Source organism: Caballeronia sp. LZ034LL, from assembly GCF_031451215.1.
Classification (GTDB): Bacteria; Pseudomonadota; Gammaproteobacteria; order Burkholderiales; family Burkholderiaceae; genus Caballeronia.
In genome coordinates, this window is record NZ_JARUXR010000001.1 from 1,206,371 (window position 1) to 1,320,333 (window position 113,963).

General features: G+C 64.7%; 108 protein-coding genes and 2 tRNA genes (2 of these 110 running past the window's edge). 77 read left to right on the forward strand and 33 right to left on the reverse strand.

Annotated features, from left to right (window positions below; translation table 11 throughout):
* The 5 genes from QCE83_RS05575 to def all read left to right on the forward strand — a co-directional run.
* A protein-coding gene (locus QCE83_RS05575) for a DMT family transporter (protein ID WP_309808062.1) crosses the window boundary here: on the forward strand, positions 1–434 show its 3' portion. It extends 574 nt beyond the left edge of the window; only the last 434 of its 1,008 coding nucleotides appear in the window; the start codon falls outside the window, past its left edge; its stop codon occupies positions 432–434.
* A 124-nt stretch (positions 435–558) separates the two neighbouring features.
* Positions 559–4,074: a chromosome segregation protein SMC gene (gene smc / locus QCE83_RS05580; RefSeq protein WP_309808063.1), complete on the forward strand. Its 3,516-nt coding sequence runs from the start codon at positions 559–561 to the stop codon at positions 4,072–4,074.
* A 188-nt stretch (positions 4,075–4,262) separates the two neighbouring features.
* Positions 4,263–5,525, forward strand: coding sequence for a cell division protein ZipA C-terminal FtsZ-binding domain-containing protein (locus tag QCE83_RS05585; RefSeq protein ID WP_309808064.1), 1,263 nt, complete (start codon positions 4,263–4,265; stop codon positions 5,523–5,525).
* 241 nt (positions 5,526–5,766) lie between these two features.
* Positions 5,767–7,845: an NAD-dependent DNA ligase LigA gene (gene ligA / locus QCE83_RS05590; protein ID WP_309808065.1), complete on the forward strand. Its 2,079-nt coding sequence runs from the start codon at positions 5,767–5,769 to the stop codon at positions 7,843–7,845.
* Positions 7,842–8,375 (forward strand): peptide deformylase, encoded by a 534-nt coding sequence (def, locus tag QCE83_RS05595; protein WP_309808066.1) that lies wholly within the window; start codon positions 7,842–7,844, stop codon positions 8,373–8,375. Before ligA ends, def begins: the two co-directional genes overlap by 4 nt.
* Positions 8,376–8,467: 92 nt before the next feature.
* On the opposite strand, the gene QCE83_RS05600 is transcribed toward def, so the two are convergent.
* The 4 genes from QCE83_RS05600 to map form a co-directional block, all read right to left on the reverse strand.
* A complete protein-coding gene (locus QCE83_RS05600) occupies positions 8,468–8,704 on the reverse strand; it encodes a hypothetical protein (protein WP_309808067.1) in 237 nt (78 codons plus the stop codon).
* A gap of 223 nt (positions 8,705–8,927) precedes the next feature.
* Positions 8,928–10,883, reverse strand: a complete 1,956-nt coding sequence (locus tag QCE83_RS35115) for a pseudouridine synthase (protein WP_404984170.1) — start codon at positions 10,881–10,883, stop codon at positions 8,928–8,930.
* Between the two features lie 6 nt (positions 10,884–10,889).
* The gene (locus QCE83_RS05615) at positions 10,890–13,469 is read right to left on the reverse strand and encodes a [protein-PII] uridylyltransferase (protein WP_309808070.1); all 2,580 of its coding nucleotides are present in this window, start codon (positions 13,467–13,469) and stop codon (positions 10,890–10,892) included.
* A 73-nt stretch (positions 13,470–13,542) separates the two neighbouring features.
* Complete coding sequence (gene map / locus QCE83_RS05620) at positions 13,543–14,352, reverse strand: type I methionyl aminopeptidase (RefSeq protein WP_309808071.1); 810 nt, start codon at positions 14,350–14,352, stop codon at positions 13,543–13,545.
* Between the two features lie 475 nt (positions 14,353–14,827).
* On the opposite strand from map, the gene rpsB reads away from it, so the two are divergent.
* From rpsB to QCE83_RS05700, 16 genes are all read left to right on the forward strand, one after another.
* A complete protein-coding gene (gene rpsB, locus QCE83_RS05625) occupies positions 14,828–15,580 on the forward strand; it encodes a 30S ribosomal protein S2 (protein WP_014191125.1) in 753 nt (250 codons plus the stop codon).
* A gap of 141 nt (positions 15,581–15,721) precedes the next feature.
* Positions 15,722–16,603: a translation elongation factor Ts gene (gene tsf, locus QCE83_RS05630; RefSeq protein WP_309808072.1), complete on the forward strand. Its 882-nt coding sequence runs from the start codon at positions 15,722–15,724 to the stop codon at positions 16,601–16,603.
* Between the two features lie 243 nt (positions 16,604–16,846).
* On the forward strand, positions 16,847–17,560 hold the full coding sequence (gene pyrH, locus QCE83_RS05635) for a UMP kinase (protein WP_309808074.1): 714 nt from the start codon (positions 16,847–16,849) through the stop codon (positions 17,558–17,560).
* Between the two features lie 91 nt (positions 17,561–17,651).
* On the forward strand, positions 17,652–18,212 hold the full coding sequence (gene frr, locus QCE83_RS05640) for a ribosome recycling factor (RefSeq protein WP_309808075.1): 561 nt from the start codon (positions 17,652–17,654) through the stop codon (positions 18,210–18,212).
* A gap of 82 nt (positions 18,213–18,294) precedes the next feature.
* A complete protein-coding gene (gene uppS, locus QCE83_RS05645) occupies positions 18,295–19,077 on the forward strand; it encodes a polyprenyl diphosphate synthase (protein ID WP_309808076.1) in 783 nt (260 codons plus the stop codon).
* The gene (locus QCE83_RS05650; RefSeq protein WP_309808077.1) at positions 19,071–19,883 is read left to right on the forward strand and encodes a phosphatidate cytidylyltransferase; all 813 of its coding nucleotides are present in this window, start codon (positions 19,071–19,073) and stop codon (positions 19,881–19,883) included. The genes uppS and QCE83_RS05650 overlap by 7 nt, the downstream gene beginning before the upstream one ends.
* 18 nt (positions 19,884–19,901) lie before the next feature.
* Complete coding sequence (locus QCE83_RS05655) at positions 19,902–21,119, forward strand: 1-deoxy-D-xylulose-5-phosphate reductoisomerase (protein ID WP_309808078.1); 1,218 nt, start codon at positions 19,902–19,904, stop codon at positions 21,117–21,119.
* Between the two features lie 7 nt (positions 21,120–21,126).
* Positions 21,127–22,509 (forward strand): RIP metalloprotease RseP, encoded by a 1,383-nt coding sequence (gene rseP / locus QCE83_RS05660; protein WP_309808079.1) that lies wholly within the window; start codon positions 21,127–21,129, stop codon positions 22,507–22,509.
* 77 nt (positions 22,510–22,586) lie between these two features.
* Positions 22,587–24,899, forward strand: coding sequence for an outer membrane protein assembly factor BamA (bamA, locus tag QCE83_RS05665; RefSeq protein WP_309808080.1), 2,313 nt, complete (start codon positions 22,587–22,589; stop codon positions 24,897–24,899).
* A 43-nt stretch (positions 24,900–24,942) separates the two neighbouring features.
* Positions 24,943–25,515, forward strand: a complete 573-nt coding sequence (locus QCE83_RS05670; RefSeq protein WP_404984175.1) for an OmpH family outer membrane protein — start codon at positions 24,943–24,945, stop codon at positions 25,513–25,515.
* 28 nt (positions 25,516–25,543) lie between these two features.
* Entirely contained in the window at positions 25,544–26,626 is a 1,083-nt protein-coding gene (lpxD, locus tag QCE83_RS05675) for a UDP-3-O-(3-hydroxymyristoyl)glucosamine N-acyltransferase (RefSeq protein ID WP_309811485.1), read from the forward strand.
* A 183-nt stretch (positions 26,627–26,809) separates the two neighbouring features.
* Positions 26,810–27,268 carry a 3-hydroxyacyl-ACP dehydratase FabZ gene (gene fabZ / locus QCE83_RS05680; RefSeq protein ID WP_309808082.1) on the forward strand — a complete coding sequence of 153 codons (459 nt, stop codon included), beginning with the start codon at positions 26,810–26,812 and terminating at the stop codon, positions 27,266–27,268.
* A gap of 61 nt (positions 27,269–27,329) precedes the next feature.
* Entirely contained in the window at positions 27,330–28,118 is a 789-nt protein-coding gene (gene lpxA, locus QCE83_RS05685) for an acyl-ACP--UDP-N-acetylglucosamine O-acyltransferase (protein ID WP_309808083.1), read from the forward strand.
* 11 nt (positions 28,119–28,129) lie between these two features.
* A complete protein-coding gene (gene lpxB, locus QCE83_RS05690) occupies positions 28,130–29,296 on the forward strand; it encodes a lipid-A-disaccharide synthase (RefSeq protein WP_309808084.1) in 1,167 nt (388 codons plus the stop codon).
* Complete coding sequence (gene rnhB, locus QCE83_RS05695; protein WP_309808085.1) at positions 29,296–29,994, forward strand: ribonuclease HII; 699 nt, start codon at positions 29,296–29,298, stop codon at positions 29,992–29,994. Before lpxB ends, rnhB begins: the two co-directional genes overlap by 1 nt.
* A gap of 16 nt (positions 29,995–30,010) precedes the next feature.
* Positions 30,011–30,787 (forward strand): RNA methyltransferase, encoded by a 777-nt coding sequence (locus QCE83_RS05700; RefSeq protein WP_309808086.1) that lies wholly within the window; start codon positions 30,011–30,013, stop codon positions 30,785–30,787.
* A gap of 15 nt (positions 30,788–30,802) precedes the next feature.
* Here QCE83_RS05700 and QCE83_RS05705 read toward each other — a convergent pair whose 3' ends face one another.
* Together QCE83_RS05705 and QCE83_RS05710 are read right to left on the reverse strand one after the other, a co-directional pair.
* On the reverse strand, positions 30,803–31,621 hold the full coding sequence (locus QCE83_RS05705; RefSeq protein WP_309808087.1) for a pyruvate, water dikinase regulatory protein: 819 nt from the start codon (positions 31,619–31,621) through the stop codon (positions 30,803–30,805).
* A gap of 284 nt (positions 31,622–31,905) precedes the next feature.
* Positions 31,906–32,139, reverse strand: a complete 234-nt coding sequence (locus QCE83_RS05710; protein WP_309808088.1) for a hypothetical protein — start codon at positions 32,137–32,139, stop codon at positions 31,906–31,908.
* 17 nt (positions 32,140–32,156) lie between these two features.
* On the opposite strand from QCE83_RS05710, the gene ppsA reads away from it, so the two are divergent.
* The 3 genes from ppsA (at position 32,157) to QCE83_RS05725 (ending at position 36,073) form a co-directional block, all read left to right on the forward strand.
* Complete coding sequence (ppsA, locus tag QCE83_RS05715; protein ID WP_309808089.1) at positions 32,157–34,574, forward strand: phosphoenolpyruvate synthase; 2,418 nt, start codon at positions 32,157–32,159, stop codon at positions 34,572–34,574.
* Positions 34,575–34,669: 95 nt separating this feature from the next.
* The gene (locus QCE83_RS05720; protein WP_309808090.1) at positions 34,670–35,098 is read left to right on the forward strand and encodes an NfeD family protein; all 429 of its coding nucleotides are present in this window, start codon (positions 34,670–34,672) and stop codon (positions 35,096–35,098) included.
* 36 nt (positions 35,099–35,134) lie between these two features.
* The gene (locus tag QCE83_RS05725) at positions 35,135–36,073 is read left to right on the forward strand and encodes an SPFH domain-containing protein (RefSeq protein ID WP_309808091.1); all 939 of its coding nucleotides are present in this window, start codon (positions 35,135–35,137) and stop codon (positions 36,071–36,073) included.
* Between the two features lie 58 nt (positions 36,074–36,131).
* Here QCE83_RS05725 and smpB read toward each other — a convergent pair whose 3' ends face one another.
* A complete protein-coding gene (gene smpB, locus QCE83_RS05730; RefSeq protein ID WP_309808092.1) occupies positions 36,132–36,581 on the reverse strand; it encodes an SsrA-binding protein SmpB in 450 nt (149 codons plus the stop codon).
* Positions 36,582–36,700: 119 nt separating this feature from the next.
* Between smpB and QCE83_RS05735 the strand changes: the two genes are divergently transcribed.
* Together QCE83_RS05735 and QCE83_RS05740 are read left to right on the forward strand one after the other, a co-directional pair.
* Positions 36,701–37,138, forward strand: a complete 438-nt coding sequence (locus tag QCE83_RS05735) for a type II toxin-antitoxin system RatA family toxin (RefSeq protein ID WP_309808093.1) — start codon at positions 36,701–36,703, stop codon at positions 37,136–37,138.
* Positions 37,135–37,461, forward strand: a complete 327-nt coding sequence (locus tag QCE83_RS05740) for an RnfH family protein (RefSeq protein WP_309808094.1) — start codon at positions 37,135–37,137, stop codon at positions 37,459–37,461. The genes QCE83_RS05735 and QCE83_RS05740 overlap by 4 nt, the downstream gene beginning before the upstream one ends.
* A 13-nt stretch (positions 37,462–37,474) precedes the next feature.
* Here QCE83_RS05740 and QCE83_RS05745 read toward each other — a convergent pair whose 3' ends face one another.
* Positions 37,475–38,449 carry a DMT family transporter gene (locus QCE83_RS05745; protein WP_309808095.1) on the reverse strand — a complete coding sequence of 325 codons (975 nt, stop codon included), beginning with the start codon at positions 38,447–38,449 and terminating at the stop codon, positions 37,475–37,477.
* Positions 38,450–38,647: 198 nt separating this feature from the next.
* On the opposite strand from QCE83_RS05745, the gene guaB reads away from it, so the two are divergent.
* From guaB to guaA, 3 genes are all read left to right on the forward strand, one after another.
* On the forward strand, positions 38,648–40,108 hold the full coding sequence (gene guaB, locus QCE83_RS05750) for an IMP dehydrogenase (RefSeq protein ID WP_309808096.1): 1,461 nt from the start codon (positions 38,648–38,650) through the stop codon (positions 40,106–40,108).
* Positions 40,109–40,160: 52 nt separating this feature from the next.
* Complete coding sequence (locus QCE83_RS05755) at positions 40,161–41,012, forward strand: hypothetical protein (protein ID WP_309808097.1); 852 nt, start codon at positions 40,161–40,163, stop codon at positions 41,010–41,012.
* Positions 41,013–41,199: 187 nt separating this feature from the next.
* Positions 41,200–42,783: a glutamine-hydrolyzing GMP synthase gene (guaA, locus tag QCE83_RS05760; RefSeq protein WP_309808098.1), complete on the forward strand. Its 1,584-nt coding sequence runs from the start codon at positions 41,200–41,202 to the stop codon at positions 42,781–42,783.
* Positions 42,784–43,042: 259 nt separating this feature from the next.
* Here guaA and QCE83_RS05765 read toward each other — a convergent pair whose 3' ends face one another.
* The gene (locus QCE83_RS05765) at positions 43,043–43,822 is read right to left on the reverse strand and encodes an alpha/beta hydrolase (RefSeq protein ID WP_309808099.1); all 780 of its coding nucleotides are present in this window, start codon (positions 43,820–43,822) and stop codon (positions 43,043–43,045) included.
* Between the two features lie 307 nt (positions 43,823–44,129).
* Between QCE83_RS05765 and QCE83_RS05770 the strand changes: the two genes are divergently transcribed.
* The 22 genes from QCE83_RS05770 to QCE83_RS05875 all read left to right on the forward strand — a co-directional run bounded on the left by QCE83_RS05770 (position 44,130) and on the right by QCE83_RS05875 (position 69,749).
* Entirely contained in the window at positions 44,130–47,066 is a 2,937-nt protein-coding gene (locus tag QCE83_RS05770; protein WP_309808100.1) for an AAA domain-containing protein, read from the forward strand.
* A 460-nt stretch (positions 47,067–47,526) separates the two neighbouring features.
* On the forward strand, positions 47,527–48,906 hold the full coding sequence (locus tag QCE83_RS05775; protein ID WP_309808101.1) for a hypothetical protein: 1,380 nt from the start codon (positions 47,527–47,529) through the stop codon (positions 48,904–48,906).
* A 547-nt stretch (positions 48,907–49,453) separates the two neighbouring features.
* Positions 49,454–50,860 carry a hypothetical protein gene (locus QCE83_RS05780; RefSeq protein ID WP_309808102.1) on the forward strand — a complete coding sequence of 469 codons (1,407 nt, stop codon included), beginning with the start codon at positions 49,454–49,456 and terminating at the stop codon, positions 50,858–50,860.
* Positions 50,861–50,950: 90 nt separating this feature from the next.
* Positions 50,951–51,514, forward strand: a complete 564-nt coding sequence (gene thpR, locus QCE83_RS05785; protein ID WP_309808103.1) for an RNA 2',3'-cyclic phosphodiesterase — start codon at positions 50,951–50,953, stop codon at positions 51,512–51,514.
* Between the two features lie 111 nt (positions 51,515–51,625).
* Positions 51,626–52,189, forward strand: a complete 564-nt coding sequence (ddpX, locus tag QCE83_RS05790; RefSeq protein WP_309808104.1) for a D-alanyl-D-alanine dipeptidase — start codon at positions 51,626–51,628, stop codon at positions 52,187–52,189.
* Between the two features lie 35 nt (positions 52,190–52,224).
* A complete protein-coding gene (locus QCE83_RS05795) occupies positions 52,225–53,817 on the forward strand; it encodes an ABC transporter substrate-binding protein (RefSeq protein WP_309808105.1) in 1,593 nt (530 codons plus the stop codon).
* Between the two features lie 35 nt (positions 53,818–53,852).
* Positions 53,853–54,893: an ABC transporter permease gene (locus tag QCE83_RS05800; protein ID WP_309811488.1), complete on the forward strand. Its 1,041-nt coding sequence runs from the start codon at positions 53,853–53,855 to the stop codon at positions 54,891–54,893.
* Between the two features lie 45 nt (positions 54,894–54,938).
* Complete coding sequence (nikC, locus tag QCE83_RS05805) at positions 54,939–55,850, forward strand: nickel transporter permease (RefSeq protein ID WP_309808106.1); 912 nt, start codon at positions 54,939–54,941, stop codon at positions 55,848–55,850.
* Position 55,851: 1 nt separating this feature from the next.
* Complete coding sequence (locus QCE83_RS05810) at positions 55,852–56,724, forward strand: ABC transporter ATP-binding protein (protein ID WP_309808107.1); 873 nt, start codon at positions 55,852–55,854, stop codon at positions 56,722–56,724.
* Complete coding sequence (locus QCE83_RS05815; protein ID WP_309808108.1) at positions 56,721–57,479, forward strand: ABC transporter ATP-binding protein; 759 nt, start codon at positions 56,721–56,723, stop codon at positions 57,477–57,479. The genes QCE83_RS05810 and QCE83_RS05815 overlap by 4 nt, the downstream gene beginning before the upstream one ends.
* Before the next feature lie 281 nt (positions 57,480–57,760).
* Positions 57,761–58,153 carry a DUF1992 domain-containing protein gene (locus QCE83_RS05820; protein WP_309811490.1) on the forward strand — a complete coding sequence of 131 codons (393 nt, stop codon included), beginning with the start codon at positions 57,761–57,763 and terminating at the stop codon, positions 58,151–58,153.
* Positions 58,150–58,776, forward strand: coding sequence for a tRNA adenosine(34) deaminase TadA (tadA, locus tag QCE83_RS05825; protein WP_404984187.1), 627 nt, complete (start codon positions 58,150–58,152; stop codon positions 58,774–58,776). Before QCE83_RS05820 ends, tadA begins: the two co-directional genes overlap by 4 nt.
* Entirely contained in the window at positions 58,773–59,693 is a 921-nt protein-coding gene (gene ldcA / locus QCE83_RS05830) for a muramoyltetrapeptide carboxypeptidase (protein WP_309808109.1), read from the forward strand. Before tadA ends, ldcA begins: the two co-directional genes overlap by 4 nt.
* Before the next feature lie 302 nt (positions 59,694–59,995).
* Positions 59,996–60,751: a GntR family transcriptional regulator gene (locus QCE83_RS05835; protein WP_309808110.1), complete on the forward strand. Its 756-nt coding sequence runs from the start codon at positions 59,996–59,998 to the stop codon at positions 60,749–60,751.
* A gap of 335 nt (positions 60,752–61,086) precedes the next feature.
* On the forward strand, positions 61,087–62,580 hold the full coding sequence (locus tag QCE83_RS05840) for an NCS1 family nucleobase:cation symporter-1 (protein WP_309808112.1): 1,494 nt from the start codon (positions 61,087–61,089) through the stop codon (positions 62,578–62,580).
* A gap of 57 nt (positions 62,581–62,637) precedes the next feature.
* Positions 62,638–63,372, forward strand: a complete 735-nt coding sequence (locus QCE83_RS05845; RefSeq protein ID WP_309808113.1) for an aspartate/glutamate racemase family protein — start codon at positions 62,638–62,640, stop codon at positions 63,370–63,372.
* A gap of 146 nt (positions 63,373–63,518) precedes the next feature.
* Positions 63,519–64,469, forward strand: a complete 951-nt coding sequence (gene puuE / locus QCE83_RS05850) for an allantoinase PuuE (protein ID WP_309808114.1) — start codon at positions 63,519–63,521, stop codon at positions 64,467–64,469.
* Positions 64,466–64,987, forward strand: coding sequence for a 2-oxo-4-hydroxy-4-carboxy-5-ureidoimidazoline decarboxylase (gene uraD / locus QCE83_RS05855; protein WP_309808115.1), 522 nt, complete (start codon positions 64,466–64,468; stop codon positions 64,985–64,987). Before puuE ends, uraD begins: the two co-directional genes overlap by 4 nt.
* A gap of 40 nt (positions 64,988–65,027) precedes the next feature.
* Entirely contained in the window at positions 65,028–66,041 is a 1,014-nt protein-coding gene (alc, locus tag QCE83_RS05860) for an allantoicase (RefSeq protein ID WP_309808116.1), read from the forward strand.
* Entirely contained in the window at positions 66,038–66,541 is a 504-nt protein-coding gene (locus tag QCE83_RS05865) for an ureidoglycolate lyase (protein WP_309808118.1), read from the forward strand. Before alc ends, QCE83_RS05865 begins: the two co-directional genes overlap by 4 nt.
* 105 nt (positions 66,542–66,646) lie before the next feature.
* On the forward strand, positions 66,647–67,651 hold the full coding sequence (gene ltaE, locus QCE83_RS05870) for a low-specificity L-threonine aldolase (protein WP_309808119.1): 1,005 nt from the start codon (positions 66,647–66,649) through the stop codon (positions 67,649–67,651).
* A gap of 223 nt (positions 67,652–67,874) precedes the next feature.
* Positions 67,875–69,749 carry a hypothetical protein gene (locus tag QCE83_RS05875; RefSeq protein WP_309808120.1) on the forward strand — a complete coding sequence of 625 codons (1,875 nt, stop codon included), beginning with the start codon at positions 67,875–67,877 and terminating at the stop codon, positions 69,747–69,749.
* A 99-nt stretch (positions 69,750–69,848) separates the two neighbouring features.
* Here the strand turns inward: QCE83_RS05875 and QCE83_RS05880 are convergent, their stop codons facing one another.
* A complete protein-coding gene (locus QCE83_RS05880; protein ID WP_309808121.1) occupies positions 69,849–71,042 on the reverse strand; it encodes a urate hydroxylase PuuD in 1,194 nt (397 codons plus the stop codon).
* A gap of 86 nt (positions 71,043–71,128) precedes the next feature.
* Complete coding sequence (uraH, locus tag QCE83_RS05885) at positions 71,129–71,482, reverse strand: hydroxyisourate hydrolase (protein ID WP_309808122.1); 354 nt, start codon at positions 71,480–71,482, stop codon at positions 71,129–71,131.
* Positions 71,483–71,940: 458 nt separating this feature from the next.
* Between uraH and QCE83_RS05890 the strand changes: the two genes are divergently transcribed.
* On the forward strand, positions 71,941–73,302 hold the full coding sequence (locus tag QCE83_RS05890; RefSeq protein WP_309808123.1) for an 8-oxoguanine deaminase: 1,362 nt from the start codon (positions 71,941–71,943) through the stop codon (positions 73,300–73,302).
* Positions 73,303–73,338: 36 nt separating this feature from the next.
* Here QCE83_RS05890 and QCE83_RS05895 read toward each other — a convergent pair whose 3' ends face one another.
* The gene (locus tag QCE83_RS05895; protein WP_061124662.1) at positions 73,339–74,271 is read right to left on the reverse strand and encodes a LysR substrate-binding domain-containing protein; all 933 of its coding nucleotides are present in this window, start codon (positions 74,269–74,271) and stop codon (positions 73,339–73,341) included.
* Positions 74,272–74,542: 271 nt separating this feature from the next.
* Here QCE83_RS05895 and QCE83_RS05900 point away from each other — a divergent pair, with 271 nt between their 5' ends.
* From QCE83_RS05900 to QCE83_RS05915, 4 genes are all read left to right on the forward strand, one after another.
* Entirely contained in the window at positions 74,543–76,114 is a 1,572-nt protein-coding gene (locus QCE83_RS05900) for an ABC transporter ATP-binding protein (RefSeq protein WP_309808124.1), read from the forward strand.
* A gap of 7 nt (positions 76,115–76,121) precedes the next feature.
* Entirely contained in the window at positions 76,122–77,225 is a 1,104-nt protein-coding gene (locus QCE83_RS05905; protein ID WP_309808125.1) for an ABC transporter permease, read from the forward strand.
* Between the two features lie 15 nt (positions 77,226–77,240).
* A complete protein-coding gene (locus QCE83_RS05910) occupies positions 77,241–78,170 on the forward strand; it encodes an ABC transporter permease (protein ID WP_309808126.1) in 930 nt (309 codons plus the stop codon).
* A 102-nt stretch (positions 78,171–78,272) separates the two neighbouring features.
* Entirely contained in the window at positions 78,273–79,358 is a 1,086-nt protein-coding gene (locus tag QCE83_RS05915; RefSeq protein WP_309808127.1) for a BMP family ABC transporter substrate-binding protein, read from the forward strand.
* Positions 79,359–79,456: 98 nt separating this feature from the next.
* Here QCE83_RS05915 and QCE83_RS05920 read toward each other — a convergent pair whose 3' ends face one another.
* From QCE83_RS05920 to QCE83_RS05935, 4 genes are all read right to left on the reverse strand, one after another.
* Positions 79,457–79,666 (reverse strand): dodecin, encoded by a 210-nt coding sequence (locus tag QCE83_RS05920; protein ID WP_309808128.1) that lies wholly within the window; start codon positions 79,664–79,666, stop codon positions 79,457–79,459.
* Positions 79,667–79,915: 249 nt separating this feature from the next.
* Positions 79,916–80,407, reverse strand: coding sequence for a hypothetical protein (locus tag QCE83_RS05925; protein ID WP_309808130.1), 492 nt, complete (start codon positions 80,405–80,407; stop codon positions 79,916–79,918).
* Between the two features lie 366 nt (positions 80,408–80,773).
* Positions 80,774–81,217: a large conductance mechanosensitive channel protein MscL gene (gene mscL / locus QCE83_RS05930; protein WP_309808131.1), complete on the reverse strand. Its 444-nt coding sequence runs from the start codon at positions 81,215–81,217 to the stop codon at positions 80,774–80,776.
* 183 nt (positions 81,218–81,400) lie between these two features.
* Positions 81,401–82,786, reverse strand: coding sequence for a DUF2252 domain-containing protein (locus tag QCE83_RS05935; RefSeq protein WP_309808132.1), 1,386 nt, complete (start codon positions 82,784–82,786; stop codon positions 81,401–81,403).
* Between the two features lie 290 nt (positions 82,787–83,076).
* On the opposite strand from QCE83_RS05935, the gene glgX reads away from it, so the two are divergent.
* A complete protein-coding gene (gene glgX / locus QCE83_RS05940; protein WP_309808133.1) occupies positions 83,077–85,287 on the forward strand; it encodes a glycogen debranching protein GlgX in 2,211 nt (736 codons plus the stop codon).
* 160 nt (positions 85,288–85,447) lie between these two features.
* The gene (locus tag QCE83_RS05945; RefSeq protein ID WP_309808134.1) at positions 85,448–85,570 is read left to right on the forward strand and encodes a hypothetical protein; all 123 of its coding nucleotides are present in this window, start codon (positions 85,448–85,450) and stop codon (positions 85,568–85,570) included.
* A 70-nt stretch (positions 85,571–85,640) separates the two neighbouring features.
* Here QCE83_RS05945 and QCE83_RS05950 read toward each other — a convergent pair whose 3' ends face one another.
* From QCE83_RS05950 to QCE83_RS05960, 3 genes are all read right to left on the reverse strand, one after another.
* The gene (locus QCE83_RS05950; RefSeq protein ID WP_309808136.1) at positions 85,641–86,843 is read right to left on the reverse strand and encodes a tetratricopeptide repeat protein; all 1,203 of its coding nucleotides are present in this window, start codon (positions 86,841–86,843) and stop codon (positions 85,641–85,643) included.
* Positions 86,844–87,016: 173 nt separating this feature from the next.
* Positions 87,017–87,697, reverse strand: a complete 681-nt coding sequence (locus QCE83_RS05955; protein ID WP_309808137.1) for a PspA/IM30 family protein — start codon at positions 87,695–87,697, stop codon at positions 87,017–87,019.
* A gap of 266 nt (positions 87,698–87,963) precedes the next feature.
* On the reverse strand, positions 87,964–88,524 hold the full coding sequence (locus QCE83_RS05960; RefSeq protein ID WP_309808138.1) for a plasmid mobilization protein: 561 nt from the start codon (positions 88,522–88,524) through the stop codon (positions 87,964–87,966).
* A gap of 380 nt (positions 88,525–88,904) precedes the next feature.
* On the opposite strand from QCE83_RS05960, the gene QCE83_RS05965 reads away from it, so the two are divergent.
* Positions 88,905–91,496, forward strand: coding sequence for a penicillin-binding protein 1A (locus QCE83_RS05965; RefSeq protein WP_309808139.1), 2,592 nt, complete (start codon positions 88,905–88,907; stop codon positions 91,494–91,496).
* A gap of 93 nt (positions 91,497–91,589) precedes the next feature.
* Here the strand turns inward: QCE83_RS05965 and QCE83_RS05970 are convergent, their stop codons facing one another.
* The 4 genes from QCE83_RS05970 to QCE83_RS05985 all read right to left on the reverse strand — a co-directional run bounded on the left by QCE83_RS05970 (position 91,590) and on the right by QCE83_RS05985 (position 93,175).
* Complete coding sequence (locus tag QCE83_RS05970; protein WP_309808141.1) at positions 91,590–92,021, reverse strand: copper chaperone PCu(A)C; 432 nt, start codon at positions 92,019–92,021, stop codon at positions 91,590–91,592.
* Between the two features lie 5 nt (positions 92,022–92,026).
* Positions 92,027–92,389 carry a copper resistance protein CopC gene (locus QCE83_RS05975; protein ID WP_309808142.1) on the reverse strand — a complete coding sequence of 121 codons (363 nt, stop codon included), beginning with the start codon at positions 92,387–92,389 and terminating at the stop codon, positions 92,027–92,029.
* Between the two features lie 100 nt (positions 92,390–92,489).
* Entirely contained in the window at positions 92,490–92,885 is a 396-nt protein-coding gene (locus tag QCE83_RS05980) for a DUF2946 family protein (RefSeq protein ID WP_309808144.1), read from the reverse strand.
* 213 nt (positions 92,886–93,098) lie between these two features.
* A tRNA-Met gene (locus tag QCE83_RS05985) sits at positions 93,099–93,175 on the reverse strand.
* Between the two features lie 262 nt (positions 93,176–93,437).
* On the opposite strand from QCE83_RS05985, the gene QCE83_RS05990 reads away from it, so the two are divergent.
* Both QCE83_RS05990 and QCE83_RS05995 read left to right on the forward strand, forming a co-directional pair.
* On the forward strand, positions 93,438–93,935 hold the full coding sequence (locus tag QCE83_RS05990) for a heme-degrading domain-containing protein (RefSeq protein ID WP_309808145.1): 498 nt from the start codon (positions 93,438–93,440) through the stop codon (positions 93,933–93,935).
* A gap of 43 nt (positions 93,936–93,978) precedes the next feature.
* Entirely contained in the window at positions 93,979–94,317 is a 339-nt protein-coding gene (locus QCE83_RS05995) for a multidrug efflux SMR transporter (RefSeq protein WP_309808146.1), read from the forward strand.
* Positions 94,318–94,359: 42 nt separating this feature from the next.
* On the opposite strand, the gene QCE83_RS06000 is transcribed toward QCE83_RS05995, so the two are convergent.
* Positions 94,360–94,752 carry a hypothetical protein gene (locus tag QCE83_RS06000; RefSeq protein WP_309808147.1) on the reverse strand — a complete coding sequence of 131 codons (393 nt, stop codon included), beginning with the start codon at positions 94,750–94,752 and terminating at the stop codon, positions 94,360–94,362.
* A 332-nt stretch (positions 94,753–95,084) separates the two neighbouring features.
* Between QCE83_RS06000 and QCE83_RS06005 the strand changes: the two genes are divergently transcribed.
* From QCE83_RS06005 to QCE83_RS06030, 6 genes are all read left to right on the forward strand, one after another.
* Positions 95,085–95,351: a hypothetical protein gene (locus QCE83_RS06005; protein ID WP_309808148.1), complete on the forward strand. Its 267-nt coding sequence runs from the start codon at positions 95,085–95,087 to the stop codon at positions 95,349–95,351.
* On the forward strand, positions 95,348–95,704 hold the full coding sequence (locus QCE83_RS06010; protein ID WP_309808149.1) for a hypothetical protein: 357 nt from the start codon (positions 95,348–95,350) through the stop codon (positions 95,702–95,704). Before QCE83_RS06005 ends, QCE83_RS06010 begins: the two co-directional genes overlap by 4 nt.
* Positions 95,705–95,864: 160 nt before the next feature.
* Complete coding sequence (locus QCE83_RS06015) at positions 95,865–96,158, forward strand: DUF1488 domain-containing protein (protein WP_309808150.1); 294 nt, start codon at positions 95,865–95,867, stop codon at positions 96,156–96,158.
* A 229-nt stretch (positions 96,159–96,387) separates the two neighbouring features.
* The gene (locus tag QCE83_RS06020) at positions 96,388–96,567 is read left to right on the forward strand and encodes a hypothetical protein (protein WP_309808151.1); all 180 of its coding nucleotides are present in this window, start codon (positions 96,388–96,390) and stop codon (positions 96,565–96,567) included.
* Between the two features lie 115 nt (positions 96,568–96,682).
* Positions 96,683–97,366 (forward strand): TetR/AcrR family transcriptional regulator, encoded by a 684-nt coding sequence (locus QCE83_RS06025; RefSeq protein WP_309808152.1) that lies wholly within the window; start codon positions 96,683–96,685, stop codon positions 97,364–97,366.
* Positions 97,363–98,472, forward strand: a complete 1,110-nt coding sequence (locus QCE83_RS06030) for an enoyl-CoA hydratase/isomerase family protein (RefSeq protein ID WP_309808153.1) — start codon at positions 97,363–97,365, stop codon at positions 98,470–98,472. Before QCE83_RS06025 ends, QCE83_RS06030 begins: the two co-directional genes overlap by 4 nt.
* A 78-nt stretch (positions 98,473–98,550) precedes the next feature.
* On the opposite strand, the gene QCE83_RS06035 is transcribed toward QCE83_RS06030, so the two are convergent.
* A complete protein-coding gene (locus QCE83_RS06035) occupies positions 98,551–98,976 on the reverse strand; it encodes a hypothetical protein (protein ID WP_309808154.1) in 426 nt (141 codons plus the stop codon).
* Positions 98,977–99,102: 126 nt separating this feature from the next.
* A complete protein-coding gene (locus QCE83_RS06040) occupies positions 99,103–99,303 on the reverse strand; it encodes a hypothetical protein (RefSeq protein ID WP_309808155.1) in 201 nt (66 codons plus the stop codon).
* Between the two features lie 215 nt (positions 99,304–99,518).
* Between QCE83_RS06040 and dusA the strand changes: the two genes are divergently transcribed.
* The 5 genes from dusA to QCE83_RS06065 all read left to right on the forward strand — a co-directional run bounded on the left by dusA (position 99,519) and on the right by QCE83_RS06065 (position 102,441).
* Positions 99,519–100,523: a tRNA dihydrouridine(20/20a) synthase DusA gene (dusA, locus tag QCE83_RS06045; RefSeq protein WP_309808156.1), complete on the forward strand. Its 1,005-nt coding sequence runs from the start codon at positions 99,519–99,521 to the stop codon at positions 100,521–100,523.
* A 121-nt stretch (positions 100,524–100,644) separates the two neighbouring features.
* Positions 100,645–100,720: transfer RNA gene (locus tag QCE83_RS06050), tRNA-His, on the forward strand.
* Positions 100,721–100,893: 173 nt separating this feature from the next.
* Positions 100,894–101,196 carry a hypothetical protein gene (locus QCE83_RS06055; RefSeq protein WP_309808157.1) on the forward strand — a complete coding sequence of 101 codons (303 nt, stop codon included), beginning with the start codon at positions 100,894–100,896 and terminating at the stop codon, positions 101,194–101,196.
* Positions 101,197–101,365: 169 nt separating this feature from the next.
* Positions 101,366–101,569 (forward strand): hypothetical protein, encoded by a 204-nt coding sequence (locus QCE83_RS06060; protein ID WP_309808158.1) that lies wholly within the window; start codon positions 101,366–101,368, stop codon positions 101,567–101,569.
* A 134-nt stretch (positions 101,570–101,703) separates the two neighbouring features.
* On the forward strand, positions 101,704–102,441 hold the full coding sequence (locus tag QCE83_RS06065; protein WP_309808159.1) for an SDR family oxidoreductase: 738 nt from the start codon (positions 101,704–101,706) through the stop codon (positions 102,439–102,441).
* Positions 102,442–102,487: 46 nt separating this feature from the next.
* Here the strand turns inward: QCE83_RS06065 and QCE83_RS06070 are convergent, their stop codons facing one another.
* Together QCE83_RS06070 and QCE83_RS06075 are read right to left on the reverse strand one after the other, a co-directional pair.
* Complete coding sequence (locus QCE83_RS06070; RefSeq protein WP_309808160.1) at positions 102,488–102,688, reverse strand: hypothetical protein; 201 nt, start codon at positions 102,686–102,688, stop codon at positions 102,488–102,490.
* A 67-nt stretch (positions 102,689–102,755) separates the two neighbouring features.
* A complete protein-coding gene (locus QCE83_RS06075) occupies positions 102,756–104,183 on the reverse strand; it encodes an MFS transporter (RefSeq protein ID WP_309808161.1) in 1,428 nt (475 codons plus the stop codon).
* A 187-nt stretch (positions 104,184–104,370) separates the two neighbouring features.
* Here QCE83_RS06075 and QCE83_RS06080 point away from each other — a divergent pair, with 187 nt between their 5' ends.
* The 3 genes from QCE83_RS06080 (at position 104,371) to gnd (ending at position 108,881) form a co-directional block, all read left to right on the forward strand.
* Positions 104,371–105,423 carry an NADP(H)-dependent aldo-keto reductase gene (locus tag QCE83_RS06080; RefSeq protein WP_309808162.1) on the forward strand — a complete coding sequence of 351 codons (1,053 nt, stop codon included), beginning with the start codon at positions 104,371–104,373 and terminating at the stop codon, positions 105,421–105,423.
* Positions 105,424–105,801: 378 nt separating this feature from the next.
* Positions 105,802–107,895, forward strand: coding sequence for a transketolase (tkt, locus tag QCE83_RS06085; RefSeq protein WP_309808163.1), 2,094 nt, complete (start codon positions 105,802–105,804; stop codon positions 107,893–107,895).
* A gap of 5 nt (positions 107,896–107,900) precedes the next feature.
* The gene (gnd, locus tag QCE83_RS06090; protein WP_309808164.1) at positions 107,901–108,881 is read left to right on the forward strand and encodes a phosphogluconate dehydrogenase (NAD(+)-dependent, decarboxylating); all 981 of its coding nucleotides are present in this window, start codon (positions 107,901–107,903) and stop codon (positions 108,879–108,881) included.
* A 61-nt stretch (positions 108,882–108,942) separates the two neighbouring features.
* Here gnd and QCE83_RS06095 read toward each other — a convergent pair whose 3' ends face one another.
* A complete protein-coding gene (locus QCE83_RS06095; RefSeq protein ID WP_309808165.1) occupies positions 108,943–109,803 on the reverse strand; it encodes an ABC transporter permease in 861 nt (286 codons plus the stop codon).
* A 13-nt stretch (positions 109,804–109,816) separates the two neighbouring features.
* Positions 109,817–110,788, reverse strand: a complete 972-nt coding sequence (gene nodI, locus QCE83_RS06100) for a nodulation factor ABC transporter ATP-binding protein NodI (protein WP_309808166.1) — start codon at positions 110,786–110,788, stop codon at positions 109,817–109,819.
* A 359-nt stretch (positions 110,789–111,147) separates the two neighbouring features.
* On the opposite strand from nodI, the gene QCE83_RS06105 reads away from it, so the two are divergent.
* On the forward strand, positions 111,148–111,657 hold the full coding sequence (locus QCE83_RS06105; RefSeq protein WP_309808167.1) for a universal stress protein: 510 nt from the start codon (positions 111,148–111,150) through the stop codon (positions 111,655–111,657).
* 19 nt (positions 111,658–111,676) lie between these two features.
* Here QCE83_RS06105 and QCE83_RS06110 read toward each other — a convergent pair whose 3' ends face one another.
* The 3 genes from QCE83_RS06110 to lexA form a co-directional block, all read right to left on the reverse strand.
* The gene (locus QCE83_RS06110; protein WP_309808168.1) at positions 111,677–112,279 is read right to left on the reverse strand and encodes a DUF2939 domain-containing protein; all 603 of its coding nucleotides are present in this window, start codon (positions 112,277–112,279) and stop codon (positions 111,677–111,679) included.
* 97 nt (positions 112,280–112,376) lie between these two features.
* Positions 112,377–112,706, reverse strand: a complete 330-nt coding sequence (locus tag QCE83_RS06115) for a hypothetical protein (RefSeq protein WP_309808169.1) — start codon at positions 112,704–112,706, stop codon at positions 112,377–112,379.
* A gap of 225 nt (positions 112,707–112,931) precedes the next feature.
* Positions 112,932–113,609: a transcriptional repressor LexA gene (lexA, locus tag QCE83_RS06120; RefSeq protein ID WP_309808170.1), complete on the reverse strand. Its 678-nt coding sequence runs from the start codon at positions 113,607–113,609 to the stop codon at positions 112,932–112,934.
* Between the two features lie 258 nt (positions 113,610–113,867).
* On the opposite strand from lexA, the gene QCE83_RS06125 reads away from it, so the two are divergent.
* Positions 113,868–113,963, forward strand: partial view of a sulfate ABC transporter substrate-binding protein gene (locus QCE83_RS06125; protein WP_309808171.1) — the 5' end (the start) only. The gene runs 939 nt beyond the window's last position; 96 of the gene's 1,035 nt are visible here — the first part of the coding sequence; its start codon is at positions 113,868–113,870; the stop codon falls past the right edge of the window.

Consider the following 113,963-nt stretch of genomic DNA (forward strand, 5'->3'; position numbering starts at 1 on the left):
GCGCGGCCTTGCTCGCGTCCCTCGCCACGCTGTTCGAGCCGATGCCCGCGCCGCCCGCCGCCGCGCTCTGGCCGGCGGTGGCGTGCATCGTGATCGGGCTCGGCATCGTGCTCGCGGGCAACAACATGATCGTGCAGCTCGGACTCGCGCGCGTGCCGCCGAATCGCGCGTCCATCATCATGCTGTTCGAACTCGTGGTGACGGCGCTGTCGTCCTGGCTCTTCGCGGGCGAGGTGCCCGGTCCGCGCGAATGGGCGGGCGGTGCGTGCATCGTCGCGGCGTGCGTGCTGTCGGCGTGGGTGCACCGGCGGCGCGTGCCGCCCCGCGCGCCGCGATCGTCGGATTCAGCGCGTTCGCCGCACGCGTCCGAGGCGTCCGGCGCGAGCGGACACGCGCCGGAAAGCAAAAAGAAATCGGTTCGCGCGATGGTATGATGGTGTCCGCTTCGCCGGGCCCGGGCGCAGATCCATGCAGCGCACCGGCCCATGACGATCGACGGGCCGCACTGCGGCCTGTCTGCCATTCATCCTCCGTCTCATTCAAAACAGCGATATCGCCGTGCGTCTGACCTCGATAAAACTCGCTGGCTTCAAGTCCTTCGTCGATCCCACGCATTTTCAGGTCCCCGGCCAGCTGGTCGGCGTCGTCGGGCCGAATGGCTGTGGCAAGTCCAACATCATCGATGCCGTGCGCTGGGTGCTCGGCGAATCGCGCGCCTCCGAGCTGCGCGGCGAATCGATGCAGGACGTGATCTTCAACGGCTCGACGGCGCGCAAGCCCGGCAGCCGGGCAAGCGTCGAACTCATTTTCGATAACGCCGACGGCCGCGCCGCCGGTCAATGGAGCAGCTACGGCGAGATCGCGGTCAAGCGCGTGCTCACGCGCGACGGCACCTCCAGCTACTACATCAACAATCTGCCGGCGCGCCGCCGCGACATCCAGGACATCTTCCTCGGCACGGGCCTGGGTCCGCGCGCGTACGCGATCATCGGGCAGGGCATGATCTCGCGGATCATCGAGGCCAAGCCGGAAGAGCTGCGCGTGTTCCTCGAGGAAGCCGCGGGCGTCTCGAAGTACAAGGAGCGCCGCCGCGAAACCGAGAACCGCCTGCACGACACGCGCGAGAACCTGACGCGCGTCGAGGATATCGTCCGCGAACTGAGCGCCAATCTCGAGAAGCTCGAAGCGCAGGCTGTCGTCGCGACGAAGTACAAGGCCTTGCAGGCCGAAGGCGAAGAGAAGCAGCGCCTGCTGTGGCTCTTGCGCAAGAAGGAAGCGGGCAACGAGGCCGAGCGCCAGCAGCGCGCGATCCGCGAGGCGCAAGTCGAACTCGAAGCCCAGACGGCGCGTCTGCGCGAAGTCGAGGCGCAGCTGGAAACGCTGCGCGTCGCGCACTACAGCGCCAGCGATTCGATGCAGGGCGCGCAGGGCAAGCTCTATGAGGCAAATGCCGAAGTGAGCCGGCTGGAAGCGGAGATCCGCTTCATCGTCGAGTCGCGCAACCGGGTGCAGGCGCAGATCGCCGCGCTCACCGCGCAGCGCGAACAATGGCAGGTTCAGGCGCAGAAGGCGCGTGACGAAATCGATACGGCGACCGAAGCACTGGCCGAAGGCGAGGAAAAAGCCGCCATCGCGCAGGAAAACGCCGCGACGAAACACGATGAACTGCCCGCACTCGAAGCCCGCTGGCGCGACGCGCAGACGCAGTTGAACGAGGAGCGTGCGGGCATCGCGCGGGCGGAGCAGGCGCTCAAGCTCGAAGCCGCCCATCAGCGCAACGCGGACCAGCAGCTGCAGCAGTTGCAGCAGCGCCAGGAACGCCTGAAGAACGAGGCCAGCGGCCTCGACGCACCGGACGAAGCGCAGCTCGAAGAGTTGCGCATGCAACTGGCCGAGAACGAAGAGATTCTCGCGGAAGCCCAGGCGCGTCTCACGGACGCGCAGGAAACCGTGCCGCGTCTGGACGCCGAACGCCGCGCCGCGCAGGAACTCGTGCAGAAGGAAAGCGCGCAGATTCATCAGCTCGAAGCACGTCTTGCGGCTTTGAAGCAGCTTCAGGAAAGCGTGCAGACCGAAGGAAAGGTCCAGCCGTGGCTCGACAAGCACGAGCTCGGCGCGTTGCCGCGTCTGTGGAAGAAGCTGCATGTCGAGGCGGGCTGGGAAGCCGCGCTCGAATCGGTGCTGCGCGAACGCCTGGCCGCGCTCGAAGTGTCGAACCTGGACTGGATCAAGGCCTTCGCCACCGACGCGCCGCCGGCCAAGCTCGCGTTCTATTCGCCGCCCGTCGCGGGCAAGCCGGTCGAGACGCCGCACGGCTTGCGGCCGCTGCTGTCGCTGGTGCGCATCGACGATCCGGGTCTGCGTGCCGTGCTCAACGAATGGCTAGCCGCGACCTTCGTCGCCGACGACCTCGCGCAGGCGCTGGCCCAGCGCCAGCAACTGCCCGATGGCGGCGCATTCGTCGTGAAGGCGGGGCACGTGGTGACGCGCGTGGGCGTGCAGCTCTATGCGTCGGACTCCGAGCAGTCGGGCATGCTTGCGCGGGCGCAGGAAATCGAGAATCTGACCAGGCAGTTGCGCGCGCAGGCGCTTCTGTCGGACGAAGCGAAGTCCAACGCCGTGCGTGCCGATGCCGCCCATACGCAGGCCTCGCAGACACTTGCCGAAGCCCGCGCCGCCGCCGAGCGCGCCACCCAGCGCGTCCATGCGCTGCAGCTCGACGTGCTGAAGCTCGCGCAGGCGCATGAGCGCTATACGCAGCGCAACACGCAGATCGGCGAGGAACTGGAAGAAATCGCCGCGCAGGTCGAGGAGCAGCGTGCGCTGCGTGCCGAGTCCGAAGCCGCGTTCGAGCGTCACGACGGCGAGATCGCCCAGTTGCAGGCGCGCTTCGAGGACAACCAGCTGGCTTTCGAGACCCTCGACGAACAGCTCACGGCCGCGCGCCAGGAACTGCGCGAGCTGGAACGCGCCGCGAGCGACGCCGGTTTTGCGGTGCGCGGCCTGTCCGCGAAGATCGACGAATACCGACGCAACATCGACACCGCGCACGACCAGAGCGAGCAGATCGCGGCCACGCTGGAAGACGCCCGCGCCGAGCTCGAGACCATCAACGAGCAGACCGCGCAAACCGGCCTGCACGACGCGCTCGAAGTGCGCGGCGCGCGCGAGGAAGCGCTGCATGCGGCGCGCATCGAACTGGACGACCTGACCGCGCGCCTGCGCCAGTGCGACGAACAGCGTCTGCTGGCCGAGCGCTCGCTGCAGCCGCTGCGCGACCGCATCAACGAATTGCAGTTGAAGGAACAGGCGGCGCGCATCAGCGGCGAGCAGTTTGTCGAGCAGTTGCAGGCGGCGGGCGTCGACGAAGCCGAACTCGCACAGAAGCTCGCGCCGGACATGAAGCCGTCGTATCTGCAGGGTGAGGTCACGCGCCTGAACAACGCGATCCTGGCGCTGGGACCGGTCAACATGGCCGCGCTGGAAGAACTCGCCTCGGCGACCGAGCGCAAGCACTTCCTGGACGCCCAGTCGGCCGACCTTACCGGCGCCATCAACACGCTGGAAGACGCAATCCAGAAGATCGATCAGGAAACCCGCGCGCTGCTGCAGGGCACCTTCGATGAAGTGAACCGTCACTTCGGCGAACTGTTCCCGCGGCTGTTCGGCGGCGGCCAGGCCAGGCTCATCATGACCGGCGACGAAATTCTCGACGCCGGCGTGCAGGTGATGGCGCAGCCGCCCGGCAAGAAGAATTCGACCATTCACTTGCTGTCGGGCGGCGAGAAGGCGTTGACCGCAACGGCGCTCGTGTTCGCGATGTTCCAGCTGAATCCGGCGCCGTTCTGTCTGCTCGACGAAGTGGACGCGCCGCTCGACGACGCCAACACCGAACGGTTCGCGAACCTGGTGCGCGCGATGGCGGTGAAGACGCAGTTCCTGTTCATCTCGCACAACAAGATCGCAATGGAAATGGCGCAGCAGTTGATCGGCGTGACGATGCAGGAGCAGGGCGTGTCGCGCATCGTCGCGGTGGACATGGAATCGGCAGCAGGTTTCGCGCAGAACGGCTGAAGGTCTCGCGGTTCGCGACAGTGTTTCATTGAGTCATGGGTTAATTGGGCCGGACGATGATCCGGCGGCGTGCGCAAGGGCGCGGAGTGGCGCGCATCGGCCAGGCGGCGGCGACAAGCCGGAACGCGGCGCGATGCGGGCGACAGATCGCGCGGCGCTTCGTAACGTAAAAGAATGATGGAGCCTGCATGGATGAGTTGACGCTCGGTTTGATTGGAGCCGGTGCCGTGGTGGTGGGCGGCGTGGTGGTGTACAACGCGTGGCAGAACGCCAAGGTGCGGCGCAAGATGCCGCGCCCGATGCCGGACGAAGCCGCCGACGCGCTCGCGCGCCAGGACACGGACGACGAGCAGCCGTTCATCGAACCGGTGCGCCAGCCGCGCCGGGAGCCGGCCGCCGGAGACGGCGCCGCCGAGCGTGATTCGCGGGTCGAGCCGAGCTTCGGCACGGCGCAGGCCACGCAGGCCGCGGCGACGCCGCCTGTCGTGCCGGTTCCGCCGGCTGACACGGCCGTCGATCTCCAGGCCGAAGCGACCGCGCCGAACGGCACAGCCGAAATCTCTGGCGATGACGCCGACGAAACCCGCGCCGAGCCGGTGATGCCTGCCGCGACCACGCATTCGTCGGCGCTGCCGGCGGTCGTGGATCGCCGCATCGATTGCGTCGTGCCTATCCGTCTGGCCGCGCCGGTCGCGGGCGACCGCGTGATTCCGCTGGCGCAGCGTCTGCGCCGCGCGGGCACGAAACCCGTCACGATCGAAGGCAAGCCTGAAGGCGACAGCACGTGGGAACTGCCGCGCAACGGCGGGCGCTATGAGGAACTGCGCGCGGCGGCGCAACTGGCGAATCGCAGCGGGCCGCTGAATGAACTGGAATTCTCGGAATTCGTGACCGGCGTGCAGCGTCTGGCCGACGCGCTCGACGGCGCGCCCGAGTTCCCCGACATGATGGAAACGGTCGGCATGGCGCGCGAGCTGGACGGCTTCGCCGCGCAATGCGACGCGCAACTGTCGATCAACATTCTCTCCGACGGCGCGCCGTGGTCCGCGAACTACGTGCAGGCGGTGGCGTCGCAGGACGGCCTGCTGCTGTCGCGCGACGGCACGCGCTTCGTCAAGCTCGACGCGAAGCAGAACCCGGTGTTCATGCTGCTGTTCGGCGACACCAACTTCCTGCGCGACGACCTCACCTACAAGGGCGGCCAGATGATCACGCTGGTGCTCGACGTGCCCGTCGCCGACGAAGACATCCTGCCGTTCCGCCTCATGTGCGACTACGCGAAGTCGCTGTCGGAGCGCATCGGCGCACGCGTCGTCGACGATCAGCGCCGGCCGCTGCCGGAGTCCGCGTTGCTCGCCATCGAGAAGCAGTTGATGACGCTATATGCCAAGCTGGAGCAGGCGGGCATGCCGGCCGGATCGCCCGCGACGCGGCGTTTGTTCAGCCAGTAAGCGCGAGCCTTGCACGCGCTGTTCCGGCAGTGAAGATCGCGCCCCGACCGGGGCGCTTTCTTTTGCCTGCTCATCCTCTGCAATCGCGCGTGCAGTAGCGCCCCGGCCGCATCCGCTGGCCGTTCGGCCGATGCCCCGATTGTCCGATCTTCTGCGACAATCGAACGACTGCCTGTCGAGTTGCAGGGTTGCAGGGTCGCAATCACGGACAGGCGCGATCGATCTCAATCATTCCACAAGCATGTCCGCAAAAACCAAAGCCGAGTCCGCCGCCAGCCGCAAGTCGGGCGCCGCCGTGCCCAGCGCCGATCATCCGGCCGAACGCGCCGCCTGGCTGCGCTCGGAACTGGAGCGCGCGAACTACGCCTATTACGTGCTGGATCAGCCGGACCTGCCCGACGCCGAATACGACACGCTGTTCAAGGAACTCCAGGGCATCGAGAGCGAGCATCCGGATCTGGTCACGCCGGAGTCGCCCACCCAGCGGGTCGGCGGCGAGGTGGCCGAAGGCTTTACGCCGGTCGTGCATGACGTGCCCATGCTGTCGCTCAACAACGGGTTCGCGGACGAAGACATCGCCGCCTTCGACAAGCGCGTGTCCGACGCGCTCGACCAGGCGCCCGTCGAATATGCCTGCGAACTGAAGTTCGACGGCCTCGCCATCTCGCTGCGCTACGAGGACGGCCGCTTCGTGCAGGCGGCCACGCGCGGCGACGGCGCGACCGGCGAAGACGTCACGGCCAACGTCCGCACCATCCGTTCAATCCCGCTCACGCTGAAGGGCAAGCACGTGCCCAAACGCCTGGACGTACGCGGCGAAGTGCTGATGTTCAAGCGCGACTTCGAGCGCCTGAATCAGCGGCAGCGCGATGCCGGGCAGCGTGAGTTCGCAAACCCGCGCAATGCGGCGGCGGGCGGCCTGCGTCAGCTCGACTCGAAGATGACCGCGCAGCGCTCGCTGTCGTTCTTCGCGTACGGCATCGGCGTGCTGGACGGCGCCGAGATGCCGGCCACGCATGCCGGGCTGCTCGACTGGTACAAGGACATGGGCTTGCCCGTGAATGCGGAGCGCGCGGTGGTGCAAGGCGCGGACGGCCTGCTCGGCTTCTTCCGCAAGGTAGGCGAGAAGCGCGACAAGCTGCCGTACGATATCGACGGCGTCGTCTACAAGGTCGACCGGCGGGACCAGCAGGAACAACTGGGCTTCGTGTCGCGCGCACCGCGCTTCGCGCTCGCGCACAAGTTTCCCGCACAGGAAGCGCTGACGCAGCTCGTCGGCATCGACGTGCAGGTCGGCCGCACCGGCGCCATCACGCCGGTCGCGCGGCTCGCGCCGGTGTTCGTCGGCGGCGCGACGGTCACGAATGCCACGCTGCACAACGAGGACGAAGTGCGCCGCAAGGACATCCGCATCGGCGATACCGTCACTGTGCGGCGTGCGGGCGACGTGATTCCCGAGGTCGTCGGGGCGATCCTTGAGCGCCGTCCCGCGGATGCGCGCGAGTTCGTCATGCCCACGGAATGTCCGGTGTGCGGCTCGAAGATCGAACGCCTGCCGGACGAAGCCATTGCACGCTGCACCGGCGGGCTGTTCTGCCCGGCGCAGCGCAAGCAGGCGTTGTGGCACTTCGCGCAGCGCCGGGCGCTCGACATCGACGGACTCGGGGAAAAGCTCATCGACCAGCTGGTCGAAGAAAACCTCGTGCGCACGCCCGCCGACCTCTTCAACCTCGGCTTCTCGACGCTCGCGGCGCTCGACCGTTTCGCCGACAAATCCGCGCAGAACCTGCTCGACTCGCTCGAAAAAGCGCGCAACACGACGCTCGCGCGCTTCATCTATGCGTTGGGGATCCGGCACGTCGGCGAATCCACTGCGAAGGATCTCGCGAAACACTTCGGGTCGCTGGATCCGATCATGAAGGCAACGGTCGAAGAGCTGCTCGAAGTCAACGATGTCGGCCCGATCGTGGCCGAGGCCATCCACAACTTCTTCAGCGAGGCGCACAACCAGCATGTGATCGAACAGTTGCGTCTGAAGGTGTCGTGGCCCGAAGGTCCGCCCGCGCCGAAGGCGCCGCAGGGCGTGCTGGCGGGCAAGACCGTCGTGCTGACGGGCACGCTGCCCACGCTCTCGCGTGAAGAAGCCAAGGAAATGCTGGAGAACGCCGGGGCGAAGGTCGCCGGATCGGTATCGAAGAAAACCGACTATGTCGTGGCGGGCGCGGAAGCCGGCAGCAAACTTGCGAAGGCGGAGGAGCTCGGCGTTCCGGTGCTCGACGAAGACGGTATGCGCAAGCTCTTGGAAGGAGCCATTCAATGATTCGCGAAATTCTGAAGATGGGCGATCCGCGCTTGTTGCGGATCGCGCAGCCGGTCGAGCACTTCGACACGCCGGAACTGCACGCGCTCGTGCAGGACATGTTCGACACGATGCGCGACGCCAACGGGGCAGGACTGGCCGCGCCGCAAATCGGTGTCGATCTCCAGGTGGTGATCTTCGGCTTCGGCCACAACGAGCGTTATCCCGATGCGCCTTCGGTGCCCGAGACCGTGCTGATCAATCCGATCATCTCGCCGAACGGGCATGACATGGAGGAGGGCTGGGAAGGGTGCCTGTCCCTGCCGGGGCTGCGCGGCGTGGTGCAGCGCTTCTCGATGATCCGCTATCAGGGCTTCGACCAGTATGGCAACGCCATCGAGCGGCTTGCCGAGGGGTTTCATGCGCGCGTCGTGCAGCACGAGTGCGATCACCTGATCGGCAAGCTCTATCCGATGCGCATCACCGACTTCTCGAAATTCGGCTTCACCGAAGTGCTGTTCCCCGGACTCGATCCGGCCCACGACGACTGACGCCGGGCCGGCGGCATGCACTCGCTGCATGCGCCGCCTGGGGTAGCAAGGACGCTGAACGCGAGGCCGCTTCACACAATGCGGCCTTGTGTTCAGGCGAGGGTTTTGGGACTGCCGGAGATGTCCGGCTGACGGAACAACGCGATGTGTTCGGGATTGGCGGTAGCTTGGAGGCGGCCATCGGGCAGGCGTGCGATCACTATTTCACCGACGCCCGGACTCATCACGACGACTTCGTCGCGCAGGGCGAGCAGGGCTTCGAGCCGTCGTCGGCCGCTGACGATTTCGAGGCCGGTTCCGGTTTCCCGCACGATGATTTCAACTGACATGGCCATTCTCCTTCGATGCCGTTCAATGCTGCCGCCGTTCATCCGGCCGGCGCGGCCATGCGCGTCGCGCCCTGACCTGCCAGATGTAACGGATCGATGATTCATTTTCTTTAACCAAAAAGCGGTCAAAAAAGAAAAGGCACGATCCGCGACGGATCGTGCCCTTCAGAGCGGTAAAAGTGGCGTGGACGCGACGCGCCGGGCATGTCCCGACGCGCGGCCTTCAGAAGGATTCGTTGGGTCCGAGATAGCGCCACTGTCCCGGCGGCAGGTTCCCGAGCGTGACGCCGCCCATGCGGATGCGCTTCAGCCCGACCACCTCCAGTCCCACGAGCTCGCACATCCGGCGAATCTGCCGCTTCTTGCCTTCACGCAGCACGAAGCGCAGTTGCTCGCCGTTCTGCCAGCTGACCTGGGCAGTCTTGAGCGGCACGCCGTCGAGTTCGAGGCCGTGGCGCAGCAGCGCGAGTTGTTCCGCGGGCAGATGCTTGTCGACATCGACGGTATGGTCGCCGAGGCGCACGCGCACCAGATATTCCTTGTCCACTTCCGAATGACCGCCGATCAGCTGCTTCGCGATGCGGCCGTCCTGGGTCAGCACGAGCAGGCCAGTGGAGTCGATGTCGAGTCGTCCGGCCGGCGCGAGCGTGCGCAGGTGACCGGGCGCAAAGCGGATGCCGGCGCGATCCTCTTCCCAGCGGTTGGCCGGAGTGATCAGCGTGACGGCCGGCTCGTAACCGTCTTCCGCCTGACCCGACACATAGCCGACCGGCTTGTGCAGCAGGATGGTCACCAGTTGCGACTGCGCCGAACGCGCTGCGGGCAGCACGTCGATTTCCGCCGTCGGACGGATGCGCGTGCCGAGCGTATCGATCACTTCGCCATCGACGAGCACCCAGCCTTTCTCGATCCACTCGTCGGCTTCGCGGCGCGAGCAGAGACCGAGTTCCGACATGACTTTCGAGAGACGCACGAGGCCGTCGTGGTGATCGTGATCGCGATGCTTCGGTGCGGATTCGGCGGCGGGCGGCTGGCGCGTGTCGGTGTGACTTGCACGTGCGGGGCCGCGGCTTTCCGCGTTCTTGCGCGGAGCCGGACCGGAGCGCGCATCGTCGCCGAACGACTTGCGCGGGCCGCGCTCGCGGTCGCCGAACGACGGACGCGAATCGTCGCTGCGTGGCTTGAATGTGCGACGTTCGTCGCCGCCGGAAGGACGATCGCCGCGTGCGGGCGGGCGGCCTTCGAAGGACTTGCGCGGGCCGCGGTCACGGTCGCCGAACGACGGACGCGTGTCGTCGCCACGCGGCTTGAAGGGACGACGCTCGTCGCCGCCTGCAGGACGCTCACCACGTGCAGGCGGACGGCCCTCGAACGACTTGCGCGGACCACGATCACGCTCACCGAACGGCGGACGCGAATCTTCACCACGCGGCTTGAACGGACGACGCTCGTCGCCACCGGCAGGACGCTCACCGCGCGCGGGCGGACGGCCTTCGAACGACTTGCGCGGACCACGCTCACGCTCACCGAACGGTGGACGCGAATCGTCACCACGCGGCTTAAACGGACGACGCTCGTCGCCGCCTGAAGGACGCTCACCGCGTGCAGGCGGGCGGCCTTCGAACGACTTGCGCGGGCCGCGTTCACGGTCACCAAACGCAGGACGCGAATCTTCACCACGCGGCTTGAACGGGCGACGTTCGTCACCGCCCGCAGGACGCTCACCACGTGCAAGCGGACGGCCTTCGAACGATTTACGCGGACCACGCTCACGGTCACCAAACGCAGGACGCGAATCATCACCCCGCGGCTTGAACGGACGACGCTCGTCACCACCCGCAGCCCGCTCACCACGCGCAGGCGGCCGGCCTTCGAACGACTTTCGCGGACCACGCTCACGCTCACCGAACGCAGGACGCGAATCATCGCCCCGCGGCTTGAACGAGCGACGCTCGTCACCCCCTGCAGCACGCTCGCCACGCGCCGGCGGCCGGCTTTCGAACGATTTGCGCGGCGCGTCGCCGCGATGCTCCCCGGCCGACGGCTTTGCGCGAGCAGGCCGCGCTTCATCCGGCACGGCGGGCCGCGCAGGCTTGCGCCCGGTGGAGGTGCCGGTCCGGACCGGCGAACGCGTGGCCGAGGTCGGACGCGGATGTTTGGCTGTCAGTTTGACGCGCATAAAGTCTCAGGCTGCGATCGCGCGCAGCAGTTCGGTTTCGACCTGGATCTGGGTGCGGTTGTTCGACAGGCTCTTGCCGTCGATCAGGAACACGTCCTCGACGCGTTCGCCGAGCGTATTGATCCGCGCCGCCTGCACGCCGATCCGGTGTTGCGCGAGCACCCGCGCGATCGAATAAAGAAGGCCCTGCCGGTCGTTGGCGGACACGGACAGGATGTAGTACTGGCCGCGGTCGTCGGGACGCAGGTCCACGCGCGGCGTGATCGGAAACGTCCGCACGAGCCGCGAGACGCGGCCCTTCGACGGTTCCGGAAGAATGCGCTCGTCGGTCAGCAGCGTGCTCAGTTGCTGTTCGACGAGATTCGCGATGTCGCGATAACTGCCGTCGTGCTCGGGATGCGCGACCAGGAAGTTGTCGAGCGCGTAGCCATGGCGCGTCGTCGTGATGCGGGCATCGAGCACGGACAGGCCGTTGCGGTCGAAATACCCGCAGATGCCGGCGAACAGATCCGGGCGATCCTGCACATACACGAGCACCTGCAAGGCCGCGCCGATCGGCGAGGGCCGGGCGCGCACGATCGGGCGGTCGCTTTCGACGTGGCGGTAGAGCACGCGCGTCTGCCAGGCGATATCGGCGGGATCGTGCCGCAGGAAGTAGCCGACGTCGAGCTGGTCCCACAGACGCTTCTGCGCGCCTTCGGGGACGGTTTCGAGCCGCAGCAGCGCGAGCGCCGCTTCCTGACGCGACTTCAGTTCCGAGTGCGCATCCGGCTCGGCGCCGCCGAGCACGGCTTGCGTGGCGCGGAACAGATCCTCGAGCAGCTTGCCCTTCCAGTTGTTCCAGACTTTCGGACTGGTGCCGCGGATATCGGCGACGGTCAGCAGATAGAGCGCCGTCAGGCGCCGCTCGGTGCGCACGACCGAGGCGAATTGCTTGATGACCTCGGGATCGCTCGTGTCCTGTTTCTGCGCGACCTGGCTCATGGTCAGATGCTGCTGCACGAGCCACACAACCAGGTCCGTGTCTTCCTGGCCGAGCTCGTGTTCGCGGCAGAAGCGGCGGGCGTCGGCCATGCCGAGCGTCGAGTGATCGCCGCCGCGTCCCTTGGCGATATCGTGGAACAGCGCCGCGACGTACAGCACCCACGGGCGCTCGAAATTGCCCATCAGCTGGCTGCAGAACGGGTACTCGTGCGCGTGCTCCGCAATCGCGAAGCGGCGCAGGTTCCGCAGCACCATCAGGATGTGCTGGTCGACCGTGTAGACGTGATACAGGTCGTGCTGCATCTGCCCGACGATGCGCCGGAAGTTGATCAGATAACGCCCCAGCACGCTGGTCTGGTTCATCAGGCGGAAGGCGTGCGTGATGCCTTCGGGCTGCTTCAGGATCTTCATGAACAGCCGGCGGTTGTCCGGATCGCGCCGCCATGCGCGGTCCATCAGGTCGCGCGCGTTGTAGATCGCCCGCAGCGTGCGCGCCGAAAAGCCCTTTACGCCGCGTGTCTGCTCGTACAGCAGGAAGGCTTCCAGAATGGCGTGCGGTTCGTGTTCGAAGACATTGTCGCGGGCGATTTCCAGCATGCCCTGTTTCTCGACGAAGCGGCTGTTGAGCACGCGCGTGATGCCGCTCGTCGACGGAAACAGCTGCGCCTCGACGTTCTGGATCAGGATGGTCGCCAGTTGCGTGACGGCTTTCGCGGCCCAGTAATAGCGGCGCATCAGCTGCTCGCTCGCGCGCTTGGCGGCGGTCGCCTCGAAACCGAAGCTCTCGGCCAGCGGCGTCTGCAGATCGAATACGAGGATGTCCTGGCGGCGCTTCGCGATCACGTGCAGCCGTGCGCGCAGCGCCTTCAGGAAGCCTTCGTTGCGGCGCAGTTCGCGCGCCTCGCGATCGGTGATGAGGCCGCGCGTGTCGAGTTGGCGCCAGTTGCTGCCGAAGCCCGCCGCGCGCGCGATCCACAGGATCAGTTGCAGGTCGCGCAGGCCGCCGGGACTTTCCTTGATGTTCGGTTCGAGGCTGTACGGCGTGTCCTGGAACTTTGCGTGACGCTGGCGCATTTCCAGCACCTTCGCCTGGAAGAACGCGCGCGGATCGAGCGTCTCGTGATAGCGCTCCGAAAAGCGCTGGTACAGGCGCGTGTCGCCGCAGATGCGCCGTGCCTCGAGCAGCGAGGTCTGCACGGTGATGTCGTTGGCCGCCTCCGCGATGCACTGCTCGACCGAGCGCACGCTGCTGCCGATGTCGAGCCCGAGATCCCACGCCATGCCGATAAAACGCTCGATCCGGCCGTTGAGTTCGGTGTCGGTGTCGGAGGCGCTGTCCGGCAGCAGGACCAGGATGTCGACGTCGGAAAACGGCGCGAGCTCGCCGCGGCCGTAGCCGCCCACCGCCACGAGCGCCGCGTTGTCCGGCATCGCGCAGGCGTGCCAGGCGCCCTTGAGGGCGTCGTCGGTGGCGCGCCCGAGCGCGTGCATCAGCGGCTCGACGTTCGAGGTCGTCTGGAAGCGCTCGATAAGCACGGCCTTCGCGGCCTTGTAGGCGGCGCGCAGGGTTTCACAGGGCGTGGCGACGGCGATGACGCTCATGGCTCGGATCGGCGGGCGGGAGAAGGGGCGGCGCTGCGCGGTTGCGGCGCGCGCCGGAGAGAGTGGAACGCGTTCAGGCGGTGGCCGCGATCAGCTGCGACGGCGCCTGCGTGCCGGCCGAAACCGTCAGCACGTCATAGCCGGTGGGCGTCACGAGCACGGTGTGCTCCCATTGCGCGGACAGGCTGCGGTCGCGCGTCTTGACGGTCCACTGGTCGGGCATCGTGCGGATTTCGCGGCGGCCGGCGTTGATCATCGGCTCGACGGTGAAGATCATGCCCGCCTGGAGTTCGATGCCGGTGCCCGGACGGCCGTAGTGCAGCACTTGCGGCTCTTCGTGGAAGACCTGGCCGATGCCGTGGCCGCAGTATTCGCGCACGACGCTATAGCCTTGCGATTCGGCGTGCTTCTGGATGGCCGCGCCGATATCGCCGAGGTGCGCGCCGGGGCGTACCTGGTCGATGCCGAGCCACATGCAGTCGAAGGTCGTCTGGACGAGGCGTTTCGCGAGGATCGAACCCTCGCCGACGATGAACATCCGGCTCGTGTCGCCGAAATAGCCGTTCTTGATGACCGTGATGTCGATATTGAGCGCGTCGCCGTTCTTGAGCACCTTTTCACCGGGAATGCCGTGACAGATCACGTCGTTGACGGAGATGCAGGTGGCCTTCGGGTAGGGCGGGTAGCCGGGCGGCTGATAATTGAGCGGCGCGGGAACGGTGCCTTGCTCCTTCAGCATGTACTCATGGCAAAGGCGGTCGAGTTCCTCGGTCGTCACGCCGGGCACGATGTGCGGCGTGATGAAATCGAGCACTTCGCTGGCGAGCCGGCAGGCGACGCGCATCTGCGCGATATCGTGGTCGTTTTTCAGCGTAATGGACATGACTTGGCTCGGAAGGACGCGAGTGTGCGTGTAATGACTTGCGTACGCGGATTTCGTACGTGTTCTGCAGCAATTCAGGCGGCTGTAGCGCGCCAAAGCGGCATTATCGCACTTCAGGAAATGTGCCGCACCCGGATACTTGGGGGCAGATGGCGCTGCGGCAAGGCGTCGGGGCCGGGTCGCCGTGACTTCGGCGCTTTTCAGCGCCTGACGGGCGGCTTGAGCCGATCAATCCTCACATGCTATACTCACGGGCTAAGTCTTGATCCACATCCATAGCAGTGTCACGGTTCGCCGGGACAATGTCAGCGGTGGTTCAACGATCAAGACTTGGAAATTAGTTTCACCAGTCAAGTTCATCAAGTCGAATCGCAAGCCGGCGCACCCAGGGTGTCCGGCGTCCGTCAGGCGAATTTCGCCACCCGGGCGCAGGATGCGGCAGCCGGCTTAAGACCCAACCCTCGCGGAGAATTTCATGGCAGTCACGATGCGTCAAATGCTGGAAGCCGGTGTCCACTTCGGTCACCAAACCCGCTTCTGGAACCCCAAGATGGCCCCGTACATCTTCGGTCATCGCAACAAGATTCACATCATCAACCTCGAAAAGACCCTGCCGCTCTACAACGACGCGCTGAAGTACGTGCGCCAGTTGGCAGCCAACCGCGGCACGATCCTTTTCGTCGGCACGAAGCGCCAGTCGCGCGACACCATCGCCCAGGAAGCAGCACGCGCCGGCATGCCGTTCGTCAATGCGCGCTGGCTCGGCGGCATGATGACCAACTTCAAGACCCTGAAAGTGTCGATCAAGCGCCTGAAGGACATGGAAGCGGCGCTGGAATCGGGTGAAACCGAGCGCATGAGCAAGAAGGAAGCCCTTCTGTTCGAACGCGAAATGGTCAAGCTGCAAAAGTCGATCGGCGGCGTGAAGGACATGGGCGGCATTCCTGACGCAATGTTCGTCATCGACGTCGGCTACCACAAGATTGCCGTGACCGAAGCCAAGAAGCTGGGCATTCCGGTCATCGCCGTGGTCGACACGAACCACTCGCCGGAAGGCATCGACTACGTGATCCCGGGTAACGACGACGCGTCGAAGGCCGTCGCGCTGTACGCCGAAGGCGTGGCCGACGCGATCCTCGAAGGCCGCGCGAACGCGGTGAACGACGTGGTCCAGGCTGTGCGCAACGGCGAAGGCGACGAGTTCGTCGAGGTCAACGAACAGGCGTAATCGAGCCCTGTGGCCGACAAAAAAGGGGGCTTTGCGAAAGGCCCCTTTTTTTTAGCCGGGCCGCTGGACCTGCCTATTTTTCCTGCCGTGGGCGAGCCGTAAGGCCCGCGGCACGTATCAAACAGACTCAAGGAGCGAATGATGGCGGCAATTACCGCAAGCATGGTGGCAGAACTGCGCGCGAAGACCGACGCGCCGATGATGGAATGCAAGAAGGCGCTGACGGAAGCCGACGGCGACATGGCGCGCGCTGAAGAGTTGCTGCGCGTGAAGCTCGGCAACAAGGCGAGCAAGGCGGCATCGCGCGTGACGGCGGAAGGCATCGTTTCGGCGTTCGTCGACGGCAACGTGGGCGCGCTGGTCGAACTGAACTGCGAAACCGACTTCGTTGCGAAGAACGACGACTTCCTGGCCTTCGGCAAGACCATCGCCGAACTGGTTGCCAAGCGGAACCCGGCTGACGTGGCCGCGCTGTCGGCGCTGCCGCTCGAAAGCTCGACGGTCGACGCCGTGCGTCTCGCGCTGGTCGGCAAGATTGGCGAAAACCTCTCGATCCGCCGTTTCGTGCGTTTTGAATCCGCCAACAAGATTGCTTCGTACCTGCATGGCACGCGTATCGGCGTGCTGGTCGACTTCACGGGCGCGGACGAGCAAGTGGGCAAGGACGTCGCCATGCACGTCGCCGCAATGAAGCCGGTCTCGCTGTCGTCGGACGAAGTGCCGGCTGACCTGATCGCCAAGGAACGCAGCATCGCCGAGCAGAAGGCCGCTGAGTCGGGCAAGCCGGCTGAGATCGTCGCGAAGATGGTCGACGGTTCGGTCCAGAAGTACCTGAAGGAAGTCTCGCTGCTGAACCAGCCGTTCGTGAAGAACGACAAGCAGACCATCGAGCAGATGCTGAAGGCCAGCAGCGCGTCGGTGCAGAAGTTCGCGCTGTTCGTGGTGGGCGAGGGCATCGAGAAGCGTCAGGACGACTTCGCCGCTGAAGTCGCGGCACAGGTCGCGGCAGCCAAGCAGTCTTAAGGCGTTGCTAAGGGAGCGTCTGCTGAAATAGCGCGGCCGAGTGTCGCGCTGGCTGGACCGGCGGCGGTCGCACCGCCGCCCGCTTCCAGCGTTCCGGTTCGCCTCATGCAGCGGGCGCGGCAGATCAGGGTTAACCCTCGTCTTCCGCGCCCGCCGCCCGATCCGGCCCGCTTGCAGTAAATATTGTTTCACCCCTACAGTTCTACGTTGTTGCAACCCTCCTCGGCGCGATCGGAACCTCATATGCCCACAGCCTACAAACGCGTACTCCTCAAACTCTCCGGCGAAGCCCTGATGGGCGACGATGCCTTCGGCATCAATCGGGCAACAATCGAAAGGATGGTGGCGGACATCGCGGAGGTAGTGCGGATCGGGACCCAGCTGGCGGTGGTCATCGGCGGCGGCAACATCTTCCGCGGCGTCGCGGGCGGTGCGGCCGGCATGGACCGCGCCACGGCCGACTACATGGGCATGCTCGCGACCATGATGAACGCGCTGGCGCTGCAGGACGCGATGCGCCACGCCGGCATCGAGGCGCGCGTGCAGTCGGCGCTGCGCATGGACCAGGTGGTCGAGCCGTATATCCGCCCGCGCGCCATCCGCCAGCTCGAAGAAGGCCGGGTGGTGATCTTCGCGGCCGGCACGGGCAATCCGTTCTTCACGACGGACACGGCAGCGGCGCTGCGCGGTTCGGAAGTCGGCGCCGAAGTGGTGCTGAAAGCCACCAAGGTCGATGGCGTATACTCCGCCGACCCGAAGAAGGATCCGCACGCAACGCGCTACAGCACGATCAGCTTCGACGAAGCCATCGGCAAGAATCTGCAGGTGATGGACGCAACCGCCTTCGCGCTGTGCCGCGACCAGAAGCTGCCGATCCGCGTGTTCTCGATCACGAAGCCCGGCGCCCTCAAGCGCATCGTGCAGGGCGACGACGAAGGGACGCTCGTCCACGTGTAAACTCTCGCAATATCGGGCGCGGCGCGCGGTGGCTCGGGCCCTGCGCGCCAGGCGCCGCTATTGCAGGTAAAACTCAGGTTTGGAGGTTCAAATGAGTGTGGCTGACATCAAAAAGGGCGTCGACCAGAAGATGCAACGGTCGATCGAGGCATTCAAGGCCGATCTCGCGAAGATCCGTACGGGCCGTGCCCATACTGGCCTGCTCGACCATATCCAGGTCGACTACTACGGCTCGAACGTGCCCATCTCGCAAGTCGCGAACATGACGCTCGTCGATGCCCGCACCATCGGCGTTCAGCCGTGGGAAAAGAAGATGGTTCCGGTGGTCGAGAAGGCAATCCGCGAATCGGATCTCGGTCTGAATCCGGCGACCCAGGGCGACCTGATCCGCGTGCCGATGCCCGCGCTGACTGAAGAGCGCCGCCGCGAGCTGACGAAGGTCGTCAAGAGCGAAGGCGAAACCGCCAAGGTTGCGGTGCGCAACCTGCGTCGCGACGCGAACGACCAGCTCAAGAAGCTCGTCAAGGACAAGGAAATCTCCGAAGACGACGAACGCCGCGCCAGCGACGAAGTCCAGAAGTTCACCGACAAGTTCGTCGCCGAGATCGACAAGCTCGTGCAGACCAAAGAAGCGGAAATCATGACGGTGTGAGGCCGCAGGAACGGTCCCGCCGGCCTCGGCGTCTTACATTGAGGCCGGCTCTCACTCCTTCAGATTTCAAGATTCAGCGGCCATGACCTATACCAGCTCTACCGTTACCGTGCCCGATGTCGCAGCCGTACCGCGTCACGTCGCGATCATCATGGACGGCAACGGCCGTTGGGCGACCGAGCGGCGCCTGCCGCGCGTCGCCGGTCACACGCGCGGCGTCGATGCGGTCCGGGCGACCGTCGAAAGCTGCGCGCTGCGCGGCGTCGAGTTCGTCACGCTGTTCGCGTTCAGTTCCGAGAACTGGCGCCGTCCGACCGACGAAGTCTCCTTCCTGATGCGTCTTTTCGTGACCGCGCTGGAGCGCGAGATCGGCAAGCTGCACGCGAACGGCATCCGTCTGCGCGTCGTCGGCGACACCTCGATGTTCAACGACCGTATCCGCGCGCTGATCCAGCGCGCCGAGACCAAGACGGCCCGCAACACCCGCCTCACGCTGACCATCGCTGCCAATTACGGCGGGCGCTGGGACATCATGCAGGCCACCAAGAAGCTCATTGCCGAATCGCTGGAGAGCGGCGTGCCCGCGCGCGTCGACGACGAATCGTTCGCCCAGCATCTCGCCATGGCGTACGCGCCGGAGCCGGACCTGTTCATCCGCACCGGCGGCGAGCAGCGCATCAGCAACTTCCTGTTGTGGCAGCTCGCGTACACCGAGTTTCACTTCACCGATACCTACTGGCCCGACTTCGACGCCGCCGCGCTCGACCGCGCGATCGCCTCGTATGGCGGGCGCGAGCGCCGTTTCGGCCGCACCAGCGCGCAGGTCGAATCCCAATCGCAGAAGGCCGACACCCTTTCATGCTAAAGACCCGTGTCATCACGGCAATCGTTCTGCTGGCCATTCTCGTGCCGGTCACGCTGTATGCGCCGATCGGCGGATTCGCCACCCTGATCGGGTTCGTCGTGGTGCTCGCGGCGTGGGAATGGGGGCGTCTGCTCAAGCTGAACGGCGCCGGGCCGGTCGCCTACGCGCTGGTCGCCGGTCTCGCGCTGATTTTCAGCGCCTGGCTCGGCGTGGCGGGCAAGCCGCTGTATCAGATGGCGGCCATTTTCTGGGTGCTCGCCGGGCCGTACGCGCTGATCCGCAAGCCCACGCTCGCCGCCGGCGCCTGGCGCGCGTTCCTGCTGTTTGCCGGGATCGTCGTGTTCATCGCCTGCTGGCACGCCGTCGTCGATGCCCGACTCCGCGGCGTGGCCTTTGTGCTATCGCTTCTGCTAGTAGTCTGGCTGGCTGACATAGGCGCATACTTCGCCGGCAAAGCCATCGGCCGGCACAAGCTCGCCCCGTCGATCAGCCCCGGCAAGACCTGGGAAGGCGCCATCGGCGGCTGGCTGGCCGTCATCGTGATCGGCGCGCTCGCCGCCGCCACCGGTTTTTACGCGCCCACCGTATTCACGGCCTTCGCGGAGCGTCTCGGCTGGGACCGCGCGTTCGTCGCGCTCAGCGTGCTGGTCGCGTTCAGCGTGATCGGCGACCTGTTCGAGTCGCTCCTGAAGCGCCAGGCCGGCGTCAAGGATTCGAGCGGCCTGCTGCCGGGCCACGGCGGCGTGCTCGACCGCATCGACGCATTGTTGCCTGTTCTGCCGATCGCATTGCTCATGCTCGGCTAATCGGCTAGAGAAGAATTCATGCAAAAACGTCTCACATTGCTCGGCTCCACGGGCTCGATCGGCGATAGCACGCTCGACGTCGTGGCGCGGCACCCGGACCGTTTCTCGGTCCATGCGCTCACCGCACACCGCAACGGCGACAAGCTCATCGCGCAGTGCCTCCGGTTCCAGCCCGAAGTGGCGGTCGTCGGCGACGCCGACACGGCCGCGCGCGTGGCGTCCGCCCTGCGCGCCGAGGGCTGCAGGACCGAGGTCACGCACGGCCCCGAGGCGCTCGTCGAGGTGGCCCGCGCGGCGCAGTGCGACACCGTGGTCGCGGCGATCGTTGGCGCGGCCGGCCTCGCGCCCACGCTCGCGGCGGCACGCGCCGGCAAGCGCATCCTGCTGGCCAACAAGGAAGCGCTGGTGATGTCCGGCCAGATCTTCATGGATGCCGTGCGCGACAACGGCGCCATCCTGCTGCCGGTGGACAGCGAGCACAACGCCGTGTTCCAGTGCCTGCCGCCTTGCGCGGACAAGGAAGCCAAGCTGCACGGCGGCGTCTCGAAGATCATCCTGACGGCGTCGGGCGGTCCGTTCCGCACGCGCGAACCCGCCACGCTCGTCAACGTGACGCCTGACGAGGCCGTCAAGCATCCGAACTGGGCGATGGGCCGCAAGATTTCCGTCGATTCGGCGACGATGATGAACAAGGGCCTCGAAGTGATCGAGGCGCACTGGCTGTTCGATCTTCCCGGCTCGCGCATCGAGGTGCTGATCCATCCGCAGAGCGTGATCCATTCGATGGTCTCCTACGCCGACGGCTCGGTGCTCGCGCAGCTCGGCAACCCGGACATGCGTACGCCCATCGCGCACGCGCTGGCGTATCCTGACCGGGTCGATTCGGGCGTCATGCCGCTCGATCTGGCGCAGATCGCCACGCTCACGTTCGAAAAGCCTGATTTCAAGCGCTTCCCGTGTCTCGCGCTGGCCATCGAGGCGCTGGAGGCGGGCGGCATCGCCAGCGCCGCGCTCAACGCGGCGAACGAGATCGCCGTGGAAGCGTTCCTTGAGCGCCGCATCGGCTTCATGGCGATCGGCGAGGTCGTGGAGCGCGTGCTGAATGCGCTGCCGAACACGAGCGCTGCGTCGCTGGACGACGTCCTCGCCGCCGACGCGAACGCGCGCCGGCTCGCTTCCGGTTTCGTCGCAGAGCTCACCGCGAGCGCGCCAGGCGCCGAACCCATCGCCCATTGAGGCCGTCATGAACTTTCTGACCGAAATCGTCGCCTTCGTCGTCGCGATTGGCGTGCTCGTCGTCGTCCACGAATTCGGTCACTACAGCGTCGCGCGATGGTGCGGCGTCAAGGTGCTGCGCTTTTCCGTCGGCTTCGGCAAGCCGCTCGTGCAGTGGACCAGCAAGAAGACCGGCGTTGAATGGACCATCGCCGCGCTGCCGCTGGGCGGCTATGTGAAGATGCTCGACGAGCGCGAGGTCGATCCCGACAGCGGCACGAAGATTCCCGCCGAAGACCTGCCGCGCGCGTTCAACCGCCAGAGCGTCGCCAAGCGCATCGCGATCGTCGCGGCGGGGCCGATCGCCAACTTCCTGCTGGCGATCGCGCTGTTCTCCGCGGTGTTCGCGGCCGGCGTCACCGAGCCCGCGGCGATCGTCTCGCAGCCCGCGCCGGACACCGCCGCCGCACGCGCGGGCTTCGAGGGCGGCGAAACGGTGCTCGCGATGCGCGACGCCTCGGGCGGCGAGACTCACGCCATCCGCTCCTGGTCCGACCTGCGCTGGAAGCTGCTCGACGCCGCGTTCGATCATCGCCGCGTGGTGCTGTCGGCGAAAACGAAAGACGGCACCTTCGACTTCCCGGTGAGCGTCACGGGCATCACCGACGCCGACGCCGATCAGGACTTCATGGACAAGCTCGGCTTCACGCCGGGCGGCGGCACGCTGACGGTGGCGGCCGTGGAGGCGGGCAGCGCGGCGCAGAAGAGCGGGCTCAAGCCCGGCGACACGCTGCGCACCATCGACGGCCGCACGGTCGACAACGCGACCAGCTTCATCGATTACGTGAAGGCGCACGGCGGCAAGCCGGTGACGCTCGGCATCGAACGCAACGGCAAGCTCGATGCCGTGCAGATCACGCCCGATCTCAAGCACGATGCGACGACCGGCAAGGAGATCGGCCGGATCGGCGCGGCGCTCGGCAATGTGCTGCCTTCGGTCAACGTGCGTTACGGGCCGATCGAAAGCCTGCGTCTGGGCGTGAACCGCACCTGGGACATCAGCGCTTACTCGTTGCGCATGTTCGGGCGGATGATCGTCGGCGAGGCGTCGCTCAAGAACCTGTCGGGACCGGTCACCATCGCGGACTACGCGGGCAAGAGCGCGAGGCTGGGTTTGTCGGCGTTCTTGTCGTTTCTGGCGCTGGTCAGCATCAGCCTTGGAGTGTTGAACTTGTTACCGATTCCGGTATTGGACGGTGGGCATCTGTTATATTATTTGGTTGAGGCTGTCACCGGCAAAGCCGTATCCGATCGCTGGCAGCTGGTTCTGCAAAGGGCGGGCCTGGTCTGCATCGTCGCGCTCTCGATGATTGCGCTGTTCAACGACCTCGCTCGTCTGATTCGTTTCTGATCCACTTTGACAATTTCTGGCGGCGTCGCTCGGGCGACCGCTGGAACGAATGCAGCTTTAAATACTGGGGAAGCACGTTGTTCAAACCTCATCGCTTTGTTCCTAAGACGGCTGTGGCCGCGGCGCTCGCCGCGACGGGTATGGCGGCACACGCCACCACGCCGTTCGTCGTGCAGGATATTCGGATCGACGGTCTTCAGCGCATCGAACCGGGCTCCGTGTTCGCATACCTGCCGATCAAGCAAGGCGACACCTTCACCGACGACAAAGCCTCCGAAGCGATCCGCGCGCTCTACGCAACGGGCTTCTTCAACGACGTGCAGATCGCCACGGAAGGGAACGTGGTGGTCGTGCAAGTGCAGGAACGTCCGGCCATCTCGAGCATCGACTTCGCCGGCCTGCACGAATTCGACAAGGACAACCTGACGAAGGCGCTGCGCTCGGTGGGCTTGTCGCAGGGCCGTTCCTACGACAAGGCGCTGGTCGACAAGGCCGAGCAGGAACTGAAGCGGCAATACCTGACGCGCGGCTACTACGCGGCGGAAGTGACCACCACGGTGACGCCGGTGGACCGCAATCGCGTGGCCATCCTGTTCTCGGTGGCGGAAGGTCCGAGCGCGAAGATCCGCCAGATCAACTTCGTCGGCAACAAGGCGGTCAGTTCGAGCACGCTGCTGGGCGAAATGCAGCTCTCCACGCCGAACTGGTTCTCCTGGTACACGAAGAGCGACCTCTACGCGAAGGAAAAGCTCACGGGCGACCTCGAGAACGTGCGCTCGTACTACCTGAACCGCGGCTATCTCGAGTTCAGCATCGACTCGACGCAGGTGTCCATCTCGCCCGACAAGAAGGACATGTACCTGACGATCGCCGTGCATGAAGGCGAGCCGTACAAGATCAGCAGCATCAAGCTGTCGGGCAATCTGCTCGACCGCGAAGCCGAGCTCAAGAAGCTCGTGAAGATCAAGCCGGGCGACCGCTTCTCGGCCGAGAAGCTGCAGGCCACCACGAAGTCGATCGTCGACAAGCTCGGCGAATACGGTTACGCGTTCGCGCAGGTCAACGCGCAGCCGGACATCGACCAGAAGGATCACACGGTCGCGCTGACGCTGCAGGTCGACCCAAGCCGCCGCGTGTACGTGCGGCGCGTGAACATCGTCGGCAACACCCGCACGCGCGACGAAGTGGTCCGCCGCGAAATGCGCCAGCTGGAAAGCTCGTGGTTCGATTCGAGCCGTCTCGCGCTCTCGAAAGACCGTATCAACCGTCTCGGCTACTTCACGGACGTGGACGTGGCCACGGTGCCGGTCGAAGGCACGAACGACCAGGTGGACGTGGACGTCAAGGTGGCCGAAAAGCCGACCGGCGCCATCACGCTGGGCGCGGGCTTCTCGTCGACGGACAAGGTGGTGCTGTCGGCGGGCGTCTCGCAGGACAACGTCTTCGGTTCGGGCACGAGCCTTTCGGTGAACGTGAACACCGCGAAGACCTACCGCACGCTGACGGTCACGCAGGTCGATCCGTACTTCACCATCGACGGCATCAAGCGCATTACCGACGCCTACTACCGCACTTACCAGCCGCTCTACTACTCGACCGATTCGAGTTTCCGGATCGTGACGATGGGCGCCGACACGAAGTTCGGCATTCCGTTCTCGGAGCAGGACACGGTGTTCTTCGGCGTCGGCGCCGAGCAGAACACCATGGACCTGGACGCCGCCACGCCGAAGGCCTACACGAACTACGTGAACGAGTTCGGCCGGGTGGTGAACAACTATCCGCTGACGGTGGGCTGGTCGCGCGACAATCGCGACAGCGCGCTCGTGCCGAGCCGCGGCTACTACCTGCAATCGAACGCGGAATACGGCACGCCGATCGGCAACACCACGTACGCGAAGTTCGACGCGCAGTTCCAGTATTACTACTCGTTCGCGCGCGGCTTCGTGCTCGGCTTCAACCTGCAGGGCGGCTACGGCAAGGGCCTGGACGGCCAGACGTACCCGATCTTCAAGAACTACTACGCGGGCGGTATCGGTTCGGTGCGCGGTTACTCGCCGAGCTCGCTGGGTCCGCGCGACGCCACCACGAATGACCCGATCGGCGGTTCGCGCATGGCGGTCGGCAATATCGAGCTGACGTTCCCGCTGCCGGGCACGGGCTATGACCGCACGCTGCGCGTGTTCACCTTCCTCGATGCCGGTAACGTCTGGGGCGACCCGGGCCAGGGCGGCACGACCAGCGGCGCGAACGGCCTGCGCTACGGCTACGGTGTGGGTCTGGCGTGGATTTCGCCGATCGGCCCGCTCAAGCTGAGCCTCGGTTTCCCGCTGCAGAAGCATGAAGGCGATCAGTACCAGAAGTTCCAGTTCCAGATCGGTACGGCTTTCTAAGCAGCGTGTCGATGAACCCGAACTTCACTCAATTCGACGTAACGTGAGGAACACTTTGCGAACCGGTAAGCTTGCGAAACACAGGGCACTGGCGCTTGCGTTGTCGCTGGTTCTCGGCCTGGGCGCCGCCGCCGGCGCGAGCGCGCAGGAAGCGCGCATCGCGGCGGTCAACTCAGACCGCATCCTGCGCGAATCCTCGGCGGCCAAGGCTGCCCAGTCGAAGCTGGAGCAGGAATTCTCCAAGCGCGACAAGGCGCTGCAGGACATGGCGCAGCGCCTGAAGGCGATGTCGGACAACATCGACAAGAACGGCACCTCGCTGTCGCCCACCGACCGCGCCGCGCGCCAGCGCGACCTCGCCCAGCTCGACGCGGATTTCCAGCGCAAGCAGCGCGAATTCCGCGAAGACCTGAACCAGCGCCGCAACGAAGAACTCGCGGCCGTGCTGGACCGGGCCAACAAGGTCATCAAGCAGATCGCGGAACAGCAGCACTATGACCTGATCGTGCAGGAGGCGGTGTACGTCAGCCCGCGCATCGACATCACGGATCAGGTGCTGAAGGCGCTCGCGGCGAATTCGAACGCCATGGGTGCGAGCGGCACGAGCCCGAACTGACGAGGACTGAGAGGAGATGGCATCAGGCATGGCGATCACGCTCGACGAACTGGTGAAACGCTTCGGCGGTGAAGTGGCCGGCAACGGGGCGCATCGCGTCGGGAGTCTCGCACCGCTCGACAAGGCGGATTCCACCCAGCTCGCGTTTCTCGCGAACCAGAAGTATCTGCCGCAGGTCGAGACGACCCAGGCGGGCGCGGTGCTCATTTCGCACGCCGATCTCGAGAAAGTGACGAATCGCGCGGGCAGTAATTTCATCGTCACGCCGAACCCCTACGCTTACTTCGCCCGCGTGGCACAGGCCTTCATCGACCTGGCCACGCCGAAAGCCGTGCCCGGCGTGCATCCGAGCGCGTATGTCGATCCCGCCGCGCAGGTCGCGGCCAGCGCCGTGATCGGACCGCATGTGACGGTCGAGGCGGGCGCGGTGATCGGCGAGCGCGTGAAGCTCGATGCCGGCGTGACCGTCGGCCAGCGCGTCACGCTCGGCGACGACGTGCATCTGTATCCCCACGTCACCGTCTATCACGGCTGCACGCTCGGCGCGCGCGTGATCGTGCACGCGGGCGCCGTGATCGGCGCAGACGGTTTCGGCTTCGCGCCGGACTTCACCGGCGAAGGCGAAGCCCGCACCGGCAACTGGGTGAAGATTCCGCAGGTCGGCGCGGTGAAGATCGCGGCTGACGTCGAGATCGGCGCGAATACCACGATCGATCGCGGCGCGATGGCGGATACCGTCATCGAGGAATGCGTGAAGATCGACAATCTCGTGCAGATCGGCCATAACTGCCGCATCGGCGCGTACACGGTGATTGCCGGGTGCGCGGGCATCGCGGGCAGCACCAGCATTGGCCGGCATTGCATGATCGGCGGCGCCGTGGGCATCGCGGGACATGTGACGCTCGCGGACTACGTGATCGTCACGGCGCAGTCGGGCGTCTCGAAGTCGCTGCTCAAGCCCGGCATGTACACGAGCGCCTTCCCGGCCGTGCCGCACGCGGACTGGAACAAGAGCGCCGCCATCATGCGCAATCTCGACAAGATGCGCGAACGCATCAAGGCGCTGGAGAGCGCGCTCGCCGGCGCAGGCAAGCAGGACGGCGAGCGCTGAGCGCAAGCGAAGCAGGCGGCTTCCGGCGGCGAACGTGGTATCCGCCGGCCGCGGCAGAATCGAAAAGCGGGCCGGTCCGAACCGCCGGACTGGACCCGGCAAGAGACACAGCAATCCGGGCGGGCGTCGCAGACGGCCCGCCATCCCATTTCCACGCGGGACCCGCGCGTGAGCAGAACGACCATGAGCACAGAAAAAATCAATCTCGACATCCACAAGATCCTCACGCTGCTGCCGCATCGCTATCCGATCCTGCTCGTGGACCGCGTGCTCGAACTCGAGCCGCACAAGAGCATCAAAGCGTTGAAGAACGTGACGATCAACGAGCCGTATTTCCAGGGCCACTTCCCGACGCGTCCGGTCATGCCGGGCGTGCTGATTCTCGAAGCGCTCGCGCAGACGGCGGCGCTGCTGACCTTCGCGGAAGAGCCGCACGATCCGACCAACACGCTGTACTACTTCGTCGGCATCGATGGCGCGCGTTTCAAGCGCGTGGTGGAACCGGGCGACCAGCTGATCCTCAACGTGACTTTCGAGCGCTACATGCGCGGCATCTGGAAGTTCAAGGCGCGCGCCGAAGTGGATGGCGTGACCGCCGCCGAAGCCGAACTCATGTGTACCGTGAAGACCACGGACGCCTGAGCGCACGGGCGTCATCCGCGTCAGAGAAACGAGCAGCACGAACAGCATAGGCGAACAGCGCATGAGCAAGATTCACCCCTCCGCGATCATCGAGCCGGGCGCTCAGCTCGACGAGTCCGTCGAGATCGGACCGTACGCGATCGTCGGCGCGCACGTCGTGATCGGCGCCGGCACGACGGTCGGCTCGCACAGCGTGATCGAAGGCCACACGACCATCGGCCGGGACAATCGCATCGGCCATTACGCGTCGATCGGCGGCCGTCCGCAGGACATGAAGTACAAGGGCGAGCCGACCCGTCTCGAAATCGGCGATCGCAACACCATCCGCGAATTCACCACGCTGCATACCGGCACGGTGCAGGACCAGAGCCTGACGTCCATCGGCAGCGACTGCTGGATCATGGCCTACGTGCACGTCGGCCATGACTGCCGGCTCGGCGACAACGTCATCATGTCGAGCAACGCGCAGCTGGCGGGCCACGTGATCGTCGGCGATCACGCGATCATCGGCGGCATGTCGGGCGTGCACCAGTTCGTGCGCATCGGCGCGCATTCGATGCTCGGCGGCGCGTCGGCGCTCGTGCAGGACGTGCCGCCGTTCGTGATCGCGGCGGGCAACAAGGCGGAGCCGCACGGCATCAACGTGGAAGGGCTGCGCCGCCGCGGCTTCACGCCGGACGCCATCTCGGCATTGCGCTCGGCTTATCGGATCGTCTACAAGAGCGGCCTGTCGCTCGAGGAAGCCAAGTCGCAGCTCCAGGATCTCGGCGCCGCAGGCGGCGAGGGCGACGAAGTGGTCAAGGCCTTCGCCGGCTTCATCGCGGCCTCGCAGCGCGGCATCATCCGCTAGACCGCCGCCCGATGACCCCGTTCAACCTTCCGCCGCGCGTCGCGATGGTCGCCGGCGAGCCGTCCGGCGACCTGCTGGCGGCCTCGCTGCTCAAGGGCCTGAAGGGCGCGCTGCCCGAAGGCACGCGCTATAGCGGCATCGGCGGTCCGCGCATGACGGCCGAAGGCTTCGAAGCGCACTGGCCGATGGACAAGCTGACCGTGCGCGGCTATGTCGAAGCGCTGAAGCACATTCCCGAGATTCTCGGCATCCGCAATGAGATCCGCCGGCAGTTGCTGGCGGAGCCGCCGTCGGTGTTCATCGGCGTGGATGCGCCCGATTTCAACTTCGGCCTGGAACAGCCGCTGCGCGAAGCCGGCATTCCCACTATTCACTTCGTTTGTCCGTCCATCTGGGCGTGGCGCGGCGGGCGCATCAAGAAGATCGTCAAGGCCGTCGATCACATGCTCTGCGTGTTTCCGTTCGAAACGGCGCTGATGGAGAAGGCGGGCGTGGCGGCGAGCTACGTCGGCCATCCGCTCGCCGACGAGATCCCGCTCGAACCGGATACGCAGGGTGCGCGCCGTGAACTCGGCATCGCGACGGGCGGCCCGGTGATTGCCGTGCTGCCGGGCAGCCGGCGTTCGGAAATCGCGCTGATCGGCCCGACTTTCTTCGACGCGATGGAGCTGATGCAACAGCGCGAGCCCGGCGTGCGTTTCCTGATGCCCGCCGCGAATCCGGCGTTGCGTGAATTGCTGCGGCCGCTCGTGGACGCGCATCCGAACCTTGCGCTGACGATCACCGACGGCAACGCCCAGCGCGCGATGACCGCCGCCGACGCGATCCTCGTGAAGAGCGGCACGGTCACGCTCGAAGCCGCGCTGCTGAAGAAGCCGATGGTCATCTCGTACAAGGTGCCCTGGCTCACGGGCCAGATCATGAAGCGGCAGGGCTATCTGCCGTATGTGGGCCTGCCGAACATTCTCGCCGGGCGCTTCGTCGTGCCGGAGTTGTTGCAGCATTTCGCGACGCCCGAGGCGCTCGCGGACGCGACGCTGAAACAGTTGAACGACGACGCGAACCGCCGTACGCTGACGGACATCTTCACCGAGATGCACATCGCGCTGCGCCAGGATACGTCGCAGAAGGCGGCACAGGCCGTGGCGCGGGTGCTCGACACGCGGAGACCCCGGTAATGGCGTCAAGACTGACTCAGCCCGGCCTCGATTTCAGTTCCCCGCTCGACATCATCTGCGGCGTCGATGAAGCGGGCCGCGGTCCGCTGGCCGGACCGGTGGTCGCGGCGGCGGTGATCTTCGATCCCGCGAAGCCGCGCATCAACGGACTCGACGACTCGAAGGCGCTGAGCGCGAAACGTCGCGAGGAACTGTACGAGAAGATCGTCGACCGGGCGCTGGCGTATTGCATTGCGTCGGCGAGCGTCGAGGAAATCGACACCATCAACATTCTGCATGCGTCCATGCTCGCGATGAAACGCGCGGTGGAAGGGTTGTCCATTGCGCCTACGCTCGTGAAGGTGGACGGCAACCGTTGCCCGACGCTTTCGATCCGAGCGGAAGCGGTGATCGGCGGCGATGCGCTCATCAAGCAGATTTCGGCGGCCTCCATTCTCGCGAAGGTCACGCGCGACCGCATGCTGGTCGAGCTGCACGACGTGCATCCGATGTACGGCTTCAACGTGCATTCGGGTTACGGCACGCCGCAGCACCTGAAGGCGCTGCGCGAACACGGACCCTGCGTTCATCACCGGCGTTCGTTTGCGCCGGTGCGCGAGGCGCACGCACGCTCCGGCTCGGTGCTGCCCGAAATCGCGCCGGAAGTGCTCGAAGTCACCGCAGCCGCGCAAGACGATTCGGACACGCTGGCCTTCTGAGCGGCATCGACACCACGTGAAATCCATCACCTCGCGGGACAATCCGCTCTACAAGCGCATCAAGGCGCTCGCCGGCTCGACGGCGCAGCAGCGCCGCAGCGGCCACGCGTTGCTCGAAGGCCTGCATCTCGCTTCCGCCTATCTCGATGCCGCCGGGCAGCCGGAAACCTGCATCGTGACCGAGGGCGCGCTCACGCACGAGGAAGCGCGCAGGATCGTCGCGCGCATCGAGGAAAAGCGGGTGATGGTGCTGCCGGATGCGCTCTTTGGCCAGCTGTCGAGCGTCGTGCATGGCGTGGGCATGCTGTTGCTGGTCGAGAAGCTCGAAGCCGAACTGCCCGCGCGAGTCGCCGAGACCTGCGTGATTCTCGATGGCGTGCAGGACGCCGGCAATGTCGGCTCGATCCTGCGCAGCGCGGCGGCCGCCGGCATCACGCGCGTGTTCTGCGCGCCGGGGACGGCGTATGCGTGGTCGTCGAAGGTACTGCGCTCGGGCATGGGCGCGCATTTTCTGCTGGACATCTTCGAGGACGTCGAACCGGCCGGGTTGATCGCGCGGCTCGACGCGCCCGTGACGATCACGGACTCCCACGGCGCCGTGGCGCTGTATGACTGCGACCTGTCCGGCGCGCTGGCGTGGGTGTTCGGCAACGAAGGGGCGGGCGTGTCGCAGGTCTGGCGCGATGCCGTCACGCATCGCGTGACGATCCCGCAGCCGGGCGGCATGGAGTCGTTGAACGTGGCCGCTGCGGCGGCGATCTGTCTGTTCGAGCAGTGCCGCCAGCAGCGCTGAGCCCGCCTTGGTACGTCAGTAGTAGGAAGGCCGCTCGGGCTTCACTTCCTGCAGGATCGTCGTGGCGATTTCCTCGATCGACTTGTGCGTCGACGACAGCCATTTGACGCCCTCGCGCTTCATCATCATCTCCGCTTCGTTGATCTCGTAGCGGCAGTTCTCCAGCGCCGCATACTTGCTGCCCGGACGCCGCTCGTTGCGGATTTCGGAGAGCCGTTGCGGATCGATCGACAGCCCGAACATCTTCTCGCGATGTTCCAGCAGCGGCGTCGGCAGCTTGCCGCGCTCGAAATCTTCCGGAATCAGCGGATAGTTCGCTGCCTTCACGCCGTATTGCATCGCCAGGTAGAGGCTGGTCGGCGTCTTGCCGCTGCGCGACACGCCCACCAGGATCACGTCGGCATCGGCGAGATTGCGGTTGGACTGGCCGTCGTCGTGCGCGAGCGAGAAGTTGATGGCCTCGATGCGGTTCTTGTATTCCTCGGTATCGGCGTTCTGGTGCACGCGGCCCATTGCGTGCGTCGATTTGATTTCCAGTTCCTGTTCGAGCGGCTCGATGAAGGTCTGGAACATGTCGAGCACGAGCGCGTTGCAGCCCTTGACAACTTCGTTCGACGCACTGTCCACCAGCGTGGTGAACACGATGGGTCGGCGGCCGTCCAGCGCGACGGTCTCGTTGATCTTCTCGACGGTCGCATAGGCCTTGTCGATCGAATCGACGAAGGGCACGCGCACGAGCCGGAATTTCTGGTCGAACTGGGCGAGGATCGAATGCGCGAAGGTTTCGGCAGTGATCCCGGTACCGTCGGAAACGATGAATACGGAAGGCGGCATCGGCGGAAAGAAAAAACGAAAAGGAAAAGGATGAAAGCGGGCGGCAGCGGTGGCGCGAAAGCACGGACGCCGGAAAAACCTGTGTTATGGTAACTGACCGCCGGCGAAGAGAAAAACGAGTGCAGAGTGGGCGCCTGGGTGTGGGATGCCCCACGAACAGGCCCGAAACACCTCGATTTTGCCGTTGAACCCCTGCCGGATCGAAACAATTTTGAAATGCAGCAAGGTAGAATAGCGGCAACCTGTTCGATAAGCAATTGCGGACAAACTGAAGCGGATTTTCGTCAAATCGCGGTCGTTTCGTGGCTTTTGTAGCGTATTGCAGGTAAATCCACGGTCTCGAGCAAGTTTCCGACGTTGCGCTTCTTTTTGACCACGCCCCGGTGTTCACCGGCATTCATCGGTATCAAGCGGCGTGGCTCCCCCGAAGGCTTATCAAACAGGTTGTACGAGATGCGGCCGGCGCTTCCAATGAGCGCTGCCGCATATGAGCCCACTCGTGCGATCGAGAATTCCATCCACCTTAGGGGCTTGTATGAGTAACGCAGTCAATGTCGCGAAAGATGTCGCAAAGGATCAGGCGTATGTAGTTCCCTTCGAGCAGTTGCGAATGACCGACGTGGAAATCGTCGGTGGCAAGAATGCGTCGCTCGGCGAGATGATCAGCCAGCTTTCCGAAGCCGGCGTTCGCGTGCCCACGGGCTTCGCCACCACGGCCCTCGCATTCCGCGACTTCCTCCAGCACAACGCCCTGACGGACCGCATCGCGAAGCGTCTCGAAACCTTCGACGTCGACGACGTCAAGGCGCTTGCCGAAGCCGGCAAGGAAATCCGTCAATGGATCGTCGACGCGCCGCTGCAGCCGCGTCTCGAAGAAGAAATCCGCCGTGGCTTCGAGGTCCTGCAAAACAGCTCGCCCGAAGAACTGTCGTTCGCCGTGCGTTCGTCCGCGACCGCGGAAGACTTGCCCGATGCCTCCTTCGCGGGCCAGCAGGAAAGCTATCTGAACGTGGTCGGCGTCGAGGACGTGCTCGATCGCATGAAGCACGTGTTCGCTTCGCTGTACAACGACCGCGCCATCTCGTACCGCGTCCACAAGGGCTTCACGCATGCTGAAGTCGCGTTGTCGGCGGGCGTGCAGCGCATGGTGCGCTCGGACGTCGGCGCGGCCGGCGTGATGTTCACCATCGACACCGAATCGGGCTTCAAGGAAACCGTCTTCATCACGTCGAGCTACGGCCTGGGCGAAACCGTCGTGCAGGGCGCGGTGAATCCGGACGAATTCCACGTCTTCAAGACCACGCTCGAACAGAACAAGTATCCGATCATCCGCCGTTCGATCGGCTCCAAGCTCATCAAGATGGAATTCACGAAACCGGGCGAGCCGGGCCGCGTGAAGACCGTCGACGTGCCGCACGAGCAGCGCAACCGCTTCTCGATCACCGACGAAGACGTGATCGAACTCGCGAAGTACGCGGTCATCATCGAGAAGCACTATCAGCGTCCGATGGACATCGAGTGGGGCAAGGACGGCCGCGACGGCAAGCTGTTCATCCTCCAGGCGCGTCCGGAAACCGTGAAGAGCCAGGCGTCCGGCAAGGCCGAAATGCGCTTCAAGCTGAAGGGCCAGTCGAACGTGCTGACCACCGGCCGCGCGATCGGCCAGAAGATCGGCGCGGGTCCGGTGCGCGTCATTCATGACCCGTCGGAGATGGAACGCGTGCAGCCGGGCGACGTGCTGGTCGCCGACATGACCGACCCGAACTGGGAACCGGTGATGAAGCGCGCATCGGCCATCGTGACGAATCGCGGCGGGCGTACCTGCCACGCGGCCATCATCGCGCGTGAGCTGGGCGTGCCGGCAGTGGTCGGCTGCGGCGACGCAACGGACATCCTGAAGGACGGCGCGCTCGTGACGGTGTCGTGCGCGGAAGGCGACGAAGGCAAGATCTACGACGGCCTGCTCGAAACCGAAGTGACCGAAGTCCAGCGCGGCGAACTGCCGGCGATTCCGGTCAAGATCATGATGAACGTCGGCAATCCGCAACTCGCGTTCGACTTCGCGCAACTGCCGAACGCGGGCGTGGGCCTGGCGCGCCTCGAGTTCATCATCAACAACAACATCGGCGTCCATCCGAAGGCGATCCTGGAGTATCCGAACGTCGACGCGGACCTGAAGAAGGCCGTGGAGAGCGTGGCGCGCGGTCATGCATCGCCGCGTGCGTTCTACGTCGACAAGCTGACGGAAGGCATCGCCACGATCGCGGCGGCGTTCTATCCGAAGCCCGTGATCGTGCGCCTGTCCGACTTCAAGTCGAACGAGTACAAGAAGCTGATCGGCGGTTCGCGTTATGAGCCGGACGAAGAGAACCCGATGCTCGGTTTCCGCGGCGCGTCGCGCTATATCGCGGAAGACTTCGCCGAGGCGTTCCACATGGAATGCGTCGCGCTGAAGAAGGTGCGCGAGGAGATGGGTCTCGACAACGTCCAGATCATGGTGCCGTTCGTGCGTACGCTGAAGCAGGCGGACCGCGTGATCGAGCTGCTGGCGAAGTTCGGCCTGAAGAGCGGTACGAACGGCCTCAAGCTCGTGATGATGTGCGAAGTGCCGTCCAACGCGATCCTCGCCGAGCAGTTCCTGGAGCGCTTCGACGGCTTCTCGATCGGCTCGAACGACCTGACGCAGCTGACGCTCGGCCTCGACCGCGACTCCGGCATGGAACTGCTCGCCGCGGACTTCGACGAACGCGACGAAGCCGTCCAGTTCATGCTCAAGCGCGCGATCGAAACCTGCCTGAAGCTGAACAAGTATGTCGGGATTTGCGGACAAGGCCCGTCGGATCATCCGGACCTCGCCGTGTGGCTGGCGGAACTGGGCATCGAATCGATGTCGCTGAACCCGGACACGATCATCGACACCTGGCAGCAACTGGCAAAGACCTTGTCGAAATAAGCAAAATCCGCCTTTCCCGATGCTTTCGGAAAGGCGCGAGCGTGCTATAAAAACACCCCGGACATCCTCCGGGGTGTTTGCATTTGGAGGCGGGCATGGCTGCGAGCGGACTGTTCTGGTGGGTGTCGGCGGGGGTGCTGATCGTGTTCGAGCTGTTCACCGGCACGTTCTATCTGCTGATGGTGGCGCTCGGCTTTCTCGCGGGCGGCGTGGCGCATGTGCTGGGCGCGCAGCCGCACGTGCAGTTCGTCGTGGCGGCGCTGGTCGCCCTGATCGCGGTGGTGGCGCTGCGGCGCTCGCGCTTCGGCAACTGGAAGCGGCGCGACGCGTCGCGCGATGCCGGCGTGAACCTCGATATCGGCGCCACGGTGGAAGTGGACCAATGGCGCGACGGCCGCGCGCGCACGATGTATCGCGGCGCGCAGTGGGATGTCGAACTCGCGCCGGGTGAAGCCGAAGGCGCGCGCTGGTATCGCATCACCGCGCTCGACGGCAACCGGCTCGTGGTCGTCGCGCGCCGCTGAAGACACAAGACAACATAACTGCGAGGAGTAGCAAAGATGGACGTCACCATCGTCGGGGCCATTCTGCTCGTGATCGTCATCGTGATCGCGGCGCAAACCATCAAGATCGTGCCGCAGCAGCATGCGTGGGTGCTCGAGCGGCTCGGCCGCTATCATTCGACGCTCACGCCGGGGCTCAACATCGTGCTGCCGTTCATCGACCGGGTGGCCTACAAGCACGTGCTCAAGGAAATTCCGCTGGAAGTGCCGAGCCAGGTCTGCATCACGCGCGACAACACGCAATTGCAGGTGGACGGCGTGCTGTACTTCCAGGTCACGGACGCGATGAAGGCGTCGTACGGATCGAGCAACTTCGTGTTCGCCATCACGCAGCTCTCGCAGACCACCTTGCGTTCGGTGATCGGCAAGCTGGAACTCGACAAGACCTTCGAAGAGCGCGACTTCATCAATCACAGCATCGTCAATGCGCTGGACGACGCGGCGTCGAACTGGGGCGTGAAGGTGCTGCGCTACGAGATCAAGGATCTGACGCCGCCGAAGGAAATTCTCCACGCGATGCAGGCGCAGATCACCGCCGAGCGCGAGAAGCGTGCGCTGATCGCTGCGTCCGAAGGCCGCAAGCAGGAGCAGATCAATCTGGCCGCAGGCGCGCGCGAGGCGGCGATCCAGAAGTCCGAGGGCGAACGGCAGGCCGCGATCAACCAGGCGCAGGGCGAGGCGTCGGCCATTCTCGCGGTTGCCGAGGCGAACGCGCAGGCCATCGAGAAAATCGGCACCGCCATTCAGACCGTGGGCGGCATGGAGGCGGTGAACCTCAAGATCGCCGAACAGTACGTCAGCGCGTTCGGCAATATCGCGAAGACGGGCAACACGCTGATCGTGCCGGGCAATCTCTCGGACATGAGCTCGTTGATCGCGTCGGCGTTGACGATCGTGAAGGGCGAGGGTGGCGGTAGCGTGATCCGCAAGAGTTGAAGAGAGCTGAAAAGAAACAGGGCGCTGCAAGAGCGCCCTATATGCCTTACTTCGTGCCTTATTTCGTGGCCGAACGCATCAGCCGTGCGCGCTCGCGATCCCAGTCGCGTTTCTTTTCGGTCTCGCGCTTGTCGTGCAGCTTCTTGCCCTTGGCGAGGCCAATCTCGCATTTCACGCGGCCTTCCTTGTAGTGGAAGTTGAGCGGCACGAGCGTGTGACCGCGTTGCTCGACCTTGCCGATGAGTTTGTCGATCTGGTCGCGATGCAGCAGCAGCTTGCGCGTGCGTACCGGATCGAGGTTCGCGAACTTCGAGGCCTCGGGCAGCGGACTGATATGCGTGCCGATCAGAAAGAGCTCGCCCGCCTTGATGACGACGTAGCCTTCCTTGATCTGCCCGCGGCCCGCACGCAGCGCCTTGACTTCCCAGCCTTCGAGCACGAGACCGGCCTCGTAGCGTTCCTCGATGAAGTAATCGAAGAAGGCTTTTCTGTTGTCGATGATGCTCATGAATGGAAAGTGCTCAACTCGTTTAAAATCACGATTTTAGCAGCGCGCCGGCACGCGAATGTTCTGATGCCGTGTTCTCTTGCGCGTTGCCGCCCAATTCAGCCTTCGCTGCGCCCTATATGGCAGATGTCCAGAAAACCGTGTTGATCCGCCATTCGGCGGAGGAAATGTTCGACCTCGTCACCGATGTCGCCGACTATCCCAATTTCCTGCCCTGGTGCGGCGGCGTCGAGATAGGCCGCCATGACGAGAACGGCATGGAAGCCAAGATCGACATCAGCTTCAAGGGCATCAAGCAGCATTTCGCCACGCGCAACACCCAGAGACGTCCGACCAGTATCGATATGGAGTTTCTGAGCGGCCCTTTCAAGAAGTTCACCGGCTATTGGCGCTTCACGCCGTTGCGCGCCGATGCGTGCAAGATCGAGTTCGCACTGCACTACGAGTTTTCCAATGTGATTCTGGAAAAGCTCATCGGGCCGGTGTTCAGTCATATCGCCAACACCTTCGTCGATTCCTTCGTCAAGCGCGCGGACCAGCGCTACGGCAAGCCATGATGCAGATCGACGTGTGCTACGGCCTGCCCGACGGCGCGAGCTTTCTCGCGCAGGTCACGCTGCAGGACGGCGCGAGCGTGCGCGAGGCCATCGAGGCGAGCGGCGTGCTGCGCGTGCATCAGGACATCGACCTGACGCGGCAGAAAGTCGGCGTGTTCGGCAAGCTCAGTACGCTCGATGCCGTGCTCGTCGCGTTCGACCGCGTGGAGATCTATCGGCCGCTGACGGTGGACCCGAAGACGGCCCGGCTGCGCCGCGTCGAGAAAGCGCGCCGTGCGGGATCGATCGAAGGGCGCAAGTGGCAGTCGAAGGACGTGCGCTGAGCGTCGACTCGTTTCAATGTGCCGGGGCTTCCTGCGCGGAAACCGCCGGCTGCACCGTATGCTGCCTCACTGACCAGCTGACGCCCGCGAGCAGCAGCACCACGGCGAGCACTTCGGGCGTGCGCGGCCAGCGGCCGTCGTAGATGAAGGCGTAGAGCAGCGCGAAGAGCGTCTCGAACGCGATCATCTGACCGGACAGCGTGAGCGGCAGGCGCTTGGCCGCCGCATTCCACAGCATGTTGCCGAGCCACGAACCGCCGGTCGCGAGCGCAATGCTCACGATCCAGAAGAGATGCCAGCGTTCGGGCGCGACGGCGGCCTGGACGGTGCCCGCGGGCAGCATCCAGGCAATCCCACCGAGCACCGCACCCAGCACTCCCGTCACGATGCCCCACAGCACGGACCACTCGTTGCCGTCGAAGTGGTCGTTTGCCTGCAGATAGCGGGCGTTGACGACCGCGTACCAGGTCCAGGCGGCCAGCGCGCCGACGGCGCAGGCGAGGCCCGCGAGGCGCGTGACAATGCTCGTCTGGGACACGGCCGCGGACGCGCCGAGCAGATCGCGGAACACATCGAGGTTGATGCATGCGATGCCCGCCACCACGAGCAGCAGGGGACCGGCGAGCCGCTTCAGATCGATTGCGCCGTGATCGCGCCGGCCGGCGAGCGTGACGGTGACCGGCAGGATCCCGACGATCAGCGAGGCCGGCGCCACGCCGACGAGTTGCACGGCGCTTGCCAGCAGCATGTAGTAGAGCAGGTTGCCGACCAGCGCGAGCCGGGCGAGGGCGACGAAGTCGGCGCGCGTGAGCTTTTTGAGCAAACCGCGCGCGATGGGCAGCGCCGCCGCGAGCGACACGGCGCCATACATCAGATAGCGGCCGATGCTGAGCGTGAGCGGCGAAAAGTCGGGCAGAACGCGCGGCGCCAGAAAGATGAAGCCCCAGATGGCGCCCGCCGACATTCCATACATCACACCGCGCTGCATTGCCCGACTCCCCGCCCGCACCCTTGAACAAGGCGCGAAGCGTAGCACGCGCGCCCCGGGCGCGGTGGGCGCAGGCGCTCCCGCACGCGGCGCGGCGCTGGCCCGGTTTTTGTCCGGGAGCGGCCTAACTTGCTGTTCGGACAGTGAAAACCCGGAGAACTATCGGTATAATCTGCTTTTGCGCCCATAGGATTTGCCATGCGTCTGATCCAGAAAGCACTCACGTTCGATGACGTGCTCCTCGTGCCCGCCTTCTCCAGCGTTCTCCCGCGCGATACCAGTCTGAAATCCCAGCTGACTCGCAACATCTCCCTGAACATGCCTCTCGTGTCCGCCGCCATGGACACGGTCACCGAAGGCCGGCTCGCCATCGCCATGGCGCAGCTGGGCGGCATCGGCATCGTCCACAAGAACCTCACCGCCAAGGAACAGGCGCGCGAAGTCGCCAAGGTGAAGCGTTTCGAGTCCGGCGTCGTGCGCGACCCCATCACCGTACCGCCGCAAATGCGCGTGCGCGACGTCATCGCGCTGACGCAGCAACATGGCATCTCGGGCTTTCCGGTGGTCGAGGGCGCGCAGCTGATCGGCATCGTGACGAACCGGGACTTGCGCTTCGAAGAACGCATGGACGAGCCGGTGCGCACCATCATGACGCCGCGCGAGCGGCTCGTGACGGTCAAGGAAGGCACCTCGCTCGCTGAAGCCAAGGCGCTGATGCACAGCCACCGCCTGGAGCGCGTGCTGGTCGTCAACGACGCGTTCGAACTGCGCGGCCTGATGACCGTGAAGGACATCACGAAGCAGACCGAGAATCCGGACGCGTGCAAGGACGAAGACGGCAAGCTGCGCGTGGGCGCGGCCGTGGGCGTCGGTGCGGACAATGAAGAGCGTGTCGATCTGCTGGCGCAGGCGGGCGTCGACGTGATCGTCGTCGATACCGCGCACGGCCACAGCCAGGGCGTGCTGGAGCGCGTGCGCTGGGTCAAGCAGAACTATCCGCATGTGCAGGTGATCGGCGGCAATATCGCGACGGCGGCGGCTGCCAAGGCGCTCGTCGAGTACGGCGCGGACGCGGTCAAGGTCGGCATCGGCCCGGGCTCCATTTGCACGACGCGGATCGTCGCGGGCGTCGGCGTGCCGCAGATCACGGCCATCGCCAATGTGTCGGAAGCGCTGCGCGGCAGCGGCGTGCCGGTCATCGCGGACGGCGGCGTGCGCTTCTCGGGCGACGTCTCCAAGGCGCTGGCAGCGGGCGCGAACGTCGTCATGATGGGCAGCATGCTGGCGGGCACCGAGGAATCCCCGGGCGACGTCTTCCTGTATCAGGGCCGTCAGTACAAGGCGTATCGCGGCATGGGTTCGGTCGGCGCGATGAAGGACGGCGCGGCGGACCGCTACTTCCAGGACAACTCGGCGAACATCGACAAGCTCGTGCCGGAAGGCATCGAAGGCCGCGTGGCCTACAAGGGCTCGGTCAACGCCATCCTGTTCCAGATCGTCGGCGGCGTGCGCGCGAGCATGGGCTATTGCGGTTGCAGCACCATCACGGAAATGCACGAGAAGGCGGAGTTCGTGCAGATCACCGCGGCGGGCATGCGCGAATCGCATGTGCACGACGTGCAGATCACGAAGGAAGCGCCCAACTATCACGTCGACTGAGCGTCGCCGTTCCGTGGCCTCGCGCTTGTTCGTCAACTGACCTGGACTGCCCATGAAACCGTTGCTGCGCGTCGTACTGGTCATCAATGCCCTGATCTTCCTGGCGTTCGGCCTGTTGTTCCTGCTGACGCCATGGGCGGGCCTGTACGGCGCGTTGCAGCTCGACGCCATCCGCGTGCAGCCCGCGTTCGCCGGGCAGTTGCTCGGCGTGGCGCTGATCGGCCTCGCATGGCTCGCGTTCCACGCGGCCGTCGACGGCGCGTTGACCGCGCGGGCGGCACGTGTCTCGGGTCACGTGCAGTGGCTGTCGGGCGTCGTGGTGCTGGTCTGGCTGCTCGGCTTGAAGATGCCGCAGGTCGACAGCTTCGGACAGATGAGCGCGGCGGTGGTCGGTGTCGTGCTCGTGGTGCTCGGGTTCGGCAGCGTGAGGTTGTCGTCGGCGGTGCGCCGGCGCGAGCGGGCCGCACAGGCGGGCGCCGCTTCGGCGCAACGTGCCGAGAAGCGGGCGGCGAAGACACGCGACGGCGCACGCACCGAGCCTGAGGTCGTGGCGCCGGTTCCCGTTTCAGTGCCGCCGGACACGGCGGTGCGCCCCTCGGCGCGGGCACCCGAGGCGACCGGTATCGATCCCGTCAGCGGCCGCATGGTCGAGCCTTCGGGCCGTCCGCTCGACGGCGGCGCGGTGGATCCCGCAACCGGCGCGACACTCGATCCCGTCACGGGCCGCAAGCTCGATCCCGTCAGCGGACACGAGATCGACGCCGCGACAGGGAGGCGCATCGAGCCGGAGATCAGCGGCGGGATCGATCCGGCGACTGGCCGGCGCGTCGATCCGCTTGATCCGCTCGCTCCACGTGATCCGCTCGTTCCGCGCACCGGTCCGGCAAGCGGAGCGCCGCGCTGAACGCGCGCACTTCCCGGGCCGGCGCTGCCGCGAGGCGGGCGGGGCGCGGGCGGCAACAGGACATACCAGCACGGTCGGCCAGGGCGCCGGCCGTCGATTCATTTGCGAACACTTCGCTGGCGGCTCGCGCACGAGGGCGGGCCGCCGGCACTGACAACCATCGTTCTTCTAGCCTTTGGCCGCAGCCATGCACGACAAAATCCTGATTCTCGATTTCGGCTCTCAAGTCACCCAGCTGATCGCGCGGCGTATCCGCGAATCGCACGTCTACTCGGAGATTCATCCGTACGACGTCGATGAAACCTTCATCCGCGAATTCGCACCGAAGGGCATCATTTTGTCGGGCGGCCCGAATTCCGTCACCGAGGCGAAGTCGCCGCGCGCGCCGCAGATCGTCTTTGATCTTGGCGTGCCGGTGCTCGGCATCTGCTACGGCATGCAGACCATGGCCGATCAGCTGGGCGGCAAGGTCGAGCTCGGCAATGTGCGCGAGTTCGGCTATGCGGAAGTGCAGGCGCTGAATCACACGGGCTTCCTCGAAGGCATCGAGGACTTCAAGGCCGAGAAGGGCGACTCCATGCTGAAGGTGTGGATGAGCCACGGCGACAAGGTCGTGGATCTGCCGGCGGGTTTCAAGCTGATGGCCTCGACGCCGTCATGCCCGATCGCCGCCATGGCCGACGACGACCGCCGCTTCTACGGCCTGCAATGGCATCCGGAGGTGACGCACACGGTGCAGGGCCGCGCGATGCTCGACCGCTTCGTGCTGGAACTGTGCGGCGCGAATCCGGACTGGGAGATGGGGCATTACATCGACGAGGCGGTCGAGAAGATTCGCGCGCAGGTGGGCAACGAGAAGGTGATTCTCGGGCTGTCGGGCGGCGTGGATTCGTCGGTGGCGGCGGCGCTGCTGCATCGCGCGATCGGCGACCAGCTGACCTGCGTGTTCGTGGACCATGGCCTGCTGCGCCAGAACGAGGCCGAGCAAGTGATGTCGACGTTCGCGGATCACCTCGGCGTGAAGGTGATCCACGTCGATGCCAGCGAGGTCTTCCTGCAGAAGCTCGCCGGCGTGACGGACCCCGAGGCGAAGCGCAAGATCATCGGCGCGGAATTCGTCGAGGTGTTCCACGCGGAATCCGACAAACTCACCGATGCACGCTGGCTCGCACAGGGCACGATCTATCCGGACGTGATCGAATCGGCGGGCAAGGGCAAGAAGGGCGCGCACACCATCAAGAGCCACCACAACGTCGGCGGCTTGCCGGAGACGCTAAACCTCAAGTTGCTCGAGCCGCTGCGCGAACTGTTCAAGGACGAAGTGCGCGAACTCGGCGTGAAGCTGGGCTTGCCGCCCGCGATGGTGTATCGACATCCGTTCCCGGGCCCGGGTCTGGGCGTGCGGATTCTTGGAGAAGTGAAGCGGGAGTTCGCGGATCTGCTGCGCCGCGCGGATGCGATTTTTATCGAGACGCTCCGGACGACCATCGACAAGGAAACGGGCAAGTCGTGGTACGACCTGACGAGCCAAGCGTTTGCGGTGTTCCTGCCGGTGAAGAGCGTCGGCGTGATGGGCGATGGACGCACGTATGAGTATGTGGTCGCGCTGCGTGCCGTGCAGACGCTGGATTTCATGACCGCGCACTGGGCGCATCTGCCGCATGAACTGCTCGGGCATGTGAGCAATCGCATCATCAATGAAGTGCGGGGGATCAACCGGGTGGTGTACGACATTTCGGGGAAGCCGCCGGCGACGATTGAGTGGGAGTGAGGGGCGAGCTCGGTACATGCAGTAATTTGCGCCGAGCTTGTTCGCACCTCTCGCATGATTGGAGTCGGCCTCGCGTCAAGGTTCCAGAGCCCGCCAAGTGCGGGCTTTTTTGTGTGATGGCGGATGCCGAACCCTACAAGCCTTCAAACAAACTGGTCATGGAGCGCTCAAGAAAGCTGGTTCACCTGATGCTTGTTCTTAGTCTGCTGTGCATGCTTTTGCTTGTCTGCGCAGGGTTCTGTTACTCACACGCCTGCCGTCACCCCATCCGAAGCATGTCGCTGATCGCTTCCGCCAGCCCCTCCGGATTATCGTAGGCGATCATATGCGCGGTATCCGGCACGCATTGAACGACACACCCGGCCTGTTCAAATTTCCCGATATCTTCGCTGGTCGCCGAAGCCGACAAAATGACGCCTTTCTCGCATTCCAGCCGCGCGAGATCGCCGATCCAGTCTCCCGCATTGTCATCCAGCGCCGACGTTGCCCATTGATAAATCGCATGCGGCGACGCGACTGAGAACGGCCCGAGCCACGCATCGTTCGTCCCTTGCGCTTTCAATTCCGCGAGAAACGCCGCAAAGCCTTGCTCGACGAATTCGTCTTCACTCATCGCGGTGATTTCAGACAGCATGGACACGCCATATTCGTTGAGTCCGGGCTCGCACAGAATGAGCGTGCCGCTCCGGTTCGACAACTCCCGCGCCAGTTTCAGCGCAATGAACGCACCGGCGCTATGCCCAAAAATATCAACACCTGAAAACGCCTGTGCATCGATCAAATGCGACAGCAGTGCCATTTGCGCGGCCGATGAATAAGCGCCTGACTCAGGTTTGTCGCTGAAACCCGATCCCATCAGATCGATCAGCAGCGATCGCTGCCGGGAATAGCTTTCTGACGCGATGACGGGTGGATAATCGCTGCTGGAAGCACAGCCTAGACCGTGAATGAAAAGAAGCGGGTTCGCTGCATTCGAGTCGGGATAAAGATCGAGGTAACGAAGAATATGTCCTGTTTCGTCTGCGGCGAAGGTGTTCATTGTCATCCCTGGAAACAATGCATTGGATCATTCGGCCTGACGCGTCGTGCTCGACGGCAAAAGACAGGTCCTATAATAAGCCGGCTCAATACCCACCCATAACGTGCATTCAATTGTGACGATGTGCAGCGTATCGCGGGTTCTCGACTATTGGCATAGCGTCGAATTCTTCAATCATTACAGCCTCGACGAACAACTCGAAAAAGCCCACGAGTCCAGGCGGAATACCGTTTGTCTCAGGCGAACCCTGAACGGTTCCATCGACGGATGGCAGGAGGCGTGCGGTCGTCCAGGCGATCTTTATCTCGTGCCCTTCGACGTGACGCAGGCCACCCGGATGGTCGAGCGTCGTGTCGAAGCGCGTTCGGAGGTGGAGCGCATTCGCGACGAGGAAATGGCGTCCGAAGGCCTGACGTGTTTCGCGAAGGTGAGGCTGGGGCAGGGCGGCTGCATCATCGCCGACACGCTCAGCGTATCGGCCTTGCCCTGGGCGCTCGGCCGTCTGCAAGCGAGCGCGCTTGAAGAACTTTGCGCCGATGCGTTCGATGCAAGTCTGACGTCGCTCAAGGAGGATATCGCGGCGCTCGTGGCCGGCGTCGCGCTCGATGCGGCGCAGTTGCTTGCCATCGTGGACCGGCTGCATCGATGGGCGGACTATGCGCCCGCTGGCGACGCGTTGGCATGGGCGGTCATTGCGCCATCGGCGGACCCGCAGAAAGGCGCGCCATCCGAGCCGCAGGAACCGGACGAGCAGCAGGACCTGCCGATCCTCAACAGCTTTTATGTCCGCGACCTGATTGATGCACAGCGCGAACTGCAAGGTCCGCATCCGCCACGCGCGCTGCAAGCCTATCTGTCGCCGCAGGATGCGGCAAAGCTCGATCTGGAGACGCCAACCGGCCAGCAGGCGATCCTTGACACGCTGCGGCCCGTCAACGGCATTGCGGGGCGTTGGCCATCGCCGGCGAATCATCATCAGGCGCTGATGCAGCAATTCGCGCTGAACCGCATGAAAGCGCTCGGCGACGGCGAAATACTCGCGGTGAACGGTCCGCCGGGCACCGGCAAAACGACGCTGCTGCGGGACTTGGTCGCGCATCTGGTGGTCGAGCGGGCGAAGGTGCTGGCTTCATTCGAACAGGCGAGCGACGGCTTGTCCGACACCACCGTCGAAGCAGTGTTTTCAGGCGGCAAGTCGCATCGGATTCCGGTGTTGTCGGCGGCGCTCACGGGTTCTGAGATCGTGGTCGCGTCGAGCAACAACGGCGCAGTCGAGAACCTGTCGCTCGAACTGCCTCAGGTCCGGCACCTGGATCCCGCTCAGGCCGGGACGCTGAGCTACTTCACGCCCGTGGCCACACGTTACGCCGGCAGTCATGCGAGCAAGCCGTGGAAGACGCCCGAAGCGCCCGTGTGGGGGCTCGTGTCGGCCGCGCTGGGCAAGCGCGCCAATCGCACGCGTTTCCGCGATGTCTTCAATCATCGCGCCGCGACGCCGGATGATCGTCCGGGCGACCGTTTCCTGCGCAACGACGAAGTCGATGTCGCAAGCTGGGACGCCGTGGGCGCGATGACCTTCTGGCGTTACCGGCGCACGCCAGGCGCGGCCCAGCCGGGCTTTCGGGCGGCGCGCGATCGCTTCAACGCGGCGCTTGCGGCCTGGCAGGCGGAACACGCGCGCCTCGAAGCGCTCGATGTCGCGCTCACCGAACTGCAAACCAGATGGACGGTGGTCACGCAAAAATGTCCCGACCTCGCTCATCCTGACGCAAGCGATTCGACACTCGACCGGCTGAGCGATCTCGTGCGCGAACTCGACGAAGAAGCGGGACTGGCGGAGCATCGACTGGGGCCATCGTTCATTCGCTGGCTGTCGAGATGGTTTCGTCGCGATGACTACCGGCGCTGGCGCGCAACCACGGAAACGGCGTTCTCGGTTCGTGTCGTATGCACACGGCTACGCACCATGAAGTCGCTGCTCGCGGCGACGGAGACGACCGTCTGGAACGGCGCGGGACTCGCCGAGGAAGCCTGTCAGGCGCGGGCGTTCTGGCAAGGCGAGAAGTTGAACCGTCAGCGCAACGCGTTGTTCGCGGCGCCCATGAACCTGCATGAAGCCTTCTTTCTGGAAGTCCATACGCCCGATCTGATGTTTGGCTTGTCGAACCTGCTGGCGCGTGCTCCCGTGGGCGAAGGGACTGTGCAACTGTGGCAATGGTTCTTCATGCTGGTGCCGGTGGTGTCGAGCATGTTTGCATCGATCCGTCGGCAATTCGCCGGAGTGGGGCCCGAGGCGCTCGGCTGGCTGGTCGTCGACGAAGCCGGACAGGCCGTGCCGCAGGCGGCTGTCGGCGCGATCATGCGGGCCCGGCGCGTCGTCGTGGTGGGCGACCCGCTGCAGATTGAACCGGTCGTCACGCAGTCGACGCGCCTGTTGCTGCGTCTTGGCGAACACTGGCTGGCTGATGCGCGCTCGCGCTATGCCGTCGATCTGCATTCCGTGCAGACGCTCGCTGACCGCGCCTATCCCTGCGGCGTGCGTCATCCGGTCGCAAAGGATCGGTTCATTGGCATTCCGCTGGTGATGCATCGGCGTTGCGCTTCACCGATGTTCGAGATCGCGAACGCCATTGCCTACGACGGACGGATGAAGCATGCGAAGAAGGGCGCGCCGCCCGCACACAGCGTGCTGGGTCACAGTGCGTGGTGGCAGGTCGCCGGGCCAGGCGGCGAGGGGACGAAGTACGTCGCCGCGCAGGGCAGACGGGTGTTCGACGCGTTGCTGCGCTTGTATGTCGAAACACCGGATCTGAGCGATCCGGCGCGCCCGCAATTGCCGGATGCTTTCGTCATCACGCCTTTTCGGCAGGTGAAGCAGGGGTTGAGCGCGCTGCTGGGCGACGAGCAGACCTGGCGTGATGCATTGTCCGGAACCGGCCGGCGCGTGCCGCACAAGCTGAAGGACTGGGTCAGGACGCGGATCGGCACCGTGCACACGTTTCAGGGCAAGGAGAGCGAAGTGGTTTTCGTCGTGCTGGGATGCGACGCGCAGCAGTCCGGCGCGGTCGAATGGGCCGCCTCGGCGCCGAATCTGCTCAACGTGGCGCTCACGCGGGCGAAGGGGTATGGGTACGTCGTGGGTGATCGGGGCCTGTGGGGCGCGCGGTCTTACTTCGATTCGGCGCTCGAGATGCTTGATGCTCATGCGAAGGCTCACGCGGTGGTTCCGCAGGCAGAGCGCTGACAGGCTGGCCGATCCGCGGCCTGCGTGCGGCGGCGCTCAAGACGTGCGGCTGTCGGTGACACACGCATTTCCGGCACGACACGATCGCAAATGCGGCGGAGCTGCCCATTGGCAGCCAGGTTCGAGACACAGCCCGAACCTGGATAGGCCTGTCAAGTGAGGATTGGAAGGCACGCTTGCGCTGGGCGTCGGTTGAACAGGTCTTTTGGAACCAGCACGACCGTCGGGCGCTGCGCGACATGCGGGCATTCTGGCCCGATCGGTCTCGCGCATACGCGAACTCACCATCCCGCCGGAATCAGGAGGCGAGGCTGCGCGCTTTGCTCAAGACGCCTCTGCCCGTCCAAGTTCTGAAAATTCGAACGGGACAATCGCGGCGCGCCATCTTTTTTTACAACGGTCCACGAACTAGCATTCGGCCCTGCATGCCGATTTTTTCGTGGAGAGAAACGTGTCTTTCATGCCTTACAAACTTAAGTCAACAGTAATCAGCGCCAGCGCGGCGAGTCTTGCGGCTCTTGTAATGTTCTCGGGTGCCTGCGAAGCGGCGAGTTCGGTACCCGACTTCATTCCGGAAACAGTCTTGGGGCCCGGAGCAGCTCCCAACGGCGTCGTGGCCGTCGACGAAAACGCCGTGTTCGTGGCCGCGACAGCCACGAACTCGAGCGGCGCGTCCGTCGCAGAAGTGTTGATTTTCGGGCGGGTTCACAATTCGCTCCAGCAAACCGGTACGGTCGTGTTGAAGAGCGGTGACGAAGCAGAAGGCATGAGTATCACGCCGGACAAGACCACCTTGGTCGTCGCGCTGGAGAACAGCGGCGTGGCGCTGGTGAACGTCGGCGATGCGCTCGCCGGCAAGGCCGAGCCTTCGATCGTCGATCAGAGCAATGGCGGCACGATTTCTGACCCCGGCACCTTTGGGACGGCCGTGACGCCAGACGGAAAGTATGCGTTCATCGCCAATGAATTCGGCAAGATCACACCGACGTCTCCTCCTGGAAACGTCGGACTCATCGCGCTCAGCAAGCAGCGGGACGGGCGAACCACAGGCACGGCGGTGGGCTTCATACCTGTCGTCGGCAGCACGATAGCGGATGTTTCGATTTCCGCGGACGGCCAGCGAGCCTACGCGACCACCGAAGCCGTGAACGACAAGAACACAACGCTGTCGGGTACCTCCAATGCAGCGCTGGTCAGCACGCAATGCGTTGAGGACAACCCTCAAGCTCCGACTTCGAATGGCGCACTCAATGTCATCGATGTGGCAAAGGCCATCGCAGGCGCCGCGACTCCGGGCAGTACGCCGAACGTGATCAGGAGTGCGGTCTTGACCACGATTGCCGCAGCCTGTTCGCCGGTTCGCGTCCAGGAGACCCTGGACGGGTCCTCCGTCTGGCTTACGGCGCGTGGCAGCAATGAACTGCTGCAATTCGACCGCGCCAAGCTCACCGCGGATCCCGACAATGCGTTGCTGCAGACCGTGCCAAGCAACGGCCTCGCGCCGGTCGGGCTGTATCTGGATCCGGTGCGTCCCAATCTGATGATCACGAACTCGGATCGCTGGAATGCGAGTCCGACCAGCACGACGACTCCGCCCGTCAGCCAGATGAACCTCTCGGTCTTCGATATCTCGGGACCGCGCGCAAAGCTGGTTCAGACGCTCCAGACCGGCGCGTTCCCCCGCGCCATTGCCACGACCGACCAGGAGAAAACTGTGTTCGTCACCAATTACGATGACGACACCGTGTCTGTGTTCACGCAACAGGACGAGGGGTCGGTGGCCGGCGGCGCGGGCATCAGCCCGTTTGGATTCTTCGGCGCGCAGCCGCAACGGCGTTAATTTCACGGAGGCGGTTGACCACGCAGACAGCGATTGTCCAAGCGGGACCCGCCGACATGCATCGACTCCGTCTGACGCTGTTTGTGACGGCATCGCGGGGGCGCGGCCCCGCGCTCGCCTTTGCCACGGACTCGCGCTTCCTCGCCCCTGTGCCCCGATCAGGCCGCCAGCTAAGTCCTGCTCGGGCGTACCGAACGCTTCGGAAGCCGTGATACGAAGCGTCCACGAGTGCTCGAGGGGAAGGCGAGCCTCCCGCTCGACGCTCTCGAACACATCTGCCACGCGCGCTTGCCGAAGCCGGAGCGGAGCTCGCGCGTCATCGCCGCTTCACACCGCATGTGACTGACGGTGCGCCAGGACGAACAGTGCGTGCCATTCAACCCGTTGCGCCGGTCGCCTGCAGCGCAATGAAAACCGCGGCGCTGCGACCGAAAAAATCGACGGTCTGCCATCGTTCTGGAAAACAGAACGCGACTATCGCGGCACGCTATCTTTTTTTACATCAAACCGCCATTTACCATCACGACATTGCGAGGCTGATTTTTTCGTGGAGCGAAGCATGTTGTACAGATTCAAAGCGGCGGTGAACAGTGTCTGTGTCGCAAGTCTTGCGGCTCTGGTTGTGTTCTCGATTACCAGTGAGGCAGCGTCTCGCTCGACTCCGAACTTTCTCCCGCAAACCACCCTGCCGGCCAACGGCAACCCCGTCGGCATCGTCGCGCTCGACGACCACGCCGTGTTCGTGGCCACGACAGCCACGAATCAGGGTGGCACGCCCGTCGCTGAAGTGGTGATCTTCGGGAAGGTCAACAACACGTATCAGCAAACAGGCACGGTCACGCTGAAAGCCGGCGACCATGCGGCAAGCATGAGCATCACTCCAGACAAGACCACCTTGCTCGTCGCATTGAAAAATGCCGGCGTCGCGCTGGTTGACGTCCGCGACGCGCTGGCCGGCAAGGCAACACCATCGTTTGTCGACCAGAGCAATGGCGGCACGATCGTCAACCCCGGCACCTTCGGGACAGCCGTCACGCCAGACGGCAAGTATGCGTTCATCGCCAACGAATGGGGCAAGCTGACGCCTGCTTCCGACGAAGGCAACATCGGGATCATCGCGCTCGACAAGCAGCGGGACGGGCGAACCCAGGGCACGCAGGTGGGCTTCATACCTGTCGTGGGCAGTGGGCTGGCGGGCGTGTCCTTTTCGCCGAATGGCAAGCGAGCCTTCGTGACCGCCGAATACGTGTCCACCGCTGAAGACAAGACGCTGTCGGGTGCCGACAATGCGGCGCTCATCAGCACGCAATGCTTCAAGGACAGTCCTCAAGCGACAGGTTTGAATGGCGCGCTCAATGTCATCGATGTGAAGAAGGCCATCGAAGGCGCCGCGGCGCCAGGCAGTGCGCCGAACGTCATCAGCAACGCTGTCGTGACCTCTGTCGCTGCGGCCTGTTCGCCGGTTCGGGCCGAGGCAACTCAGGACGGATCCTCCGTGTGGATCACGGCGCGAGGCAGCAATGAACTGCTGCAATTCGACCGCGCCAGGCTCGCCGTCGATCCTGATCATGCGTTGCTGCAGACGGTGGGCAGCAATGGCCTGTTGCCGGTCGGGCTGTACCTGGATCCGGTGCGTCCGTATCTGATGGTGACGAACACGAATCGCTGGGACACGGGCGCGACGAACCCGGCGAGCGCGGTGGCTCCGCCTGTCAACCAGGTCAACCTCTCGGTGTTTGATGTCTCGGGACCGCGCGCAAAACTGGTTCAGACACTCCCGACCGGGCTGTTTCCACGCGACATCGCCACGATCGACCGCGGGCGAACCGTGTTCGTCTCGGATTTCGATTCCTTCACCGTGAGCGTGTTCAGGCAAACGGACGAAGGCTCGGATTCTGGCGGCGCGGGCATCAGTCCGTTCGGATTCTTCAGCGCGCACCCGGAACGGCGTTAATCTCTTGGGGCGGACGACCGCGCGAGCCGCAACCGTCCCTGACGAAACCGCCGACATGCTTCAAATTTTCCTGTTTCCGCCCCTGATCGCATGTCACGGCCGGAAGTGAGCGCCTCTGCCGCCCACTCGCTGTTCTTCGCCGTGTTCCCGGACGAAGCCGCGGCCGCGCGTCTCGCCGGCTTGTCCACGCAACTCCGCGCGCAGTACGGCGTGAAGGCGAGGGCGATACCGCCCGAGCGGCTCCACGTCACTCTCCACTATCTCGGCGCGTTCGCGGGCCTTCCTGACGAGCTGATCGCCCGGGCGCAAGCCGCTGCTTCAAGCATCGCGCTGCCGCCCGCTGAAGTCCTGCTCGCCCGCATTGAAAGCTTTGCAAGCCGTCGCGCGAAGCGTCCGCTAGTCCTTTCAGGCGATGCAAGCCCATCGCTTCACGCTCTCGAACACACCCTCCACGCCGCGCTCGCTGACGCCGGTATCGCGGTCAAGCGTCATCCCCGATTCGTGCCGCATGTAACCCTGCTCTACGACGAACAGCGCGTGCCGCCCCATGCCATCGCGCCGGTCGCCTGGCGCGCTTGCGAATTCGCGCTGGTGCGCAGCCTGCTCGGCCAGTCGCGCCACGAAGTCCTCGCGCGCTGGCCGCTCGAAGGCTGATCCGGCAAAACCATTGGACGGAAAGGCTTTCGAAGATTTTTCTGACGGGTTAAGGTTCGGGTATCGATACCCAAGCTGCACGCAACAGCGCTCCGCCCGGATCTCGAATACATGACTCGTTACCGTCTGCTGCACGTCACGCCCGATACGCATCATGTCCAGATCGATCTGGTCTACGCGACCGATCGCAACCTCACCGGCAAGCCCATCTACAAGGCCCAGCACTGCCTGCTGCTGGAACCCGCCGAAGCCGCGTTGCGCAAGGCCGTCGGGATCGCGCGCAGCATCGGCATGACGCTCAGGATCTTCGACGCCTACCGGCCGCCGCAAGCCCAGAAGGTGCTGTGGGACTTCCTGCCTGATCCGACCTTCATCGCCGAACTCGGACGCGGCTCGAACCACAGTCGCGGCACGGCGCTGGACCTGACGCTCGTCGATCGCGACGGCCAGGAACTCGACATGGGCACCGGTTTCGACGCGATGGTGCCCGCGTCCGAACATTTCCACGCGGGCCTGCCGGAGCACGTGCAGCGCAATCGCACCTTGCTGCTGGGCGTGATGCATGGCGCGGGCTTCACGCACATCAAGAGCGAGTGGTGGCATTACGAACTGCCGGGCTCGCGCGAACTCGAGGTGATCGACAACGAAGACAGCGGCCCGCTGCGGCTCATGTGATGGCGGCATTCAAAAGATCCACAGGACGACACCCGATGAAGAAGGCATTGACGGCGCTCGCGTTCGCGGCCGCGCTGACGGCAGGTTTCGGCACGCAGCCGGCGGGCGCGGCCACGCCGAAGGACATGTTCGTCATGGCAACCTTGCTCGACGAATTCACGTCGCTCGATCCCGGTGAGATCTACGAGCTGGTGCCGGAGGAATACGTCGCGAACACGTATGACCGGCTGGTGCGCGTGGACCTGAAGGATCCGTCGAAATTCAATGGCGATGTCGCCGAATCCTGGACCGTGAGCCCCGACGGCCTGACTTTCACCTTCAAGCTGCGTCCGGGCCTCAAGTTCCACTCTGGCAATCCACTCACCGCCGACGACGTAGCCTGGTCGATCCAGCGCACCGCGCTGCTCGACAAGGGCGCGGCGGCGGTGCTCGCGGGCATCGGGCTCACGAAGGCGAACGCGCTGCAGAACGTGAAGAAGCTGGACGACACCACCGTCTCCGTGACGACCGACCGCCGCTACGCGCCGACCTTCGTGCTGAACGTGCTCGGTTCGTGGCCGACGTCGGTGGTGGATCGCAAGCTGCTCGAAACGCACGCGAAGGGCAGCGACTACGGCAATGAATGGCTCAAGACCAACGAAGCCGGCTCGGGCGCCTACAAGCTCGTCAAGTGGACGGCGAACGACAGCATCGTGTTGCAGCGTTTCGAGGGCTATCGCGTGCCGCTCGCGATGAAGCGCATCGTGCTGCGCCACGTGACCGAAGCCGCGAGCCAGCGGCTGATGATCCAGAACGCCGACATCGACGTGGCCCGCGATCTCTCGCCCGACGACCTCGACACGCTGTCGAAGTCCGGCGTCATCAAGGCGACGGCCGTGCCGCAGGCCACGCTGATGTACCTCGGCCTCAACAACAAGAACCCGAATCTCGCGAAGCCCGAAGTCTGGGAAGCCATGAAATGGCTGATCGATTATCAGGGCATCCAGAAGAACGTGATCCGCACCACTTACAAGGTGCATGAGACCTTCCTGCCCGAAGGCTTTCTCGGCGCCTTGAACGACAACCCGTATCACCAGGATGTCGCGAAGGCCAAGGCGCTGCTCGCGAAGGCCGGTCTCGCGAACGGCTTCACCGTGAAGATGGACGTGCGCAACGACTATCCGTACAGCGAGATCGCGCAGGCGGTGCAGGCCAATCTCGCGCTCGCGAACATCAAGGTGCAGCTCGTGCCGAGCGACAACAAGCAGACGCTCGGACGCTATCGCGCGCGGGCGCATGACATCTACATCGGCGAGTGGTCGGCGGACTATATCGATCCGCACAGCAACGCGCAGGGCTTCGTGTGGAACCCGGACAACTCGGATGCATCGAGCTACAAGATGCTCGCATGGCGCAACGCGTGGGACATCCCGCAGCTGACCAAGGAAACCGACGCCGCGCTCGCCGAGAGCGACACGAAGAAGCGCGCGCAGCTGTACGAGAAAATGCAGCGCGAGGTGCTGGCGAAGTCGCCGTTCGTGATCATGTTCCAGAAGGTGTCGCAGGTGGCGGCGCGTCCGGGCGTGACCGGCCTCGAAGTCGGGCCGATCAACGATCTCGTGTCCTATCGCAATCTCAGGAAGCAGTGAGCGACGCCGTGCGCACGGTGAGCTTCTTCGAGCGCATGCGCGCCGCCGGCGCGCGGCGCGGCGGCGTGCGCTTCGCGTGGGCGCTGCTGCGCTGGTTCGCGATGCTCGCCATCACCTTCGCCGGGCTGCTGGCGATCACGTTTTTCATCGGCCGCAAGATTCCGATCGACCCCGTGCTGGCCATTCTCGGCGACCGCGCGTCCGCCACCGCCTATGCGGCCGCGCGCCTGCAGCTGGGCCTCGACAAGCCGCTCGTCGAGCAATTCCTGATCTATGCGCGCGACGTGCTGCACGGCCATCTCGGCATCTCGCTGCTGACGGCGAATCCGGTCATCGACGACATCAAACGCGTGTTTCCCGCCACCCTCGAACTGGCGACGCTGTCGACCTTCATCGGCGTGGCGATCGGCGTGCCGCTCGGCGTTGTGGCGGCGGTGCGTCACAACCGCATCGTGGATCATGTCGCGCGTGTGATCGGGCTCGCGGGCAGTTCCGTGCCGGTGTTCTGGCTCGCGCTGATGGGCCTGCTGCTGTTCTACGCGCGGCTGCATTGGGTGTCGGGTCCGGGCCGCATCGATCCGCTCTACGACGGCATGGTCGATACCCGCACCGGCAGCCTGCTGATCGATTCATTGCTCGCCGGCGAATGGGATGTCTTCAAAAACGCGTTCTCGCACATCGCGCTGCCGGCGGGCGTGCTGGCGTTCTATTCCATCGCCTATCTGTCGCGCATGACGCGCTCGTTCATGCTCGAACAACTGAGCCAGGAATACGTGACGACGGCGCGCGCCAAGGGCCTGCCCGAGCGCCGCGTGATCTGGCGTCACGCCTTCGGCAATATCGCGGTGCCGCTGCTGACGGTGATCGCGCTCGCTTACAGCTATCTGCTCGAAGGGTCGGTGCTGACCGAGATCGTGTTCGCGTGGCCGGGGATCGGCTCGTATCTGACGGGCGCGCTGCTCAACGCCGACATGAACGCCGTGCTCGGCAGCACGCTCGTGATCGGCGCGACCTTCATCGCGCTCAATCTGCTGACCGATGCGCTGTATCGCGTCTTCGATCCCCGCGCGCGCTGACATGGAGCCCACACGCCGATGCAATCGCCCGCGGAACGCACGCCGATGACACGCGAACGTGGCGCCTGGCGCGCCTGGCTGCTCACCGACACGCCCGCGTCCGCGCGTCAGGCGTCGCTCGGGCGCGCGTACCGGCGCTGGCGGAGTTTCGCGTCGAATCCGCTCAGCATGCTTGGCCTCGCGATCCTGCTGGTGCTCGTGCTGATGGCCGCGTTCGGGCCGCTCGCCGTCACGCGCGATCCGTTGGCGCAAGCGCTCGCCGAACGCCTGACGCCGCCGGGCGCGGCGCACTGGTTCGGCACCGATCAGCTCGGCCGCGACATCCTCTCGCGGCTCGTGTACGGCTCGCGCCTGACGCTGGCGATCGCGCTGCTGGTGGTCGTGCTCGTCGTGCCGGTGGGCTTGCTGATCGGTACGGTGGCGGGTTATTGCGGCGGCATTGTCGATACGGTGCTGATGCGCGTCACCGACGTCGCGCTCGCGTTTCCGAAGATCGTGCTGGCGCTGGCCTTCGCCGCGGCGCTCGGGCCTGGCGTGCTGAATGCGGTCATCGCGCTCTCGATCACCGCGTGGCCGCCGTATGCGCGACTCGCGCGCGCCGAGTCGCTGCGGCTCGCGCAGTCGGACTATATCCACGCGGCGCGCCTGCAAGGGGCCTCGCATCTGCGCATCGTGCTGCGCTATATCGTGCCGATGTGTTCGTCGTCGGTGATCGTGCGCGCCACGCTCGACATGGCCGGCATCATTCTCGCCGTCGCGGGGCTCGGCTTTCTCGGGCTGGGCGCGCAGCCGCCGAGTCCGGAATGGGGTTACATGGTCGCCGCCGGCCGCAACGTGCTGCTGGACGCCTGGTGGGTCGCGACGATTCCCGGCCTCGCGATCCTCGCGGTGAGCCTCGCCTTCAACCTGCTCGGCGACGGCCTGCGCGACGTCTTCGATCCCCGTCATGGAGGCTGACATGGATGAGCCGCTGGCACGGATCGACGGCCTGAAGGTGGCCTTCACCGCCACCGACGGCACGCTCACGCCCGCCGTGCGCGGCGTATCCCTGACGGTGCAACGCGGCGAACGGCTCGGCATCGTCGGGGAATCGGGCTCGGGCAAGTCGCTGACCGGGCGCGCGCTGCTCGGCTTGCTGCCGCCCGAGGCGCACTGGTCCGCCGACGCGCTGCGCTTCGAAGGACAGGATCTGCTGGCGATGCGGCCCAAGGAACGGCGCCGGCTGTGCGGCACGCGCATGAGCATGATCCTGCAGGACCCAAAGTACTCGCTGAATCCGGTGATGACGGTCGCCCAGCAGATGCGCGAGACCTTCGTCCGGCAGACGCCCTGCGAGAGCCGGCGGCAGCTGCGCGAGCGCATCGTCGCGGCGCTGGAGGCGGTGCATATCCGCGATCCGCAGCGCGTGGCCGACGCCTATCCGCACGAGCTGTCGGGCGGCATGGGGCAGCGCGTGATGATCGCGATGATGGTGAGCGCGGGGCCGCGGCTCCTGATCGCCGACGAGCCCACGAGCGCGCTCGACGTCCTCGTGTCGATGCAGGTGCTGGCCGTGCTCGACGAAATGATCGAACGCCACGACACCGGGCTCGTGTTCATCAGTCACGATCTGCCGCTGGTGATGTCGTTCTGCGACCGCGTCGCGGTGATGTACGGCGGTCGCATCGTCGAGACCTGCGCGGCGCGCGATCTGCGCCACGCCGTGCATCCGTACACGCAAGGTCTGCTCGCTGCGCATCCGCCGCTCGATCATCCCCCCGACGAACTGCCGACCTTGCGCCGCGATCCCGCCTGGCTCGCGGAAACCTTTGACGTCGGAGCCGCGCGATGATCGGGATCGACCGCGCGCTGATCCGCTTCAGCACCCGCACCGGCCACGTCGACGCCGTGCGCGACGTGTCCTTGCAGGTGGAAGAGGGCGAGGTGTTCGGGCTCGTCGGGGAATCGGGCAGCGGCAAGTCGACGCTCCTGCGCGGCCTCGCCGGTCTCGTGCCGCTCGCGGGCGGCACGATGCGCATTGGCGGCGAGACGACGCCGCGCCGCGCGCGCCGCGACGTGCAGATGGTGTTCCAGGATCCGTACGGCGCGCTGCATCCGCGCTTCACTGTCGACAAGACCTTGCGCGAGCCGCTCGCCATTCACGGCATCGGCGACCCGGACGCGCGCATCCTCGCCGCGCTGGGCGAAGTCGGGCTCGGGCCGGCCTTCAGGTTTCGCTATCCGCATCAGTTGTCGGGCGGCCAGCGGCAGCGGGTGTCGATCGCGCGTGCGTTGATCGTCGGTCCGCGCGTGCTGCTGCTCGATGAACCCACATCCGCGCTCGACGTGTCCGTTCAGGCCGAAATCCTGAATCTGCTGCGGCGGCTGCATCGGGAACGCAAGCTCACGATGGTGCTCGTCAGCCACAACCTGTCGGTCATCGGCTTCCTGTGCAGCCGGATTGCCGTGATGCGCAATGGCGAGATCGTCGAGCAAGTGGGCGTGGACGCGGTACGTGCGCGCCGCGTCGAACATGAGTACACGCGGCGCCTGCTCGCCGCCACCGAAGGCTACACGCGCCGTCCGGAAGGGGCGCCGCGAACGTAGTCGTCGTACAAGCATATCCGGCACCAAGCGGTCAAACGCATGTTGCGCAAAGGACGCATATCGATGTCAGTAAGCCCTGTATACGGTGTTAGCCCACAAAGCGCGCATCATCAGACGAAAACCGCTCCACGCCCGCTGATAGAATAGGCACTGGATTGTCGAGACGTGCCGAACACCACATGAATCTGGTCTTCCGGCTGCCCTCCGACTTCAGGCTAACCAACGCAAATCGTGACAGACCGCGCCCGCCCCAGACGGGCGCCAGCCGGTCGAAATCCCCGATGAAATTGCTAGATGCTTTGGTCGAACAGCGGATCAATGAAGCCGCCGCACGTGGCGAGTTCAACGACTTGCCGGGCGCGGGCGCTCCGCTCCAGTTCGCAGACGACGTCCTCGTGCCCGAGGAAGTGCGCGTCGCCAATCGAATTCTCAAGAATGCGGGCTTTGTCCCGCCTGCCGTCGAGCAGCTCCGGGCCCTGCGCGGCCTCCAGGAGGAGTTCGACCGCGTGACGGATCCCGCCGCCCGCTGCCAGCTGCAAGCCAAGATGCTCGCCCTCGACATGGCCCTCGAATCGTTGCGCGGCGGCGGTTGCGTGCCGCACGAGTATCGCCGGCGTATCGCCGAACGGCTCTCGGAGCGCGCGCTGTCCCGCGCGGCGCAACCGCCGAAGTGACCGTAACTCCCGACGCACCGCCTCCCGGCGACTTGCCCGCAGCGCTTTCTGCTGCGGATTTCCCCAGCGAACGCGACCGCCGTTTCATGGCGCTCGCGCAGCATGCCGCCGACGAAGCTCGCCACGCGGGCGAGGTGCCGGTGGGCGCCGTCATCGTGCTCGGCGATGAGGTCATCGCCAGGGGCTTCAACCATCCGATCCACGCGCACGATCCGTCGGCGCACGCCGAAATGGTCGCGCTGCGCGCCGCTGCGCAGAAGCTCGAGAATTACCGGTTGCCGGGCTGCGAACTCTATGTGACGCTCGAGCCCTGTTTGATGTGCTCGGGCGCGATCATGCATGCGCGCATTGCACGCGTCGTCTACGGCGCCACTGATCCGAAAACGGGCGCGTGCGGCAGCGTGGTCGACGTGTTCGCGAACGCGCAGCTCAATCACCACACGTCGGTGACGGGCGGCGTGCTTGCCGACGAGTGCGGCCACGCGCTGAAGAATTTCTTTGCCGAACGCCGGCGTCTTGCCCGGGAAGAACGCGATGTACGTCGCGCGCGGGAAGCCGCCGCTGCGTCGGGCGCGGGCGTTCCTTCTTCCGCAACGATCAAGAATCCAACGACAACACCGTGAAAACACGCACTATCGAGCTTGTTGCGCCCTCCGGTTATCCGAGCGATCCCGCTGCGGTCGAGCGTGGTCTCACGCGTCTGCGCAGGGAAGGGCATCGGCTGGAGAACGCCGAGGCGACGCGCCGGCGCTTCCAGCGTTTCGGCGGCACGGATGCGGAACGCGCGGCGGATCTGAACCGTCTCGCCGATCCGGCGCGTCCGCTGCCCGACATCGTGCTGGCCGTGCGCGGCGGCTATGGCGCGACGCGTCTTTTGCACGGGCTCGATTATCTCGGCCTGCGGCGTCTGGCGGACCAGCCGGTGGCAATCGTCGGTCACAGCGATTTCACGGCGATCCAGTGCGCGCTCTACGCGCATGCAGGCGTGAAGAGTTTCGGCGGGCCGATGTTCGCAGGCGATTTCGGCGCCGAGAACCTGAGCGCCTTCACGATGCAGCACTTCTGGAACGCGATCTCGCACGCGGAGTTCACGGTACGGAGCAACGTGCCGCAGCGTGAGTCTGTCGATGCCACCGGCATGCTGTGGGGCGGCAATCTGGCGATCCTGGCGTCGCTGGTGGGTACGCCTTATCTGCCGCCGGTCGAAGGCGGGATTCTGTTCGTCGAAGACGTCAACGAGCATCCTTTTCGCATCGAACGGATGATCTATCAGCTGCATCAGGCGGGCGTGCTCGGGCGTCAGCAGGCGATCGTGATGGGCGAGTTCTCGGGTGGACGACTCTCCGACTACGACAACGGCTATTCCCTCGACGCCATGATCGAGCAGGTGCGCACGGTGACGGGCGTTCCAGTGATCACGGGCCTGCAGTTCGGGCACGTCGAGAATTTGCTGACGCTGCCTTTCGGTGCGACGGCGCATCTCGTCGCCGAGCCGCGCGGATTCACGCTGAAGCTGTCCGACTATCCGCACCTCAGTTGAGGCTCGATGCGAAATCGCAAAAGGCGCCGAAAGGCGCTTTTTTTTCGCCATCACGGGCAACTAACCGCCGAATTTCGCTTCGCACGCCGTTACGGGCGCCGCCGTTTCACGCGATGGATTGTCGACAAAAACGTGCGTGCAATGCTGACAAAAACTGAGGTAATTGGCCGAGAGGCCCTTAAATACGGCCTCTCGGCCTGCATGAGCCGCTGAAAACAGCCGATTCGCAGCAATCAGTCGAAATTGATTGTTGACAATCATTATGTCGCTTCTAAGATGGTCAACATGCAAGCGAGCACATCATGTCCGACGCCCAAGCCACTGCCGCACTGAATGCCTTGTCGAGCGCCCCCGGCAACCCGGGCGCGGCGAATGCCGAGTCGATCGCCGAGAACATCCGCGACGCGATCCTCGAACATCGTCTTGCGCCGGGCGCCAAGCTGACCGAGGCGCAACTATGCGAAGTCTTCGCGGTGAAGCGCGGCACGGTGCGCCAGGCGCTCGCGCAACTGGCGAACGAACGGCTCGTCGATCTGGAGCCGAACCGCGGCGCCTTCGTCGCGAGTCCGTCGCTGCAGGAAGTGCATGAAGTATTCGAGATGCGCCGCATCATCGAGCTGGCGGTCGTCGAGCGGATCGCGCAAGGGCATGGCACGCGCCGACTCAAGTCGATCAGCGCGACGATCGGACGGGAACGCCGCGCATTCGAAAGCCACGATTTTTCGTCGTGGATCCGGCTGTCCGGCGAGTTCCATACGGAGCTCGCGGCGCTCACCGGCAACACGGTGCTGTGCGACTGTCTCGCCGGTCTGGTCGCACGCTCGACGCTGATCTCGGCGCTGTATGAGTCACTCGGCAAGAGTTCGTGTTCGTTCGAGGATCACGAAGCCATCCTCGCCGCGCTCGACGCAGGTCGTGCACCCGAGGCCGCCGAATTGATGGCCCGGCATCTGCGCGATGTCGAACTGAAGATGCTGGAGCGGCCGGCGCGCGGCGCGGTCGATCTGAGAGAAGTTTTCGCAAGGCCCGCCGGACGCGACACGCCGTCCGACACGTAGGAACCACACGATCCATTCACACCGCGCCCCGTCAGACACCGGGCGCGCGGCCAGTCGCATGCGTCGAAAACGCAATGCGCGTTGCATTGAACCGCACGCTCACATGAGCAGCACTTGAGCAGCACATGAGCGGCAGATGAACAACCGCCGCCGGGCGGGCGCCGAGGCACACGCCTCGGGCGCTCTCGGCTTCACGCCCGGCGGCGCAAACGCAAATCCAAAGAGTATCGCGCTGCGCCGGACAGGAAAGGACGACAGCGAAGGTATCCGGCCCAACAGGGTCTTTCGGGAATCTGCAGTCATTCATCACGCAAGCAGCCAATGAAGGAGACGTCATGGCCCAGTTCAGTGCATCAGGCAGCTCAGCCCTGCCGCAATACGAAGAGCAGGCACCCGGACACGATCCGGACATGCCCGCCGGTTACAGCGACCGCCTCTACAACGAAGACCTCGCCCCGCTCAAGAACCAGACCTGGGGCGCCTACAACATCTTTGCTTTCTGGATGTCCGACGTGCACAGCGTCGGCGGCTACGTGTTCGCCGGCAGTCTGTTCGCGCTCGGCCTGACGAGCTGGCAGGTGCTGGTGTCGCTGTTGATCGGCATCGGCTTCGTCAATGTGCTGTGCAACCTGATCGCGAAGCCGAGCCAGGTCGCGGGCGTGCCGTATCCGGTCGCGTGCCGCGCTACCTTCGGCGTGCTCGGCGCTAACATTCCGGCCGTGATCCGCGGCCTCATTGCGGTGGCGTGGTACGGCATCCAGACCTATCTCGCCTCGAGCGCACTGGTGATCGTGGTGCTGAAGTTCGTGCCTTCGCTGATGCCTTATGCCGATGTCCACAAGTACGGCTTCGTCGGGCTCTCCGCGCTCGGCTGGGCGGGCTTCATGCTGCTGTGGGTGCTGCAGGCCGTCGTGTTCTGGCGCGGCATGGAGATGATCAAGAAGTTCATCGACTTCGCCGGTCCCGCCGTCTACGTGGTCATGTTCATGCTCGCCGGCTACATGGTGTGGCGCGCCGGCATCAGGAACATCGGCCTGAACCTCGGCGGCGTGAAGTATCACGGCATGGAAGTGATCCCGGTGATGATCACCGCGATCTCGCTGGTCGTGTCGTACTTCTCCGGCCCGATGCTCAACTTCGGCGACTTCTCGCGCTACGGCAAGAGCTTCCGCAGCGTCAAGCGCGGCAATTTCTGGGGACTGCCCGTCAACTTCCTGGCGTTCTCGCTGGTGACAGTCATCACCACCGCGGCCACCTTGCCGGTGTTCGGCCAGCTGATCACCGATCCGGTGGAAACCGTCGGCCGCATCGATCATCCGACCGCCGTGATCCTCGGCGCGCTGACCTTCACGATCGCCACCATCGGCATCAACATCGTCGCGAACTTCGTTTCGCCGGCCTTCGACTTCTCGAATGTCGCGCCGAAGCTCATCAGCTGGCGCATGGGCGGCATGCTCGCGGCGACCGCGTCGATCTTCATCACGCCGTGGAACCTGTTCAACAACCCGGCCGTGATCCATTACACGCTGGATATCCTGGGCAGCTTCATCGGACCGCTGTACGGCGTGCTGATTCTCGACTTCTACATGGTCAAGCGCGGCAAGCTCGCCGTCGACGATCTCTACACCGTTTCCGAGGAAGGCCGCTACTGGTACACAAAGGGCGTGAACCGCCGTGCGGTGATGGCGCTGCTGCCGGCCGCGGTGATCGCGATCCTGTGCGTGATGCTGCCGTCGCTCGAAGGCGCTGCGAACTTCTCGTGGTTCATCGGTGCGGGCCTGGGCGCGGTGTTCTATTACTTCCTCGCGGACCGCAAGCATCCGGTCTGATGCCGTGAACCGACAAGAACCTGAGAGCCTTTTCGAAGCAGTACGTGGAGAACCGCAATGCGCATCAAACTGATCAACCCCAACACGACGCAGCGCATGACCGACGCCATGGGCCACTGCGCCCGGCAGGTGGCCGCGCCCGGCACGGAGATCGTGGCGGTAAGCCCGACGATGGGCCCGCCGTCGATCGAAGGCTATTACGACGAAGCGGTGGCCTCGCTCGGCCTGCTGGCCGAGATCGAGGCAGGAGAGAAGCAGGGTTTCGACGGCTACGTGATCGCCTGTTTCGGCGATCCCGCCCTGTACGCAGCGCGCGAACTGGCGCGTGGACCGGTGATCGGCATCGCGGAGGCCGCGATGCACGCGGCGAGCGTGATCGCGCCGGGCTTCTCGGTGGTGACGACCTTGCAGCGCACCGTCGGCATGGCGTGGCATCTGGCGGAGCGCTACGGCATGTCGCGCTTCTGCAAGAACGTTCGCGCCACCGACGTCGCCGTGCTCGAACTGGACGAACCGGGCTCGTCGGCGCGGCAAACGATCATCGACGAATGCCGGCGTGCGCTCGACGAGGACGGCTCGGACGCCATCGTGCTCGGCTGCGCGGGCATGGCGGAGTTCTGCCGCGAAGTGGAGGACGCGGTGGGCGCGCCGGTCGTGGAGGGCGTCACGGCGGCCGTGAAATGGACCGAGGCGCTCGTCGCGCTGAAACTGCACACCGCCAAGCGCGGTGACTACGCGCGGCCGCTGGCGAAGCGCTACGACGGCGTGCTGGCCGATTTCAGTCCGCGCTGAGCCTGCACCGGCGCGCCGGCGGGTTCCACATACCGCTGGCGTGACCCGGATTATCTGCCCTGATGTATGGGCGCGTCCGGGTCTTTTGGCTACACTGAATCGTCAACAATCCCGCTTTTTCAACGCCAGACTGCGAACGCCCAGCCATGTCACACGATCCGAACTATCCACGCGACCTGATCGGCTACGGCCGCCACCCGGTCCAGGCCAACTGGCCGGGGAATGCACGCATCGCCGTGCAATTCGTGCTCAATTACGAGGAAGGCGGCGAGAACTGCGTGCTGCACGGCGATCCGGGCTCGGAGCAGTTCCTGTCGGAGATCGTCGGCGCGGCGTCGTATCCGTCGCGTCACATGAGCATGGAGTCGATCTACGAATACGGCTCGCGCGCGGGCGTGTGGCGCATCCTGCGCGAGTTCGAGAAGCGCGGTTTGCCGCTCACCATTTTTGGCGTTGGCATGGCCATCGAACGTCATCCGGAACTGGCGAAGGCGTTCGTCGAACTGGGACATGAGATTGCGTGCCATGGCTATCGCTGGATTCACTATCAGGACATGTCGGCGGAGCGCGAGGCGGAACACATGCGCCTCGGCATGGAAGCGATCGAACGCGTGACCGGCGTGCGGCCGCTCGGCTGGTACACCGGCCGCGACAGCCCCAACACGCACCGGCTGGTGGCGGAATACGGCGGCTTCCTCTATGACTCCGACAACTACGGCGACGACCTGCCGTTCTGGACCGAAGTGGAAGTGACGGGCGGCGAGAAGAAACCGCATCTGATCCTGCCGTACACGCTCGACACCAACGACATGCGCTTTGCGACGCCGCAAGGCTTCAATACCGGCGATCACTTCTTCACCTATCTGAAGGACGCGTTCGACGTGCTGTACGCCGAGGGCGACGAAGCGCCGAAGATGCTCTCGATCGGCATGCATTGCCGTCTGCTGGGGCGTCCGGGCCGCTTCCGCGGTCTGCAGAAGTTCCTCGATCACATCGAGCAGCACGACCGCGTGTGGGTCACGCGGCGCGTGGACATCGCGCGGCACTGGCGCGAGCACCATCCTTTCGATCAATCCAGCAACGGGACGGCGGCATGAAGGCGATGCACTACTCACTCGACCAACTCAATTCCATGCCCGCCGACACCTTCGTGACGGTGCTCGCCGGCATCTTCGAACATTCGCCGTGGGTGCCGGAAGCGGCGGCGCGGCAGCGTCCCTTCAAGGACATCGACACGCTGCATGCGGCGATGTCGCGCATCGTCGAGACAGCGGGCGAAGAGAAGCAACTCGCGCTGATCAACGCCCACCCGGAACTCGCAGGCAAGGCGGCGGTGCGCGGCGAACTGACCGCCGAGTCCACGCGCGAGCAAAGCGGCGCGGGCCTCGACCTGTGCACGCAGGAAGAATTCGACAGGCTGCAATCACTCAATACGCGCTATCGCGAGAAGTTCGGCTTTCCGTTCATCCTCGCGGTGCGCGGCTATGACCGGCACGGCATCATCGCAAACTTCGAGCAGCGCGTGAATCACGATCGCGCCGAAGAGCTGCGCACGAGCCTCGACCAGATCTACCGGATCGCCCGTTTCAGGCTGAACGACCTGATCCAGGCTTGATCCGCCTTCACCGCCACGCTCCACGACAAGGACTTGATAAATGGCTATTCCGACACTCGATCCCAACGCACCCGAATTCACGCGCCGCCATGTGAACCTGGCGGATCCGCGTCTGGGCGCGCAGGCACTCGAGGCGAGCGACGATTTCTTCGCGCCGAAGGAGCGCATGCTGAATCCCGAGCCGGCCGTGTTCATTCCCGGCAAGTTCGACGATCACGGCAAGTGGATGGACGGCTGGGAAACCCGCCGCAAGCGTTCGACCGGCTATGACTGGTGCATCGTCAAGCTGGCGCGGCCGGGCGTGATCAAGGGCATCGATCTCGATACGAGCCACTTCACCGGCAACTTCCCGCCGGCGGCATCGATCGAGGGCGCGCATGTGATCGAAGGCGCGCCGAACCAGTCGACGCAGTGGACCGAGATCGTGCCGTCCACGACCTTGCAGGGCAACAACCATCACTATCTGGACGTGAAGACGGAGCAGCCGTTCACGCATCTGCGCGTGAACATCTATCCGGACGGCGGCATCGCGCGGCTGCGCGTCTATGGCCAGCCGCAGCTCGACTGGAGCCGTGCGGACCGCAACACGCTGGTCGATCTCGGCGCGATGGAAAACGGCGCCTATCTGGTCGGCACCAACAACCAGCACTTTGGCTTGGCCTCGACGCTGCTGATGCCGGGCCGCGGCGTCAACATGGGCGACGGCTGGGAAACGCGCCGCCGCCGCGAACCGGGCAACGACTGGTGCATCGTCGCGCTGGCGCAACCGGGCATCATCAAGAAAGTGGAAGTGGATACCGCGCACTTCAAGGGCAACTATCCCGACCGTTGCTCGCTCCAGGCGGCGTATGTGAAGGGCGGCACGGACAGCTCGCTCGTCACGCAGGCGATGTTCTGGCCGGTCCTGCTCGGCGAACAGAAGCTGCAGATGGACAAGCAGCATTTCTTCGAATCCGAGCTCGAAGCGCTCGGTCCGGTGACGCACGTGCGCTTCAACATTTTCCCTGACGGTGGCGTGTCGCGCCTGCGTCTTTTCGGAACCCTGGCATCATGAAGAAACTCGTCATCGAACCGTTGACGCGCGCTGCATTCGAGCCGTTCGGCGATGTCATCGAGCTCGATGGCGCGAAGCAGATCCCGATCAACCTCGGCACGACGATCCGCTTCCACGATCTGTGCCGTGTCGATGTGACGGACGGCGGCGGTCACGCGATCGTCAATCTCTTTCGCGGGCAGCCGCGCGCGCTGCCGTTCGAATGCAGGATGCTGGAACGGCATCCGTTCGGCAGCCAGGCGTTCATTCCGCTGGATGACCGGCCGACTCTGGTGGTCGTCGCGCCCGCGGGCGATCTCGACGAAACGAAGATTCGCGCTTTCGTCACGCGCGGCTGGCAGGGCGTCAACTACGCGAAGGGCGTATGGCATCACCCGTTGCTTGCGCTGGACAAGGTGAGCGATTACATCGTCGTCGATCGTGGCGGCGGCGAAGGGCATAACCTCAACGAGCAGGACCTGAGAGAGTCGTTGTGGCTGACTGAAGAAGCGATGCGCTGAGACGCGTCTGCGTGTGAGCAGGGAAGGACCGGTTGCAGTCGCGCCGGTCCTTTTTGTTTTGGGGCGTTAAGATAGGCGGCTCATTTCCCCGACGACCCACACACGATGATCGATCTGCGCAGCGATACCGTTACCCGTCCCAGTCAGGCCATGCTCGCCGCGATGTCGGCGGCCGAAGTCGGCGACGACGTCTGGGGCGACGATCCTACCGTCCTCAAGCTCCAGGCGACGCTCGCCGAACGCACCGGCAAGGAAGCCGGACTGTTCTTTCCGAGCGGCACGCAAAGCAATCTCGCGGCACTGATGGCGCATTGCGCGCGCGGCGACGAGTACATCGTCGGGCAGGCGGCGCATACCTACAAGTACGAAGGCGGCGGCGCCGCGGTGCTGGGCAGCATCCAGCCGCAACCCATCGAGAACGCGGCGGACGGCTCGCTGCCGCTCGACAAGATCGCGGCGGCCATCAAGCCGATCGACAATCACTTCGCGCGCACGAAGCTGCTCGCGCTCGAGAACACCATCGGCGGGAAGGTGCTGCCGGCGTCGTATGTCGACGAGGCGACGCATCTTGCACGCGCTCGCGGTCTGTCGGCGCATCTGGACGGCGCGCGCGCATTCAATGCGGCGGTGGCGTCGGGCAAGCCGATTGCGGACATCTGCGCGCCGTTCGACAGTGTGTCGATCTGTTTTTCGAAGGGGCTCGGTGCGCCGGTCGGCTCGGTGCTGGTGGGGCCGCGTGCGTTGCTGGACGTGGCGGGCCGCTGGCGCAAGGTGCTGGGCGGCGGGATGCGGCAAGCGGGGTTGCTCGCGGCCGCTTGTCTGCATGCGCTGGACCATCATGTCGAAGGGCTCGCGCGGGATCACGAGAACGCCGAGCGCCTCGCCGCAGGGCTCGCGCAGATCGAGCCGATCAAGGTGCTGTCGCAGGCTACGAACATGGTGTTCGCGCAGATTCCTGAAGCGCATTGTGCTTCGTTGGAGGCGTATCTGAAGGAGCGGGGCATTCTGATGCAGATGCTGTATGCGTCGCGGTTTGTGACGCATCGGGATGTGTCGCGGGACGACATCGATACGGTGATTCAGGCGGTCAAGGGGTACTTTGCGCGGTGAGGTGTTTAACGGCCCCCGCCGCTTGCCGACGCGGCGGGTCATCGGCCAGTGATGGCCAGAAAAGAAACAGCCCGCGCGCGGCGGGCTGTTAAAGAGGCGGGGCGGAGAATACTGCGGAACAACGTCCAGTCCAGCACACCCAGACCCCTTTTTTGGGATGTTGGAGAAAAATCATCCAACTGCGTCGCTAGAATAGCCGTTTTCTTCTGTCATGGCAACTTCGATGCGTCTCGACTTCAGGATCGATCCCGCTCATCGGCTGACTCTTCAGCAGAATTTTTTCTGCGAGTGCTGGTTCAATCTCGTACACGAAGCGTCCCTTGACGCCTTCCGCGTGCGGGCGATGAACCCGTTGAACGTGCTTCGCGAATTGCTCAAGATGACAAGCGCCGAGCACGCCGGCGACAGCGATATCGGTCGGGTGGCGGCAGAGGCGGTTCACATTCTTTCGGAGTCGGCCGTCCTAGAGGATGACGCATTTGCGCCAAGTCACGGACATCTGCTTGCGCTTCTGAGCGGCGCGAGGCCGAAGCATTTCGAACAGATGAGTGAAAGCGAGGCGAGCAAGAGCTGGGGGCAGGCACTGGCGCGCCAGCGCTCGCTCATCGACGCCTTCGGAAGGGAGCTCGAATACGCTCTCGAACAGCACTATGTGCCGATGAGCATCGCATGGCTGCGCCGAGAACTCGCCGTGACGGATGATGAAGGTGGCCTGGACGTGATTGCCGCGAAACTCCAGAAAATCGAAAGCGTGCTCGACCTGCTGCTCAGCACCTCGATTAACCAGGGATGGAGCATCGAGTCGCTCTTCATGCTTTATCGCCTGGTGCTCGTGCCGACGCTCAAGGATCGGAACGGTACGCCCGCTTACGATTTCGACTCGGCCTTGGTCGCGGTATGCGAGCGGCTGAGCGCAGCGCCGAAGCCCTATCGCGTCACTTTTGCGATCAGCAACGTCAGCAAACCTGATCAGTTCCCGGAGCGGGTCGGCGACATCGAGTTCGGATCTTCGGCACCTGATCTCGGGGCCGATTCGAGCAGTTTCGTCAAGCGCTATGCGCAGCCTGGTGGAGGGAGACTGTTCGCGACCATGACGGTATCGGCGCAGGACGGCCGGATTGCGGGAACGATTGCCAGTGATCGGATCGGGCAGGTCCTTGATGTCGTCCGATACGACTATGAACGCAAGAACGTGCAGTTGGCAGACAGCTTTCTCGTAGAGAAGCGCGACAAGCACATGCTCCTGCAGCTGGCCGGCACGGTGCCTAATCCGGATTCGGTGCTCAGTGCAACGCAGCTGGATGATTTCATGCGCCGGCTGCAAGCGCTCGCCAGTAGCGACACGTTGTCGTCCGACGCCAAGGACCGGATTTACTCGGCTTTTCGCCTCTATCGAATCGGCGCCGACACCCCGAACTTCGAAAACAAGCTGGTCAACTGGTGGACCGCGGTCGAATTTCTTGCCAAGGGGAGCGGCTCCACTGGCAGCGGCATTGGTGCTGGCGTCGAGCATGCCCTTGCGCCGACCGTCACGCTTTCCTATTTGCCCAAACATCTGTCAGCGTTGCGAGCCATCCTTGTCGCATTGAAGATCGAGCTGCGTGACGCCGACGGGCGCCGGATCGAACTCAAACACATCGGATTGTCGGAGATCAACAGGCTTCTGAAGGACATGGGGTGCCGGAACGAGATCGAAAGAGTGTGCTCATCGCGTCCGTTCATCTGGCACCGGACGCGCCGGTTCCTAGGAATAGCGACGGATTGCGCCAGGCTCTCGGCGGCGCTGACGAGTCACGAGCGACGCGTACGCTGGCATGTGCAGCGCATCTACCGGGCGCGATGCGACATCGTTCACAGCGCGCAACGCATGGTCGACGCAACCTTGCTCTGCGCGAATCTCGAGTTCTATCTGAAGACTGTCCTGTCGACGTTCCTGGAGGCGCTGCATCGCCATCCGACGTTGCGTGGCCCAAAGGAATTTTTCGATCGTCAGGAGCACGCCTATCGCCAGATGATCGGCGAATTGGCGAACAGCGAGAGCGCGGTTCTCACGGGCATGCTGAAAAACAAGGATGCGCTTTCCGCTTCCACCGCGTGACAGGGCAGGGACGCAATGTACTGTGCGGTCTGCGCACTCAAGTAAAAACCCCACAACGCACGCGCGCTGCGGGGTTCCTGGAGGAACTCGGGCACCACCTTACTCCACCGCCCCTCCAGCAAACCAAGCCGCCACCTTCTGCCGCTCGGCATCGGTCATCTGCGTGACGTTCCCCAAAGGCATCGCCTTAAGCGTCACCGCCTGCTGATTCACACGCTGCGCGTTCTGCTTGATCTCCGCCGGCGTATCCAGCAACACACCCGCCGGAGCACTGCCCATCATCGTCGGATGCGCGGAATGACACGTCGCGCAGCGCTGCTGAATGATCGGCTGGATATCTGCGACCTTGATCGTCGGCGCACCGGCGGCCTGCGCGACGGGCATCGTCGGCGCGGGCATGGTCCACGCAAACGCGCCCAGCACCAGCACCAGTCCCGCGACCGGCATGTACCACAGCACCTGGCCGCGATGACGCATCACGAAGAACTGGCGGATCAGCGCGCCGGCCAGCATGATCAGCACCAGGATCAGCCAGTTGAACTTGTGCGTGTAGGTCATCGCATAGTGGTTCGACAGCATCGCGAACACCACCGGCAGCGTGAAATACGTGTTGTGCACCGAGCGCTGCTTGCCGCGCTTGCCGTAGATGGCATTCGGCGTTTCGCCCTTGAGCATCGCGGCGACCATCTTGCGCTGCCCCGGAATGATCACGAAGAACACGTTCGCCGACATGATGGTCGCGATCATCGCGCCGGTGATCAGGTAGGCGGCACGGCCCGCGAACACGTGGCACGCGATGAACGCCGCCACCAGCACATACACGCCCACGCAGATGCCGAGCAGCTTGTCGTTGGTGCCGAGCAGGCGGCACAGCGTGTCATACACGATCCAGCCGGCCATCAGGAAGCCCAGCGCCGCCGACACCGCAACCACCGGACCCATGTCCAGCACGCTCTTGTCGATCAGATACGTCGACGGCGACAGCAGATACAGCACGAAGAAGAGGCCGAAGCCGGACATCCACGTCGTGTACGACGGCCAGAACGACCAGTGCAGGTTCTCCGGCATGTCCTGCGGCGCGACGGAATACTTCTGCATGTGATAGAAACCGCCGCCGTGTACGTGCCAGAAGTCGCCGAACACGCCGCGACGGCGCGCGTTCGGGTCGGTCGGCGGTTTCAGGCTGTTATCCAGGGCGACGAAGTAGAACGATTCGCCGATCCAGGCGATCGCCACGATGACGTGCAGACAGCGCAATACGAGATTGAGCCAGTCGGTGACAAAGCCTTCCATGTACTCCTCCACTACCGATTTGTTTTATGCGCGCCATCTGCGAGGGGACCAGGGGCAGGGCGCGAAGTCATTGTCCTTAGGCGTGTTCAGCTGCCGCGATACGTGCTGTACGCCCACGGCGAAACCAGCAGCGGCACGTGATAGTGCGACGCCGCGTCCGCGATGCCGAAACGCAGCACCACGCGGTCGACGAAGCGCGGTTCGGGCACTTTCACCCCCAGCTTCGCGAAGTAATCGCCGGCATGAAACACGAGTTCATATTCGCCGATGCGGAATTCGGCGCCTTCGAGCAGCGGCGCATCGGCGCGGCCGTCGTCGTTGGTGTGGATGGTCTTGAGCGCGCGGCGCGTGTCGCCGTCGAGCGCGAACAGTTCGACCTGAAGATGCGCGCCCGGGCGGCCGTGCGCGGTGTCGAGGACGTGGGTAGTGAGCTTGCCCATTCGCAGTTTCCTTGAGTTATGCGAGATCTGGCGGAGCGCTGATCCGAAATTCCGCGTCCCCGGGGCGGGGTGCGTGTGCGGCGGATCGAGGCTCCACGTCAGTGGCTACATACCCGTCGGCGTTTCGGATGCGCGCCGTGTACAGCATTGTAGGAAGTCGCCGCGCGCTGTGCGCCCGCGATAGGAAAGATAATGCCCAACGCATGAGCGCGGTCCGAACAGCCCTCGCGCGCATCTGCCGGGTCTCCCGGCGATGCTAACCGCGCCAAAAATCAGGAATATATCGGCGGGCTGAGGACGACCATGACGGGCGTCTGATTGCGTCCGATTTTTTGGCTGCGGACAGTGGCAGTGCGCGCACGATATCTGGATACTGTGCCGCGTCCCGAAGACGGCGACCGACGCTGGGTAACCGGGGCTCAACCGGACCTCAACGCCGTTTTAAGGAGAAACAATCGATGCAAGCCAGAACCCTGCTGGTCAAAAACGCCCACATGCTCGTCACGATGGACGCGCAGCGCCGCGAAATCGCTGACGGCGGACTGTTCATCGAAGGCAACCGCATTGTCGCGGTTGGCCCGACGAGCGAACTGCCGTCCACTGCCGACGACATCCTCGACATGCGCGGCCAGCTCGTGATCCCGGGCCTCGTCAACACGCACCATCACATGTACCAGAGCCTGACGCGCGCCATTCCCGCCGCGCAGAACGCCGAGCTGTTCGGCTGGCTCACGAACCTCTACAAGATCTGGGCGCATCTCACGCCGGAGATGATCCACGTCTCCACCCAGACCGCGATGGCTGAGCTGCTGCTCTCCGGCTGCACGACGTCCAGCGATCATCTTTATATCTACCCGAACGGCAGCCGGCTCGACGACAGCATCGCGGCCGCGCACGAGATCGGCATGCGCTTTCATGCGGCGCGCGGCAGCATGAGCGTCGGGCAGAAGGACGGCGGTTTGCCGCCCGATTCCGTCGTCGAAAAGGAAGACGCGATCCTGAAGGACACGCAGCGCCTCATCGAGACGTATCACGACGCCGGCCGCTATGCGATGCTGCGCGTCGTCGTGGCGCCGTGCTCGCCGTTCTCCGTGAGCCGCGAATTGATGCGCGATGCCGCGCTGCTCGCGCGCGAACACGGTGTCTCGCTGCACACCCATCTGGCCGAAAACGTCAACGACGTCGCCTACAGCCGTGAGAAATTCGGCATGACGCCCGCCGAATACGCGGAGGATCTCGGGTGGGTTGGCCATGACGTATGGCACGCGCACTGCGTGCAGCTGGACCGCGCGGGCATCGAACTGTTTGCGCGCACCGGCACCGGCGTCGCGCATTGCCCGTGCTCGAACATGCGGCTGGCCTCCGGCATCGCGCCGATTCGCGCCATGCGCGATGCCGGCGTGCCGGTGGGGCTCGGCGTGGACGGCTCCGCGTCGAACGACGGCGCGCAGATGGTCGCGGAAGTGCGCCAGGCCTTGCTCTTGCAGCGCGTGGGCTTCGGCCCCGAAGCGATGACCGCGCGCGAGGCGCTCGAAATCGCGACGCTCGGCGGCGCGAAGGTGCTGAATCGCGACGACATCGGCGCACTCGCGCCCGGCATGGCGGCGGACTTCGTGTCGTTCGACCTGGCGCAGACGGCGTTCGCGGGCGCGCTGCACGATCCGGTGGCGGCGCTGGTGTTCTGCGCGCCGTCGCAGGTATCGACGAGCGTGATCGACGGCAAGGTCGTCGTGAAGGACGGCCGCCTGACGACGCTCGATCTCGGCGCGGTCGTCGAACGGCACAACCGTCTGGCGGGCGAGCTGGCGAACCACGCGTAAAAAGCAGCGGGGCGCCCGAAGGCGCCCCGTGCGGCATCACGGCTGATCGATCAGCGAGCGCGTCGCCTCCGCGACCAGCCCGCGCAGCCAGCGGACTTCATCGGAGTAATGGCAGCGCTCGTGCCACAGCTGGTAGTACTGCATCGGCGGGAAATCCAGCGGCGCGGGCACGACGGCCAGCGGCAGGAAGCGCGCGTAATGATCCGCGAAGAGTCGCGTCGTCGTGAACACGAGGTCCGACTTGATCAGCACGTAAGGCGCGAGATTGAAGTACGGCAGCGTCACGACCACATGGCGCTTGAGCCGCTCGCGCGCCAGATGCACGTCGATCGCGCCGCGCTGGCCGACGGAATAGGGCGTCGGCGCAAGATGCGGGGCGTTCAGGTACTGGTCGAGCGTCAGGCCGCCGCGCTTGGCGAAGGGATGCGTATTGCTGACGAGACAGACGATCTTGTCGACGAACAGATTGGACAGGTGCAGTTGCTCGGGCGGTTCCGGCCAGTTGCCGACGACGATGTCGAGCTTGCCGTCTTCCAATGCAAGTTCGTAGTCGAACGCCGGGCCGAGCGAATGAAATTCGAGCGTGGCGTCGGGCGCGGCCTGGCGAAAGCGTTCGACGACCGTCGGCACGAACAGCACGTTGAGATAATCGGGGCAGCCGATGCGATAACACCGGACCGACGTCGACGGGTCGAAGTTGTGCTGCTGCACCTTGATGCGCTCGATTTCGCGCAAGGCGTTCTGGGTGGGTTCGAGGAGGCGCAGGCCGTATTCGGTGGGCACCATGCCGGACTTGCCGCGTACCAGCAGCGGGTCGCCGGTGATGTCGCGCAGGCGGCGCAGCGCTGCACTGATGGCCGGTTGCGACTGGTTGAGCTTGACGGCCGCGCGGGTCACGCTGCGTTCCATCAGCAGAGTGTGCAAGACGCGCAATAAGTAAGTATCGATCGCCTCGCGTTGCTGACTCATGTTATCTCCACTATACGTTCTGCCTGATATAAGCAGGGGTTGTCCATATCATTTTTAATATGTAGCAAAAATTTCGTCAAGGTGTGGCTTACCCGCAAAACCTGACTGCGCGTGATTTGGCGCGTTATTTTGAGTGATCGACTTGGAGACCCGAATTCTGTACATTCTGCCCGCGGCCCGATTTGCGTGACGTCCATTTGTCGCGCGCCGGTTTCGCGGTAACTTTTTCCAGCCTGGCCTGCTCGGTGGCCGGGCGCATTTCTGGATCTCAATGGGCGACGCCATCCAATCGTCGACGACGCCACCGCGCCTGGCGTTGTCAGGCATCAGCAAGCAGTATCCGTCGGTCAAGGCGAACGACGGCGTGAATCTGGTCGTCATGCCGGGTGAAATTCACGCCGTGCTGGGCGAAAACGGCGCGGGCAAGTCCACGCTGATGAAGATCATCTACGGCGCCGTGCGGCCCGACGAAGGCGAGATCCGCTGGGAAGGCGAGGCCATCGAAATCGGCAGCCCGGCGGCGGCGCGCAAGCTCGGCATCGGCATGGTGTTCCAGCATTTCTCGCTGTTCGAAACACTGACGGTGGGCGAGAACATCGCGCTCGCGCTCGACGACAAGTTCGACATGAAGGCGCTCGGCAAGCGCATTCGCGAGGTGTCGAAAGACTATGGGCTCGATGTCGATCCGCAGCGCCATGTCCACAGCCTGACGGTCGGCGAACGGCAGCGCGTGGAGATCGTGCGCTGCCTGCTGCAGAATCCGCGTCTGCTCATCATGGACGAGCCCACGTCGGTGCTCACGCCGCAGGCCGTCCAGAAGCTGTTCAAGGTGCTGCGCCGGCTCGCGTCCGAGGGCTGCAGCATTCTCTACATCAGCCACAAGCTCGACGAAATCCAGTCGCTCTGCGAGAACGCCACCGTGATGCGCGGCGGCCGCGTGACCGGCAATGCCGATCCGCGCCGTGAAACGCCGGCGTCGCTCGCGCAGATGATGGTCGGCCATTCGCTGCCAGACTACACGCGGCGCGAGCACCGGCCGGGCGAGATCCGGCTCGCGGTGAAGAACCTCTCGGCGGCGAGCCCGGATCCGTTCGGCACGTCGCTCGACAACGTCTCGTTCGCCGTGCACGCGGGCGAGATCTTCGGGATCGCGGGCGTGTCGGGCAACGGCCAGGCCGAACTGCTGGCGGCGCTCTCGGGCGAGATCCGCGACAAGCACATTGCCGCCGATGCCGTGTCGATCTGCGGCAAGCCCGCTGCGCGCCTGAGCGCGGGCGGACGGCGGCGGCTGGGCTTTGCGTTCGTGCCGGAAGAGCGGCTCGGACGCGGCGCGGTCCCGGCAATGTCGCTTGCGGATAACGGCCTGCTCACGGCCCACAGGGAAAACATGGTGCGCGGCGGCTGGATTCGCTCGGGCGCCGTGCAGGCGTTCGCGGACCGCTGCATCCAGTCCTTCGACGTGCGCTGCGGCGGCAGCGGCGCGCTCGCGCAGAGCCTGTCGGGCGGCAACCTGCAGAAGTTCATCGTCGGGCGCGAGATTCTCCAGGAGCCGAAGGTACTGGTGGTCGCGCAGCCCACCTGGGGCGTCGATGTCGGCGCGGCGGGCTTCATCCGTCAGCAACTGCTCGATCTCGCGGCACGCGGCGTCGCGATTCTTGTGATCTCCGAGGAACTGGAAGAACTCTTCGACATCTGCGACCGGCTCGCGGTGATCGCGGGCGGCAAGCTCTCGCCGGTGCGCCCGACCAGCGAAACCAACGCGGAAGAGATCGGCCTGTTCATGGCCGGCCTGTTCGACGGCAAGCGCGCGCAGGCGGCCGAACTCGATTCACTCCCGAAGTAAGCGAACGATGATCTTTCCCTATCGACTCGAAGCGCGCCCGACGCCGTCGCGCGCCATGCAGCTTGCCGTGCCGGTGGTCGCCGCGGTCGCGACGCTCGTCATCGGCTTTCTGATTTTCAGCCTCGTCGGCCAGGATCCGCTGCGCGCGATGCATGCGTTCTTCATCGAACCGCTGTCGAGCGTCAACGGCTGGTCGGAACTCGTGCTGAAGGCGTCGCCGCTGTGCCTGATCGGCCTGGGGCTTGCCGTCGGCTATCGCGCGAACGTGTGGAACATTGGCGCGGAAGGGCAGATGCTGCTGGGCGGCATCGTCGCGGGCGGGATCGCGATCCATGCCGGCGATGCCTCCGGCTGGTGGACGCTGCCGCTGATGATGGTGGGCGGCGTGGTCGGCGGGATGCTGTGGGCGGCGATTCCGGCGTTGCTCAAGAGCCGTTTCAACACCAACGAAATCCTGACGAGCCTGATGCTCACCTACGTCGCGGCCCAGTTGCTGATCTATCTGGTGAGCGGCCCGTGGCGCGATCCGGACGGCATGAACTTCCCGATCTCGGCCATGTTCGGCGACGACGCGCTGTTCCCGCGCCTCTACGGCGACTGGCATTGGGCGTGGCTCAAGGGCACGCGCATCAACGCGTCGGTGTTTCTCACGGCAATCGCGATTCCCTGCGTGTGGGTCTTCATGCGCAAGAGCTTCGCGGGCTTCCGGATGAACGTCGGCGGCCTCGCGCCGCTTGCCGCGCGCTATGCCGGCTTTTCCGACAAGAAGACCATCTGGACCTCGTTGATGCTCTCGGGCGGCCTCGCGGGCCTGGCGGGCATGGGCGAGGTCGCCGGGCCGATCGGCCAGTTGCAGGCGGGCTGGTCGCCCGGCTATGGCTTCACGGCGATCATCGTCGTGTTCGTCGGGCGGCTGCATCCGGTGGGCATCGTGCTCGCGAGTCTGCTGATGGCGCTGCTCTATCTCGGCGGCGAAGCCGTGCAGACCTCGCTGCAACTGCCGCAGGCGCTCGCGGGCGTGTTCCAGGGCCTGCTGCTGTTCTGCCTGCTCGGCTGCGATCTCTTTGTGAATTACCGCATTACGCGGCGCACGGCGCATCACGCCGCTTAACGAGGGTTGAAGACCATGGATATCAATCAGGCCAGCAACCTCGCCTCGAGCGCCGTCATCGCCGCGATCCCGCTGATGTACGCCGGCGCGGGCGAACTCGTCGCCGAGAAGTCGGGCGTGCTCAACCTCGGTGTGGAAGGCATGATGCTGATGGGCGCCGTCACCGGCTACGCCGTCACCGCGCTCACCGGCAGCCCGTGGCTCGGCATCGTCGCCGCGGTGTTCGCCGGACTCGCGATGGCGCTGCTGTTCGGCTTTCTCACCATCACGATGCTCGCCAACCAGGTCGCCACGGGCCTCTCGCTGACGATCTTCGGCATCGGCTTTTCGGCCTATGTCGGCAAGCCGTACACCTCGGCCGCGGTGCGCGCGAGCATCGACGTGATGCCGATTCCCGGCCTGTCGTCCATTCCCGTGCTCGGCCCGGCGGTGTTCTCGCTCACGCCGCTCGGCTATCTCGCGTTCATCATGTTCGCGGTGATCGGCTGGTTCCTCTACAAGACGCGCGCGGGACTCGTGCTGCGCTCGGTCGGCGAGTCGCCGGCGGTCGCGCATTCGGTGGGCTTTCCGGTCGTCGGCGTGCGCTACGGCGCGACGCTGTTCGGCGGCGCGATGGCCGGCATCGCGGGCGGCTATTACTCGATCGTCTATCTGCACGTCTGGCAGGAGCAACTGACCTCGGGACGCGGCTGGATCGCACTCGCGCTCGTCGTGTTCGCGACCTGGCGGCCGGGACGCCTGCTGATCGGCGCGCTGCTGTTCGGCGCGGTAATGGCGCTGCAGTTCTACGCGCAGGCCATCGGCGTGCCGGTGCCCACGCAGTTCCTCGCGATGCTGCCGTATATCGCGACGATCGTCGTGCTGGTGCTGATCTCGCGCAACCCGAACACCATCAAGCTCAATGCGCCGGCATCGCTGGGCAAGCCGTTTTTCGCGGCGAGCTAGCGGCCCGTCACGGCACGCACGGCGGTTTCGTCCGTTTTTTTGGCCGACCACACTCTGTCACACGCACAACCGATTCACACAACATCGACCAGGAGAATCACAATGAATAAACCATGGCTCAAGGCCGTCGCCGCGACGGTCGCGCTGTCGGCCAGCGTCGCCGCGATGAGCACGCAGGCCGCCGATGCGCCGGGCGTCGCGTTCGTCTATCTCGGCAATCCGGGCGATGCCGGCTGGACCTTCGCACACGACGCGGGCAGCAAGGAAGCCGAGGCCAAGTACGGCAGCAAGATCAAGATCACGCGTGTGGAGAACGTGCCGGAATCGGCCGATTCGGAACGCGTGTTCCGCGATCTCGCCAACAAGGGCAACAAGGTGATCTTCGCGACGAGCTTCGGCTATCAGGATTTCGCGCTGAAGGTCGCGAAGGACTTTCCCGACACCACGTTCCTGACGGCCACCGGCTTCAAGAAGGCGAAGAACTTCGGCACCTATGACGTGCGCATGTATCAGGGCGCGTATCTCGCGGGCGTCGCGGCTGGGTACGTGACTAAGACCAACACGCTTGGCTTCGTCGCCTCGGTGCCGATTCCGGAAGTGGTGCGCAACATCAATGCGTACACGCTGGGCGCGCGCTCGGTGAATCCGAAGATCCACACGAAGGTCATCTGGATCAACAGCTGGTTCGATCCGGGCAAGGAAAAGCAGGCGGCTGAAACGCTGATCGGCCAGGGCGCCGACGTGCTGTTGCAGAACACGGATTCGAACGCGACGCTCAACACGGCCGCCGAGAAACACGTGTATGCCTTTGGCTGGGATTCGAACATGAAGAAGTTCGGTCCGAACGCGCATCTGGGTTCGGTGGTCGCGCACTGGGGCGTCTATTACAACGACGTGATCCAGAAGGTGATCGACGGCAAGTGGAAGAACGATCCGGTGTGGCTCGGCATCCCGCAGAAGGCCGTGGATCTCGAAGACCTGAACACGGGCGTGATTCCCGCGAAGGCGGTGCAGGCCGTCGCCGCGAAGCGTGACGAACTGCATGGCGGCAAGTGGGATGTGTTCAGCGGTCCGATCAAGGATCAGTCGGGCGCGGAGAAGGTGCCGGCCGGCAAGACGCTGACGGATCCGGAACTGCAACGCATCAACTGGTACGTCGAAGGCGTGGACGGTTCGCTGCCGAAGTAAGGATGCTGGCGAGGCGGTCTATCGGGCCGCCATCAAGACAAAAGCCGCGCTTCGTTGCGAAACGAAGCGCGGCTTTTGTCAATCGGCGTGTGAACGTGTCAATCCTCGAGACGGATGCCGACCTTGAGCGTCACCTGCCAGTGCGCGACCTTGCCGTCCTCCACGTGGCCGCGCGTTTCCGTGACTTCGAACCAGTGAATGTTGCGCAGCGTCTTCGAGGCTTTGGCCAGCGCGACGCGCACGGCGTCGTCGCTGGACTGGGGCGAGGAACCGGTGAGTTCGATCTGCTTGTAGACGTGTTCCGACATGGTGTTCTCCGTTCTTGATGATGGGCGGCGCGAATGGCCGGTGGCGTCGCGAGAAGCTTGCAATGTCGTTGCAGCAAGGCGCGCGCCATTGCCTGTGGCGGCGCGCGGCTTTCATTAGAGAGCATGCAGGCGTGCGGGAATAGTCGGGGTTTGTGCGAGGACGCGCCCGAGCCAGGGTCATGAACGCATCGGGCCTCGCAGGGAGGCCCGATCGATTCATGCGTTGCGCTACGAAAAATTCTGAGCGCTTCAGCGCAGCGGACGTGAGGCGGCGTCGCCCGCATCCTGCCGGCGCGCGCCGCGCCGCCTGCGCGCCGAGACGGTCGCGCCGAAGTCGTTCAGGATCTGGGTACGGGCGCGGCTTGCGAAAACCAGGAAGCCGAAGCCGTTGGCTTCATACCAGTAGCCGCCGTTCTCGAGTCCGTCGAGCGGCTGTTCGAGCGCATTGGTGATGGATTCGACACAGCGCCGGTGCAGTTCGTCGATGGCCGGATAAGGCGGCTGGGCGCCGCGCACGCTGCATAGAAGGACATCGAGTCCGGGCAATACATGGGCGTAGAGCACCGGTTCGTCCTGCGCACGAGCGCGCGCGATCTTGGTGTCTAGCTGACCGAAAGGCCTGAAATGCCGGAGCACGGCGAGAAATGACTCGTCGCCGTCGGCTTTCACGCGTCTACGCTTTTTCGGGAAGGACATAAAAACTCGCCTGAAAAAGAATTGCAAGAAACGCAGCGTCCTCATGCGGCCACTCCCGTCTTGCGCGCCGCACGTCGATCTTTTATAGCGCATCGATGTGAATAGGTCACGGTGATTCGGGCCAAGGATCACGACCGGCGATTTGCACGGTCTCCTGCCTGATTGCACGATCCTGGCGCACGATTCATGCCGTTGACCGATTGGCGGCCCGCTTGGCATCCATCTGGGCATCCCTCTGAGCATCTAATCCCAATAATAGTCCCGCTCCTGCCCGCAAGAACAGCTTTCGTAAAGAAAAAAGCGGCAGGGCGCACTAATGGACACCCACGGGACGCCCACGTAAGTGGGCTACTGTGGATGGAGACCCGCGCACGCCGCGCGGGTTCCTGAAAATCCCGACGGATTGGCCGACTAGACGCGCGGCGCGTTCTTCAGTTCGTCGCGAATTTCGCGCAGCAGCAGCACGTCTTCCGGCGTGGACGGCGGCGGCGCGGCTTCGGTGGGCTTGCGCAGGTTGTTGATGAACTTGACCATCAGAAAGATGATGAACGCGAGGATGATGAAGTTAATCAGCACCGTGATGAACGAGCCATAGCCGAACACGGCCACGCCCGCGGTCTGCAGGTCCTTGTACGAATCCGGGTTGCCTTTGAAGGTTGGGGGTATGGGCCCGAGTTTGATGAACAGATTGGAAAAGTCGAGGCCGCCGGTGGCGAGGCCGACCACCGGCATGATCAGGTCTTTCACGACGGAGTTGACGATCGTCGAAAATGCGCCGCCGATGATGACGCCGACCGCGAGGTCCATGACGTTGCCCTTCAGGGCGAAGTTCTTGAATTCTTCGATCATGCTCATGCGCGGCTTCCTCCAGTTGAAGTTCGAAACGATGAATCGGGGTAGGGCGGCAGCAAGGGCTATGCCATTGAAACGCCGGCGAGCCGCGCCGCGTCGGGCATTGCGGCGTGGACAGCGTCCATGATAGTCAATTCGACCGCGAGCCGCCCGCGCACCGTCATTCCATCCTGTGATGCACGGGCCTTACTTCGCCGGCACGCGTCCCTGGCTGATCGCTGCGCAGAACGTGGCGTGATCGGCGACGGTCTGCGCGCCATAGCGCTCGGCCCAGGTCGCATAGGCGGCATCGAGCCTGTCCGAACTGCCGCAATAGCCGGCGATGAGCGCAGCATCGCCGGTGCGGGCGTGGGCGCGCGCGAGCAGCATGCCGAGGCACCAGGCGTAGAAATCGAAGGTGGCGCCGTGCAGCCAGTCAACCGGAATCGAGCCGCGAATCTGCTTCATCTGGCGTACGTAGAAGTCGCGGCCGGAAATCGTGGTCCAGCCGAGCAGCGCGTCGGACGAACTCTGCATCAGCCGCTGACCGTGCACGACACGCCGTCCCTGATGCTGATACGGTTCGTCCAGCGGCGGCACGAACGGCGCGGCGGCCGGCACGATGCCTTCCTTCACCTGCACGAACAGCGGATCGCCGAGCGCGCGGCCGAGCATCAGCACAAGGTAGGCGCGCGTGCCGACGCTGCCCACGCCGACCACCCGGTGCGCGACATCCGCGACATCGTAGCGTTCGAGCATCATGCGCCACTCGCCCGCGATGGTCTGCAGATAGGCCTTCAGGCCATCGATCACATGATTTTTCTCGGCGGCGTCGAGTTGCGTGAGGATCGGCGGATCCACCTTGAAGCGATAGCCTTTGCCCACCGGCTCGGCGACCTTCGCAAGCATGGTCGCGTGCGAACGCTTCATCGCGCGCTCGACGGTCTTCTCGATGGTGGCTTTCTCCTCGGCGTCGAGCCGGGTCGGCGCATCCATGTGCAGGGCGCTCGCATAGCTGCGCATCTGCCAGAGATCGTACGGATTCACCTGCCAGAGCGTCGCCATGGTCGTGCGATAGCCCGCGCACGCGGACCGCACCGCGCGCTCGCGTCCGGCCGCGTCCACGCCGTTCTCGCGCGCCGCGACATTGATGCTCGCAGTCAGGCGCTTCAGGTCCCATTCCCACGGTCCGACGAGTGTCTCGTCGAAGTCGTTCAGATCGAACACCACGTCCTGACGCGGCGTGCGGAAAAGGCCGAAATTATTGATATGGGCGTCGCCGTCGATGATGACGTTGTGTCCGATCGAAGGCGACTTCGCCAGGTCCCAGGCCATCACGGTGGCGGAGCCGCGCAGGAATGCGAACGGTGACTCCGCCATGCGCTGCATGCGCAGCGGAATGAGCCGCTCCTGCCGGCCGGCGTTGCCCGCGAGGACGCGCTCGACGGGATCGGGCCGAGCGGAGTCGGGCTGCCATGCGGCGTGCTGCTCGAACGGCACCGCGTCGCGCAGGGCGCGCCCGGCGGCGCGACTGGCTTCGGCCGTGCCGCCGGCCTGGGGATTCGTCGGGGTGGAACCAGGGCGCGTGGACAAGGCAGATTCTCCTTGGGACTTGAATGCGATGGAGCCTCGGGCAGATGCGGCAGGCGGACAAAGGCGTCATGGACAGGCACGTTTTACACGCTGTACGCGTCGGGTGGACGGCGTCGCACACGAGCACGCAACTCATCAACGGCTTGGGAAGCGCGAGCAAGGCGCGCGCCGCGCTGTTTCATGGGCACGCAAAATGCTCTTTTCGATCCGCCTTACACGTCCGCAATGCACGCAGCACACACCGTACGATCCCGACGCCGCGCGCGTCACTACTCGAATCCGATCATCTCATGCCGAACGAATACCGCATTGCCGAAGGCTCCCCGTTTCCGCTCGGCGCCACCTGGGACGGTAACGGCGTCAACTTCGCGCTGTTTTCCGCGAACGCCACCCGGGTCGACCTGTGCCTGTTCGACGATAAGGGCGAACAGGAACTGCAGCGCATCGAACTGCCCGAATACACCGACGAAGTCTGGCACGTCTATATCCCCGACCTCAAGCCCGGCGCCGTCTATGGCTACCGCGTGCATGGTCCTTACGAGCCGGAAGCCGGCCATCGCTTCAACCCGAACAAGCTGCTGCTCGACCCGTACGCGAAGGCGCATGTCGGCGAGCTGAAATGGGACCCGGCCGTGTTCGGCTATACGCTGCTCGCCGAAGGCGACGATCTCACCTTCGACGAACGCGACAGCGCGCCCTTCATGCCGAAGTGCCAGGTCGTCGACCAGAGCTTCTCCTGGACCCACGCCACCCGCGTGCGCGTGCCCTGGGAACACACGATCTTCTACGAAACCCACGTGCGCGGCTTCACGAAGCGCCATCCGGCGGTGCCCGAGCACCTGCGCGGCACCTTCGAAGGCCTCGGCCAGAAGGAAGTGGTGGAGTACATCAAGAGCCTTGGCGTGACGTCGGTCGAACTGCTGCCGATCCACGCGTTCGTCAACGACAGCCATCTCACCGACAAGGGCCTGACGAACTACTGGGGCTACAACACGATCGGCTTCTTCGCGGCGGACCCGCGTTACTTCGCGCGCGGCGCGGGCGTCGTCGCCGAATTCAAGGAGATGGTGGACCGCCTGCACGAAGCCGGTCTCGAAGTGATTCTCGACGTGGTCTACAACCACACGGCGGAAGGCAACGAGCGCGGCCCGACGCTGTCGTTCCGCGGCATCGACAACGCGTCGTACTACCGCCTGATGCCGGAAGAGTCGCGCTATTACATCAACGATACCGGCACCGGCAACACGCTGAACCTGTCGCATCCGCGCGTGCTGCAGATGGTCACCGACAGCCTGCGCTACTGGGTCACGGAGATGAATGTCGACGGCTTCCGCTTCGACCTCGCGACGATTCTCGGCCGCGAGCCCTACGGCTTCGACGAAGGCGGCGGGTTCCTTGACAGCTGCCGTCAGGATCCGATTCTGTCCAGCGTCAAGCTGATCGCCGAGCCGTGGGATTGCGGCCCGGGCGGCTATCAGGTCGGGGGTTTTCCGCCGGGCTGGGCCGAGTGGAACGATCGCTATCGCGACACGGTGCGCGCCTTCTGGAAGGGTGACGAAGGCGAAGCGCCCGAGCTGGCGACGCGCATGACCGCGTCCGGCGACAAGTTCAACAAGCGCGGCCGGCGCCCGTGGGCGAGCGTGAACTTCATCACGGCGCACGACGGTTTCACGCTGAACGATCTCGTCTCCTACAACGACAAGCACAACGAGGCGAACGGCGAAGACAACAAGGACGGCCATTCGGATAACAAGTCGTGGAACTGCGGCGCCGAAGGCCCGACCGACGATGCCGAGATCCGCACGCTGCGCGAGCGCCAGAAGCGCAACCTGCTGGCGACGCTGCTGTTTTCCCAAGGGACGCCAATGCTGCTGGCCGGCGACGAGTTCGGCCGTACGCAGCAGGGCAACAACAATGCGTATTGCCAGGACAACGACATCAGCTGGGTGAACTGGGACATCGATGAGAACGGTCTCGCGCTCACCGAGTTCGTGCGCAAGCTGACGACCTTGCGGCATACGCTGCCGGTGCTGCGCCGGCAACGTTTCCTGACGGGCGAATATCGCGAGGATCTGCAGGTCGCGGATGTCCGGTGGCTCAGCCCTAGCAGCGACGAGCTGACGCAGGAGCAATGGGACGATCCGAACATGCGCTGCTTCGGCGTGGTGATGGACGGGCGCGCGCAGGCGACGGGCATTCGCAAGCCGGCGTCGGATGCGACCTTGCTGCTGATCGTGAATTCGTACCACGATGTCGTCGACTTCACGCTGCCGGACATTCCGGGACCGGACGAGTGGATCTGTCTGATCGACACCAATGCGCCGGTCCGCGAGGAACTGCCGGTGTTCGGTTCCGACGATGTCTACCAGGTGACGGGCCGCTCGCTTCTGCTGTTCGCGCTTCAGCCGCGCGGCGCGACGCGACGCATCTTCAAGCGCCTGGAAGAAGCGCTGACGGATGAAATCCCGCCGCAGGACGAGTCGAAGCCGACGGATCAGTAAGGCGGCAGATGAGTCGCTGATCGGCGGGGCGGTATCATGCGATCTTTGCGATGGCAATCGAAGGCGGCGCGAGCCGCCTTCTTTTTTCTCCGATTTCGCCGATGGCCGCTTCAACCTTGCCTGACCGCGCGCGCATTTTCAGCCGCGCCGCGCCCGCCGCATGATGCTGCGAACGCTGCTCTATCTCGCGAACTGGGATCAGCTCGAACGGATCTGGGCGTTCGTCGTCGGCTTCTTCAAGTTCCTGTGGGGCCTGCTGCGCTTTCTCGGCGGAGGCGGCTGAGCGTACTTGCTTATCGCGCTCAACAAAAAGGCCCCGCGTGCGGGGCCTTGGCGTGTGCAGGTAAAGCGGATCAGGTGTCGCGCCAGCCGTCGTCGTTGTTGCCGAGATCCATGCCACCGCCGCCGCCGTCGCTCCAGTCGTTGGAGCCGTTGCCGAAGTCGAGGCCGCCACCACCGCCGTTGTTGCCGAAGTCGAGACCGCCGTTGTCGTTCTGCGTCGGACGATCGACCGGCACATCGCGCTCGATCACACGATCGCGTCCGTGCGACAGCGCCTCGCCCAGCAGTACGCCGGTCAACAAGCCGCCCATGCCGCCGCCGAATCCGCCGCCGCCTTGCTGGATGATGACGGGCGGCTGCCCTTGCTGCGGCGGATAGGGTCCTTGCTGTTGCGGATAAGGCGGCTGCTGGCCGCGGCCGAAGCGCTCGGCTTCCTGTGCATACGGCGACGCGTTCGGCGCGCCGGCCTGCGCAGCGGCGGCCGGGTCCGGGCGGCCTTCGGCGCGCGCCTTGAGGCTCGCGACCTGATTCTCCAGATCCTCGATGGCATACGGCGGCACCGGATTCTTCGCGTTCGTCAGCGACTCGACGGTGTCGCGCAACTGCGCTTCCGCGCCTTCGACGTCCTTCAGCAGCGCCTCATGCCCCGGCGCGGTCGAGAGCCGCACATCGAGCTTGAGCGAGCGCACTTCGTTGAGGAGGTCGGTGGCGCGCTTCAGTTGCCCGCGGCGGTCGGTTTCGGCCTGGCCGTCGTCGCGTGCCCGCGCGCGCCGCAAGCCCCAGCGCAGCACCAGCGCGATGGCGGCAATCAGCACCGCGAAGCCGATCCACGCACCCATGCCGATACCGTGCTTCTGCGGCGCGGCCGCGCCGGCCTGGTCCTGGTTGAACGGATTGCGCACCGCCGTCGTGTTCGCGCCGTTGTCCGAGCGCGGCGAGATGTTCGCGCGTGTCGAATCGGCCTGAATGCGTGCCTGGGTGGCCGCGAAGCGCGACGGGTCGGTGAAGCTCAGCGAAGGATCGATCGCCTTGGCCTGTTGCAGATGCGACAACGCATCGCTGTAGCGTCCTTCGCGATCCAGCACCTGCGCATACAGATAATGCGCGTGGGCATTCTTCGGATGGGCGTCGAGCACTTCGCTCAACTGCGAGTCGGCTTTCTGCCAGTTGCCCTGCGTCATCGATTGCTCGACCTGCTGCACCGTCGGTACGGCGAACGCGAGCGGCGAAGCCAGCGACAGCGACAAGGCGAGGGCCGTCAAAAACTTTTTCATGAGGCGGGCCGGACGCGATAAACGTCCGTCTCCTTTCAAAGCTGCAAACATGTCCTGCTCAAAGGTCCTGCTCAGTGTCCTGCTCAAGATAGCGCATCACGCTCTGACGCGTCGCGAAGCGGTGAGTTCGCGGCGCGCCAGACGATTCAACTGCACCTGCATGCGTCTCGCAATTACTGCGCCGGCGGATTGACCTGCTTCTTCAGCGCTTCGAGGCGGTCTTCCACCGACGGGCCACGATTGAGCGCGGCGAGCTTGTCATCGAGGGCCTTGCCGGATTTCTGGTCGGCCGAATTCAGACGCGCGTCGGAGCGGGCGTTGGCCAGCTGGATCTTGTCTTCGAGTTTCTGAAAGTCTTCGGAAAGATTCTTTCCGCCGATTCCGCCCAGCGCCGTGGCCGCGGTGTCCTTCGCCTGCGCGATCTGCTGCTTCGCCTGGAGGATGTTTGAACGCGCGTTGAGATCGTTGCGACGTTGACGCATGTCGGCGATCTGCGTCTTCAGATGCTCGACTGACGGCTCCAGCGTCTGAAGTTCAGCGGCGAGTGCGTCGCGTTCGGTTTCGGCGTTGGCCTGCGCCGCGAGTGCTTCACGCGCCAGGCTTTCGTCGCCGGATTGCAGCGCGCGGCGGGCGCCGTCCTCGTACTTCTTCGCCTTGTCGGCGGCGGCGTCGCGCTTGCTTTGCTGCGTCGCGACCTGCGCCTCGATCTCGATGAGCGAGTTTTCCGCCTTCGCAATGCTGTCGTCGAGCTCGCGCACGATCTGGCGCGCATCACGCGACGGGTCCTGCATGGTGTCGGCGGCGTCGTTCAAGAGACCCTTGACCGTGCGGGTGATCGAATCGAAAAGCGACATGTATTTCTCCTGGATGAAGACTGCGGCTCGCCCGCGCCGCGTGGCCCTGTGCACGTTCAGCAGGCGTGCGCGGCGCGTAGGTGAAGGGCAAGGTGCGGGATTGCAAGCGTGGTTCGAGAAAAACTTCCGGTGATGCTTCGCGCGAGTGTGCGAGTGCGTCGGGTTGATCCGCCCATTAGAGCACGCCCGGGCTTAATCCGACCTTAACCTGACGTTAAGGAGTGTAACGACTGACGCGTCGAGGCTGGTACGGAGGCGAGACGGCCTCAATGACCGGAGCGCGAGCCATCGGTGAGCGAGGCGTCTTCGCCTGTACCGATCGAGTTGTCTTCGTTGAGGGAGTCGGCCGTGTGCGGGGTCGTGGCGCCGGCGCCAGGCGGTTCGGGCCGAACCCGGGGCGTCAGGGCAGCACGCTTGGTGGCGCTCGCCGCCGCTTCGCGCGCCTCGCGGGCGGCGGCCTTGGCGGCGACGCTCTTCAGCGCGACATCGAGCGGATCGGGCGCCTTCGGGGCGCGCAGACGGTCGACGATGCCGGCCGCCTTGATCTGCTCACTGGTGGCGTTGAAGTTCAGCACGGCGCGGCGCATGAGTTCGCTCACGCTGATGCCGAGCGTATCCGCTGTCTTGCTGATGGCCAGCTTCTGCGCGGGAGTGACAAAGACAACGATGCGTTCGCTGGGTTTGGTCGACATGAGCGGCTCGCAAACAGTAAGGCGATCGTAACCGGACAACGGGCGGGACGAATCGCAACTTCGGTTCATCAAACGGCACGACATCTTTACCGCAGGGTTCGCGCATAGCGAGCCGGGAACCTGCAATCCATGCATCCATCATATCGGTTTGCGCGCGGACGTGGGCTCGAGGGCGGTGCGCCGCCGCTCGCTGGCCACGCTTTGAGCACGTGCCGAAACTGCCGTGCGTTCAAACACTTGCCTATATTCTCATACAGTTGTCCACAATTCTGTTCGCAGGCTCTGTGGGTAACCCAACACAAGTGCGGTGACGGGCGCCGTGCGCATCCATCCGCGCACTCGCTTACAAAAAAATCCGTACGGTTTTGGGGTGACGCGCGTGAATTCTTTAAAATGCGCTGTTACCCTCGGTCGACACCGGCCCGCTCATTCGCTCGCCCGTCTTTGCAGTCGCGCCCGCACAGCAGTGCAGCGGCGCAGCGCGCGCCTCCGGCGCACGCCGAACGAACCCAGTCATGCCTATCATCAAACGACCCGACTCATCGAATTCCACGCGACACGATCGCGAACCCAGCTGGAACGAATCACGCAACCAGGCACGCAACGACTCCGACGCCGGCAGCCGCAATGGCCGCGGCGGCGGTGACGGCGGCGGCGGCGGCCGCCGTGGCGGCGGCAACGGCCGCAATGACCGCAACTGCAGGAACGGCGGAGGCGGCCGTGGCGGCCGCTCCGTGCTGGCGCGCATCGGGCTCTGGTTCGCCGGCCTCGTGGCGCTGGGCGCCGTGGTGGGCGGACTCATCGTCGGCTATGCGCTCGTCGTCATGGAGCCGAACCTGCCGTCGCTGAATGCGCTGATCGACTACCGCCCGAAAGTGCCGCTGCGCGTCTACACCGCGGACCACGTGCTGATCGGCGAATTCGGCGAGGAACGCCGCAGCCTCGTGCGCTTCCAGGATATCCCCGACCAGATGAAGAAGGCGGTGCTCGCGATCGAGGATTACCGCTTCTACGATCACGGCGGGGTCGACTTCGTCGGCATCCTGCGGGCGGGTGTCGCCGACCTGATGCACGGCGGCGCGTCGCAGGGCGCGAGCACGATCACGATGCAGGTGGCGCGCAACTTCTTCCTCTCGAGCGAAAAGACCTACACCCGCAAGGTCTACGAGATGCTGCTCGCGTACAAGATCGAGCGTGCCTTGAGCAAGGATCAGATTCTCGAGCTGTACATGAATCAGATTTATCTGGGCGAGCGCGCCTATGGCTTCTCGGCGGCGGCGCGCGTGTACTTCGGCAAGGACCTGAAGGACATCTCGCTCGCCGAAGCGGCGATGCTCGCGGGCCTGCCGAAGGCGCCTTCGGCGTACAACCCGGTGGTGAATCCGAAGCGCGCGAAGGTGCGCCAGCAGTACATCCTGAAGCGCATGCTGGACCTGAACTTCATCACGCGCGAGCAGTACGACCAGGCCGCCGCCGAAGAGATCCACACGAAGTCCGCCGGCACCGAGTACGGCGTGCATGCCGAGTACGTCGCGGAGATGGTGCGGCAGATGATGTACGCGCAGTACAAGGAAGAAACCTACACGCGCGGCCTGACGGTGGTCACGACCATCGATTCCGCCGATCAGGACGCCGCCTACAAGGCCGTGCGCAAGGGCGTGATGGACTATGAGCGCCGTCACGGCTATCGCGGTCCGGAAGGCAACATCAACCTGCCGTCGAATGCGGACGATCGCGCCGAGGCCATCGAGGACGCGCTCGTCGATCACCCGGACAACGGCGAACTCGTGTCCGCCGTGGTGACATCGGCGAGCCCGAAGCAGGTGACGGCGCAGTTCGTCGGCGGCGATACCGCGACGCTGTCCGGCGATGCCCTGCGCTTCGTCGCGGCCGCGCTGCGCAGCAATGCGTCGAAGGCGCTGGCCATCAAGCCGGGTTCGATCGTGCGCCTGACGCGCGACGACAAGGAGAAGGGCGGCTGGCAGATCACGCAGCTGCCGCAGGTCGAAGGCGCGCTGGTGTCGATGGTGCCGCAGGACGGCGCGATCCGCGCGCTGGTCGGCGGCTTCGACTTCAACAAGAACAAGTTCAACCACGTGACGCAGGCCTGGCGCCAGCCGGGTTCGAGCTTCAAGCCGTTCATCTATTCGGCGGCGCTCGACAAGGGGCTCGGGCCGGCGACCATCATCAACGACGCGCCATTGTTCTTCCCGGCGACCAATGGCGGTGATCCGTGGGAGCCGAAGGACGACGACCAGCCCGATGGCCCGATGTCGATGCGCACCGGCTTGCAGAAGTCGAAGAATCTGGTGTCGATCCGCATCCTGTCGTATATCGGCACGAACTACGCGCAGGACTTCGTCACGAAGAACTTCGGCTTCGACAAGGACAAGACGCCGCCGTACCTGCCGCTCGCGCTCGGCGCGGGTCTGGTCACGCCGCTGCAACTGTCCGGCGCGTATTCGGTGTTCGCGAACGGCGGCTATCGCATCAATCCGTATCTGATCGGCGAAGTCGACGACGCGCGCGGCGCCGTCATCTCGCGCGCCAACCCGTTGACGGCGGGCAGCAATGCGCCGCAGACGCTGGAGCCGCGCAACGCCTACATCATGAACAGCCTGCTGCACACGGTGGCGACGCAGGGCACGGGCGCGGGCACCAACGTGCTGAAGCGCAATGACCTGCAAGGCAAGACCGGCACGACCAACGATGCGAAGGATGGCTGGTTCGCGGGCTATCAGAAGCAGCTGGTCGCGGTGGCATGGATGGGCTATGACCAGCCGAAGACGCTCGGCAGCCGCGAGTTCGGCGCGCAGCTGGCGTTGCCGATCTGGGTCGAGTACATGGGGCGCGCGTTGCGCGGCATTCCGCAGCAGGAGATGACCCAGCCGGACGGCATCACCACGGTCGACGGCGAGTTGTTCTATGCCGATCGGACGCCGGGCATGGGCTTCGTCGCGAGCGTCGGTCTCGACAACACCAATCCGATGGCCGGCGATGCGACCACCATGGGCGGTGTCGGTCCGGCAGGCATGCAGGCGCCGCCGCCGCCGCAAGTCACCACCGACGAGCGCAAGCAGATCATGGACATGTTCAGCAAGCCGTAGGCATTGCTGCTATTCAAACGCTGCGTGGCAAAACAAACGCGCCGGGTTCGGAAGGAACCCGGCGCGTTTTCTTTTATTTCAGGCGGTTGATTGTCAGTGACCGGTCGCGCCTGCCGGCTTGACCGAGCAGTCCATCTTCAGCGTGGACTTGTCCGCGAACGTCAGCGTGAGCGGAATCGTGGAGCCGACCTTGAGCGGCTTCGCCGGTTCCTCGAGCATCAGGTGATAGCCCTTCGGCGCGAAGTCGAGCTTGCCGTGCGCGGGGACATCGACGGAATCGACGGGCGACATCGTTGCCGTGCCGCTCTTCATTTCGGACTTGTGCATCATCGCCATGCCGAAGGCGGGGGTTTGCGCGTCGGTGAGGGTGACGGGCGTGTCGCCGTTGTTGGCGAGGCTGAAATACCCCGACGACGGCAGCGTGGGCGGCATCGCGCGAATCCAGCAGTCGTGGGCCTCGAGCGTGGCCGCCTGGGCGAGGGACGCGCACGCGAGCGCGCCTGTGAAGAGAACGATTTTTTTCATGATGCTCACTTGACGGTGAAGTTGTAGTGGCCTTGCGTGCGATGCCCGTCCGCGGCGAGCGCGGTCCATTGCACCTTGTAGACGCCCGGTTGCAGCGCAGGAAGCGCGACGCTCATGTGCTTCTTGTCGCTGTCGGCGACCACGGATTTTTCGGTGTTGACCTGCGTGCCTTGCGCATTCGTGACGATGAGCTTGCTGAAGGTCGGTTCGAGCGCTTCGCCGAAGTCGATGGCGACTTCGTGCGGCGCGCTGACCGTCGCGCCGGGGCCGGGCTGCTGCAGTTTGGGCAAGGCGTGGGCGAGCGCGAATTGCGCGGCCAGGGCGCAGGCGAGCGCGAGCGCGCCGCGCACAAGCGATGATGGCTTCATGACGTGTCCTTGAAGGTTCCGGACGGGGTGCGTCGCGGCAGGGTGTTGATGAGGGATGGAAGCGCGGCGCCGATGTTTCAGGCGCGCGGCGCGTTATGGCTCAGAGAGCGGCGGGCGGGGCGCGGGGTTGTGCGGCGCGCAGTCGTGCGCTGAAGGGTGCGTCGGCGGGAGCTTGCGTCGTGAACGGCTCGCGCGTGGCTTGCAGGATGTCGGGACTGGATGGCGCTGCGGGCGGTGTGGGCGCGTGCGCGATGAAGTCGCAATAGGCGCAGGCTTGCAGGTGCGCGAGCCCGTCGTGTTTCGTGCGATGCGCGGGAGGCTGCTGGTCTGAGTCCGCGGCGGGCGTAACGGAAGCGCAGACGGAAGCGAGCAATGCATCGATGCGCGCATGTTCGAGCGCCTGCGACGCGACAGGCACAAGCGAGAGCAGCAGGATCGCGCAGAGTGCCGCGATTCCGCCGATCTTCCTGACGAGGGCCCGACGCAAGTGATGCATGCCGCGTTCGATGTTTGGACGATGCTGAACGGGGGATTATGCCATGGGGGGGTGGCGGGGCGGCGTCTGGAGGGGCGGCGGTTCGACGCGGAAGGAATGCAGAAGAAGGAATCGCAGACAACAAAAAACCCGCTCGATGGCGGGTTGATGTGTACGAGGTGTTGCGTGATTCATGGGCCTTGACTGAAGCCATACTGCATGGATCTTCAACTTTGGTTGCGGGGGTAGGATTTGAACCTACGACCTTCGGGTTATGAGCCCGACGAGCTGCCAGACTGCTCCACCCCGCGTCCGTCGAAGAAAAGATTATAAGCCATCGCTTACTTGAGCGCAATGGCTTGCTCGTCTTTCAATGCATATCGAACCGAAATGCCTGCTCAGGGCGACGCTGCATCGCGTCGCTTTAGCACCGATGCATGGCCGGTTCACATGTTGCTGTTGCATCCGCGCATGTCAAAATCGCAAGCCTCGGCCGTGCGTCACGCACGGAGGTGCCGCAACTCAAGCGCGCCGGACACTCATCAAGCAAGCCAGTCAAGGAGTCGCACGCTCATGGATATTCCACACGTTCTGCAAGCCATCGCGCATCAGGAACGCACGCTCGTGTTCCCGCAGTTCCATGCCGATCAGGCGTGGCAGATCGGCTCGCAGTTGCGCGAGATGGCGGTGGCGCGCGGGGCGGCCGTGGCCATCGATGTGCGCACCTTCGGCCGCAAGCTGTTCTATGTCGCGCTCGACGGCACCACGCCCGACAACGCGCGCTGGATCGAACGCAAGTCACGCACTGTCGAACACTTCCGCCGCAGTTCGTATGCGCTCGGCCTCACGCTGCAACAGGCGGGCACCACGCTCGCCGACAAGTTCAGCCTCGACCCCGCCGAATTCGCCACGCACGGCGGCGCGTTTCCGCTGCGCGTCTCGGGCGCGGGCGTGATCGGCTCAGTGGCGGTTTCGGGACTGGCGCAGCGCGACGATCACCAGATGGTCGTCGAGGCGCTCTGTGCGGTACTCGGCCACGACTTCAGCCAGCTCTCGCTCGGTCAGGACTGACCCGCGACGACCCATACGCAACCTCAAGCCATTAAAGGAATCGATGCGCTCAACCGCTTATGTGCTGCTCGCCATCGCGATCGTCGCCGAAGTCATCGCGACCTCCGCGCTGCGCGCCTCCGATGGCTTCACGCGTCCGCTCCCCGCGGCGATCGTCGTGGCCGGATACGGGGTGTCGTTCTATTTGCTGTCGCTGACGCTGCGCGCGTTGCCGGTCGGCGTCGTCTATGCCGTGTGGTCGGGCGCGGGCATCGTGCTGATCACGCTGGTCGCTGCGCTGCTCTTCAAGCAGACGCCGGATCTGCCCGCGATGCTCGGCATGGGTCTCATCGTGGCGGGCGTCGTCGTGCTCAACGCGTTCTCGAAGATGAGCGCGCACTGAGAATCATCGAATGACCGGACCGCGCGCGCAGATGCTGCGGCGTTATTTGCAGCGGACGATCATCGAACGGTTCTTCACGTTCGCCGAGATCACATTGGTGATGCCGCCGCCGGTCGGGCCGCCTTCCTCGTTGTCCTTCGACACGATGTCATAGCCGGTCGCGCCGCATTTCTCGCCGGCAAGGACGTAGCAGCTGGCCCAGCTCGATCCGGCATCGGCGCCACTGCAGTTGACCGCGTAGCCCGTCTGGCCATCGGGCAGGTTGATCAGCGAAGCATCGTTCGACGATGCACATGCGCCGAGACTCGCCACCGCGAGCGCAGCCGCGCAGGTCAGCGCGGCACGCAGCCAGGAAGCCTTCGAAGCAGCGTCCGAAGCGCCGGATTGGGTTGCGCATGCGGAGTGTCGGCGCATGCGCCGGCCGTGATCCTTCATCTTTACCTCGTGAGAACGAATGATGTTGCGCCGCTCGCAGGACCGTCACAGGACGGTTGCATGAGGGCCTTTTTCGAGAGAGGTGCATTGTCCCATACGCGCCTTACGTAACACGTAAGCGCTTGTTAGCGGAGCCATCTGCCGGGCGCGATGCTTGCGAATCAAGGCTCGAAAGAAGACGCCGCAGCCGCTTGAACGCGGCGTCGACGAAACAATGGGAACGAATGAACTAATTTCCGGATCCGACGCCTTACTGATCTGATTGCCGGTTGAAATTGCCTGATCGACGCGTCGTGAGACACGGCGCGCGGTCCGCCAAAGGAGAAAGGAACATGGCAGAACGAGTCACGGGGCCGTACCGGGGCTACTACATCAGCGCCTCGGCGCGGCTCGTGCAGACGCACGAGCCGCAGAGCGAGGCCGGGCCGATCTACGTCGGATCGGTGAGTCTTGCGCAGGGCGGTCCGGACGACGTGCATCGCTTCGAAGCGCTCGTCGATCTCGGTCCGGAGCAGCGTTTCTCGACCGAAAGCGAGGCGCTCGCCCACGTCGAGCAGGCGGCGCGAGAATATATCGACCGCTTGCTGCGTCCGGCATGATGCGCCCCATTCACCTGAGACACGCGGTGCTGTTCGACGTCGCAACCTGCCTGGCCGACTTGTTTCCCAGCGGCGCGGACATCGCGGAGATCGGGCTGGATGCGGCGCCTTCGCTGTTCGTCAGCTGGCGCACGGGCGGCGTGGCCAATCATCCTGGCAACATCGCGTGGGGCGTGCATTACCGCTTCGATGCGCAGGTGCTGCGCACCTATCCGCAGCTTGCCGACGACGCCCGCGAGCGGGTCTGCGAACGCGTGCGCGAGATGAGCCGTCTGCTCGCTTTCAATTACGCCGATCCCTTGGCAAGCTCGCTGCTGGTGGTCGATATCGACGAGCACGTGCTTGCTGCGTAACGCACTCGCTGGCGTTATCGCGAAGGCCGCGGGGTATGGACCGCACGACGGCCGCGCAGTTACCATAGTCGCCGCACCGCTTCACGCGAAGCCCGAGCCGGTCGAGCGCTCCGCATCTTTCGCGTGGAACGGGCCGTCACGGCCAAGCTACGAGACCATCATGGACATCCGATTTCTTCAGGACGCGCCCGACTATCGCGATTCCAATCTGACCGTCGAATTCGCCGCGCTCGTCGATGGCCGGCGCGTGCCCTGCGCGATTTCGGTCGAAGCGCTGGAAGATCATTTCGGCGCGCAGACCACTGACAGCGCGGGCTGGATCAATGCGTTCGACGCCGGCCGCACGCACATCGAAGCGGTGGCGCGCGAGCATCTGCGCGTGACCAACGGCATGCCGGTGCTCCTGAAGAGCGGCCACTTCCCGCCCGGTCCGGTAACGCCGACGCAGCACTGAAGCGCACGCGAATTCCACTCTTACACGGCGCGATGTAAGACCTGCATCGCAGCGCTCTTTCGGATACGCATGAAGGGCGGCGCGCTCGCGCATTTGCTTTCGCGTTATCACGCAACGGAGTACCATCTGCACACTCGCCGCACGCGACGCGATTCGCTCGGCATAGTACTTGCTCGACGCCATGCGCTCGGCTTGAGCAACCACATTATAAGAATCGCACGGGGTCGTCATGTTCCATTCCTTTCTTCACTCGCTTGTCGAGTCCAATGCGCTATGGCTCATCTGGGCAGCCGTCGGTGTGCTGATTCTTGCGGTATGCATCGTGTTCGCTTCGGTCGTCCTGCGCGACTCGGACGAGCCGCTATACGAGTCGGTCGCGCGTCCGGACAACGACCGCATGCCGGTCTGACCGAGGCATCGGCGGTGCAGGGTGGGGCCGCGCGTTGACTTCGAAGTTGACGGTGCCGACAATGCCTCGCATGGGACCGCGAGCGCACCGCACTGAGCAGAGACGCGAGCAGCGCATGGCGCTGCGCGAGCGCATACTCGAAGTCTCGCGCGAGATCGTCAGGCGGGAAGGCTTCGCTTCGCTATCGATGAGAAAGCTTGCCGGCGCCATCGATTATTCTCCCGCCGCGCTCTATCTTCACTTCAGGAGCCGCAGCGAGATTGCGCGGGCGCTGTGCATGGAAGGCCACCTGCGTTTGCGCGAGGCATTCGTTGCGCAGGCGAGCATCGTGGACCCGGCGGCGCGCCTGCACGCCATGGCGCGCGCTTATGTCGAATTCGGCCTGGCTGAGCCGCAGACGTATCGGCTGATGTTCATGGAGCCGGCGCGTTCCGACGAAACCGTAACGGATGACGTCGGCGTGGATGCTCAGGAAGCCTCCGGCGCCGTTGCGGCCATGCTGGCGCCGATCGCCGACGCGTTCGTCGAACTGCGCGCGGCTGGACGCCTGCCGCCGCACGTTGTGGCCGCGGCCTGTGCGGAAGGACTCTGGGCGAGTCTGCATGGCATCGTCGCGCTGAAGCTGAGCGGCGCGGCATGGCCCGCCACGCCGGCTGAAACGCTCGTCGAGCTGTCGCTCGAAGCGTGGTGCAAGCAGGCGGACGAGCGCGCCGGCGGCACGCGAAAAGCGGGAACCAAACCTCGGAAAGCAGAACCTCAAGGCAATTCAGCGAACCGACCCGACACCTCAACACGATGACCACCGAAGACATCCGAATCGACACCGCCAACGGCATCGGCTTCATTGCGCTCGAACGTCCGAAGGCACTCAACGCGCTGACCGCGCCGATGCTGGGCGCGATCAGCGAGGCGCTGCGCGCGTGGCGCCATGACCAGGCGATCCGCGCAGTCGTGATCTTCAGTCCGCACGTGCGCGCGTTCTGCGCGGGCGGGGACATCCGCTTCCTGTACGAATCGGCGAAGGCGGGCGAGCGCGAAGCTATCGACGCGTTCTTCACCGAGGAATACAAGCTCAATCACGCGATCTTCACGTTTCCGAAGCCGTATATCGCGGTGGTGAACGGCGTCGTGATGGGCGGCGGCATGGGTATTTCGCAAGGCGCGCATCACACGGGCGGCCTGCGTATCGTCACGCAGTCCACCAGGATGGCGATGCCCGAGACGCGCATCGGGCTGTTTCCGGATGTCGGCGTGAGCTGGTTTCTGGCGCGTGCGCCGGGCGCGATCGGCCGCTATCTCGCGGCCACCGGCGCGACCATGGCCGCCGCCGATGCGCTCTATGCCCGCATGGCCGACGCCTATCTCGACGACGGCGCGTTGCCCGGCTTGATCGAATCGCTGCGGCATCAGCGCTTTCTCGATGGCGTGGAGATCGTGCGTTTCGTGCAGGGCGAGACCACGAAGTACAAGGTGGCGCCGATTCCCGAACGCAGCGCGCTTGCCGATGCGCGCACCATGATCGACAAGCATTTTGCGGCGGGCAACGGCGCGTCGATTCTTGCGTCGCTCGAGCGCGATGCCGACGCCGGTCACGAGTGGGCGCGGCAGACGGCCATGGAATTGCGTGAGCGCTCGCCGCTGTCAGTCGATGTGGCCTTGCAGCAGGTGGACCGCGCGAAGTTCTCGACCATGGCGGAGACCCTGCGCCGCGACCTCGATTTGACGCGCTCGGTATTCGAGCGCGGCGACGTGGTGGAGGGCATCCGCGCGCGTATCGTCGACAAGGACAATCAGCCGCAATGGAAGCTGGCGCGGCTGGAGGACGTGAAGGCCGCGGACGTCGAGCGCATGTTCGAAAGCGCGTGGACGCCGGCGGCGCATCCGCTCAGGCTCCTGAAGGACTGAACGGAGCGAGCTCTGGCGTGCAAGCGGCCCGATCGACATGACCGGGCCGCTTGTGTTTTGTTCGATGGGTACCGCGGATCAGCGCGTGTCGCTGCCGGCCATGAAGGCGCGCATGAAGACGAGGGCGCCCCAGCCCCAGATGGCATTGGCGATAAGACTGGGCGCGAGGCGCGGCAGCATGTTGCCGGCAGGCCAGATGCCGCGGATGGGATCGATGATGAAGGCGCCGACCGCCGTCAGCACGATGCCGCCGAACACGAGTGCGCCGATCCACGGCGCGCTGCGATCCGGCGCGACGCGCAGCAGCCACGCCATCAGAACGCCGAAGACCGCGCTCCAGAGCGCGTTGGCGATGAATTCGGGGATGCCGAGCGGGAGAAACGGCACGGTGGAGAAGCCGGCCGGATCGATGACCCCTGCCGCGTGCAGCAGCGCCAGGGTCGATTCGCGAAAGAAGAGTGCGGCAAGGAAACCGGAAACGAACGGCAGAATGATTTTTTGCATTGGCAGGACCGCTTGGATCGCTTGAACATGTCAAGCCCGGAGCCGCGGTTCTCTCGGAGTATCGTGACGAGCGCCATTATAGGGGCGTCGCGGGCGCTTCCAGCCCGTGACCGGCGCTGCGCAGGATTATTTCGCGATTGCGTCGCTCGCGGGGCTGTGATGCAGCATGCGATCGCTGTTCTGCGGTGGAGTGGGACGCTTGACCGGCATGTTGTCGGGATTGTCCGGACGGGTTGTGTTTGCGGATGGCGCGTTGGGCGTCATCGGCGGCTTGACCATCGAGGCGCCGTTGTCCGGACGGCTGGTCTGGGCTTGTGCGGTTTGCATGGCAAGTGCGGTGCTGAGGAGGAGGGCGGCTGTCGCGAGACAATGGCGGGGCATGATGGTTCTCCGGGCTCGAGTTCACGGAGAAGTTGCAGCAAGTTTCTGCCCAGCCCGCTGGTACGAAGCAGCCGCATTAAAACTCCCGCAGTGCGGTAAAATCGCAAATTCCCTTTATTTTCAAGCGGCTCGCGTTCAGTGGGCCCGTTGCTCATTCGCTCATGGCCGCCGTACCGAAGCTCAAGTCCCGTCGCGTCTCCGTCGCTCCGATGATGGATTGGACCGACCGCCATTGCCGTTCGCTGCATCGTCTGGTGTCGCGTCACACCTGGCTCTATACGGAGATGGTGACGACCGGTGCCCTGCTGTATGGCGATGTCGCGCGTCATCTCGCCTTCACGCCGGCCGAAGCGCCCGTCGCGTTGCAACTCGGCGGCAGCGAGCCGGCCGATCTCGCCCGCAGCGCGAAGCTCGGCGAACAGTGGGGCTACGACGAAATCAACCTCAATTGCGGCTGCCCGTCGGAGCGCGTGCAGCGCGGCGCATTCGGCGCGTGCCTGATGAAGGAGCCGCAGCTCGTCGCGGACGGCGTGAAGGCGATGCGCGACGCGGTATCGATACCGGTCACGGTCAAGCATCGCATCGGCGTGGACGAGGTCGAGGATTACGCCTTCGTGCGGGATTTCGTCGGGACCGTGGCGGACGCGGGTTGCGAGGTGTTCATCGTGCACGCGCGCAACGCCATCCTGAAGGGGCTGAGTCCGAAGGAAAATCGCGAAATTCCGCCGTTGAAATATGACTATGCGTATCGGCTGAAGCGGGATTTTCCGCATCTGGAAATTTCGATCAACGGCGGCATCAAGACGCTGGACGAAGTTGAAGAGCATCTGAAGCACGTCGACGGCGTGATGCTCGGCCGCGAGGCCTATCACAATCCCTACGTGCTGGCAGAGGTAGACACGCGGTTCTATGGCGCGTCCACGCCGGTGCCTTCGCGGGAAGAGATCGAGGAAGCGCTGATTGCCTATGCCCGTGGCGAGCTCGCGCGCGGCACTTATCTCGGCGCGGTGACACGGCATGCGCTCGGACTGTATCGCGGAGTTGCAGGTGCGCGCGGTTGGCGTCGCGTCCTGTCCGACAGCCGCCGCCTCGCCACCGGCGATCTCGCGATCTTCGACGAAGCGCGCGGCCATCTGCGCGAGGCGATGGAAGCAATCGAATCGTGAACGCCGATGAGCGGAAAAAGATGCTCAAAAGGACTAGTCAAGCATAACCTTTGTTCGTATAATCTCGCTTCTTGATTGCTGCGGTAGCTGTTTCGGAGCAGTCGGGATCGCGGTAACAGTGGTGGCTGTAGCTCAGTTGGTAGAGTCCAGGATTGTGATTCCTGTCGTCGTGGGTTCGAGTCCCATCAGCCACCCCACCGAGAATTCGTAGCGCATCGCCGCTACACCAAAAAAGCACTGTGCCATCACAGTGCTTTTTTTTCGCCCGAATTAGCATCCAGCGAACGAGAGACTCTCGAACGGGCGCCCATCCCCCACCCCGCCCCATGCTACGATTTTCCCTTTCCCCGGGACGAAATTGGAGGCAGCCATGGCAACCTTGGCGATCGACGGCGTGCGCTGGGTCAACGACCGCGTGACCAGCGTCCGATGGGGCAGTTTCGATTCATCCATCAACGACTGGACCGCGCCCACCACCATCGTGGATGTGCAGCAGGTCGTGGACGCCATCCACAGCGGCAAGGAAGTGCGCACGCTGTTCACGCTCGGCGGGCGGACCTTTCTCGGACCGAAAGTAGGCGCGCTGCCTTACGCGAACGGCCACGTGGGCATCGAGGCGCGGGTTCAGGACGGACAGATCGAGAAATCGCTCGAGGATCTTCCCGCCGTCTGATCCAGGCGCGGCCCGTTTCATGCGGCATCCGATCGCGCGTGCGCAAGCGGCGCTGCCGTCATCGCACGCGTGATGCTGGCCGACGGTTGCGCCCGTCCTGCCAGTGCAACACGCAGCGGCGCTGCATCCGCGACGCCGCAGGTGCGTCACCATCAACGAGGAGGTCGGTATGGCATCGTCGAATGAAGGGAATCTGCGCGCGTTCGTACAAACCGCGGAACAGGCGGGCGGTTTCGTCTGGGTCATCGCGCTCGTCGATTTTTCCGCGAAGGAGGTCAAGCGTGCATTGGTCTCGGAGGAAAACTTCTCGACCGCCGACGCCGCGCGCGATGCCGGCAATGACCGCCTGAAGGGCATGTCGAACGACCGCTGAACCCATTCGTCGCACAAAGCCGGACAGAAACTCGTTCGATGACTTCGAACGAGTTCGCCAAGCCGCTCGTACGGCAACGCGCAAAGCCGCGCCCATAATGCCTTCACACTGATCAACGTTCAAAGGAGAACGTCATGAATCGCTTCGAAGGCAAGACAGTCCTGGTTACCGGCGGCAACAGCGGCATCGGCCTGGCCGCCGCGCAGGCGTTCGCGGCTGAAGGCGCGCGCGTCGTCATCACGGGTCGCGACGAGGCTTCACTGGCCGAGGCGCGCGCCTCGCTCGGCGAACAGGCGCTCGCCATCCGCAACGTCGCCGGCACGGTCGCCGCCGCACGCGAACTCGCGCAGCAACTGTCCGACGCCCATATCCGTCTGGATGCCGTGTTCGTCAACGCGGGCATCGGCATCTTCGCGCCGTTCACCGACATCGACGAAAAAGCCTGGGACGACACTTTCTCGATCAACGTGAAAGGCCCGTACTTCCAGATCCAGGCGCTGGTGCCGCTGTTCAACGAAGGTGCGTCGATCGTGCTGAACGGTTCGATCAACGCGCACATCGGCATGCCGACGTCATCGGTCTATGCCGCCAGCAAGGCGGCGCTCGTGTCGCTGGCGAAGACGCTCTCGGCCGAACTGCTGCCGCGCGGCGTGCGCGTGAACGTGGTGAGTCCCGGTCCGGTCTCGACGCCGTTGCACGAGAAGCTCGGCATCGTCGATGACGCGCGTGCGCAACTGCAAGCCCAGATTCCGCTCGGCCGCTTCGGCAAGTCGAGCGAAGTGGCGGCGACGGTCCTGCATCTCGCCGCGTTGGAGTCGGGCTTCATCGTCGGGACGGAGATCGTGATCGACGGCGGGATGAGCCAGCTCTGATGTCACCCGCTGCGGCGTGGACCGGCTTCCGGCCATGCCGCACGGATCACTGCATCGGCCACCAGGCGCCGATGCCCGGCTCGGCGTCGAGGGCGCGCAGGAAGTCGTCGGCGAAGGCGGCGCTGGCCAACTCATGTTCGAGCGAGCCTGCGGTGAAGTCGTGGGGATTCTTGAGGCCTTTGGCGTGGCGGATGACGGCGACCGTTTCGGTCAGGGCGGCGATGGAGTCGAGCGTGTGCGAGTTCATAGCGCACTTTTACGGCAGGGACGGATCAGCCTTTAGAGCGGACGCGTAAATTCGACGCGCTCGCGCATCATGTCCGCGATTTGCCGTGGCCTGAAACCAGCGCGCCGGCATCCGGTGCGAGCGTGAAGAGATCGGCGACGCCGATCAGCCCGATCAACCCGACGATCAGGAACGCCACGCGGAAATCCTCCGGGCCGATGCTATGGGCATCGTGCCCATGCAGCCATTCGCCGAAGCGCAGCGCGATGGCGCCGATCGCCACGCCGATGCCCATCGTCATCTGGAACAGCGTGCTCGACAGCGCGGAGGCCGCGCTCATCTGCGCCTTGGGCACGTCCGCGAAACTGAGCGTGTTGAGCGCCGTGAACTGCAACGAGCGCGACAGCCCGCTTGCAAACAGCACGGCGGCGATCACGAGCTTGGGTGTCGACGGCGCGAGCAGGCTCATCGCGGCGAGAGAGAGCGCGGCGAGCACGCCATTCACGATCAACACCTGTCGAAAGCCGAAGCGGCGCATGACGGGCGTCGTGACGAGTTTCATCGAGAGGTTGCCCGCGAACACCGCAAGCGTCAGCAGGCCCGATTCGAACGCGTTCATGCCGAAGCCGACCTGGAACATCAGCGGCAGCAGGAACGGCGCGGCGCTGATCGCGATGCGAAACAGCGAGCCGCCGCCCATCGCCACGGCGAAGGTCTTCACGCGCAATGCGGCGAGGTCCACGACCGGTTGCGCCGCGCGGCGCAGATGCAGCCACGACGCGATGCCCGCGATTCCCCCCACCAGCACGAGCACGCCGATCGAAGTCCAGTCGGCGTCACTGCGGCCGCTCAGTTCCATCGCATACAGCAGCGTGGTGCAGGCGATGCCGCACAGCGCGAAGCCGGGCAGGTCGAAGCGGCGCCGCGCGTCCTCACGCGTGTTGTCGAGATAGCGCAGCGTGAGCAGGAGGCCGATCAGCCCGAGCGGCACGTTCAGATAGAAGATCCAGCGCCACGACGAATACGTGGTGATGAAGCCGCCCAGCGGCGGTCCGATCACCGGCGCGACGAGCCCCGGCCACGTGATGATGGCGATGGCGCGCATCAAGCCTTCCTTGGGTGTTGCGCGCAGCACGGCGAGCCGTCCGACCGGCACCATCATCGCGCCGCCGATGCCCTGCAGCACGCGCGCCGCGGCGAACGCGGGCAGCGTCGAGGTGGTCGCGCACAGGACGGACGCCGCCGTGAACACGGCGATCGCGCTGCCGAACACGGTGCGCAGGCCGAAGCGGTCGGCGGCCCAGCCGGAGATCGGGATGAAGACGGCGAGCGTCAATAGATACGCCGTGATGCCGAGACTCATGTCGGCGGGATGCACGTTGAAGGAGCGCGCCATCTGCGGCAGCGCCGTGGCGATGATCGTGCCGTCGAGGTTCTCCATGAAGAAGGTCGCAGCGACCAGCATGACGATGAGCGACGCGCTGCGCTGACGGGCGCGGTCGCTTGCGGACGGCATCGGTTCGGGCATTCCTGAAGGGGCGGATAGACAGTGGGCGAGGCTGCCATTCTAGCCGCGACAGCAGAGCTTGCGCGCCTATGGTAGTTTTCGCGCTTGCCTGAATGCCAGCCACAGCCAAGGCTGGTCACGCGCTGACGAAGCGCTGACGGCATGCAGACATAACGCCAACAAGAGGGATTGGACAATGAAGTTTCGGAAACTGGGTGACTCGGGTATCGATGTGAGTCTGATCGGACTCGGCACCATGACCTGGGGCGAGCAGAACACCGAGCGCGACGCGCACGAACAGATCGACTATGCCCTGGCGCAGGGCGTCAATCTCGTCGATGCCGCCGAAATGTACCCGGTGCCGCCGCGTCCTGAAACGCAGGGCCGCACCGAGCAATACATCGGCACGTGGCTCGCGCGGAACCCGTCGAAGCGCGCGGATATCGTGCTCGCCACCAAGATCGCCGGACCCGCGCGCCAGCCGCACAATCCGCGTCACATTCGCGGCGCGGGCAACCAGTTCGACCGCAAGAACCTGAACGAAGCCATCGACAGCAGCCTGAAGCGCCTGCAGACCGACTACGTCGACCTGTACCAGTTGCACTGGCCCGACCGCAGCACGATGACCTTCGGCCGTTCGTCGTATCCGTACGTCGAGGACGAATACACGGTGCCCATCGAGGAGACGCTCACCGCGCTCGCCGAACTCGTGAAGGCAGGCAAGATCCGTCATGTCGGCGTGTCGAACGAAACGCCATGGGGCGTCGCGCAGTTCCTGCGCGCGGCCGAGAAGGCCGGCCTGCCGAAGATCGTCAGCATTCAGAATCCCTACAGCCTCGTGAATCGCACCTATGAACTGGGGCTGTCGGAGTTCACGCACCGGGATGGCGTCGGGCTGCTCGCGTATTCGCCGCTGGCGTTCGGCTGGTTATCCGGCAAGTACGAGGGCGGCGCACGTCCGGCCGGCGCGCGCATCACGCTGTACGAGCGCTTCCAGCGTTACAGCAAGCCGCAGTCGGTTGCGGCCATCACGTCCTATGTCGAACTCGCCGCCCGCCATGGCCTCACGCCCACGCAGCTCGCGCTCGCGTTCGTCAATCAGCGGCCCTTCACGACCAGCACGCTAATCGGCGCGACGACGATGGAGCAGCTGAAGGAGAACATCGGCAGCGTCGAGATTGAACTGTCGGAAGAAATTCTGGCCGAAATCGACGCGCTGCACGAGCGTCAGCCGAATCCGGCGCCCTGAAGTTTTCCTGTGCGTTCAGGGATTTGCCACGCTTTTTGCGGGCAACGCCGTGAATGTGTCAGCATGGAGGTTCTCGCGGCGGCGGCCCTCGGCGCTTCATCGCCCGGCCTCCAGGAAAACCGCTTGAAGACATTACCCGCTGGAAGCGCCGCACGTCGCAAGGTAACAAGGCAGGACAGGAAGCACTTCGCGCCCGCATCCTGCATCAACAACGCCGTCTGAACGCCCGTAGCGCCGCATCGCCGCGCGCCACGGCGCGTCCTTCGCATCACTCGCGGTGCCGTGCCGGCTCCAAGGCACTACACTTGCTCGATGGTCCTGGTTGCCCGCTGCGGCGCCTCAAGCCACAGCGCGCTCTTCGCAAAGGAGTCGTCGCTCATGTCTCAAGCATCACCTCAAGCAAAAGACCTCGATCGCCTGTCGATCGACACCATCCGCACGCTGTCGATGGACGCCGTGCAGAAGGCCAACTCCGGCCACCCCGGCACGCCGATGGCGCTCGCGCCCGTGGCGTTCCACCTGTGGCAGAACCACCTGCGCTACGATCCCGACGCGCCGCTGTGGCCGAACCGCGACCGCTTCGTGCTCTCGGTCGGCCATGCGTCGATGCTGCTGTACTCGATGCTGCATCTCACGGGCGTCAGGGAAGTCGACGAACACGGCAAGCCGACCGGCAAGGCCGCGGTCTCGATCGACGACATCGAGCACTTCCGTCAGCTCGACAGCAAGACGCCCGGTCACCCGGAGTTCCGCATGACGACCGGCGTCGAGACGACCACGGGTCCGCTCGGGCAAGGTCTCGGCAACAGCGTGGGCATGGCGATGGCCGCGCGCTGGAAGGAAGCCCACTTCAACCAGGGTGGCGACACGCTGTTCGACTATCACGTCTGGACGCTGTGTGGCGACGGCGACATGATGGAAGGCATCTCGCACGAGGCGGCGTCGATGGCGGGGCATCTGAAGCTGTCGAACCTGACGTGGATCTACGACAGCAACACCATCACCATCGAAGGCCACACGGAACTCGCCTACAGCGACGACGTGGCCTCGCGCTTCCATGGCTACAACTGGAACGTGCTGCACGTCGATGACGCCAACGACGGCGCCGCGCTCGAAGCGGCGTTCAAGGAGGCAAAGGCGACCCAGGACAAGCCGACGCTGATCATCGTCAAGAGCATCATCGGCTGGGGCGCGCCGCACAAGCAGAACACGGCAGGCGCGCACGGCGAGGCGCTGGGCGAGGACGAAGTGAAGCTCGCCAAGAAGTTCTATGGCTGGCCCGAGGACAAGCAGTTCTACGTGCCCGACGGCGTGATGCAGCACTTCGCCGAGGGCATGGGCGCGCGCGGCAAGAAGCTGCATGCCGAATGGAAGCAGCGCTTCGACGCCTACGAAAAGAGCCATCCCGAACTTGCGAAGGAAGCCCGGCAGATGCTGGATCACACGCTTCCCGAAGGTTGGGAAGACGCGATTCCGAAGTTCGACGCAGATCCGAAGGGTCTCGCCACGCGCGACTCGTCGGGCAAGGTGCTGAACGCGATCGCACAGCGCATTCCCTGGCTGATCGGCGGCGCGGCGGACCTGTCGCCTTCGACGAAGACGAACCTCAAGTTCGAAGGCGCCGGCAGCTTCGAACATGACGACTACTCCGGACGCAACCTGCACTTCGGCATCCGCGAGCACGGCATGGGCGCGGTCTGCAACGGCATGGCGCTGTCCGACATGCGGCCCTACGGCTCGACCTTCCTGATCTTCAGCGACTACATGAAGCCGCCGATCCGGCTCTCGGCCATCATGGAAGTGCCGGTCATCTACGTCTTCACGCATGACTCGATCGGCGTAGGCGAAGACGGTCCGACCCATCAGCCGATCGAACAGCTCGCGTCATTGCGCGCGGTGCCCGGACTCACGCTGCTGCGCCCGGCGGACGCGAACGAAGTGGGCGAGTCGTGGCGCGTCGCGCTGACGCACAACAAGGAGCCGTCGTGCCTGGTGCTGACGCGCCAGCCGCTGCCGACTTTCGACCGCTCGAAGTACGGCTCGGCGGAAGGCGTGCGGCGCGGCGCGTATGTGCTCGCCGACGCCGACGGCGGCAAGACGCCCGAGGTCATCCTGATGGCCAGCGGCAGCGAAGTGTCGCTGTGCGTGGAAGCCTTCGAGAAGCTCACGGCCGAAGGCGTCGCGGCGCGGGTCGTGTCGATGCCCTCGTGGGACCTCTTCGAAAAGCAGGACGAAGCCTACAAGGAGTCGGTGCTGCCGACGGACGTGCATGCGCGCGTGTGCGTCGAACAGGCGGCGACGCTCGGCTGGGACCGCTATGTCGGCCGGCTCGGGGCGCAGATCGTCATGCATACGTTCGGCGCGTCGGCGCCGCTGAAGGCGCTCAAGACCAAGTTCGGCTTCACGCCGGAAGCGGTCGCCGACGCCGCGAAGAAACAGATCGAACGTGTGAAATCCAACGGCAAGGAGTAACGGACATGCAGATCGGCATCGTGGGACTGGGGCGCATGGGTGGCAACATCGGGCGCCGACTGATGCGCGACGGACACCAGTGCGTCGTGTACGACCACAACCCCGAAGTCACCGCCACGCTGGCGGGCGAGGGCGCGACCGGCGCGAAGGATCTCGGCGATCTGGTCGCGAAACTGGAGACGCCGCGCGTCGTCTGGCTGATGCTGCCGGCGGGCAAGATCACCGAGGACACGCTGGGCGACTTGCGCAAGATCCTCGCGGCGGACGACGTGATCATCGACGGCGGCAACAGCTTCTACAAGGACGATATCCGTCGTGCGGCACAGTTGCGGGAGCAGGGCCTGCATTACGTCGACGTGGGCACGTCAGGCGGCGTGTGGGGCCTGACGCGCGGCTATTGCATGATGATCGGCGGCGAAGAGGCGATCGTGCGCCGCATCGATCCGATTCTCGCGACGCTCGCGCCCGGCCGCGGCGACATTCCGGCGACGCCCGGCCGCGAAGGCCGCGACGCACGCGTGGAGAATGGCTACATGCATTGCGGGCCGGTCGGTTCAGGGCACTTCGTCAAGATGGTCCATAACGGCATCGAGTACGGCCTGATGCAGGCGTATGCCGAAGGCTTCCACGTGCTCGAACGCAAGGACTCCACCGAGCTGCCGGAGAACGAGCGCTATTCGCTCGATCTCGCTGATGTCGCCGAGGTATGGCGGCGCGGCAGCGTGGTGTCGTCGTGGCTGCTGGATCTCACGGCGGGCGCGCTCGCCGGCGACGGCTCGCTCGATCGCTATTCGGCCGAAGTCGCCGACAGCGGCGAAGGACGCTGGACCATCGAGGCGGCGATCGAAGAAGCGGTGCCCGCGCAGGTGCTGTCGGCGGCGCTGTACACGCGGTTCCGCTCGCGCGATGCCGAATCGTTCCCCGAGCGCATGCTGTCGGCCATGCGCTTCGGCTTCGGCGGGCATCACGAGTTTCCGGTGAAGTAGCGGCCCGGTTCTCTGGCTGTGTGAAACGGCGGCGCCGGACCCTCGCGGTCCGGCGCCGTTTTCATTTCATCATGCGCCGCCTGAAAAGCCAGGCGCACAGAAAGAACGGCACCACGGCGTACGCGCACAGCGCGAGCACATGCAGCGCCCAGCCATCGAGCGGACGGCCGAGCATCGCGGGACGGATCAGTTCGACCGCGTGATAGAGCGGCAGCAGCTGCGTCACGTGCTGCGCGAGCGCGGGCAGTTGCGCGATCGGGAAGAACACGCCGGAGAGCAGCAGCATCGGCGTGAGCGCGAGCGTCTGGTAGAACATGAAGAAGTCATAGCTCGGCGCGAGCGCCGTCACGATCATCGCCGTGCTGGAGAAGGCGAGTCCGGTCAGCACGATGACCGGCACCGCGATCAGCATCGACGGAAAGCTCGCGTAGCCGAGCGCGCCCGCGACGATCATGATCGCGACGCCCGACAGCACCGACTTGCTCGCAGCCCAGACAATCTCGCCCAGCACGATATCGCCGAGCGTGAGCGGCGTGTGCATGATGGCTTCCCAGGTGCGCTGCACGTGCATGCGCGAGAAGCCGGAGTACATCGCCTCGAAGCTCGACGACATCATCACGCTCGATGCCGCCGTGCCTGCCGCGAGGAACGCGATATACGACACGCCGTCGACATGCCCGACCATCAGGCCGAGACCCAGGCCCAAGCCGAACAGATAGATCATCGGATCGGCGAGATTGCCGATCATCGAGGCGATCGCAAGCTTCTTCCACACCAGGTAATTGCGCCGCCACACGGACATCCAGTGGGTGGCGTTGGCGGGCAGCGCGCTCGACAGCGGCGTGAGGTTGTCCGCCCGGGCTTGCGTTTGTTTCCGGCGCGCGGCTTTTGCCTTGGCGCTGGATTGATCGAAGGTATTCATGAGCGTGTGCGGTTCAGTCCACCATCTCGCGGCCCGTGAGGCGCAGGAACACATCTTCCAGATTCGCCGGACGATGCAGGTAACGCACGCCGGCGCGGCCGCGTACGAGCGCATGCACGGGTTGCGGGTCATCGACGTAGCAGAACAGCGTCTCGCCGCTGACTTCCATGCGCGCGACGAGCGGTTCCAGTTCGGCGGCGAGTGCTTTCGGGTCCGGCCCGTAGATCTCGATCACGTCCGAGCCGATCACCGACTCGATCAGTTCGCCCGGCCTGCCTTCGGCGATCTTGCGTCCTTCCTCGATCACGCACAGGCGGTTGCACAGGCGCTCCGCTTCTTCCATGAAGTGCGTGGTCAACAGGATGGTCTTGCCGCGCGCGAGCAGGGAACGAAGCCGTTCCCAGATCAGATGGCGCGCTTGCGGATCGAGACCGGTGGTCGGCTCGTCCATCACGAGCACGTCGGGGTCGTTGACGAGGGCGCGCGCCAGCGTGAGGCGCCGCTTCATGCCGCCCGACAGCTCGCCGACGCGCGCATCGGCCTTGCTTTCCAGCCGCGCAAATTCGAGCAGCGACGGCACCAGGGCGTCCATGCGCGCACCCTTCAGGCCGAAGTAGCGGCCGAATACGACGAGGTTTTCGCGGACGGTGAAATCGGGATCGAGATTGTCGAACTGCGGCACCACGCCCACGCGTTCGCGAGCGAAGCGGGCGCGCGCCGGCACGGGTTCGCCGACGAGCCGGATCGAGCCGCTGTCCGGCGACGTGATGCCGAGCAGCATCTTGAGCGTCGTGGTCTTGCCCGCGCCGTTGGGGCCGAGCAGGCCGAAGCACTCACCCGGACGCACGTCGAACGACAGGCCGTCCACGACCGTGCGCGTGCCGTAGTGTTTTCTGACCTCGCTGAACTCGATGGCGGGTGCGCCGGCACTGACTTCATCGTGAAGAACGGCACGCGACGGCTGCTGCAATGTTTGATCAGTCATGCAAGGGTGTCGCAGGAGAAAAGCGATGGGAAATCCAGCGGGCTAGTGTAATCCAATGCACCAGCGCGGCGCGCGACGTGCCGCAGCAAGCGGCACGCCCGTTTCGAATCCGTGCGGAAGCCGCGCGGTTTGCTTCGTTTGCACCCGTGGGGCTTGCCTGGCAAGGATGTTGCACGGCTGGCACGACGCCAGCTTGCATGTACGGCGCACGCATCCGGTTAGCGTTTTCCACCGTTGTGACGCCCCGGGCGACACACGATCATGAAGACGCGACACCACGGGAAATCGCATTGCCTTCACCTGCCTCGTTCCGGTCCGGAGCGCTGGCGTGAAGGGCAAGTCTGGCCAGGGAGGTCAAGATGGATAGCTATCGAAAAATCCTGCTGTGCTATGACGGCTCCAGAGAGGGCCGCAAGGCGCTGCGTCAGGGCGCGAACCTCGCGCTCGACCTGAAGGCGGAAACGCACATTCTGGCCGTCGTCGACATGCGCTCGAGCATCGCGCAGAGCGCCGGGCTGCTCACCGACATGGCCTGCGGCCGCTTCGAGGATGCCGCGCGCGACATCCTTCAGGAAGGCGTCGACTGGTTGCGCGAGCGCGGTTTGCCGGCGCAGGGACACTTCGCGTTCGGTCATCCGATCGACGAGATCGCGGCACTCGCCGAACAGCTGAACGTGGATCTGGTGGTCGTCGGACACCGCTGCCGCAATGGGCTCGCGCGCTGGTGGATGGGCGCGGGCAACACGCCGCTGCTCGATCGCGTGAAGTGCAGCATTCTGGTCGCCGTGTGTCAGGCGGGTGAATCGACCGAGGCGGAAGAAGAGGCCGCCATGGCGGCTCGGCCTGCAAAAGCGGAAGCGGGCGCCTGAACAACACTTCAGCGACGCTTCAGCCGTCCAGATTCACCGCGACGAGCTTCCACGACACGAGGCCATCGCGGTGAAAGATGGCTGAATAACGGGCGTCGCCGGCGCCGTGCTGATAGGTCACGGCGAAGGTGTTCAAGTCGCGATAGCCCGCGGTGGTGGCAGGCGGTTTAGGCGCTGCTTCGGGTGCCGGGGCGACGCTGCCCGATGCCGGTGCTGCGGATGAAACCGCGGCTTCGTTGGTTCCGGCCGGCGGCGGGCGTTCACCGGGCGTGCCGCGCGGCGGGATGCCGTTGAGAATGGCCGCGACGCCGTCAGGCGTGGCATAGGTATCCACCAGCGGCCCGACCACTGCCGCGCCGATCATCGCGCCGATGATGGCGAGCGGATTGCCGCTCTTCTGGATGTCCACGCGCCGTGTAAGCAAGGCGGCGACCTGCTCCTTAAGGCTCGCGCGCAGCGCGGGATAATCGACATATTGGTTGACCGTCTGCGCGTCGCGCGCATCGGCTGCGCGCTTGAGGCGATTCAACGCGATATAGGGCGATGCATACACAAAGCCCAGCAGTCCGATGACGATCAGGACGACGAGCGCGGTCAGGATGGAGCGGGTAGTGCGGGACATGCGGTGAAAGGGCCTCGAGCGGAACGTGAATTCCGATTGACCGCGCAAGGGCCCGATAAATCCCGCGAACCCGAATTCAGCGTTGGCCGGACCCGGCTTACGCGAGGATCCCGCCCGCCAGTCCGGCGCTTTCCTCCGCGATGCAGCGGTCGATCATGCGCGACACTTCATCGATCTTGCCGACCAGGATCACACGCGATTGTCCGCGATACACGCGCACAGGGGCGCGTTCCGCTGCTTCCGCGTGCACGGCGCTGTTCAGCGAAACCCGCGCAAACGCCGGCTGACGCGACGGCAGTGCCGGCATGTCAGTCTCGAAGAGATCCGGCGTGGTTTCGGCGCGCGGCATGCCGCACGAAATCAGCGTGCGCAGATGACGCAGACGGCCGAATTGGCGGAAGGGCAACAAGCGGGCAAAACGTTCCATGGTGACTCTCCAGACGATAGGGCGCACAGCGGCCCACCGCGAACAGTGGCCGTCATGCTGGTTTTTTCGGTTGAACGCCCGGGTGAGCGTCGCTGCGGTTGGTGAGTTGATATTCCGCTATTACCAGGACATTTCTTGTCTCAGTGAGACAGGCGGAACATAGAAATTTCTAATCTTTTCTGAGACTTGGTCTTATCAGGTCTCACCAACGCGTATGCCGGAATGTCAGAACTCGCCGGAACGAATCAGGCCGACCGCAATGCCTTCGAGCGCGAACTCGCCGCTGCCGGAGCGCACGAAAATATTCTCGTAGTCCGGATTTTCGGCGATCAGCTCGACGCCATCGCGATGACGCTTCCAGCGCTTCACCGTCACGTCGTCGCCCAGACGCGCGACCACGATTTGCCCGTCCTTCGCTTCGGTGCGCTTCTGCACGGCGAGCAGGTCGCCGTCGAGAATGCCCGCGTCGCGCATGGACAGCCCGCGTACCTTCAGCAGGTAGTCCGGCTTGCTCGAAAACAGCGCCGGGTCGCAGGCGTAATGCTGCGAGATGTGCTCCTGCGCGAGGATGGGACTACCGGCCGCCACCCGGCCGACCAGCGGCAGCGAGAGCTGCATGATGCTCGCATGCGGCAGCGTGAACTGATGCGGCACGTCTTCCGGCCGCTCGATGCGCGCCGAGTCGCTCAGCAGGCGAATGCCGCGCGACGAGCCCGCCGCGAGTTCGATCACGCCCTTGCGCGCCAGCGCCCGCAAATGCTCCTCGGCCGAATTGGCCGAACTGAAGCCGAGTTCGGCGGCGATCTCGGCGCGCGTGGGCGGGAAGCCCGTACGCTCGATCGCGCGCTGGATCAGCTCGAACACCTGCTGCTGCCGCGCGGTGAGTTTGGATGTCTTGTTCACTGGCTCGGACCCCTGGGGCACTGTATGGATGGACAGGTGACTGTATTTTTATACAGTATTCCGCGCTTTTCAAGCTTTACTTTAAGTTCGGTCGTGCAGGCCCCCGGCGAGCGCGCTGAAGCACCAGCCATCCTTTCCACGTAGAGGAATAAGCTTCTTAGCAGTTTCACGTATAAAAAAGTGACAAACGATTATTTCTAATCATATAGACGCCTCGTTAGACTGATTCCGTCAATTCGATAAGACGGAGAACGGGGAATGCAAAGCTTGAAATGGGGATTGGGTCGGGGCGCGCGACGCCTGCTTGCGGCGGCGGCGCTGACGGCGGCGGGGATCGGCATGGCGGCGTCCGCG

Bases quoted from the DNA above. Each gene is read 5' to 3' on its own strand.
- QCE83_RS06075 (WP_309808161.1), bottom strand. From the start codon at position 104,183: ATGCCGTCCGCAAGCGACCGCGCCCGTCAGCGCAGCGCGTCGCTCATC.
- frr (WP_309808075.1), top strand. From the start codon at position 17,652: ATGAGTGTGGCTGACATCAAAAAGGGCGTCGACCAGAAGATGCAACGG.
- QCE83_RS05880 (WP_309808121.1), bottom strand. From the start codon at position 71,042: ATGGAAGGCTTTGTCACCGACTGGCTCAATCTCGTATTGCGCTGTCTG.
- QCE83_RS06020 (WP_309808151.1), top strand. From the start codon at position 96,388: ATGTTCCATTCCTTTCTTCACTCGCTTGTCGAGTCCAATGCGCTATGG.
- dusA (WP_309808156.1), top strand. From the start codon at position 99,519: ATGGCCGCCGTACCGAAGCTCAAGTCCCGTCGCGTCTCCGTCGCTCCG.
- QCE83_RS05910 (WP_309808126.1), top strand. From the start codon at position 77,241: ATGGATATCAATCAGGCCAGCAACCTCGCCTCGAGCGCCGTCATCGCC.
- ppsA (WP_309808089.1), top strand. From the start codon at position 32,157: ATGAGTAACGCAGTCAATGTCGCGAAAGATGTCGCAAAGGATCAGGCG.
- QCE83_RS05655 (WP_309808078.1), top strand. From the start codon at position 19,902: ATGCAAAAACGTCTCACATTGCTCGGCTCCACGGGCTCGATCGGCGAT.
- pyrH (WP_309808074.1), top strand. From the start codon at position 16,847: ATGCCCACAGCCTACAAACGCGTACTCCTCAAACTCTCCGGCGAAGCC.
- QCE83_RS05990 (WP_309808145.1), top strand. From the start codon at position 93,438: ATGGATATTCCACACGTTCTGCAAGCCATCGCGCATCAGGAACGCACG.
- mscL (WP_309808131.1), bottom strand. From the start codon at position 81,217: ATGAGCATGATCGAAGAATTCAAGAACTTCGCCCTGAAGGGCAACGTC.
- QCE83_RS06080 (WP_309808162.1), top strand. From the start codon at position 104,371: ATGAAGTTTCGGAAACTGGGTGACTCGGGTATCGATGTGAGTCTGATC.
- puuE (WP_309808114.1), top strand. From the start codon at position 63,519: ATGTCACACGATCCGAACTATCCACGCGACCTGATCGGCTACGGCCGC.
- fabZ (WP_309808082.1), top strand. From the start codon at position 26,810: ATGAGCACAGAAAAAATCAATCTCGACATCCACAAGATCCTCACGCTG.
- QCE83_RS05745 (WP_309808095.1), bottom strand. From the start codon at position 38,449: ATGCAGCGCGGTGTGATGTATGGAATGTCGGCGGGCGCCATCTGGGGC.
- ddpX (WP_309808104.1), top strand. From the start codon at position 51,626: ATGACTCGTTACCGTCTGCTGCACGTCACGCCCGATACGCATCATGTC.
- QCE83_RS05965 (WP_309808139.1), top strand. From the start codon at position 88,905: ATGCCTATCATCAAACGACCCGACTCATCGAATTCCACGCGACACGAT.
- QCE83_RS05920 (WP_309808128.1), bottom strand. From the start codon at position 79,666: ATGTCGGAACACGTCTACAAGCAGATCGAACTCACCGGTTCCTCGCCC.
- QCE83_RS06115 (WP_309808169.1), bottom strand. From the start codon at position 112,706: ATGGAACGTTTTGCCCGCTTGTTGCCCTTCCGCCAATTCGGCCGTCTG.
- QCE83_RS05705 (WP_309808087.1), bottom strand. From the start codon at position 31,621: ATGCCGCCTTCCGTATTCATCGTTTCCGACGGTACCGGGATCACTGCC.
- QCE83_RS05890 (WP_309808123.1), top strand. From the start codon at position 71,941: ATGCAAGCCAGAACCCTGCTGGTCAAAAACGCCCACATGCTCGTCACG.
- QCE83_RS06060 (WP_309808158.1), top strand. From the start codon at position 101,366: ATGGCATCGTCGAATGAAGGGAATCTGCGCGCGTTCGTACAAACCGCG.
- QCE83_RS05905 (WP_309808125.1), top strand. From the start codon at position 76,122: ATGATCTTTCCCTATCGACTCGAAGCGCGCCCGACGCCGTCGCGCGCC.
- nodI (WP_309808166.1), bottom strand. From the start codon at position 110,788: ATGACTGATCAAACATTGCAGCAGCCGTCGCGTGCCGTTCTTCACGAT.
- QCE83_RS06110 (WP_309808168.1), bottom strand. From the start codon at position 112,279: ATGTCCCGCACTACCCGCTCCATCCTGACCGCGCTCGTCGTCCTGATC.
- QCE83_RS05600 (WP_309808067.1), bottom strand. From the start codon at position 8,704: ATGTCAGTTGAAATCATCGTGCGGGAAACCGGAACCGGCCTCGAAATC.
- tkt (WP_309808163.1), top strand. From the start codon at position 105,802: ATGTCTCAAGCATCACCTCAAGCAAAAGACCTCGATCGCCTGTCGATC.
- QCE83_RS05895 (WP_061124662.1), bottom strand. From the start codon at position 74,271: ATGAGTCAGCAACGCGAGGCGATCGATACTTACTTATTGCGCGTCTTG.
- QCE83_RS05810 (WP_309808107.1), top strand. From the start codon at position 55,852: ATGGATGAGCCGCTGGCACGGATCGACGGCCTGAAGGTGGCCTTCACC.
- QCE83_RS05710 (WP_309808088.1), bottom strand. From the start codon at position 32,139: ATGGAATTCTCGATCGCACGAGTGGGCTCATATGCGGCAGCGCTCATT.
- QCE83_RS06005 (WP_309808148.1), top strand. From the start codon at position 95,085: ATGGCAGAACGAGTCACGGGGCCGTACCGGGGCTACTACATCAGCGCC.
- rpsB (WP_014191125.1), top strand. From the start codon at position 14,828: ATGGCAGTCACGATGCGTCAAATGCTGGAAGCCGGTGTCCACTTCGGT.
- tsf (WP_309808072.1), top strand. From the start codon at position 15,722: ATGGCGGCAATTACCGCAAGCATGGTGGCAGAACTGCGCGCGAAGACC.
- uraH (WP_309808122.1), bottom strand. From the start codon at position 71,482: ATGGGCAAGCTCACTACCCACGTCCTCGACACCGCGCACGGCCGCCCG.
- QCE83_RS05960 (WP_309808138.1), bottom strand. From the start codon at position 88,524: ATGCATGGATTGCAGGTTCCCGGCTCGCTATGCGCGAACCCTGCGGTA.
- lpxA (WP_309808083.1), top strand. From the start codon at position 27,330: ATGAGCAAGATTCACCCCTCCGCGATCATCGAGCCGGGCGCTCAGCTC.
- QCE83_RS05915 (WP_309808127.1), top strand. From the start codon at position 78,273: ATGAATAAACCATGGCTCAAGGCCGTCGCCGCGACGGTCGCGCTGTCG.
- uraD (WP_309808115.1), top strand. From the start codon at position 64,466: ATGAAGGCGATGCACTACTCACTCGACCAACTCAATTCCATGCCCGCC.
- rseP (WP_309808079.1), top strand. From the start codon at position 21,127: ATGAACTTTCTGACCGAAATCGTCGCCTTCGTCGTCGCGATTGGCGTG.
- QCE83_RS06035 (WP_309808154.1), bottom strand. From the start codon at position 98,976: ATGCAAAAAATCATTCTGCCGTTCGTTTCCGGTTTCCTTGCCGCACTC.
- QCE83_RS05975 (WP_309808142.1), bottom strand. From the start codon at position 92,389: ATGAAGCCATCATCGCTTGTGCGCGGCGCGCTCGCGCTCGCCTGCGCC.
- QCE83_RS05800 (WP_309811488.1), top strand. From the start codon at position 53,853: ATGCGCGCCGCCGGCGCGCGGCGCGGCGGCGTGCGCTTCGCGTGGGCG.
- def (WP_309808066.1), top strand. From the start codon at position 7,842: ATGATTCGCGAAATTCTGAAGATGGGCGATCCGCGCTTGTTGCGGATC.
- QCE83_RS05820 (WP_309811490.1), top strand. From the start codon at position 57,761: ATGAAATTGCTAGATGCTTTGGTCGAACAGCGGATCAATGAAGCCGCC.
- QCE83_RS06105 (WP_309808167.1), top strand. From the start codon at position 111,148: ATGGATAGCTATCGAAAAATCCTGCTGTGCTATGACGGCTCCAGAGAG.
- lpxB (WP_309808084.1), top strand. From the start codon at position 28,130: ATGACCCCGTTCAACCTTCCGCCGCGCGTCGCGATGGTCGCCGGCGAG.
- QCE83_RS05585 (WP_309808064.1), top strand. From the start codon at position 4,263: ATGGATGAGTTGACGCTCGGTTTGATTGGAGCCGGTGCCGTGGTGGTG.
- rnhB (WP_309808085.1), top strand. From the start codon at position 29,296: ATGGCGTCAAGACTGACTCAGCCCGGCCTCGATTTCAGTTCCCCGCTC.
- QCE83_RS06010 (WP_309808149.1), top strand. From the start codon at position 95,348: ATGATGCGCCCCATTCACCTGAGACACGCGGTGCTGTTCGACGTCGCA.
- QCE83_RS06095 (WP_309808165.1), bottom strand. From the start codon at position 109,803: ATGAATACCTTCGATCAATCCAGCGCCAAGGCAAAAGCCGCGCGCCGG.
- QCE83_RS05840 (WP_309808112.1), top strand. From the start codon at position 61,087: ATGGCCCAGTTCAGTGCATCAGGCAGCTCAGCCCTGCCGCAATACGAA.
- QCE83_RS05995 (WP_309808146.1), top strand. From the start codon at position 93,979: ATGCGCTCAACCGCTTATGTGCTGCTCGCCATCGCGATCGTCGCCGAA.
- QCE83_RS35115 (WP_404984170.1), bottom strand. From the start codon at position 10,883: ATGCGCGTCAAACTGACAGCCAAACATCCGCGTCCGACCTCGGCCACG.
- ltaE (WP_309808119.1), top strand. From the start codon at position 66,647: ATGATCGATCTGCGCAGCGATACCGTTACCCGTCCCAGTCAGGCCATG.
- QCE83_RS06055 (WP_309808157.1), top strand. From the start codon at position 100,894: ATGGCAACCTTGGCGATCGACGGCGTGCGCTGGGTCAACGACCGCGTG.
- QCE83_RS05765 (WP_309808099.1), bottom strand. From the start codon at position 43,822: ATGAACACCTTCGCCGCAGACGAAACAGGACATATTCTTCGTTACCTC.
- guaA (WP_309808098.1), top strand. From the start codon at position 41,200: ATGCACGACAAAATCCTGATTCTCGATTTCGGCTCTCAAGTCACCCAG.
- QCE83_RS05835 (WP_309808110.1), top strand. From the start codon at position 59,996: ATGTCCGACGCCCAAGCCACTGCCGCACTGAATGCCTTGTCGAGCGCC.
- gnd (WP_309808164.1), top strand. From the start codon at position 107,901: ATGCAGATCGGCATCGTGGGACTGGGGCGCATGGGTGGCAACATCGGG.
- guaB (WP_309808096.1), top strand. From the start codon at position 38,648: ATGCGTCTGATCCAGAAAGCACTCACGTTCGATGACGTGCTCCTCGTG.
- QCE83_RS06070 (WP_309808160.1), bottom strand. From the start codon at position 102,688: ATGAACTCGCACACGCTCGACTCCATCGCCGCCCTGACCGAAACGGTC.
- glgX (WP_309808133.1), top strand. From the start codon at position 83,077: ATGCCGAACGAATACCGCATTGCCGAAGGCTCCCCGTTTCCGCTCGGC.
- QCE83_RS06025 (WP_309808152.1), top strand. From the start codon at position 96,683: ATGGCGCTGCGCGAGCGCATACTCGAAGTCTCGCGCGAGATCGTCAGG.
- smpB (WP_309808092.1), bottom strand. From the start codon at position 36,581: ATGAGCATCATCGACAACAGAAAAGCCTTCTTCGATTACTTCATCGAG.
- QCE83_RS05950 (WP_309808136.1), bottom strand. From the start codon at position 86,843: ATGAAAAAGTTTTTGACGGCCCTCGCCTTGTCGCTGTCGCTGGCTTCG.
- QCE83_RS05845 (WP_309808113.1), top strand. From the start codon at position 62,638: ATGCGCATCAAACTGATCAACCCCAACACGACGCAGCGCATGACCGAC.
- QCE83_RS05865 (WP_309808118.1), top strand. From the start codon at position 66,038: ATGAAGAAACTCGTCATCGAACCGTTGACGCGCGCTGCATTCGAGCCG.
- QCE83_RS05980 (WP_309808144.1), bottom strand. From the start codon at position 92,885: ATGCATCACTTGCGTCGGGCCCTCGTCAGGAAGATCGGCGGAATCGCG.
- QCE83_RS06065 (WP_309808159.1), top strand. From the start codon at position 101,704: ATGAATCGCTTCGAAGGCAAGACAGTCCTGGTTACCGGCGGCAACAGC.
- QCE83_RS05775 (WP_309808101.1), top strand. From the start codon at position 47,527: ATGCCTTACAAACTTAAGTCAACAGTAATCAGCGCCAGCGCGGCGAGT.
- map (WP_309808071.1), bottom strand. From the start codon at position 14,352: ATGTCCATTACGCTGAAAAACGACCACGATATCGCGCAGATGCGCGTC.
- QCE83_RS05720 (WP_309808090.1), top strand. From the start codon at position 34,670: ATGGCTGCGAGCGGACTGTTCTGGTGGGTGTCGGCGGGGGTGCTGATC.
- QCE83_RS05795 (WP_309808105.1), top strand. From the start codon at position 52,225: ATGAAGAAGGCATTGACGGCGCTCGCGTTCGCGGCCGCGCTGACGGCA.
- QCE83_RS05945 (WP_309808134.1), top strand. From the start codon at position 85,448: ATGATGCTGCGAACGCTGCTCTATCTCGCGAACTGGGATCAGCTCGAA.
- QCE83_RS06040 (WP_309808155.1), bottom strand. From the start codon at position 99,303: ATGCAAACCGCACAAGCCCAGACCAGCCGTCCGGACAACGGCGCCTCG.
- QCE83_RS05755 (WP_309808097.1), top strand. From the start codon at position 40,161: ATGAAACCGTTGCTGCGCGTCGTACTGGTCATCAATGCCCTGATCTTC.
- QCE83_RS05725 (WP_309808091.1), top strand. From the start codon at position 35,135: ATGGACGTCACCATCGTCGGGGCCATTCTGCTCGTGATCGTCATCGTG.
- ligA (WP_309808065.1), top strand. From the start codon at position 5,767: ATGTCCGCAAAAACCAAAGCCGAGTCCGCCGCCAGCCGCAAGTCGGGC.
- QCE83_RS05740 (WP_309808094.1), top strand. From the start codon at position 37,135: ATGATGCAGATCGACGTGTGCTACGGCCTGCCCGACGGCGCGAGCTTT.
- QCE83_RS06030 (WP_309808153.1), top strand. From the start codon at position 97,363: ATGACCACCGAAGACATCCGAATCGACACCGCCAACGGCATCGGCTTC.
- QCE83_RS05650 (WP_309808077.1), top strand. From the start codon at position 19,071: ATGCTAAAGACCCGTGTCATCACGGCAATCGTTCTGCTGGCCATTCTC.
- QCE83_RS06000 (WP_309808147.1), bottom strand. From the start codon at position 94,752: ATGAAGGATCACGGCCGGCGCATGCGCCGACACTCCGCATGCGCAACC.
- QCE83_RS06015 (WP_309808150.1), top strand. From the start codon at position 95,865: ATGGACATCCGATTTCTTCAGGACGCGCCCGACTATCGCGATTCCAAT.
- thpR (WP_309808103.1), top strand. From the start codon at position 50,951: ATGTCACGGCCGGAAGTGAGCGCCTCTGCCGCCCACTCGCTGTTCTTC.
- QCE83_RS05735 (WP_309808093.1), top strand. From the start codon at position 36,701: ATGGCAGATGTCCAGAAAACCGTGTTGATCCGCCATTCGGCGGAGGAA.
- QCE83_RS05925 (WP_309808130.1), bottom strand. From the start codon at position 80,407: ATGAGGACGCTGCGTTTCTTGCAATTCTTTTTCAGGCGAGTTTTTATG.
- uppS (WP_309808076.1), top strand. From the start codon at position 18,295: ATGACCTATACCAGCTCTACCGTTACCGTGCCCGATGTCGCAGCCGTA.
- QCE83_RS05875 (WP_309808120.1), top strand. From the start codon at position 67,875: ATGCGTCTCGACTTCAGGATCGATCCCGCTCATCGGCTGACTCTTCAG.
- QCE83_RS05615 (WP_309808070.1), bottom strand. From the start codon at position 13,469: ATGAGCGTCATCGCCGTCGCCACGCCCTGTGAAACCCTGCGCGCCGCC.
- QCE83_RS05970 (WP_309808141.1), bottom strand. From the start codon at position 92,021: ATGAAAAAAATCGTTCTCTTCACAGGCGCGCTCGCGTGCGCGTCCCTC.
- lpxD (WP_309811485.1), top strand. From the start codon at position 25,544: ATGGCGATCACGCTCGACGAACTGGTGAAACGCTTCGGCGGTGAAGTG.
- QCE83_RS05815 (WP_309808108.1), top strand. From the start codon at position 56,721: ATGATCGGGATCGACCGCGCGCTGATCCGCTTCAGCACCCGCACCGGC.
- QCE83_RS05900 (WP_309808124.1), top strand. From the start codon at position 74,543: ATGGGCGACGCCATCCAATCGTCGACGACGCCACCGCGCCTGGCGTTG.
- QCE83_RS05955 (WP_309808137.1), bottom strand. From the start codon at position 87,697: ATGTCGCTTTTCGATTCGATCACCCGCACGGTCAAGGGTCTCTTGAAC.
- alc (WP_309808116.1), top strand. From the start codon at position 65,028: ATGGCTATTCCGACACTCGATCCCAACGCACCCGAATTCACGCGCCGC.
- nikC (WP_309808106.1), top strand. From the start codon at position 54,939: ATGACACGCGAACGTGGCGCCTGGCGCGCCTGGCTGCTCACCGACACG.